Genomic DNA, 112760 nt, shown 5'->3' with positions numbered 1-112760 from the left:
CAGCCCGAGCGCATCCTGGTCGGCGGCTGGGCCGGCCTCCAGCTCGGCACCCGCTTCCTCGAAACCGTGTCCGGCTACGCGCGGGAGTACGCCCTCACGTACCCGGCGGCCCGGGTCGTCATCGGCATGGGCACCCTCGGCCCCGACGCGGTCACGGTCGGCGCGGCGATCCTGCCGCTCGCGGACTTCTTCGGCCGGGGCGGCCGGCGGGCCGAGACGGAGACCGCCGAGGAGCAGCCGGCCTGGGCGTCGACCGTACGGGAACGGGGGGCGCACTGAGCGTGCGCCCCCCGAGAAGGACCGTGCGAGGCGACCCGGTCGCCCGGCCTGGCCGGCGAGACACCCCCTAGGCGACGGAACCTATGCGTCCGGTCGGCTCGCGGGGGCCGTCGTGGTGGATCGGGGTGTGGGCGCCCGTCAGGGAGAGGCCCGTGCCGCCCCGGCGGCTGGCGACGATCTCCGCGCCGATCGACAGCGCCGTCTCCTCCGGCGTACGGGCGCCGAGGTCGAGGCCGATCGGGGAGCGCAGACGGGCGAGTTCGAGTTCGGTGACGCCGACCTCGCGGAGGCGCTTGTTGCGGTCCTCGTGGGTGCGGCGGGAGCCCATCGCGCCGACGTAGGCGACGGGAAGCTTGAGGGCGGCCTGGAGCAGCGGCACGTCGAACTTGGCATCGTGCGTCAGGACGCAGAGCACCGTACGGCCGTCCACCTCCGTGGACTCCAGGTAGCGGTGGGGCCATTCGACGACGATCTCGTCGGCCTCGGGGAAGCGGGCCGGCGTCGCGAAGACGGGCCGCGCGTCGCACACGGTGACGTGGTAGCCGAGGAACTTGCCGACTCTGACCAGAGCCGCCGCGAAGTCGATGGCACCGAAGACGATCATGCGGGGGGCCGGGACCGAGGACTCGACCAGAAGGGTCAGCGGCTGTCCGCAGCGGCTGCCGTCCTCGCCGATCTCCACCGTGCCGGTGCGGCCCGCGTCGAGCATCGCGCGAGCCTCCCCGGCGGCCGTGCGGTCCAGCTCCGGGTGGCCGCCGAGCTTTCCCTCGTACGAGCCGTCGGGGCGGACCAGGAGTGCCCGGCCCATCAGGTCCTCGGGGCCGGAGACGATCCGGGCCAGGGCCGCCGCCTCCCCCGTGGCGGCGGCGGCCAGCGCGGCGGGGTGGACCCCGCCGCGGACCGGGGTGACGAGGATGTCGATGATGCCGCCGCAGGTCAGACCGACCGCGAAGGCGTCCTCGTCGCTGTAGCCGAAGCGCTCGACGACGGTCTTCCCGTCTTCGAGGGCCTGCCGGCACAGGTCGTACACCGCGCCCTCCACACACCCGCCGGAGACCGAGCCGATCGCCGTGCCGTCGCTGTCGACGGCGAGCGCGGCGCCCGGCTGCCGGGGCGCGCTCCCGCCGACCGCCACGACGGTGGCGACGGCGAACTCACGTCCCTGCTCGACCCACCGGTGCAGCTCTTCGGCGATGTCCAGCATCTCGAACTCCTCGATATGTGTGTGGAGGGTGAAGGTACGGGCGTCAGCTGACGTTCAGCCAGCTCTCGATCGGATGGATCGCGAAGAACACGATGAAGATCGCGGTCAGGCCCCACATGAAGGCGCCCACTTCGCGTGCCTTGCCCTGCGCCGTCTTGATGACGGTGTAGGAGATGACGCCGGCCGCGACACCCGTGGTGATGGTGTACGTGAACGGCATCAGGACCACGGTGAGGAACACCGGGATCGCGACGGAGCGGTCGCTCCAGTCGACGTGCTTGGCGTTCTGCATCATCATCGCGCCGATGACGACCAGGGCCGCGGAGGCCACCTCGGCCGGCACGATCGCGGTGATCGGGGTGAAGAAGAGGCAGGCCGCGAAGAACGCGCCGGTGACGACGGAGGAGAGACCCGTGCGGGCACCCTCGCCGACGCCGGTGGCCGACTCGACGAAGACCGTCTGGCCTGAGCCGCCGACGCCGCCGCCGATGACACCGCCCGCGCCGTCGATGAACAGCGCCTTGGAGAGGCCGGGCATCCGGCCCTGGGAGTCGGCGAGCTTGGCCTCGGAGCCGACGCCGATGATCGTGGCCATGGCGTCGAAGAAGCCGGCGAGCACCAGAGTGAAGATGATCATGGTGATCGTGATGTAGCCGACGTCGCCCCAGCCGCTGAAGGACACCTCGCCGATGAGCGAGAAGTCCGGCGTGGAGACCGCGCTGCCGTTGAGCTCCGGCGGGCCGGAGAACCAGGCCTTGGCCGGCAGGTCGCCGACGGCGTTGACGACGGCGGCGATGACCGTGCCCGCCACGATGCCGATCAGGATGGCGCCGGGCACGTTGCGGGCCTGGAGCGCGAAGATCAGCAGCAGCGTGAAGGCGAAGATGAGGACCGGCCAGCCGGCCAGCTCACCGGCCGGGCCGAGGACGACCGGGCCACCACCGGGAGAGGGGTTCTCGTGGACGAAGCCCGCCTTGACGAAGCCGATCAGTGCGATGAAGAGGCCGATGCCGATGGTGATCGCGTGCTTGATCGCCAGCGGGATCGCGTTCATGATCATCTCACGGAGGCCGGTGACCACCAGGAGACAGATCACCACACCGTAGGCCACACACATGGCCATGGCCTGCGGCCAGGTCATGACGGCGATGACCTGCGAGGACAGCACGCCGGAGACGCTGAGACCGGCTGCGAGGGCGAGCGGGACCTTGCCCCAGAAGCCCATCAGCAGGGTGGTCACGGCGGCGGCGAGCGCGGTCGCGGTGATGAGGGCGGGCTGGCTGAGGACGTTGCCGTCGACATCCTTGCCGCCGAGGATCAGGGGGTTGAGCAGGAGAATGTACGCCATCGCCATGAAGGTGGTGACGCCGCCGCGGATCTCCGTCGCGACGGTGGATCCTCTCTCCGAGATGTGAAAGTACCGGTCGAGCCAAGAGCGGCCGGCGGGGACGTTCGAGCCGGAGCCCGCGTCCTCCGAAGCGGTCTTGGGCTCCACAGACGACTGGGTCATGGGGCCTACTCCCAAGGTTCAAAGGGGCACCCGCGTCAGACCTCGAAGGACTTCTGATCTGCTGAAGTTGCGGGATTTGGGATGCTGCGTGGGCTGCACGACCCGGGGGACGGCCCGAGACGAACGGAATGAATCGGCACTGCGGGGTACTGCGGGGGTATCGCTGGTGTTGCTGGTACTGCGGTTACTACGGGGTGTTGCCGGTACTGCGGGGTGTTGCTGGTACTGCGGGTACTGCTGGGGGTTACTCCGGGCGGTACGGGCTGGGGAGGTGTGACGTTCCCTGGGAGGCACGTACCGCCCGGAGAGTCCTAGAGGGTGCCGGTGAGCGCCTCGGGGCGGACCGGCGTCTTGTTGAGCTCCAGGCCCGTCGCCGCCCGGATCGCCGCGAGGACGGCCGGGGTGGACGACAGGGTCGGGGCCTCGCCGATGCCCCGCACGCCGTACGGCGCGTTGGGGTCGGCCAGCTCGAGGTAGTCGACCGGGATGGTCGGCGTGTCGAGGATGGTCGGGATCAGGTAGTCCGTGAAGGAGGGGTTGCGCACCTTCGCGGTCTTCGGGTCGACGATGATCTCCTCCATCACCGCGACGCCCAGGCCCTGGGTGGTGCCACCCTGGATCTGGCCGACCACGGAGAGCGGGTTGACCGCCTTGCCGACGTCCTGGGCACAGGCCAGTTCGATGACCTTGACCAGACCGAGCTCGGTGTCGACCTCCACCACCGCGCGGTGCGCGGCGAAGGCGTACTGGACGTGACCGTCGCCCTGGCCGGTGACGAGGTCGAAGGCCTGGGTGGGGCGGTGCCGCCACTCCTCCTCGACCTCCACCGACTGGTCGCCGAGGACGTCCGCGATGGAGGCCAGCGCCTCGCCGCCGTCGGTGACGACCTTGCCGCCCTCCAGGAGGAGTTCGGCGTTGGCCCAGGCCGGGTGGTACGAGCCGAACTTGCGCCGGCCGATCTCCAGGACCTTCTCGCGGACGATCTCGCAGGAGTTCTTGATGGCGCCGCCGGTCATGTACGTCTGACGGCCCGCGGAGGTCGAACCCGCCGAGCCCACCTGGGTGTCGGCGGGGTGGATGGTGACCTGCTGGACGCCGAGCTCGGTGCGGGCGATCTGCGCGTGGATGGTGACACCGCCCTGGCCGACCTCCGCCATCGCGGTGTGGACGGTGGCGACGGCCTCGCCGTTGATGACCTCCATACGGATCTTGGCGGTCGAGTAGTCGTCGAAGCCCTCGGAGAAGCCGACGTTCTTGATGCCGACGGCGTAGCCGACGCCCCGCACGACGCTCTCGCCGTGCGTGGTGTTGGACAGGCCGCCCGGCAGCGCGCGGACGTCCGCGCCTTCGCCGGCGGTCTCCCACTGGCGCTCCGGCGGCATGGGACGGGCCTTGACCCGGCGCAGCAGCTCGGCGACCGGCGCCGGCGAGTCCACGACCTGGCCGGTCGGCATGATCGTGCCCTGCTCCATGGCGTTGAGCTGGCGCAGTTCCACCGGGTCCATGCCCAGCTTCGCCGCGAGCTTGTCCATCTGGGCCTCGTAGGCGAAGCAGGCCTGGACCGCGCCGAAGCCGCGCATCGCGCCGCAGGGCGGGTTGTTGGTGTAGAGGCCGATCGCCTCGATCTCGACGTCCTCGATGACGTACGGGCCGACCGAGAGGGACGAGGCGTTGCCGACGACCGATGCCGTCGACGAGGCGTAGGCCCCGCCGTCGAGCACGATCTTGCACTTCATGTGCGTGAGCTTGCCGTCCTTGGTGGCGCCGTGCTCGTACCAGAGCTTGGCCGGGTGCCGGTGGACGTGCCCGAAGAAGGACTCGTACCGGTTGTAGACCATCTTGACGGGCTTGCCGGTGCGCAGCGCGAGGATGGACGCGAGGATCTGCATGGAGATGTCCTCGCGGCCGCCGAACGCGCCGCCGACGCCGGCCATCGTCATGCGGACCTTCTCCTCGGGCAGGCCGAGGCAGGGGGCGATCTGCTTGAGGTCCGAGTGCAGCCACTGGGTGGCGACGTACAGGTCGACGCCGCCGTCCTCGGCCGGCACGGCGAGGCCGGACTCCGGGCCGAGGAAGGCCTGGTCCTGCATGCCGAAGGTGTACTCGCCGCTGACGATGACGTCGGCCCGCTTGGCGGCCTCGGCGGCGTTGCCGCGGATGATCGGCTGGCGGTGCACGATGTTCATGTGCGGGACGTGACCGGAGTGGTGGTCGTCGCGGTTCTCGTGGACCAGGATCGCGTCCGGAGCGGTGGCCGAGGCCTCGTCCGTGATGACCGGGAGCTCCCGGTACTCGATCTTGATCTTCGCGGCGGCGCGGCGGGCGGTCTCCGGGTGGTCGGCGGCCACGAGGGCGACCGGCTCACCGTGGTGACGGACCTTGCCGTAGGCGAGGACCGGGGTGTCCTGGAACTCCATGCCGTAGTTCTTCGCGGCGGGCAGGTCCTCGTGGGTCAGGACGGCGTAGACGCCGTCCATCGTGAGGGCCTCGGAGGTGTCGATGGACAGGATCTCGGCGTGCGCGACGGTGGAGCGCAGGATCTGGCCCCACAGCATGTCCTCGTGCCACATGTCCGAGGAGTACGCGAACTCGCCGGTGACCTTGAGGGTGCCGTCCGGACGGAGCGTGGACTCGCCGATGCCGCCCTTGACGTGGTTCTGCGTGACGTCGGTGGGCGTGCCCACCGGAACGGTGCGTGTGTTCTGAGCCATCGTCAGACCGCCTCTCCCTGACGCTCCTGGCGAGCGGCCGCGAGGCGGACCGCGTCGAGGATCTTCTCGTAACCCGTGCAGCGGCAGAGGTTGCCGGAGAGCGCCTCGCGGATGTCCGCGTCCGTCGGGGACGGGTTGCGCTCCAGCATCTCGTCGGCCGCGACCAGCAGACCGGGGGTGCAGAAGCCGCACTGGACGGCGCCGGCGTCGATGAACGCCTGCTGGATCGGGGACAGTTCGACGCCCTCGCCGGTCTGGGAGTCCTGACCGGGCTTGGCTTCCCACCTCTTGGCGGCGTCGAGCGAGGTGCCGCAGGCGCCGGAGGCGCAACCGGCGTGCTCGGAACGCTCCTTGGCGAACTCGGCGAGGCCTTCGACGGTGACGACCTCGCGGCCCTCGACCTGGCCGGCCGCGACGAGGCAGGAACAGACCGGCACTCCGTCGAGGCGGACCGTGCAGGAACCGCATTCACCCTGCTCGCAGGCGTTCTTGGAGCCGGGCAGGCCCAGCCGCTCGCGCAGGACGTAGAGGAGGGACTCGCCCTCCCAGACGTCGTCGGCTTCCTGCGGACGTCCGTTGACCGTGAAATTGACGCGCATGGTTATGCAGCTCCCTCAAGCGTGCGACCGCTGCCGCGGTAATGCTCCCAGGTCCAGCCGAGCTGGCGGCGGGCCATGATGCCGACGGCGTGGCGGCGGTACTTGGCGGTGCCTCGGACATCGTCGATCGGGTTGGCGGCGCCCGAGCAGAGGTCGGCGAACTGCTTCGCGATCGACGGGGTGATGATCTTGCCGTTGTCCCAGAAGCCGCCCTCCTCCAGAGCCGCGTTCAGGAAGGCCTCGGCCTCCTTGGCGCGGATCGGGGTCGGTGCGGCGGAGCCGATGCCGGTCCGCACGGTCCGGGTCTCCGGGTGCAGGGCCAGGCCGAAGGCGCAGACGGCGATGACCATCGCGTTGCGGGTGCCGACCTTGGAGTACTGCTGGGGGCCGTCCGCCTTCTTGATGTGGACGGTCTTGATGAGCTCGTCGGGCTGCAGCGCGTTGCGCTTCACACCCGTGTAGAACTCGTCGATCGGGATGAACCGGTTGCCGCGCACCGACTCGACCTCGACCTCGGCGCCCGCGGCGAGCAGGGCCGGGTGGGCGTCGCCGGCGGGCGATGCGGTGCCGAGGTTGCCCCCGACGCCGCCGCGGTTGCGGATCTGCGGGGAGGCGACCGTGTGCGAGGCGAGTGCCAGGCCGGGCAGCTCGGCCCGCAGGTTCTCCATGATCTGGGTGTACGGAACGGCGGCGCCGAGGCGGACGTTCTCCTCGCCGACCTCCCACTCACGCAGCAGCTCGATGCGGTTCAGGTCCAGGAGGTACTCGGGCCGCCGGTGGTCGAAATTGATCTCGACCATGACGTCCGTGCCACCCGAAAGGGGCACGGCCGTGGGGTGCTCTGCCTTGGCGGCGAGCGCCTCCTCCCAGGTGGCGGGGCGAAGGAAGTCCATGGTGGCTCTCTTCTAGTGATTCTGGTGATCGGGGGGCGTGCGCAGGGTTCCGGGGGGACGGCCGGTTCTCGACTTCACGTTCATGTGCTGTTCACGCGGTGTGTGGCCTAGTACACAAGCCCACGATCGCCCGGGTGCAGTCACCGAAAACATGAAGGAGTTGGCTGGGTCCCGTTGTCGTCTTGTAGATTCGAACGAAAGGCGGGGAACAGTCACCTCGCCGTTTTCCCCTGGAAACGGTGGCCCCACGCCACCGTCGACAACGCGACAACCCCACCACTCACTGACGAAGGAACGGCGGCGACACGATGCGGCTGCGCGCACTGCTGGAGAACGACGCGCTCGGGCTGCGCCTGCTCGGCGGCGAGGACGAGCTGGACCGCACCGTCCGCGGCGTGATGACGACGGATCTCAAGGACCCCAGCCGGTACCTGTCCGGTGGGGAGCTGGTGCTGACCGGCCTCGCCTGGCTGCGGGAACCGGCCGACGCCGAGCCCTTCGCCCGGATCCTGGCCTCGGCCGGGGTCGCCGCCCTTGCCGCGGGCGAGGCGGAGCTGGGCGACATCCCCGACGATCTCGTAGAGGCGTGTTCACGCCATCGGCTGCCGCTTTTCGCGGTGAACGAGACCGTTGCGTTCGCGACGATCACCGAACATGTTGTTCGACAGGTCTCCGGCGAGCGGGCGGGTGACCTGGCGGCCGTCGTCGACCGGCACCGGCGGCTCATGACCTCGGGACCGGCGGGCGGCGGCCCCGAGGTGGTCCTCGACCTGCTCGGCTCCGACCTGGATCTGCGGGCCTGGGTACTCTCCCCCACCGGCCGCCAGATCGCGGGCGCGGGCGAGCCCCTCCCGGCCCCGCTCGCCGCCACCCTCGCCGGTGAGCACCTGGCCGCCACCCGGACCGGACGGCGCGGTCCGCACCGGCTGAGCACGGGCGGAACGGCGTACTCCCTCTTCCCGATCCGCAACACCGGCCGGGGCGCGGCCCCCGTCTCCCGCGATGTGCGCGAGACCGTCCTCTCGGACTGGCTGCTCGCCGTCGAGGCGGACGCGGGGGACTGGCCGGCCGCCCGGCTGGACCTGCTCCAGGGAGTCACCCAGCTGATCGCCGTCGAGCGGGACCGGCGCGACGCGGCCCGTACGGTACGGCGCCGGCTCGCCCAGGAGGTCCTGGAGCTGGTGCAGACGGGCGCCGCGCCCGCCGAGATCGCGGCCAGGCTGCGGGTGGCCGCCCCGGTGCTGCTGCCCGGGCTCGGCACGGCCCCGCACTGGCAGGTGGTCGTGGCCAGGGTCGAGTGGGAGCAGGAGGCCGGTCAGAGCCCCGCCGTGGAGGCCGGTCCGGTCGCCCAGGCCCTCCTGGAGGAGATCCTCGTCGACCCGGCGACCGTCGGCGCCGAGTCCGCCGACCGGATCGCCGTGGCGCACAGCGGCGACGAGGCCATCGCGCTGGTCCCGCTGGCCGCGGGTCCGCTGCCGGACAGCGAGGACGACGGCCCGGCCACCGCGCTGGGCCTGCACGCCGACGCGCTGCTGGCGGCCGTGCGCGCTCCGCTGTCGGCCGGCCTGGCCGACGACGGGCGTCTCACCCTCGGTGTCAGCGCCGCCGTGCACTCGGCGGAGGGCCTGCGCGGGGCCCTGGAGGAGGCCCGGCACGCCCGCCGGGTCGCCGCCGCCCGTCCGGGCCGGGTCTGCGCCGCCGGCCACCACGAGCTGGCCTCGCACGTGCTGCTGCTGCCGTTCGTCCCGGACGACGTCCGGCGCGCGTTCACGGCCCGGCTGCTCGACCCGCTGCGCGACTACGACCGCAGGCACCGCGCGGAGCTGATCCCGACGCTTGAGGCGTTCCTGGACTGCGACGGCTCCTGGACACGCTGTGCGACCCGGCTCCACCTGCACGTGAACACGCTGCGGTACCGGGTGGGCAGGATCGAGCAGCTCACGGGCCGTGATCTGTCCCGTCTCGAGGACAAGCTCGACTTCTTCCTGGCCCTTCGGATGAGCTGATCGGATGACCCGGGGGGTCCCACGCGAATTCACCCCTTCGGGCGAGTCCGACGGAGTGACGTCCGGGCTGGTGGGGGCCCGTCGGCCGGGGCGGCCGACGGGCTCCGCCGAGGCCTGATCACGGGCCCGGCGGCCTTCTGACGCCGTTTCGGCCACGGTCCGGACAGCGGTACACCGATCCGCCGGACTCTTGTGAATTCTTTCACCTGACCCCTTGGCCAGGTACTCCCCTTCGTGCTGAGATGCGGGTCTCACTCAACAGCTCAATGGCGCGCTCGGGGAGGGCAATGTGGCGGATACCGCCATGTCTGGTTCCGAATCAAGGGGCGGCGAAGATCCGTCCCTCGCCTACGGCAAGGAGACTCCCGTGGAGACCGCCATATGGCGGCTCCGCTCCCGGGGTTGCTGGACGGACGCGGCCGCGCTGCTCGCGCCCCACGCGACCGAACCGGCCGCCGCACTCGAACGGGCCGCGCTGCTGATCGAGCGCTGCCTCTACACGGAACAGGGCTGGGCCGACGCGGAGGAGGCGCTCCGGGCGGCCGAGGCGGTGGCCGGCACCGACGAGGAACGCGGGGCCGCCGCCTGCGAACGCGGCTATCTGGCCTACGCGTCGACACTTCTGGGGGTACGCGACCGGGCCGACGAGGCACGCATGGCACTGGGCCGGGCGGCCGCCCTGATCGCCCCGTCGGCCGAGGGAAGGCCGCTGCTCGACCTGCGGCGCGGGCTCATCGCACAGAACCTCGGCGACTCCCCGCAGGCGGCCCGCGCCGCGTACCGCAGGGCGCACGCCGGGGCCACCGCGCAGGGCGACTCGCTGCTGCTGTCCTCCACTTGGCGACACCTCGCCGGACTCGCCCTGCGTGAAGGAGAGTTGGCGGAGGCGCGGCACGGCTTCGCCGAATCGCTGCGCATCCGCGAGGAGTTGGGCTATCTGGTCGGTACGGCCCCGGCCCTCACCGCACTCGCCACCACGGAGACGGAACCGGAGGCCGGGCGACTGCGCGCCGAGGCCCGCCGCCTCTTCCGCCTCCTGGGTGGCGTGCCGACCTGGCTCGCGAGTCAGCTGACACCGCAGCCGGCCACCTGAAGTCCCCTCACGGGAGGGGATGGTGATGCATCCTCACCTGTCGGTGCGCTTCGGCGCGAGACACACCAGGCTCTCGTCGGTGCCGATGAGCAGGGAGCCGGCGCCGGTGACGGCGACCGCGCGGACAGGGGGGCCCGGGCGGAACGAGAGGGTCGGGCCGCCCTCCGGGCGATGGAGCTCGACGAGGCCGTCGCCCCAGGCGACGGCGATCAGCGGGCCCGCGGGGGTCTCCGTCGCATGCAGGGAGACCACCGGCGAGGGCCGTTCGGCAAGGGGTTCGGGGCGCGGATCACGACCCGGGGTCCAGAGCCGGACGGTCCCGTCGACGCCGCCGGAGCAGACGAACGGCGTCTCGGAGTCCACCGCCGCGACCGCCGCGACCCGGCCGCTGTGCGAGGCGGCCTGGTGCAGGCCCCGCAGACCGAAGGCGTGCACCGAGCCGAGCCGGTCCCCCACCACGACCGAACCGGCGATCGCCGCGAGGGCCGTTCCCGGGTGACGGGCCAGGGTCGCCGAGACGGCCTCCGTGAGGCGCTCCAGATACGGGGCCCGCGGCGTCGTCCCCCGCACGGTGTGCAGTCGGCCCCGGTCGTCCAGGAGCAGCACGGTGCCGTCGGGCGCGGGCGCGAGCGCGGTGACCCGGCCGGGCACGGTGTGGGCGAGACGGCCCGCCGGGCTCGCGTCGGCCTCGTGGAGCAGCCGCACGGCGCCGGTGCGGTCGCCGACGAGCAGCGTCCCCTCCAACGGACCGCCCGCCGCGCCGAGGACGGTGACGGGGCCCGGCCAGGGCGGGGTCAGATCGCCGCGGTGCCGGGCCCAGCGGAGTCGCCAGGGCGAGCCCTCCGCGAGCTCGGCGAGCGCGGGACGCAACCGGGGGTCCGCGCCGTCGCCGAGAGCGGCCAGCAGTACCAACGCCCTTTCGCCCGGCGCCTGTTCGCGGCAGAGGGACTGGCCGGCGCGCATCCAGGCGGCCCGTAGCCCGCCGTGGTCCTCGGCGGCGTTCTCACCGGGGCGGGCGGGCACCTCGGGGCCGTCGAGCGTGCCCGCGAGTCCGGCGGCGGCCGCCCCCGTGACGTACGCCGTGGTCACGAGCAGAGGGTCGGCCGTGCAGACGGCCACCGGGTCGGAGAGGTCCGGCAGCGGCAGGGTCTGCTCCGGGGCGCCGGGGCCGGGGGCGTCGGCGTCGCCGTCGAGGTCCACGACGGCGACCCGCCGGTCGGTCCGCAGGGCGGCGGGAGCCGGGGTGCCGCTGCGGGCCTCGACCACGAGACGGACCCGGCCGACGCCCGCGAGTTCGGCGATCAGATCGGTGAGCGCGGCCGGTTCGGCGGCGGCGTGCAGATCGGTGAGAAGGAGGACGGCGCGGCCGGTGGGCCGGGCCTCGCTGGTGGCGAGGGCGTGCACGAGGTCGCCGGGCGACCTGGCCACGACGCCGAGGCGGTCGGCGATCGTCCAGGTCGCGCCGAGGGCGCTCTGTCCGGCCAGCGGGACGAGCACCCGCGCAGTGCGGCGGCGCGGCCGGCCGGCCCGCGGGCCGTGCTTGGCGAACCATCCGAGCAGAGCCGTCTTGCCGCTGCCGGGGGCGCCGGTGACGAGGCAGAGCCGGGGCGCCTCGGGATCGGTGAGCCAGCCGAGCAGGGCGGTGGCCTCGGTCTCCGTACCGGTGACGGGTCGGCCTCCGTCCGCCGGGGACGGGGTCGCGGACGGCATGGGGCACCTCACGGGCGACGCGGTACGGGCGGCTGTCGCCCTTGACCTTAGTGGGCGCGGGCCCCCCGGGACCGCCCCGTCGCGAGGACGGTCTCCGGGGAGCTTCCGAGGGTCTCTCCGGGCGGGTCAGGCGTCGGGGTCGCCGCCCGCGGCGACGACCTGGAGCCGGCCGAGCTGGACCTGGGCGGCGCTTTGGGCCTGCTCCGGTCCGAACCGGTAGGTGCTCACGTAGGACACCACGGTGCCGACGCGCATGTAGACACCGACGTACTCGTCACGCTCGAAGGCGAAGGTCTCGTCGGCCCCGGTCTCGACCTTCACCGGTGTGAAGGGGCCGGCCTCGCCCTGCGACGTCTTCCTCACCTTCTCCACCGCCTTCAGTACGGCGGTCGCCTGCGCCTCCGTGCCGAAGCCGTAGAGCGTGAACGTGGCCGTCTTCTCGGAGGAGGAGCCGACCAGGGCCAGGTCCTTGATACCGGCGCCCTTCACTCCGGCGCAGTCCACGTCCTCCATCTTCTTGGAGCAGAACTCCGCGGCCTCGGCCTCCGGGACCAGCTCGGCGTCGCCGCCGCTGTACGTGCCGCTGCTGAAATCGGACGACAGCGGGAGGGCGTTGATCAGCCCGGTCGCGTCCAGCGCGGCGGGCTGGTACTTCTCCTCGCCGCCCCCGGTCCCGGTGACGGCCTCGGTCGCGTCGCCGTCACCGCCGCAACCCGTGAGTGCGGCCACCATGGCCGCCGCGACGGCGATCCCCCGTACGCCCGTCCTCATCCTGATTCCCCCTGCGGCTCTGCCGGTTGACATGATCATCAACCTTAGCGGGCCGCAGGGCTCAGGCGTTCGAGCCGGTGAAGTGTTCGCGTACGAGCGATTCGACGACCGGAAGGTCCTGGGCGATCAGGGCGTCGAGCAGGGCGGTGTGCTCGGCGGCGTCGGCGACGAGCACACCGTGGCGGACGACGGGCGCGCTGATCAGGGGCCACTGGGAACGGCGGTGGAGGTCGTCGGCGACGGCGAGCAACTGCTCGTTCCCCGCGAGGGAGAGGACGGCCCGGTGGAAGGCCCGGTCGGCCTCGGCGTAGTGGGCGCGGTCGCCCCGGGCCGCGGCGGTCGAGGTCGCCTCGGCGAGCGGGCGGAGCTCGGCCCAGCGGGCGGCCGGGACCGTGCGGGCGAGCCGCAGCATGACGGGGACCTCGATGAGCGCGCGGACCTCGGCGAGTTCGGCCAGCTCGCGGGGGGTCCGTTCGGTGACGCGGAAGCCGCGGTTCGGCACGACCTCGACGGCGCCCTCGACGGCGAGGCGCTGCATGGCCTCGCGGACCGGGGTGGCCGAGACGCCGAACCGCTCGCCGAGGGCGGGAGCGGAGTACACCTCGCCGGGGACGAGCTCGCCACCGACGAGGGCGGTGCGGAGCGCGTCGAGGATCTGGCTGCGGACGGAGTGCCGTACGACACGGGCCGCGGGGACGGATGAGCAGACGGAAGCCGGGGCCGGGCCGGGCGCCCGGAGAGCACCGGGGGTGTCCGGCTCGCAGTGGGTGTGTTCCCCCCGGGCGGACTCGGCACGCGCCGAATCCGAGCGGACCGACCCGCCCCGACCTGACTCTCCGCGGGCGGACTCCGACCGGACCGACTCGGCACCCGCCGACCCGCCCCGACCCGACTCGCCCCGGGCGGACTCGCCGCCACAGGACCGCCCCTCGCCGAAAGCCGGCTCGACGCCACCCGGAGGCCGTCCGGTGCCACGCGCCTGCTCCGGCACTCGTGCGGCCTCCTCAGCGCCCCGGGCGGCGTCGCCGAAGGGCGGGGACGGCCTCTCCGTCGCCCGCTCGCGCGCTGCGCCCTGCTCCACCCGGGTCCTCCTGCGGCCTCGTGCCGGACCCGGCTCGCTTCGTGCGGGTCCTCTGTGCACCATAGGCGAACGGACCGACATCAGAGGTGTGAGGGCTGCCTCGCTGGTCGGGGCGCCTTGCCCCGTGGTGAGAGGTGACTCCGAATCGGGTAAGGTAAGGCTAACCTGCCAACGCTCGCGATTCGGTGGTCCGCATGACCGTCCCCGCCCTGTTGCCCGCCTCTCCGACCTCGCCCGTCGCGGCCTCCTACGCCCGGCTCGCCGAGGTCTTCCCCCATCTCCGGATAGAGGAACACGTCCGCGGCGAGCGGCTGCCGCGCGGCGCGGGCTGGGTCGGCGCGGACGAGCTCGCGGCCGGCGGCCCCGACCTCGACGCCTTCCTCGCCTGGGACAACGCGCAGGTGCTGCGCGACTACGGCACCCGGGCCCGCCCCGACGTCGTCGCCAGCTTCGGACTGCACCGGTACGCCTGGCCCGCCTGTCTGCTCGTCACCGTCCCCTGGTTCCTGGACCGCAGGGTGCCCCGGCTGCCCGCCGGGAACGTGTCGTTCCAGCGGGCCCTCGGGCGGATGGCCGTCCGGGTGGAGGAGTTCGCCTGCCTGCCCGGCGACCCCGCGGCGTCGCTCCCCGGCGCCCGGGTGGTCGCCGACGAGGACGCGCTGCGGGCCGAGGTGCGCGCCTCGCTCGCCGAACACTTCGAGGCGATCCTCGACGGCTTCGGCTCCCGGATGCGGCGCGGCCGCCGTGCCCTGTGGGGAATGGCCACGGACGAGATCGTCGAGGGCCTCTGGTACGTCGGCGCCCTGTTCGGCGAGGAGCGGCGGGCGATGGACGAGCTCGACCTCCTGATGCCGGGCACCGTCAAGCCGTACAAGCCCTACGCGGGCGCGGCGGGCTTCCGCGAACTGCCCGGCACCGAGGGGCCGGACGGCGCCCCGCGCGCCACGCGCGACCGGGCGACCTGCTGCTTCTTCTACACGCTGCGCCCCGAGGACACCTGCCTCACCTGTCCCCGTACGTGCGACGCCGACCGGGTTCGCCGGCTCACCGCGGCCGCCTGAGGCTCCCGAGTGATTACGCCACCCGGAAGGGTGGCGTAATTCGAACCCAACTCCGTTGCCCTGCATGGGTGTTCGATCAGATCGCACCTATTCGTATGTCATGGCGCCCCGATGGCGTGCTCTTGCCCGGAAACCCCTTGAGCACCCCACGGGGTCGGCCAGTATGGGCCGCCAAACGCCCTACTGCGATGCAAGGGACACCGCATGAGACTGACCGACATATCGCTGGACTGGCTGCTTCCGGGTGGCGTCATGGTGGCCGGAGTCCTGACGGCGGTGGCGGTGCTCGCGCGCGGGAAGCGCGCCGGTGACCAGGCCGCGGCCGAGGACTCCTGGGAACGCAGCGAGGAGCGCCGCAGACGCAAGGAAGCCGTGTACGGCACCGCTTCCTACGTCCTCCTCTTCTGCTGTGCCGCGGTCGCCGCGGCCCTGTCCTTCCACGGACTCGTCGGCTTCGGCCGGCAGAACCTCAACCTCACCGGGGGATGGGAGTACCTCGTCCCCTTCGGCCTCGACGGCGCCGCCATGTTCTGCTCGGTGCTCGCGGTCCGCGAGGCCAGTCACGGCGACGCGGCCCTCGGCTCGCGGCTGCTCGTCTGGCTGTTCGCGGGCGCGGCGGCCTGGTTCAACTGGGTGCACGCCCCGCGCGGCCTGGGCCACGACGGGGCTCCGCAGTTCTTCGCGGGGATGTCCCTCTCGGCGGCGGTCCTCTTCGACCGGGCGCTCAAGCAGACCCGCAGGGCCGCGCTGCGCGAGCAGGGCCTGGTGCCCCGCCCGCTGCCGCAGATCCGGATCGTGCGGTGGATGAGGGCACCCCGGGAGACGTTCGCCGCCTGGTCGCTGATGCTTCTGGAGGGCGTACGGACCCTGGACGAGGCCGTCGACGAGGTGCGCGAGGACCGGCGGGAGAAGGAGCAGAACCGGATCCGCCGGCGCGACCAGGTCAAGCTCGACCGGGCACGGCTGAAGGCGATCAACCGCCAGCACCGCGCCTTCGGGCTCGGCCGGGGCGGCGGGCGTCAGGTGGAGATGGCGGCGCTCAACGCCTCCACGGGCACCGGTACGGGCCCGGGTTCGGGTTCCGGCACCGGGTCGGGTTCCGGTTCCGCTTCGGCGTCCGTGCAGGCCGCCGTCGCGGAACCGGCCATAGCGGATCCGGGACAACTGCCGCTTCGACCCCGGCCCTCCCTCCAAGCCGTAAGCGCTTGTCGGGCTAACCACCCCCCCCGCCCGCACCCCCCGGGGGGGCCCCCCTCCCGGGCGCCCCCGCCGTTCAGTTCGAACCAGACCACCTTGCCCACCCCGTGGTTCTCGACGCCCCAGGAGTCGGCCAGGGCCTCGACGAGGATCAGCCCCCTGCCGTGCGTACCGTCGTCGGCGGGCGGTACGTGCGGTGGCGCGAGGCCGGGGACGAAGTCGCGGACCTCGACCCTCAGCTGCTCGGGGACGACGGTCGCGGTCACGACGGCCCCGTGCTCGGTGTGGATCAGGGCGTTGGTCACCAGCTCGCTGGTGAGCAGTTCCGCCACGTCGGATGCGCCCGGTCGGCCCCATTTCCCCAGCAGTTCCCGTAAGGCATGTCGCACCTCGGGCACCGCGGTGAGATCGGCGCCTCCCACCTTTCTGAGCAGTTGAGTCGGCTGTCGTGCCTCCCCGGCCATATCCCCCACCCACAGATCGCGTCGAACAGGCTCACGGGGATGCATGCCCCGCCAAATCGTCCGCATTCCCTCAGAGTCGGGGCACGTTGCGCAGGTTGGAGCGGGCCATCTGGAGCATCCGGCCCACTCCCCCGTCCAGGACGATCTTGCTGGCCGAGAGGGCGAAGCCGGTCACCATGTCGGCGCTGATCTTCGGGGGGATGGAGAGCGCGTTGGGGTCGGTGACGACGTCCACCAGGGCCGGACCCTTGTGCTTGAAGGCGTCCTTGAGGGCGCTCGTCAGATGCTTGGGCTTCTCGACCCGTACGCCGTAGGCCCCGGCTGCGCGGGCGATGGCCGCGAAGTCCGGGTTCTTGTTCGTCGTTCCGTACGAGGGAAGCCCGGAGACCAGCATCTCCAGTTCGACCATGCCGAGCGAGGAGTTGTTGAAGACGATCACCTTCACCGGCAGGTCGTACTGCACGAGGGTGAGGAAGTCGCCCATCAGCATGGAGAATCCGCCGTCGCCGGAGAGCGAGACGACCTGCCGGTTCCGGTCGGTGAACTGAGCGCCGATGGCCTGCGGCAGCGCGTTCGCCATCGAGCCGTGACTGAACGAACCGATGATCCTGCGCCGCCCGTTGGGGCTGAGGTAGCGGGCCGCCCAGACGTTGCACATGCCGGTGTCCACCGTGAACACGGCGTCGTCGTCGGCGAGTTCGTCGATCACGGAGGCCACGTACTCGGGGTGGACCGGGACGTGTTTCTCGACTTTGCGGGTATAGGCCTTGACCACGCCTTCGAGCGCGTCGGCGTGCTTCTTGAGCATCTTGTCGAGGAAGCGCCGGTCGGTCTTCGCCCGGACACGGGGGATCACACACCGCAGGGTCTCCCGGACGTCGCCCCAGACGGCGAGGTCGAGCAGGGACCGACGGCCGAGGCGCTCGGGCCGGACGTCCACCTGCACGATCTTGACGTCGTCGGGCAGGAAGGCGTTGTACGGGAAGTCCGTGCCGAGCAGGATCAGCAGGTCGCACTCGTGCGTGGCCTCGTACGCGGCGCCGTAGCCGAGCAGTCCGCTCATGCCGACGTCGTACGGATTGTCGTACTGGATCCACTCCTTGCCGCGCAGGGCGTGGCCGACCGGTGACTTGATCCGCTCGGCGAACTGCATCACCTCGGGGTGCGCCCCGGCCGTCCCGCTGCCGCAGAAGAGCGTCACCCGGTCGGCCGCGTCGATCATCCGGACCAGGGCGTCGATCTCGGCGTCTCCCGGACGGACGGTCGGCCGGGAGGTGACGAGCGCGGTCTCCACCGCCTTCTCCGGCGCCGGCTGGGAGGCGATGTCACCGGGCAGCGCGACCACGCTGACGCCGCCGCGGCCGACGGCGTGCTGGATCGCGGTGTGGAGCAGCCGGGGCATCTGCTTCGGGTTGGAGATGAGTTCGCTGTAGTGGCTGCACTCGCGGAACAGCTGGTCGGGGTGAGTCTCCTGGAAGTAGCCCAGACCGATCTCGCTCGACGGGATGTGCGAGGCGAGGGCCAGCACGGGGGCCATCGAGCGGTGGGCGTCGTACAGGCCGTTGATGAGGTGCAGGTTCCCCGGGCCGCAGGATCCGGCGCAGGCGGCGAGGCCACCGGTGATCTGGGCCTCGGCGCCGGCGGCGAAGGCCGCGGTCTCCTCGTGCCGCACCTGGATCCAGTCGAGCGAGGGGGTGCGGCGGATCGCGTCGACGACCGGGTTCAGGCTGTCACCGACGACGCCGTACAGGCGCCGGACTCCCGCGCGGACGAGGATGTCGACGAACTGCTCCGCCACGTTCTGTTTGGCCATGGCTCCATCAACACACGGCCCGGCGGGTTGTGCCCGGCGGATTACGTCCGGCGGGTGCGTCCGGCGGATGACGTCCGGTGGATCACGTCTCCCAGACACCCACCCCCGTACGGTCGTCGGCGTAACCGGTCACCCTCAGCTGGGTGTCGGCGAGGAACGCGGCCAGGCCGGGCGCCTCGGCGCCGGCCCAGCGGGCGGCGAGCTCGCGGGCGAGCGCGGGTTCGCCGCGCATCGGCTCCGCCAGCCCGGGCGAGGCGAGGAGCAGCGTGTCGCCGGGGCGGGCGACGGAGGCGCGGAAGCGGAACGGCTCGGCGGGCGGTGGTACGGGCTCCTCGACGAGCGGTCCCGGCGCGGTCGTGATGCCGAGGTCCATGGTGAGCCGGTCGCCCTCCTCGGTCTCGGATGCGGTGTCCTGCGGGGGCGGCGAGCCGAAGCCCACGACGGGGGCGCCGGTGACGGCGGCCGGCTCGGGCAGGAGCGGTTCGATGTCCTGCCAGGAGCCGTCGCGGAGCCGGAAGAGACCGCCGCCGCCGACGCCGAAGAAGACCCGGGTGCGGCAGTCGGGGTCGGCGGGGACCAGCAGACAGCGGAGGGTCGCGGTGTACTCGTCGGGGGCGAGGCCGCGCTCGGCGGCGCGGGTGCGGAGCTTGCCGTACGTACGGTCGGTGAGCCGGTGCAGTCCCGACTTGAGGTCGCCGCGGCGGCCGGTCCTGATGTCCTCGGAGAGCCGGGCGTGGCTGCGGCAGACGGCCTCGGCGATCCACTGGCAGGCGTCGGCGGCGGCGAGATGGGCGTCCTCGGCGGCGCGGGAGCCCGCGGCGACGGCGACGAGGACGAGCGCCGTCTCGTCGTGGCCGAAGCGGGCGGTGAGCAGGGCGTCGCGGCGGGGCTCGCCCCGGTAGCGCGCCGAGTCACCCCGTACGGAGGCGGCCCGCAGGGTGCAGGTGCCATACCGGGCGCCGTCGAGCACGGTGTCGGACACCAGCTCGCCGAGCTCCCCGGGCCGGGCTACGGGCAGCGCGGTCGGCTCGGGCTCGTAGGTGGGCGGACGGCTCCCGACGTGTCCGGTACGGGGCCGGGGCACGGAGACCGCGGCGATGGGGCCGGAGCCGGAGTCGGGACCGCCGGTCGTGGCCTCGTCCCCGTACCCGGCACCGGTCGCGGAATCGGACACCGCGTCGGACACGGGCTCGGACGCGGGATCCGGCTCGGGCCCCTCGCGGTGGTCCGGTCTCCCGGGGACCTGCACCTGGACGGTGGGCGTCTCGACGGGCGGGGCGGGCGGAGGCGGCGGGGCGGGAAAGGTATGCGGGCCCTCCTGCCGTGCCTCCCAGGGCGCCCGCCCGGGCACGAGGGGCGCGGCGGAGCCGGGCGACGGGGGCGGCGGGGCGGCCGACGGCGGCGAAGGCGGTGCGGCGGGAGGGCTCGGCGGTATGGCGGGAGGGCTCGGCGGCGTCACCGGGCGCGGGACGGCCGCCGTGGTCCACGGGTCCGGCGTCGGGCCCGGAGTCGCGCCCGGCGGGCCCGTGGTGGCCCGGGTCGCCGTGGTGAAGTGGTCGTCGAGGGTGTCACCCGACGCCGTCGGGGCCGTGTCCGGCGCCGACTCGTCGTAGAGCTTGTCCCACCAGTTGTCGTCCCCCTGCTGAGTCATGCCCTTATTGTCCACCGCGCGGGGCGCCCGAAAACGGGACATCAGGAAAACCGTTGCTGCAAATGGGTGGTCCGCCGGGCGGCCCCACCCCCCACGGGAAGGACGCCCGGCGGACCGGCGTGATCAGCGCACGTCGTAGGCGCGGACCACGGTCTGGGTGACGGAGTTGCCGTTGGCGTCCGTCAGTTCGGTCTTCAGGGTGACCTGCTTACCGGTCGCGCCCGTGTGGTTCACGGTCGCGGTCCAGTGGCCGCCCTGCTGAGAGACCTGCGCTTCGGTCCAGGTCGCGCCCCCGTCGTAGGAGTACGAGAGCCTGGCCGAGGTGAGCGCCGCGGGGGTGTAGCCCGCGTGACCCGTCGCGGTGAGGCCGATGTGCTGGCCGTCGGTCGCGGCGAGGGTCTTGAGTCCGTCCTCCGGAAGGTCGTACCGGGGGAAGAGAATCGGGATGCCCTGAGAATAGACGCTCTCGTCAAGCTTGGAGGTGAATTTCCAGACCGAGTTGACGGAAAGGGAGCGGGCCCACACCTTGCTCCCGATCTTCATGACGTTCTGTTCGAGGGTGTACGTCCCCTTCTCGGCGGGCACCGGGAAGGCTCCGAACGGCCAGCCGCTCTCGCCGAGCACCTCACCGTCGCGGCTGAGGCGGATGCCACCGATGTCACCGAAGGAACCGGCCTCGCCGTGGTGGGTGTTGTCGCCCCAGATCGCGGCGGAGAAGCCGATGTAGTTGCCCTGGCGCTCGGCGACGAGGACCGGCTTGCCGGTGCTGTCGCGCGGGGCGGTGGGAGCGACGACGCCGTCGTACCAGCTCTCGGTGCGCCGCTCGCCGGCCTTGTACACGTGCGGGGCGCCGATCATGTACTCGCCGAAGGGGAAGCTGGAGGACAGCATCCGGTCCCAGCCGGTGTCACCGGCGGTGTAGTACTCGGTGCGGGTGCCCGGCGCGGAGACCGGCGCGAGGTCGCCGAAGGAGACGGACGTGCCGTTGGGCCGGGAGGCGCCGCTGAAGTCGATGAAGTCGTTGGCGAGGCCCATGGCCCGGTAGGTGGACTCGGTGCGCCCGAGCTGCCCGTCACGGACGCGGTAGTTCCTGTCGCCGCGGATCGACCCCTTCTCGGGGAAGGCGAGGTTGTAGAGGTACGGGCTCTTCGCCGTGGCCTTCCAGGAGAGGCCGACCTCACCGGCGGCGAGCTTGCCGAGCAGGGCCGCGCCCTCGGCGGAGTCCACGGCGAGGACCGGGAACCCGGCGCCGGTGAAGCCGCCCGTGGGGTACCAGCGGCCGGGGCCGGTGCGGTACGCGAGGACGGCCACCGCGCCCGCGGCCTTGGCGTTGCGGGCCACCGTCGACGCCGAGCCGGAGGTGTCGGGGAAGCGGACCAGGGCGATGCGTCCCTGGACACCGGCGGCCTTGAGCTCCTCGGGGGTTCCGGTGCCGGCGTCCACGAGACCGGCGGAGCCGGTGCCGTCGAGGTTGTCGGAGCCGGTGGAGGCGGTGACCGGGTGCAGGGTCAGGCCGTCGGTGGTCCTGAGCGAGGAGATCAGCGGGGCGGCCTTGCGCCAGTAGCTGCCGAACTCGAAGTCGCCCTCGGTGGCCGCGCCTTCGACGGAGGCGTAGTAGCCGCGGATGGTGCGCCCGCCGGCGGCGGTGCCGGCGTGCAGCCAGAAGTCGTCCCACGACCGGGCGAACGCGAGGGTGGTGCCACGGGCCTCGGAGGCCTTGTCCGTCGCGACGGACAGCTTGTGGGCCTTGCGGGCGTCGAGGACGACGGTGGTGTCCTTCTTCACCTCCAGCTGCGGGCGGCCGAGGTAGCTGAGCGAGTCGTTCAGCGTGGCACCCTCACCCGCGTCGGGGGTGGTGACGAAGGAGGAGAGGAAGTAGCGGCCGGGGCGCACGCGGTAGACCTGGTCGGCGGCGCCGTCGTTGAAGCGGCGCTCACCGCCGGCCACGTCGGTGCCGATCACGTCGAGGGAGGAGGCTCCGGCGGCGGGCCTGCCCTGACGGTCGAGCAACTTGACGCGGAGGGTGACCGTTTCGGGCTCGACGAAGAGCGAGAACGGGGTGGAGACGTGGACGCCGCCCTTGCCGGTGGCGATCACGCGGCCGGTGACGTCGCCGTACTGGGCGCGGTCGAGGCGGGCCGTGGGGTCGAGCTCCAGCGGGACCTGGACGGTGGCGCCGGCGGGGACGGTGACGGTGCGCTTGCCGAGGCGGGCGACCGAACTCCGCACGGTGGAGCCGTCGTTGCCGGTGACCTTCTCGACGGCCAGGTTCAGGGTGACCGGGGCGCCCGAGGTGTTGGTGTACGGGACGGAGACCGTGGTGCGGTCGGTCTTGTCCTGCGGCCAGTTGTAGGTGCCCCCCTGGACCGCCGGCGAGCCGAGGACCGTCTGGTCGATCGCGGCCTTGACGTCGAGGCGGCCGCCGCCGACCTCGCGGACGTCGCCGGGGACGGAGCTCTCGGCGGAGGCGACGAGCGCGGCCTTGACCTGCTGGGCGGTCCAGTCGGGGTGGCGCTGCTTGACGATGGCGGCGGCGCCCGCGACGTGCGGGGTGGCCATCGACGTACCGGACATGGACTGGTAGGCGTACACGCCGCGGCCGCCGGCCGCGGCGGCGGAGATGCCGACGCCGGGCGCCGCTATCTCGGGCTTGAGGGTGTGGTTGACGATCGTCGGGCCGCGGCTGGAGAAGTACGCGGTGGAGTCGTCGCGGTCGGTGGCGCCGACGGTGAGCACACTGGGCGCGCAGCCGGGCGAGGAGACCGTGTTGAGGGTGGGTCCCGAGTTGCCGGCGGCGATGACGAACAACGTGCCCTTGTTCCGGGCGAGTTCCTCGGCCGCGAGGCTCATCGGGTCGGTGCAGTCGGTGGGTACGGGGCTGCCGAGGCTCATGGAGACGACGTCGGCGCCCTGGGCGACGGCCCATTCCATGCCCGCGATGATCCAGGAGGCGGCGCCGGAGCCGGAGTCGTTGAGGACCTTGCCGTTGAGGAGGGCCGCGCCGGGCGCGACGCCCTTCTTCCTGCCGTCGCTCGCGGCGCCGGAGCCGCCGACGGTGGAGAGGGTGTGCGTGCCGTGACCCTGGCGGTCGTCGGCGCTGTCGGAGTCGGTGAAGTTCTCCGAGGCGGCGATCCGGCCCTTGAGGTCGGGGTGCTCGGCGTCGGCGCCGGTGTCGAGGACGGCGACCTTGGTGCCCGCGCCGTCGTAGCCGGCGGCCCAGGCCTCGGGAGCGTGGACCTGCTTCGTCGAGCGTTCCAGGGTGGCCTGGACCTTGCGGTCGAGCCAGAGCTTCGTGATGCCGGAGGCGGAGCGGGCCGTGGGGGTGTTCACCTCGGCCCAGAACGTGGCGGCCTGCTTCTTCTCCGCCTTGAGCGCGACGCCGTCGACGGTCTTGAGGACCTGGCCGCGCCGCGCGCCGCGCGGGGCGGCGGGGACGGAGCGGGCGAGGTCGGAGCCGTAGACCGCGATGAGGGGCAGCGTCGTGCTGGCGGCGTCGTCGTAGCCCTGCCGGACGAGGCCGGTGACGTTGAAGAGCTCCTGGTCGACGCGGCCCGCGGCGAGCGCGGCGGTGGCGCCCTCGGGGTAGACGTACAGGTCCTGGCCGGAGCGGCGGGTCTGCACCAGGGGGACGGTTCCGTCCTCGCGCGGCAGGGCGGTGGCGGAGGGGTTGCCGTCGGCGTCGCGGCCGACCACGACGCGGTCCCCGGTGACCAGGGTCACCGTGACGGGACGGTCCCCGGCGCGGGCCGCGGCCTCGCTCCCTGCCGGCGGTCGCTTGCCGGCCGTGGCGTCCTGCGGCTCGTTCGCCACGGACGGCGCGACCGCGGTGACGGCCAGGACGACGGCGGTCGCCGCCCCCAGGGCCGTACGCGAAATCGGGCGCATCGCTCTCCCCATCTGATTCCGGAAAAAGGGCACAAGACACCCGTCTCCGGAGGCTGTTGGTGCTGCGGTGGCGCCACATTGGCAGAGGTGAGGGCGGTACAGGGATGATGGGCGAGGCGGGAATACGCCGTGGCCGTTTCCCGCCAGGTCACCAACGGAACGAATGCCTCCGGTGAATGTCCTGGGAAGATCCGGGGCTCGCCGCCGGAGGTAGGGCGAGGGGTGGGGCATCCATGCTGGGAGCGATAGGACTCGATGAACGCCAGGAGTCCGCTTACCGGGCGCTGGTCGCGCTGGGCGCGGCCGAGGTGACCGACCTGGCGCACCGGCTGGCGCTGCCGGAGCTGGACACCGAGCGGGCGCTGCGCCGCCTGGAGTCGCAGGGCCTGGCCGCGCAGTCCTCGGCCAGGACCGGACGGTGGGTGGCGGCGCCGCCGGGGGTGGCCCTGGGCGCCCTCCTCACCCAGCAGCGCCACGAGCTGGAGCAGGCGGAGCTGGCGGCGGCGCTGCTGGCCGAGGAGTACCGGGCGGAGGCGGCGGAGGCGGCCGTGCACGACCTGGTGGAGGTGGTGACCGGCGCGAGCGCCGTCACCCACCGCTTCCTCCAGCTCCAGCTGGGCGCGCAGGAGGAGGTCTGCGCCCTGGTGACGGGCAAGCCGATCGCGGTCTCCGGCATGGAGAACGACGCGGAGGAGCAGGCGGCCGGGCGGGGGGTGCGCTATCGGGTGGTGCTCGAACGTGAGGTGCTCACCCTCCCGACCGGGCTGCTGGAGCTCTCGGCGGCGCTCGGCCGCGAGGAGCGCGTCCGGGTCGCGGACAGGGTCCCCACCAAGCTGGTGGTCGCCGACCGGTCCCTCGCCATGGTGCCGCTGACCGGGCGGGGAGCGGAGCCCGCGGCGATCGTGGTGCACGCGAGCGGGCTCCTGGAATCGCTGATGGGTCTGTTCGAGTCGGTGTGGCGCGACGCGCTGCCGCTGAGACTCGGGGCGGGTGCGCAGATCACCGAGGAGGAGGCGCCCGGTCCGGACGTCATGGACCTGGAGATCCTGTCGCTGCTGCTCGCCGGGATGACGGACGCGAGCGTGGCCAAGCAGCTGGACCTGGGGCTCCGGACGGTGCAGCGCCGGGTGAAGGGCCTGATGGAGCTCACCGGGGTGACGACCCGGCTGCAGCTGGGCTGGCACGCGTACGAGAAGGGCTGGGTGGCGCGCGGCTGAGCGGCCGCGTCGGCGCACCCGCGCGGGACCGCGCCGGAGCCCGCCCGCAGGCGCCGCGCCGTACCGGGTGCGGGGCGACGCCGGGTGCGGGGCGACGCCGGGTGCGGGGCGACGCCGCGTAGCGAGCGACGCCGGGTAGCGAGCGACGCCGGGTAGGTGCGCCATAGCGGTTCCGTGCGCGGCACCGGCGCGTGCGCCGATCGGGGGGCCGGGATGCCCCCGTCGTACCCGGATGCCCGCCGCGACCTGCGCGGACGCCGGTTGTGGGAGACCCTGGGCGCGTGGGTGTGTGGCAGCTCCTGATGGTCGCGACCGTGATGCTGCTCGGTGTGTTCGGGGTGCTGGCCCCCGGCGTGCCGGGGACGTGGCTGGTGTGGGCCGCGATGCTCTGGTGGTCCCTGCACGAGCGGACCGATCTCGCCTGGATCCTGCTCGCCTCCACGACCGGTCTGCTGCTGCTCACCCAGGTGGTCGTCTGGCAGCTGCCACCCCGGCGTTTCCGGGGCGTGGGCATCACCCGGCGGATGGTGACGTACGCCGGTGTCGGCGCCCTCCTCGGCTTCGTCCTGGTGCCGGTGCTCGGCGCGATCCCCGGCTTCGTCGGCGGGATCTACCTCTCGGAACGCCTCCGGCTGGGCGGCCACGGCCAGGCCAGGGCGGCGACCCGGGCGGTGATGCGGGCGGCCGGCACGAGCGTCCTGGTGGAGCTGTTCTCCTGCCTGCTCATCGTGGGGGCGTGGGCGGGGGCGGTGCTCTGGGGCTGAGTCCTAGGACGGATGGGGGAGGCGGGGTGGGCCCGGCTGCCGATCCGCACGGGGCCCGGCGGCGCGATGCTGGTCCCATGAGGGATTTCGAGGGCTTCAGCGCGGCGGAACGCGCCTATCTCGCGGGCGGCCGGCAGCTCGCCCGGATGGCCACGGTCGACCCTTCCGGTCAGCCCCAGGTCAACCCGGTGGGCTTCTTCCCGCAGGAGGACGGCACGGTCCTGGTGGGCGGCCTCGCGATGGGCCGTACGAAGAAGTGGCGCAATCTGCGGGCGAACCCGAAGGTGGCGCTGGTCGTGGACGATCTCGCGAGCGTCCGCCCCTGGCGGGTGCGGGGCGTCGAGATCCGGGGCGAGGCGGAGCTCCTGGTCGGTCCGCACACGCTGGGCCCGCACTTCAGCGAGGAGGTGATCCGGATCCGTCCGCGCCGGATCCACAGCTGGGGTCTTGAGGAGCCCCCGGGAGCGGAGTCCTGAGGTAGCGGGCGGCGTACGAGCGCCACGGCCGCCACTCCTCCATGGTCGGGACGCCCGCCGGGGGTACGTCGGGGTCGCCGAGGGCCCGCATCCGGATGAGGGCGGCGGCCTCGGCGGTCACTCCGGGGACGGCACGGAGGGCGGCCTCGGCCTCGTCGCGGTCGGCGCCGGGGTCGAGACGTACGGCTCCGTCGGCGAGCGCGCGGGCCAGCGGGCCCGCGACGGGGTGGCCGGTCAGCGCCCCGGGCTCCGGGAAGACATGGGTGAGGCTGCCGCAGCCGGTGGCCAGCGGGGTGCCGTGCGCCTCGACGACCCGGGCGGACTCCGCCGCGCCGAGCAGCGTCCGCAGCGCGAACTCCTCGGGCTCGGCCGTCCCCGGGGACCGTACGCCGGGCCGGGCGGCCACCTCGGCGGCGAGCCCGGGGGCCGCGCCGAGACGCTCGGCGACGGCGTACGGGTCGGCGTCCAGGTCGAAGAGGCGGCGCAGCCGGTGCACGGCGGTGGTCAGGTCGCGCAGCTCGGTGAGGTGGATCCGTGCCTCCAGCCAGCGTCCGGCGGAGCGCTCGTCGACGGAGACGATCCCGGTGCCGTACGGGAGGCGGAGGGTGCGCCGGTAGGTGCGGGTGCCGGGGGCGCCGACGACCTCCTCCACGCGGGGCACGGCCTCGGCCGCGAGCAGGTCGAAGACCTCGCCGGCGGCGTACGGACCCCGGTGGGCGAGCCGCAGCGGCACCCCGGCGGCGAGTGCGGTACGGGCTCCGGCGCCGCTGCCGGCCTCGGCGCGCAGCGCGCTGGGGGTGCGGGCGTAGACGGCGCGGATCGTCTCGTTGAACTGGCGGACGCTGGCGAAGCCGGCCGCGAAGGCGATCTCGGTCACCGGCAGCCCGGTGGTCTGGAGGAGCAGCCGCGCGGTGTGCGCCCGCTGGGCGCGGGCGAGCGCGACGGGTCCGGCGCCGAGTTCGGCGGTGAGCTGGCGCTGCACCTGCCGGGTGCTGTAGCCGAGACGTCCGGCCAGGCCGGGTACGCCTTCGCGGTCGACGACGCCGTCACCGATCATCCGCATCGCGCGCCCGACGACATCGGCCCGTACGTCCCAGGCGGCGGAGCCGGGCACGGCGTCCGGACGGCAGCGGCGGCAGGCCCGGAAGCCGTGGCCTTGGGCGGCGGCGGCCGTCGGGAAGAACGCGACGTTCTGCCGTTTGGGGGTGACCGCGGGGCAGCTGGGGCGGCAGTAGATGCCGGTGGTGCGAACGGCGAAGAAGAACTCTCCGTCGAACCGCGCGTCCCTGCTGCTGACCGCCTCGTAGCGGGTTTCGTCGTCCTTCACGTCTCCCAGTGTGCGACGGCCGACGACCCCCGGCTCGCGGTTTTCGGACACGGCGGTGCGGGAGCGGGGAGGGGCCGGGCCGACGCCCTCGCGGGCGCCGGCCGACGCGCCTCCCCCGTGCACCCGCACGCGCCCCCGCACCCGTTACCGGACGCGCCCGCGCTTCATCTCCATGGCGTGGCGGCCCTCGGCGCCCTTGCGCTTCCAGTCCTTGAGGATCTCGCTGCGCACGCGGGCGTCGGTCTTGGCCACGATCCGCTGGTTCTCCCGGATGAGCTTGCGGTAGCTCTCCAGGCGGCGCACCGGCAGCGAACCGTCCTCGATCGCGGCGGCCACCGCGCAGCCGGGCTCCGACTCGTGCGCGCAGTCGTGGAAGCGGCAGTTCCCCGCCAGTTCCTCGATCTCGGAGAAGACCTGGCCGACGCCGGTCTCCGCGTCCCAGAGGCCGACTCCGCGCAGTCCGGGCGTGTCGATGAGGACTCCCCCGGTCGGGAGGACGAAGAGGTTGCGGGTGGTCGTGGTGTGACGGCCCTTGCCGTCGATGTCACGGGCGGCCTGGACGTCCATGACGTCCTCGCCGACGAGGGCGTTGGCGAGGGTCGACTTCCCGGCGCCGGAGACGCCGAGCAGCACGGTCGTACCGCCCGCGACCACCGCGGACAGCACGTCGAGCCCCTCCCCCGTGGTCGAGCTCAGGGGCACGACCTGGACGCCGGGGGCGACCGTCTCGACGTCTTCGACGAGGTAGGAGAGACCGACGGGGTCGGGCACGAGGTCCGCCTTGCTGAGGACGACGGTCGGCTGGGCACCGGACTCCCACGCCAGGGCGAGGAAGCGCTCGATGCGGCCGAGGTCGAGCTCGACGGCGAGCGAGACGGTGATGACGGCGTGGTCGACGTTGGCGGCGAGGATCTGCCCCTCGGACCGCTTGGACGAGGTGGACCGCGCGAAGGCCGTACGGCGCGGCAGGCACGCCCGTACGTAGCGGGGGTCTCTTGCGCCCTCGGGGTCGATGGCGGCCCAGTCGCCGGTGCAGATGACCCGGAGCGGGTCGTGCGGGGTCACGAACGCCGTGTCGGCGCGCACGATCCCGTCGGCGGTGGCGACGTCGCACTGACCGCGGTCGACCCGGGTCACCCGGCCGGGGACGAGTCCCTGGGCGGCGTACGGAGCGAAGGACTCGGCCCAGCCGGAGTCCCAGCCGTGGGCTTCGAGCGACGAGGAGGAAGAGGTGACGTGGGAAAGCGGGAAAGACAAGGGGGACCCTTCACAGGGGTGGCCCCGGCGCTGTGTGTCGGAACGGTGAGGTCAGCCGGTGGCCACGGAGGTGGTGTGGATGAACTTCTGCGTGAGGGCAAGGCCCGTCGTGATGACAGCCATCGGTCACACCTCCTGTGTGTCTTTGCGCGTGTTCGCGTCACGATCGCGCTGTCGCGATCTTGTACGGGAGACACCGTAGCCGGGCCGGGCCGAGAGGCGCCACAGGTTTTATTCAGGCCACTTCAGGCGCCTCTCGGGCCACTGCGCCCAGGGCCGGCGGGACGGCCGCGTCCTGCTCGGACCGCGCGTCCGATTCGTACAAGACCCGGCGGGAGCCCCGTGCCTACCGTGCTCCCATGAACACAGCACCCCGCCTCGACCTCATCGGCGTCGTCGTCTCCGACATGGCGGCCTCGCTCGCCTTCTACCGCCGTCTCGGCCTGGAGATCCCGGACGGGGCCGAGTCCGCCCCGCACGTGGAGGCCGCGCTGCCCGGCGGACTGCGGATCGCCTGGGACACGGAGGACGTCGTGCGTTCCTTCGACCCCGGATGGCAGCGGCCCGAGGGCGGCAACCGGATCGAGCTCGCCTTCCGGTGCGATGCGCCGGAGGCCGTGGACGCGGCCTACGACGAGCTGGTCGGCGCCGGGTACCGGGGACATCTGAAGCCCTGGGACGCGGTCTGGGGGCAGCGTTACGCCGTGGTCCTCGACCCGGACGGCTCGGGCGTCTCGCTGTTCGCCGACTCGGCCGACTCCGCCGCGGAGGCCACTGCCGCCACGGACGCCACGTAGGCACCGAGCGTCATCCCGGCCAGTGCCCTGGTCTCGCGTGCGAGATGGGCCTGGTCGACGCAGCCCGCCCGGACCGCCGCGTCGGCGTACGGCACGCCGGCCAGGACCAGGGCGAGGGCCCGCTGGAGCCGGAGGACGCGGGCGAGGGTCTTGGGACCGTAGCCGAAGGCGTCCAGGGACCGCCGGTGCAGCTGCCGGGCACCGATCCCGACCGCGTCGGCGGTCTCGGCGACCGCCCGGCCGGCCGCGAGGCGCGCCACGACGGCCCGGAGCAGGGGATCGGGCGCGGGGGCCCCGGCGGCACGGAGCCGGACGAGGTCGTCCAGGGCTGTGGCCGGGTCGGGGGCCTCGGTGATCCGCTCGCCGAGCCGTCGTGCCTCGGCCTCGCCCCACAGCGCGCCGAGGGCGACGCGCCGGTCGCGGAGCTCATGGGCCGGGACGCCGAAGAAGCCGGGCGCGTCACCGGGGGCGAAGCGGATTCCCGCGTACCGTGCGGCGAACTCCGCCGGCACGTACGCGCGTGTGTCGGGTCCGGCGACGAGGAGGTGTCCGTCGGCCCAGATCAGGTCCATGCAGCCGTCGGGCAGGACGGGCCGGACGCCGTCCGTGGCGGGGCCGGCGGTCCGGGTCCACAGGACGGCTCCGTCGAGCAGGGCGGGGCGCTCCTCGTACACACGTCAAAAATAGCCCCGCCGGCCGGTCAGTCCTTCTCCCAGCCGGAGTGGAGGCGGGACTTCACGTCGTCCGGGGGCAGGAAACGGGACCAGCGCTCGGGGAACTCGGACGGCATGTCCGGGTCGTCCTCGTCGACGTCCTCCGCCTCCGCGCGCACGCGTGCGACGAGTTCCGCCGCCTGGATGGCGCGGGCCCGCTCGTTGGCCTCGCGGGCCGCCGCCGTGGCCACGGAGGGCCAGACACGGTCGATGGCCGCGTTCACGGCGGCGCCGACCAGGACGGCGAAGGCCGAGATGCCGATCCAGAGGAGGACGGCGATGGGGGCGGCGAGGGAGCCGTAGATCGTCGGCCCCTCGACCTGGCTGGTGAGGTAGATGCGCAGCAGGAAACTGCCGAGGACCCACATCCCGAGCGCCACGAGGGCGCCGGGGATGTCCTCGATCCACGGCGATCTGACGGGCACGGACACGTGGTAGAGCGTGGTGAGGAAGGCGATGGAGAGCAGGATGACGGCCGGCCAGTAGAGGACGGCGACGACCTCGGTGCCCCAGGGGACGAGTTCGACGACCCGGTCGGGGCCGACGACCGCGAGGGGCAGCACGACCGCTCCGATGATCAGCGCCACGATGTAGAGCAGGAAGGCCAGGAGGCGGGTCTTCACGATGCCGCGGTGGCCGTCGAGCCCGTACATGACGGTGATGGTGTCGATGAAGACGTTCACCGCGCGTGAGCCGGACCAGAGGGCGATCGCGAAGCCGAGGGAGACCAGCTCGGGGCGTTTGCCCTGGGTCACGTCGTCCAGGAGCGGTTTCGCGATGTCGTGGACACCGCGGTCGGAGAGGACCGTTCCGGCGGCGCGGAGGATGTTCTCCTCGATGCTCGCGACGGTGTCCGTGTTGGTCCAGTCGTCGGCGTAGCCGAGGAGGGCGATCAGGCCGAGGAGCAGCGGCGGCAGCGACAGCAGGGTGAAGAACGCCGCCTCGGCGGCGAGGCCGAGGATCCGGTACTCGATGCACGAGTTGACGGTGTCCTTGAGGAGCAGCCAGACCATCTTCCGCTTCGAGACGTTGCGGTAGAGGACGCGCGCGCGGTGGAGCCTGCTCCAGGGCCGCCGCTCGGGCCGTTCGGGTGTTTCGCTTGCTGCCTGCACCTGCTTACCGTATCGGCATGGCAGCGAGCACCCACACCGTGACCAACCAGCCTCCGCCCCTGGTCGGGTACGACGTCTTCATGACCGATCCGGTACTGACGGAGGCGGTCGAACGGCACCTCGCGCCGGAGCTCCGGGCGGAGGTCCGCGAGGACCTCGTCGTGCTCGGGCAGGCGGCGGGTTCGGCCCAGGTCAGGGAGTGGGGCGAACGGGCGAACGCCAACCCGCCGCGGCTGCGGACCCACGACCGGTACGGGCACCGGATCGACGAGGTCGACTTCGATCCGGCCTGGCACCGGATCCTCGGCAAGTCGGTGGGGGCCGGCCTGACGGACGCGTGGGGCAGGCCGGGCGGTCACGTACGCCGGGCCGCCGGGTTCCTGGTGGTCTCACAGGCGGAGGCGGGGCACGGCTGCCCGCTGTCGATGACGCACGCCGCCGTGCCCGCGCTGCGCGCCGAGCCGGAGCTCGCCGAGGTGTGGGAGCCGGCCGCGACCTCGCACGTGTACGAGCGGGAGCTCCGCCCGGTCGCGGAGAAGCCGGGTGCCCTGCTCGGGATGGCGATGACGGAGAAGCAGGGCGGCAGCGACGTCCGGGCGAACACGACGGAGGCGCACCCGCTGGCGGCCGACGGGGAGTACGTCCTGACGGGGCACAAGTGGTTCTGTTCGGCGCCGATGTCGGACGCGTTCCTGGTCCTCGCGCAGGCTCCGGCGGGGCTCACCTGTTTCCTGGTGCCGCGGGTGCTCGCGGACGGTTCGCGCAACGCGTTCGCGATCCAGCGGCTGAAGGACAAGCTGGGCAACCGTTCGAACGCCTCCGCCGAGGTGGAGTTCGACGGGACGACCTGGGCGCACCGGGTCGGCGAGGAGGGGCGCGGGCTCCGCACGATCATGGGCATGGTGGCGGCGACCCGGCTCGACTGCGTCCTGGGTTCGGCGGCGCTGATGCGGCAGGCGGTGGCGCAGGCCGTGCACCACTGCTCGTATCGCGAGGCCTTCGGCGGGCCGCTGGTCGAGAAGCCGCTGATGCGGAACGTACTCGCGGATCTGGCCCTGGAGTCGGAGGCGGCGACGGTCTTGGGCCTGCGTCTGGCGGCGGCCTACGACGCCGCCGAGGGCGGCAGCGACGCCGAGCGGGAGCGGGCCCTGCTGCGGATCGCCGTTCCGGCGGCGAAGTACTGGGTCACGAAGCGGTGCACGCCGATGGTGGCGGAGGCGCTGGAGTGCCTGGGCGGCAACGGGTACGTCGAGGAGTCCGGGATGCCCCGGCTGCTGCGGGAGTCACCGCTCAACTCCGTCTGGGAGGGCTCGGGGAACGTCCAGGCGCTCGACGTGGTCAGGGCGCTGCGGACGGAGCCGGCCGCGCTGGACGCGTTCCTGCGGGAGGTCGGGGCGGCGCGGGGCGCGGACCACCGGCTCGACCGGGCGATCCGGGGGCTGCTCGTCGAACTCGCGGACCTGGACGGGATCGAGGCGCGGGCGCGGCGGCTCGCGGAGCGGCTCGCGCTGGTCCTCCAGGGGGCGCTGCTGGTGCGGTGGGCGCCGCCGGAGGTCGCGGACGCGTTCTGCGCGGCGCGGCTGGGCGGGGACGGGGGCGCGGCGTTCGGGACGCTGCCGCACACGCTGGACCTGCGGGCGCTGGTGGAGCGGGCACGGGTGGAGGTCTAGCGGGCGCGGCGGAGGTCGGAGGCGACCGGCGTACACCGGGGGGGAAGTTCGCCGCGCGTGCCAGGGGTGGACCGCAAGGGTCGGCACGCGCGGAAAAGCGGGGGTGGTGCTGCGCCGACACGGCACCACCCGCCGCTCGCACCAGCTTCACCCAGGGGGCCGTTCGGCGACCAGAGTTGCAAAGGGTTGCAGGATTACCCGAACCGGGCCTCGCCGGACGGTTCCGAACGGCACGATGGGCACCGACACTCCGGACATCTGCCCCGTGCAGAACCGATACAGCACCCCGGGTGGCTGGGAGAGACCGATGAATAACACGCAGCTCGACATGAAGCGCCTCGCCACCATGGACGCCGCCCAGGCCACCCGGCTGCTCCACCGGGTCCGCGAGGAGACGCTCGCCGGCCGTACGCCGCCGATCGCGCCCCGCGCGGTGATCGACGCGTCCTGGCAGCGGATGGCCCGGCTGGGGCTCGACCCCGACCAGGGTACGAGCAGTGTGCTCCTCCAGCGCGACGAGCTGGAGGAGCGGCGCAGAACCACGCTCCTCTCCGAGGTCATGCAGACGCTCAGCGGCGGCCTCGCCGGCATCGCCGACACCTCCCTCCAGATCATGGTGGTCACCGACGAGCACGGCCGGGTGCTGTGGCGGCAGGGGAACCCGGCGGTGCTGCGGCAGGCGAACGGCATCTGCCTGGAGGAGGGCGCGGCCTGGACCGAGCACACCACCGGGACGAACGCGGTCGGTACGGCCCTCGCCATGGGCCGGGCGGTCCAGGTGCACTCGGCCGAGCACTACGTCCAGGCGCTCCACAACTGGACCTGCGCCGCCGCGCCCGTGCACGACCCGCGCGACCGGCGGCTGCTCGGCATCGTGGACGTGAGCGGTCCCGCGTCCAGCTTCCATCCGGCGATGCTGGCCCTGGTCGGTTCGGTGGCCCAGCTCGCCGAGGCGGAGATGCGGGAACGGCACCGCAGCTCGGTCGAACGGCTGCGGGCGGTGGCCGCGCCGATTCTGTGCCGGGTGGGCGGCCGGGCCGTCGCGGTGGACACCCACGGCTGGACGGCGGCCGTGACGGGGCTCGCGCCGGTGGACCGGATCACGCTGCCGAAGTCCTTCCGGTCCGGCCGGATGTGGCTGCCCTCGCTCGGTGTGTGCGCGGTGGAACCGCTGCCGGGCGGCTGGCTGCTGCGGGTCGAGGAGGAGACGCCGGCGGAGGAGCCGGGCGCGGCGGCGGCGAGCCGGGTGGTCCTGGACCTGAGCAGGCCGCGCCGCTGGACGGTGTCCGTCTCGGGTGCGGCGGGCAGCTGGCAGCAGGAGCTGAGCCCCCGGCACGCGGAGCTCCTCTATGTCCTGGCGATGCACCGGGACGGCAGGACGGCGGCGGAGCTGGCCGACGACGTGTTCGGGGACCGTACGCGGAAGGTGACCGTACGGGCGGAGATGTCCCGGGTACGCCGGAACCTGGCCGGCGTCCTGGCGCACCGCCCGTACCGATTCAGCGAGGAGGTCGCGGTGGAGGTCCTCCGCCCGGAACTCCCGGCGGACCTGCTGCCCCACTCCCTGGCACCGGCGGTACGGGGCCCCCGCGCGGGCACGAGCGCGTAGCGCGCGGGAGCGTGGGCCGTGCGGGGCACTCGGGTCGCGCACGGCGTCGTTCCGGCCACGGACGTCCAGCATGCGGACACCCCGGACCGGGGGCCCGGCCGTCCGGCCCCCCGGTCGCCCGGCCGGAGGGGGTCGTGATGCGATGAACCCATGCGCATCACTCTCACCACCTGGTCCCTCGAACAGACCTCACCGTCCGATCTCCGTCCCTCCCCCGCCCCGGAGGGGGGCGACATCACGATCGCGCGGGCCGCGGTCCCGTCGCCGGAGTACAGCCGCTTCCTCTATACGGCGGTCGGCGGCGACATCCGCTGGAACGACCGGCTGTCGCTGACGTACAAGCAGTGGCAGGAGATCGTCGAGAAGCCGGGCGCCGAGATCTGGGTGGCGTACGACAAGGGGACGCCGGCCGGGTACGTGGAGCTGGACCCGCAGGACGACGGCGTCGTGGAGATCGTCTACTTCGGCCTGATCCCGGCCTTCCGGGGGCGCCGGATCGGCGGTCACCTGTTGTCCTACGGCGTGGCGCGGGCCTGGGACCTGGCCGAGCGCTGGCCCGAGCGGGAGGCGACGAAGCGCGTCTGGCTGCACACCTGCTCGCTCGACGGTCCGCACGCCATGGCCAACTACGAGCGCCGCGGCTTCCGGCTCTTCGACACCAAGGTGGAGGAGGTCGACGAGACCGAGACCCCGGGCCCGTGGCCGGGTGCCCACGCCTGAGGCCGCCGGGCGCGCCACGCGGTGCACCTCGCCCGGTACCCCGTACCGGAGACCCGTGAAGGGGCCCTGATCAGGGCCCCTTTCGCGTGACCCACACCACACCATCTCATGAAGCGAGACGACTACGTCCGCATTCTGGACGATGCTGGACTGGGTCCAAAGTCCCGTGACACGCTTCCGTCATGTCTGGAACTGGAATTGCCTTGGTGAGTCGGCGGCACGTCGACCTAGGCCGCATGTCCAGCGCCATCTGTCCGGCGCGCTGAGAGAACCAGCACCGCCGCGATCACTTTTTCAGCACGACTCTGCCCGACCCTGCTGCGCACTGACGCGCCACCCTCCGACCTGAGCGCCAGTGTGCAGGTCAGAGCCGCCCTCTCGCAGTCCCGAAGGACAAGACGCCATGGCCGCCACCCCGGAAAACCCCACTCCCGCCGCCGCACGCCGCAAGACCGGGCGCCACCGTGGCGAGGGTCAGTGGGCCGTGGGGCACTTCACCCCCCTGAACGGCAATGAGCAGTTCAAGAAGGACGACGACGGTCTCAACGTACGGACACGTATTGAGACGGTCTACTCGAAGCGCGGATTCGACTCCATCGACCCCAACGACCTGCGCGGACGCATGCGCTGGTGGGGCCTCTACACCCAGCGCAAGCAGGGTCTGGACGGCACCAAGACGGGTGTCCTGGAGCCGGAGGAGCTGGACGACGAGTACTTCATGCTCCGCGTCCGCATCGACGGCGGCCGGCTGACCACCGAGCAGCTCCGTGTCATCGGCGAGATCTCCGAGGAGTTCGCCCGGGGTACCGCCGACATCACGGACCGGCAGAACGTCCAGTACCACTGGATCCGCATCGAGGACGTCCCCGAGATCTGGAACCGCCTGGAGGCGGTCGGCCTGTCCACCACCGAGGCCTGCGGCGACACCCCGCGTGTCATCCTCGGCTCCCCGGTTGCCGGCATCGCGGCCGACGAGATCATCGACGGCACGCCCGCGATCGACGAGATCTACCGTCGGATCGTCGGCAACAAGGACTTCTCCAACCTGCCCCGCAAGTTCAAGTCCGCGGTCTCCGGCTCGCCTCAGCTCGACGTGGCGCACGAGATCAACGACATCGCCTTCGTCGGCGTGAACCACCCGGAGCACGGCCCCGGCTTCGACGTCTGGGTCGGCGGCGGGCTCTCCACCAACCCCAAGCTGGGCGTCCGCCTCGGCACCTGGGTCTCCCTCGACGAGGTCCCGGACGTCTACGAGGGCGTCATCTCGATCTTCCGCGACTACGGCTACCGCCGGCTGCGCAACCGCGCCCGTCTGAAGTTCCTCGTCGCCGACTGGGGCCCGGAGAAGTTCCGCCAGGTCCTGGAGGACGAGTACCTCCAGCGCAAGCTGACCGACGGCCCCGCCCCCGAGCAGCCCGCGGGCCAGTGGCGGGACCACATGGGTGTGCACCGGCAGAACGACGGCCGGTTCTACATCGGCTTCGCCCCGCGCGTGGGCCGGGTCGACGGCGCCACCCTCACCAAGATCGCCGGCCTGGCCGAGCAGCACGGCTCCGGCCGGCTGCGCACCACCGCGGACCAGAAGATGATCCTCCTCGACGTCGAGGAGGCCCAGCTCGAATCGGCGGTCGCCGCCCTGGAGGCCCTCGACCTGCGGGTCACGCCCTCGCCGTTCCGGCGCGGCACGATGGCCTGCACCGGCATCGAGTTCTGCAAGCTCGCGATCGTCGAGACCAAGGCTCGTGGCGCCTCGCTCATCGACGAACTGGAGCGCCGCGTCCCGGAGTTCGACGAGCCGCTGACGATCAACATCAACGGCTGCCCGAACGCCTGCGCCCGCATCCAGGTCGCGGACATCGGCCTCAAGGGCCAGCTGGTCCTGGACGACGACGGCAACCGCGTCGAGGGCTACCAGGTGCACCTGGGCGGCGCGCTGGGCCTGGAGGCCGGCTTCGGCCGCAAGGTCCGCGGCCTCAAGGTCACCGCGGCCGAGCTCCCCGACTACGTGGAGCGGGTCCTCAAGCGCTTCCAGGCGGAGCGCGAGACCGGCGAGCGCTTCGCGACCTGGGCGGCCCGCGCCTCGGAAGAGGCACTGTCATGAGCGAGCGTGCCGCACCGTTCCACTGCCCCTACTGCGGCGACGAGGACCTGCGTCCCAACGAGCAGGGTCACGGCGCCTGGGAATGCGCCGCGTGCAGCCGAGCCTTCCAGTTGAAGTTCCTGGGGCTGCTCGCCCCCGGGACTTCGGGCAACACCCCTGGAGGGAAAGAGATATGACGCTCACTCAGGATGCCACCGCGGCCGACCTCAAGGCACTCGCCGAACAGGCCGGCCGCGACCTGGAGGACGCCTCCGCCCCGGAGATCCTCCGCTGGGCCGTGGACACCTTCGGCGAGGGCTTCTGCGTCACCTCCTCCATGGAGGACGCGGTCGTCGCCCATCTCGCCTCGCGCGTCCGGCCCGGCGTGGACGTCGTCTTCCTCGACACCGGCTACCACTTCGAGGAGACCATCGGCACCCGTGACGCCGTGGACGCCGTCATGGACGTCCACGTCATCACCCTGACCCCGCGTCAGACGGTCGCCGAGCAGGACGCCGAGTACGGCGCGAAGCTCCACGACCGTGACCCCGACCTGTGCTGCGCTCTGCGCAAGGTCAAGCCCCTCGAAGAGGGCCTGACCCGGTACAGCGCGTGGGCGACGGGGCTGCGCCGCGACGAGTCCCCGACCCGGGCGAACACTCCGGTCGTCGGCTGGGACGAGAAGCGGCGGAAGGTCAAGGTCTCCCCCATCGCCCGCTGGACGCAGGACGACGTCGACGCGTACGTCGCGGAGCACGGCGTCCTCACCAACCCGCTCCTGATGGACGGTTACGCCTCCGTCGGCTGCGCCCCCTGCACCCGCCGCGTCCTGGAGGGCGAGGACGCCCGCGCCGGACGCTGGGCGGGTCGCGGCAAGACCGAATGCGGGCTGCACGGATGACGGACACTCAGGAAGTTCAGGAGAAGCACGTGACGGGTGCCACCATCTGGCTCACCGGCCTGCCGAGCGCCGGCAAGACCACCATCGCGTACGAACTGGCCGGCCGGCTCCGCGAGGAGGGCCACCGGGTCGAGGTGCTCGACGGCGACGAGATCCGCGAGTTCCTCTCCGCGGGCCTCGGCTTCAGCCGCGAGGACCGGCACACCAACGTGCAGCGGATCGGGTTCGTCGCGGAGCTGCTCGCCTCCAACGGCGTGAAGGCCCTCGTCCCCGTCATCGCCCCGTACGAGGACAGCCGCGAGGCGGTCCGCAAGCGCCACACGTCCGAAGGCACCCCCTACGTCGAGGTGCACGTCGCCACTCCGGTGGACGTCTGCTCCGTACGCGACGTGAAGGGTCTCTACGCCAAGCAGGCCGCGGGCGAGATCAGCGGTCTCACCGGCGTCGACGACCCGTACGACGAGCCGCGCAACCCGGATCTGCGGATCGAGTCCCACACCCAGACCGTGCAGGAGTCCGCGGCGCAGCTCCACGCGCTGCTCACCGAGAGGGGTCTGCTGTGACCACCGTCGCCCATGTTCACGACAGCACCGACAACCCGTTCGCGCTGTCGCACCTCGACTCCCTGGAGTCCGAGGCCGTCCACATCTTCCGTGAGGTGGCGGGTGAGTTCGAGCGGCCGGTGATCCTCTTCTCCGGCGGCAAGGACTCCATCGTCATGCTGCACCTGGCGCTGAAGGCCTTCGCCCCCGCGGCGATCCCCTTCACGCTGCTGCACGTCGACACCGGGCACAACTTCCCCGAGGTCCTGGAGTACCGCGACCGCATCGTCGCCAAGCACGGCCTGCGGCTGCACGTCGCCTCCGTGCAGGAGTACATCGACGCCGGCAAGCTGCGCGAGCGCCCCGACGGCACCCGCAACCCGCTGCAGACCGTCCCGCTCACCGAGGCGATCCAGCAGCACCGCTTCGACGCCGTCTTCGGCGGCGGCCGCCGCGACGAGGAGAAGGCCCGCGCCAAGGAGCGGGTGTTCTCGCTGCGCGACGAGTTCTCGCAGTGGGACCCGCGCCGCCAGCGCCCCGAGCTGTGGCAGCTCTACAACGGCCGGCACGCCCCCGGCGAGCACGTCCGGGTCTTCCCGCTGTCCAACTGGACCGAGCTGGACGTCTGGCAGTACATCCAGCGCGAGAAGATCGAGCTCCCGGAGATCTACTTCGCCCACGAGCGCGAGGTGTTCGCCCGCAGCGGGATGTGGCTGACGGCCGGCGACTGGGGCGGCCCGAAGGAGTCCGAGACCACGCAGACGCGGCTGATCCGCTACCGCACCGTCGGCGACATGTCCTGCACCGGCGCCGTCGACTCCGACGCCACCACGCTGGACGCCGTCATCGCCGAGATCGCCGCCTCCCGGCTCACCGAGCGGGGCGCGACCCGCGCCGACGACAAGATGTCCGAGGCCGCGATGGAAGACCGCAAGCGCGAAGGGTACTTCTAATGAGCACGTCCACCGAGCAGCTGACCGAGCAGCTGGCGGCCACCACCCTGCTGCGCTTCGCCACCGCCGGCTCCGTCGACGACGGCAAGTCCACCCTGGTGGGCCGGCTCCTCCACGACTCCAAGTCGGTCCTGGTCGACCAGCTGGAGGCCGTGGAGCACGCCTCGCGCTCCCGTGGTCAGGAGGCCCCCGACCTGGCGCTCCTCACCGACGGTCTGCGGGCCGAGCGCGAGCAGGGCATCACCATCGACGTGGCCTACCGCTACTTCGCGACGCCCCGCCGCCGCTTCATCCTCGCCGACACCCCCGGGCACGTGCAGTACACCCGGAACATGGTGACCGGCGCCTCCACCGCCGAGCTCGCCGTGGTCCTCGTCGACGCCCGTAACGGCGTGGTCGAGCAGACCCGCAGGCACGCCGCCGTCGCCGCGCTGCTCCGCGTCCCGCACGTGGTCCTGGCCGTGAACAAGATGGACCTGGTCGAGTACCGGGAGCCCGTCTTCGCCGCGATCGCCGAGGAGTTCACGACGTACGCCTCCGAGCTCGGCGTCCCGGAGATCACCGCGATCCCGATCTCCGCGCTGGCCGGCGACAACGTCGTGGAGCCGTCCGCGAACATGGACTGGTACGGCGGCCCGACGGTCCTGGAGCACCTGGAGACCGTCCCGGTAAGCCACGACCTGACGGCCTGCCACGCACGGTTCCCCGTGCAGTACGTGATCCGCCCGCAGACCGCCGAGCACCCCGACTACCGGGGATACGCCGGTCAGATCGCGGCCGGTGCCTTCCGGGTCGGCGAGGAGATCACCGTCCTGCCCTCGGGGAAGACCTCCACGATCACCGGGATCGACGCGCTCGGCGAGGCCGTGGACATCGCCTGGGCCCCTCAGTCGGTCACCATCCGGCTCGCCGACGACATCGACATCTCGCGCGGCGACCTGCTCGCCCCGAGCGGTGACGCCCCGGCGACCACGCAGGACATCGAGGCGACCGTCTGCCACGTGGCGGACCGGGCGCTCGCCGTCGGCCAGCGGGTGCTGCTGAAGCACACCACCCGCACGGTCAAGGCGATCGTCAAGGAGATCCCCTCGCGGCTGACCCTGGACGACCTCTCGCAGCACCCGAACCCGGGGCAGCTGGTCGCCAACGACATCGGCCGGGTCGTGGTGCGCACCGCCGAGCCGCTCGCGCTCGACGCGTACGCCGACTCCCGCCGCACCGGTTCGTTCCTGCTGATCGACCCGGCGGACGGCACCACGCTCGCGGCGGGCATGGCGGGCGAGTCCTTCGCCACCGCCAAGGCCGTCTCGGTCGTCGAGGACGAGGAAGGGTGGGACTTCTGACATGAGCGAGAACGTTTACGCCACCTTCGCGAAGGAGGGCGGCCGGGTGGGCTCCGGCGCCCTTGGTGCGGGCATGGGAGGCGTCGCGCGATGTGCGTGCTGACCTCGACGCGCCGCATGCGCGGCGCGACCCCGCTCCACCCCGAACGACATAGACGCAGACTTCGAAAACGCTGAATCGAGGGGAAAACCTCCCGTGCCTGCCACCACCCGCACCACCCTGCGCCGCGGCCTCGCCGCCGCCGCCGCTCTGCCGCTGCTGATCGGCGCGCTCGCCTCCTGCGGCTACGGCTCCGAGGCCAAGACAGACGAGAAGAAGGTGGCAGCCGAGGGCAAGAAGCTCTCCGCCGACACCGTACGGCTCGGGTACTTCCCCAACCTCACGCACGCGACCGCGCTGATCGGCGTCCAGGACGGCCTGATCCAGAAGGAGCTGGGCGGCACCACGCTGAAGCCGCAGACCTTCAACGCCGGCCCGTCCGAGATCGAGGCGCTCAACGGCGGCTCTCTCGACATCGGCTTCATCGGTCCCTCCCCGTCCATCAACGCGTACGTCAAGTCCAAGGGCAAGAACCTGCGGATCATCTCCGGCTCCGCCTCCGGCGGCGTCAAGCTGGTCGTGAACCCGGACAAGATCAAGACCCTGGACGACCTCAAGGGCAAGCGGATCGCCACCCCTCAGAAGGGGAACACGCAGGACGTCGCGCTCCTCAACTGGATCGCCGAGAAGGGCTGGAAGGTCGACCCGGAGTCCGGCGAGGGTGACGTCTCCGTCGTCCGCACGGACAACAAGGTCACCCCGGACGCCTTCAAGTCCGGCTCCATCGACGGCGCCTGGGTTCCCGAGCCGACCGCCTCCAAGCTGGTCTCCCAGGGCGGCTCCGTCCTCCTCGACGAGACCTCGCTGTGGCCCGACAAGAAGTTCGTGATCACGAACATCATCGTGTCGCAGAAGTTCCTCACGGAGCACCCGGACGTGGTCGAGGCCGTGCTGACGGGCACGGTGAAGACCAACGAGTGGATCAACGCCAACCCGGACAAGGCGAAGGCGTCCGCCAACGCGGCGCTGAAGTCCCTCGGCGGCAAGGCGCTGGACGCCAAGGTCATCGACCCGGCGTGGCCGAGCATCGCGATCACCGACGACCCGCTGGCCGCGACGCTGAAGACCCAGTCCGAGTGGGCGGTGAAGGCCGAGCTGATCAAGCAGCCCGACCTGGCCGGCATCTACGACCTGAAGCTCCTCAACAAGGTGCTGAAGGCCGCCGGCAAGCCCGAGGTCTCCGACGCCGGTCTCGGCGCCGAGTAACCACACCGAGCCGACGAAACAGACCGCGAATCCGTAACCCCAGGAGGTGACGACCATGGCCACGACGTTCGCCAAGGCTGCCGAGGGCACCGTAGCGGAGCAGACGCACGCCGCCCGGATCGAGCACGTCTCGAAGTCCTTCTCCGGCCCGGCCGGTACCCAGCTCGTCCTGGACGACGTCAGTCTCGACGTCGCGCCCGGCGAGTTCGTCACCATCCTGGGGGCCTCGGGGTGCGGCAAGTCCACCCTGCTGAACCTGGTCGCGGGACTCGACCGGCCGACCCAGGGGTCCATCGAGACCCCGGGCGGCCGGCCGGCCCTGATGTTCCAGGAGCACGCCCTCTTCCCGTGGCTGACCGCGGGCAAGAACATCGAACTGGCCCTGCGGCTGCGCGGGGTGTCCAAGGCCGAGCGCAGGCCGGAGGCCGAGCGGCTGCTCGAACTGGTCCGGCTCGGCGGCGCGTACGGAAAGCGGGTGCACGAGCTGTCCGGCGGTATGCGGCAGCGCGTGGCCCTCGCCCGGGCGCTGGCCCAGGACAGCCAGCTGCTGCTGATGGACGAGCCGTTCGCGGCCCTGGACGCCATCACCCGTGACGTGCTGCACGGCGAGCTCACCCGTATCTGGGAGGAGACCAACCTCTCGGTCCTGTTCGTCACCCACAACGTGCGCGAGGCCGTGCGCCTCGCGCAGCGGGTCGTCCTCCTCTCCTCCCGCCCCGGCCGGGTCGCGAAGGAATGGACCGTGGGCATCCAGCAGCCGCGCCGCATCGAGGACGCGGACGTGGCCGAGCTGTCCCTTGAGATCACTGAACACCTGCGTGGGGAGATCCGCCGCCATGGCCAGCACTGACACCGCCGCGACGGTCAAGAAGGACGACCTCGCCGGTCTGGAGGCCGGACTCGACGCCCTGGACGCGGTCGAGATCCGCCGCACCCCGGTCCGGGAGGTCCTCCTCAAGAAGGTCTTCCCGCCCGCCCTCGCGGTCCTCCTGGTCCTCGCCGTCTGGCAGATCCTCGTCTCCGCGAAGATCATCGAGGAGACCAAGCTGCCCGCACCGTCCGCGGTGTGGGACGGCCTGACCGACATGTGGCTGCAGGGCACCCTGCTCGAGGTCATCTGGACCAGCGTGTCCCGGGGTCTCGCAGGCTTCCTGCTGGCCCTCGCCATCGGCACCCCCCTGGGCCTGCTGGTCGCCCGCGTGAAGTTCGTGCGCGCCGCGATCGGCCCGATCCTGTCGGGTCTGCAGTCGCTGCCCTCGGTGGCGTGGGTGCCGCCGGCCGTGCTCTGGTTCGGCCTGAACGACGCGATGATGTTCACGGTGATCCTGCTGGGCGCCGTCCCGTCCATCGCCAACGGTCTGGTCTCCGGTGTCGACCAGGTCCCGCCGCTGTTCCTGCGGGCCGGCCGCACCATGGGCGCCACCGGCCTGAGGGGCACCTGGCACGTGACGCTCCCGGCCGCACTGCCCGGCTACCTGGCCGGTCTGAAGCAGGGCTGGGCCTTCTCCTGGCGCTCGCTGATGGCGGCCGAGATCATCGCCTCCTCGCCCGATCTGGGCCTGGGCCTGGGCCAGTTGCTGGAGAACGGCCGCAACAACATCGACCTGCCCGGCGTGTTCCTGGCGATCCTGCTCATCCTGGTCGTCGGCATCGCGATCGACCTGCTGATCTTCAGCCCGCTGGAGCGCTGGGTGCTCCGCAGCCGCGGCCTGCTGGTGAAGTGAGCCGATCCGCCATGAACCGACCGGCTCTCCCGTCGCCCACCCCCGCCCTTGCGGGGAAGCGCTACGCGCCGGTCCTCGTCGTCATCGCCCACGGCAGCCGCGACCCGCGGCACGCGGCGGCCGTCCAGGCGCTGGTGCGCCGGGCCGGTGCGCTGCGGCCGGGGCTGCGGGTGGAGACGGCGTTCCTGGACTTCAACCTGCCGTCGGTGCAGGGGGTGCTCGACCGGCTCGCCGCCGGCGGCGTACGGGAGGTGGTGGCGCTGCCGCTGCTGCTGACCCGGGCCTTCCACGCGAAGGCCGACATCCCCGCCGTACTGCGCCAGGCGCCGCCGTCCCTGCGGATCCGCCAGGCGGAGGTCCTCGGACCGTCCCCGCTGCTCGTGGAAGCGGTGGAACGGCGGCTGTACGAGGCCGGGCTCACGCCCGGCGACAAGAGCGCGACCGGGGTCGTCCTGGCCTCGGCGGGCTCCACGGACCCGGAGGCGATCGCGGTGATCGCAGAAACGGCGCGGGAGCTGCGGCGCACCGGTTGGTGCTCCGTGCGGCCCGCGTTCGCCTCCGCTGTGACGGCCGGGGGCGTCCCCCGCACGGAGGACGCCGTGCGGGCCCTGCGGGCCGAGCCGGGTGTCCACCGGGTGGCCGTCGCCCCGTACGTCATCGCCCCCGGCCGTCTCCCGGACCGCATCGCGGCGGGCGCGGCGGAGGCGGACGTCCTGGCGGATGTCCTGGGTCCCGCCCCGGAATTGGCCCGGCTGCTCCTGGAGCGCTACGACGCCGCCCACGCGGCCCGCGTCGCCGTGGCCCACTCGGCCTAGGAACCCCGTCCGACTATTCGGCCGGTCGACGGATGCGAGCAACTTCATGCCCGTGCCGTGCATCCTTCGATCCCTCTCGCGCGTCTTCTGTGCGCCGGGTCATTGCGGGCCCGGCTGACATCGGTTCCTACCAAGGGCAGAAGACTTTGATCACTTCGACACTCGGCGTGCGCAGAGCCGTGACCGTCACGATCACGACCTCGGCCGTACTGGCCGGTGGCCTCTTCACGGGCCAGGCGTACGCCGCGCCGCCCGCCCCGTCGATCACCGCCCAGGGCGGCTTCGTCATGAACAACGGGACGGGCACCACGCTGTTCGGGAAGGCGGCCGACACCCGTCGGTCGACCGGTTCGACCACGAAGATCATGACCGCCAAGGTGGTCCTGGCGCAGCGCGGCCTGAACCTCGACGCCAAGGTCACCATCGACAAGGCCTACAGCGACTACATCGTCTCCAAGAACGCCTCGTCCGCCCGGCTCATCGTCGGGGACAAGGTGACGGTCCGGCAGCTCCTCTACGGCCTGATGCTGCCGTCGGGTTGCGACGCGGCCTACGCGCTGGCCGACAAGTTCGGCACCGGCACCACGCGGGCCGCCCGGGTCAAGTCGTTCATCGGGAAGATGAACACCGAGGCCAGGAACCTCGGCATGCGCAACACCCACTTCGACTCGTTCGACGGAATAAGCAATGGGAGCAACTACTCCACTCCCCGCGATCTGACGAAGCTCGCGAGCAGTGCGATGAAGAACCCCACGTTCCGCACCGTGGTCGCGACGAAGTCCACGAAGCAGAAGGTGACCACCAGGACCGGTGGTTACCGGTACATGTCCTGGAACAACACGAACAAGCTCCTGAGCACGTACAGCGGCGCGATCGGTGTGAAGACCGGTTCGGGTCCGCAGGCCAAGTACTGCCTCGTCTTCGCGGCGACCCGCGGCGGCAAGACGGTCATCGGCGCGGTGCTCGCCTCGTCGAGCGAGGCGAACCGGGCGACCGACGTCAAGAAGCTGCTGGACTACGGCTTCGCCAGGTAGGAAGCGACCGGCCCACGAACCGCCGGGCCGCTCGGGGCCTGTCTCCCGCTCGCCGGGAGGCAGGCCCCTGTCATGACCACCGGAGTGCCGTCAGCCGAAGTCGAGACCTCCCGTGCGGGTGCGCTTCAGTTCGAAGAGGTCCGGGTGGCCGGCGAGGACCCTGAAGCCGTCGAAGAGTTCGGCCGCGCGTTCACCGCGCGGGACGGCGCGCAGCACCGGCCCGAACCAGACGGTGCCGTCGACGTGGATCGTGGGGGTGCCGACGTACGCGTCGGCGTCGGGGTCCTTGCCGGCGTCGTGGCTCCGGCGGACGGCCTCGTCGTACGCCGGGTCGTGGGCGGCTTCGGCGAGTTCGGCGGGCAGGCCGAGCTCGGCGAGCGACTCGGCGACGACCGCGTCGAAGTCCTGTCGCTTCTGCTCGTGGATGCGGGTTCCGTACGCGGTGTAGAGCGGGCGCAGGATCTCCTCGCCGTGCCGCTCGGCGGCGGCCGCGGCGACTCTGACGGGTCCGATGGAGGCGTCGACGAGTTCGCGGTACCAGTCGGGCAGGGTGTTGCCCTCGTTGTGCAGGTACAGGCTCATGACCTTGAAGCGGAGGTCGATGTCCCGCTCGCGCTCGACCTCCAGGATCCACCGGGAGGTGATCCAGGCGAAGGGGCAGACGGGGTCGAAGTAGAAGTCGACGGCGGGGCGGGGCTGGGGCTGGCTCTGTGGCTGGATGTCGGTGGTCGTCATGGGACGAATCTAGCCAGCGAATGGCCTGCCTCTCTGGTCCAATCACAAGCCTTCTCTTTGGGCCAATCCTGCCTCTCAGTCGCCGCGTGTCATCTCCACCAGCTTGACCACCGTGTTCCAGTTCCTTGCCGTGACCACCAGCCCCTTGACGGTCGCCGGCCGGGTGAGGACGTCGCCCAGCCTGGACCTGCCCAGGCCCTCGGGAACGTACAGGTAGAGGACCCGGTCGCCGAGGGCGAAGGCCTCGGGCGCGTAGGCCTCCTGGTCGATCGCGGCGATGCGCTCGGGGTCGGCGGGACCGGAGAGGTAGAAGGCGTGGAGCTGCTTGCCCTCCAGTTCGGCGGCCGGGAAGGGGCAGTCCTCGGCCACCGAGGCCAGGTAGTCGGCGTCGCGGACGAGGCAGTCGACGCGGAAGCCGAAGTGGTCCTCGATCGCGTTCTCGATCTCGGCGGTGAGCGCGTCCTGGTCCACGGCCGAGTCGGTGGTGAAGACGGCGTTGCCGCTCTGCAGATAGGTGCGGACGTCCTGGTGCCCGAGGCCTTCGAGGACGGAACGGAGCTCCGGCATGGGCACTTTGCGGTGTCCGCTCACGTTGATGCCGCGGAGCAGGAGCGCGTATGTCTGCGTCATGGATTCAGAGTAGGGCGGGCCACCGCGCCTCGTGGGGGGCGGCGCGGTGGCCGGTTCGAACACTGTCCGATCAGAGCGATCCGCGAGAAGACCCTTCACCCATCTGTGACTTATCCAACAACCTTTCGTAATGACGAAGCCCTGGTGAACGCGTCATTTGCGCTGATAGCGGGCGAGCACCCGATTGCCGTCCGCCACCAGGCGCCTGCGCAGCTCGGCTCCGTCGATGGCGCCGCTGTAGTACTCCTGGAAGGCGGGCGTCGCCACCTTGTCCTTCCACTCCGGGTATCCGCGCACCGACTGCGCCGGCGCGGGCCGCAGCCGTTCGGCCACCGCGGCCCCGGTCGCCCAGCCGTCGCGGGCCGTGTGCAGCGAGGGGTCGGCGAGCGCGGTCGTGCCGGTGGGCAGCATCCAGTCGCCGCGCGCGAGCCGCACCATGTTCTCCGGGCGCAGGAAGAAGTCGAGGAACGCGGCCGCCTCCTTCTTGTGCGGACTGTCCTCGGCGATCGACAGGGTCTGCGGGGAGACCCCCTGGGTGAGCCCCGCGTCTCCGGCGGGGGCCGGAAGAACCATCCACTCGAAGCCCTTCGGGGCCTGTTGGGCGATCTGCTGCCGGTAGGCGAAGCCCAGCGGGACCATGGCGTACCTGCCGGCGAAGAAGCCGGGGAGGGTGTCGGAGCCTCCGCTGCCGAGCGTGGTGCGCGGGGCCGTGCGGTCGGTGACGACCTGGTCGTGGATCGTCCCGGCGACGACGGCGTCGGCTTCGGTGAAGCGGACGGTCACCCGGCCGTCGGCCTCCCGGTGGAAGAGCTGCCCGCCCGCCGAGAGTCCCAGGTTGAGGCTGACGGAGACGGGCTCCTTGAGGGGCCAGGCGACGGCGTACCGGCCGGAGCCCATGGTGCGGGTGAGGTCCTGGGTGATCTGCCGGAACTCGGTCCAGGTCCAGGGTTCTTCCGGGGTGGGGAGGCGGACGCCGGAGGATTCGAGGATCTTCCGGTTCGCGATGATCACGCGCGGTTCCTGGAGGAACGGCACGCCGTAGATCCCCTCGCCGAAGGTGGTGGTCTCCCAGCTGCGGGCGGGGATGTCGGCGCGGAGCCGTTCGGGCAGCAGGGGGCGGAGGTCGGCGAGGTCGCCGCCGTAGGCGAAGTCGGCGAGGTCGTCGGAGGCGTCGTGGATGATGTCGGGGGCCTCGCCGCCCTCGAAGGAGGTGAGGAGCTGGTCGTGGACGGAGTCCCAGCTGCCCTGGACGTACTCGATCCGGACGTCCGGGTGGGTGGCGTTCCACTCCTTCACCAGCTGCCGGTTGACGTCGACGGACTCCTTCTGCCAGGCGAGGGACTGGAAGCGGAGCCGTACGACCCCGTCCCCGGGAGCGTCGTTCCCCGCCGTGCAGCCGGTGACGAGCAGGGCGAGTGCGGCGGCGAGCGTGAGGATCCGTCGTCTCATGACTTCACCGCCCCGGCCAGCATCCCGCCGGTGATCCGTCGCTGGAGGAAGCCGAAGACGACGAGGGACGGGAGTGTGGCGAGGAAGGCCGCGGCGGCCAGCGGGCCGAGGTCCGCGACGCCCTCGGCGCCGAGGAAGTGGGTGAGGACGACCGGCAGGGTCTGCTTCTCCGGGGTCTTGAGCAGCACGAGCGCGAAGAAGAACTCGTTCCACGCGGTGACGAAGGCGAAGAGGGCGGTGGCGACGATGCCGGGGACGAGCAGCGGGGCGGTGACCGAGACGAGGGTACGGAGCCGGCCGGCGCCGTCGACGGCGGCGGCCTCCTCCAGTTCGGCGGGGACGGCCCTGACGTACCCCATCAGCATCCAGAGGGCGAAGGGCAGCGACCAGACCACGTAGACCAGGACGAGGCCGAACACGCTGTTCACGAGGTGCAGGTTCTTGAGGATCAGGAAGAGCGGGATGATCACGAGGACGAACGGGAACGCCTGGCTGATCACCACCCAGCCGGTCGCGGCCGAGGCGAGCCTGCCCCGGTGGCGTGCCGTCACGTAGGCGAGAGGGGTCGCGACGGCCACGGCGATCACCGCGGCGGCGACCGCGGCGACCAGGCTGTTCCCGGCCGCCCTGAGCAGCGGCTGTTCGTCGAAGGCCTGCCGGAAGTTGGCGAGCGTGGGGTTCTCCGGGATCCAGGTGGGGTGCAGCGAGGCGAGTTCGGGGGCGGGCTTGAAGGCGGTGGAGACCAGCCAGAGGAAGGGGAAGGCGAGGAAGACCAGATACGCGAGGAGGGCCGCGTACTGGGCGCATCGCGCGGGTCTGCTCGTCCGGAGGGCGCTCACCGGTCCTGGTCCCCTTTCAGCCGTCGTACGAGGGAGAGGGCGATGAGCACCGAGACGGCGGCGATCATCACGCAGCCCATCGCGGCGGCGTAGCCGAACTGCCCGTAGCGGAAGGCCTCTTCGTAGGCGAAGAGCATGGGGAGCCGGGTCCGGCCACCCGGTCCGCCGTTGGTCAGCACATAGACCAGGGCGAAGGAGTTGAAGTTCCAGATGAGATTGAGGGCGGTGATGGCGAGGGCGACCGGTCGGAGCGCGGGCCAGGTGACGACGCGGAAGCGGCGCCAGGCTCCGGCGCCGTCGAGGGCGGCGGCCTCGTGGAGTTCGTGCGGGGTGTTCTGGAGTCCGGCGAGCAGGGCGACGGTGGTCTGCGGCATCCCGGCCCAGACGCCGACGAGGACGACGGCGGGGAGCGCGGTGGCGAGGCCGGAGAGCCAGTCGCGGCCCTCCCCGAGGCCGAGGTTCCGGATCGTCTCGTTGAGGATGCCGGCGTCGGGGTTGTAGACGAGCCGCCACATGATGCCGACGACGACCTCGGGCATCGCCCAGGGGACGATCGCGAGGGCCCGCGCCAGCCAGCGGAAGCGGAGCTTCTGGTCGAGCAGGAGGGCGAGGCCGAGGGCGAGCAGGAACTGGGGGACGGTGACCCCGACGGCCCAGACCACGCCGATGCGGAACGAGTCCCAGAACAGGGTGTCGTGGAGCAGGTCCTGGAAGTTGAGCGTGCCCACCCAGCCGGTGGCCCGGGTGCGGCCGGACTGGGCGTCCGTGAAGGCGAGTGCGATGCCGTAGAGCAGCGGGCCGACGCTGAGGACCAGGATCGGCAACAGCGCCGGGAGCACCAGGAACCAGGCGCCGAAGTCGGGGCCGCGCGGGCGTGTCCCGTGGGCGGCGCGCGGTGTGCGCGTCCGGCCCGGCCGCTTCGTCGCGGTCAGCGAGCTCACCGTTTCGACCCCCGTCCGCCTTTCCCCGGACTCCGGCCGGGGGACCCGCACCGCCGTGGGAACCCCGCCATGGTGCTGACGGCCCGGGAGGCGGTCAAGGCGATCCGCGCGGTGAGCTGCGCGGATGGGAGACTTTGGCTCAATCGCACAGGTAGGGAGAGGTCGATGGACGAGGCGCGGGCGCGGGAGATCCTGGCCGCGGCGGGGTTGCCGGTCGCGGAGGCGCGACTGCTGGCCCTCGGAGAGAACGCGGTCTTCGCCGTGGGCGATCTCGCCGTGAAGGTGGGCCGGGACGCGGAGCTGTTCGAGCGGGCGGAGCGGGAGCTGGCGCTGGCCGCCTGGCTGGCCGACGCGGAGGTCCCGGCGGTGCGGGCCGCCGAGGAGAAGCCGCGGCTGGTCGAGGGGCACCCGCTCACCATCTGGCACCGGTTGCCCGATGCCGTACGGCCCGCGGAGCCCCGTGATCTGGCGCCCCTGCTCCGGCGGATCCACGCGCTGCCCGAGCCGGCGGCCTTCGCGCTGCCGCGCCGTGAGCTGCTCGGCGGGGTCGAGCGGTGGCTGCGGCTCGCGGCCGACGCGATCGACCCGGCGGACGCGGCGTTCCTGCGGGAGCGGCGCGATGCCTTCGCCCCGGCGGCGGCCGCGCTGACGCCGCACCTGTCGCCGGGCCCGATCCACGGCGACGCCCTCCCCCGGAACGTCCATGTGGGCCCCGACGGCCCGGTCCTGGTGGACCTGGAGACCTTCTCCTCGGATCTGCGCGAGCACGACCTCGTGGTGCTCGCCCTCTCCCGGGACCGGTACGGCCTGGATCCGGCCGCTTACGAGGCCTTCACCGAGGGGTACGGCTGGGACGTGCGGGAGTGGGAGGGGTGCGCGGTGCTGCGCGGGGCGCGGGAGACCGCGAGCTGCGCGTGGGTGGCGCAGCACGCGCCGACGAACCCGAAGGCCTTGGCCGAATTCGAGCGGCGGGTGGCCTCGCTGCGGGACGGTGACCCCGAGGTGCGCTGGTACCCGTTCTGACATCATGTGGTCCTGACCGAACCGGGGTCCGAGAACGGGGTGTTGGGATGCGCGTGGAACTGTCCGAGGTGACGCTCGACGTCGAGGTGAGCGGCGAGGGACCGGCCGTGCTGCTCGTGCACGGCTTCCCCGACAGCCACCGTCTGTGGCGTCATCAGATCCCGGCGCTGAACGCGGCCGGGTTCCTGACGGTCGCCCCGACACTGCGTGGCTTCGGCGCCTCGGACCGTCCCGAGGGCGGTCCGGAGGCGTACCACCCGGCCAAGCACGTGGGCGATCTGCTGGAGCTGCTCGCCCGGCTGGAGGTCGACCGGTTCCACGTGGTGGGCCACGACTGGGGCTCGGGTCTTGCGCAGGGCATCGCGCAGGTTGTGCCCGACCGGGTGGCGAGCGCGACGCTCATGTCGGTGGGCAACCTCGCGGCGATCCTCGCCGCGGGCTGGGGGCAGCGGCAGCGCCTGTGGCACCTGTCGATGTTCCAGCACGAGGGACTCGCCGAGGAGTGGCTCTCCCGCGAGGACTTCGCGCGTCTGCGCGAGATGCTCGACGACCACGCGGAGGCGGAGGCCGTCCTGGAGCCGTTGCGCGCTCCGGGCGGGCTGACCGCCGCCCTCCAGATCTACCGCTCGGGGTTGTCCATCGAGACCCAGCTGGCCGCGCCCCCGGTCCTTCCCCCGCTGTCCGTCCCGGCCATGGGCGTCTGGTCCGTCGGCGACCGTTTCCTCGACGAGCGGCAGATGGTGGACACCGGCGCTCACGTCTCGGGTTCCTGGCGCTACGAGCGCGTGGAGGACGCGGGCCACTGGTTCCCGCTGGACCAGCCGGACAGGGTGAACGAACTACTGCTCTCCTTCCTCAAGGAGAACGGCTAACCCGCCACCGCGACCGCCTCGCGCAGGGGCCACGTGGACTCGACGACCGCCTCCGTGTCGCCCTTGCGGCGCAGGAAGGCCTGGAAGTTCTCGGCCCAGGCGCGGTACCAGTCGATCTGGCGCTCGTGGAGCTCGGCCGGGTTCAGTTCGGCGACCTGGCGGTGCCGCTCGGCTATCGCGACGGCGACCCGGACGGCGGCGAGGGCGTCGGCGGCGGCCTGGTGGGCGGCTTCGAGCACCACGCCGTACTCCCCGCAGACTGCTTCGAGGTTCCGCTTGCCGCGCCGGTAGCGGTCGACGGCCCGGTCGATGGTGTACGGGTCGACGACGGGCCCGATGGGGACGCCGCCGAGCCGTTCGCTGAGTGAGGGCAGTCCGTGCCGGCGCAGCTCGGCGGAGAGCAGCGTCAGGTCGAAGGAGGCGTTGTACGCCACGATCGGGACGCCGTCCTCCCAGTACTCGGCGAGGGCCTTCGCGATCTCGTCGGCGACCTCGCGCACCGGCCGGCCCTCGGCGGCCGCCCGCTCGGTGCTGATGCCGTGGATCGCGGAGGCCTGTTCCGGGATGCGGATGCCCGGGTCGGCGAGCCAGTCCCGCCGGCGTGTGACGTGTCCCCCGCCGTCGACCTCGATGATCGAGGCGGTCACGATCCGGGCCTCCAGCGGTTCGGTGCCGGTCGTCTCCAGGTCGAAGCCGACCAGCGTCTCGCCGTGCCAAGCCATCGGGTCCTCCTTACGTGATCTCCCCCGTGGTGCTGACCACCCTCGCACGCACCACTGACAACACCCCCGGCCTCCCCCGCCGAAGAGTCAGGAGACGGGCCGGGAGTCGAGCCACACGGACTCGAATTCCTCCCGGTATGTCTCGAATAGTCCGTGATCGCCGTCACGGATGCCCTGGCCGTGACGCACCACGTTCCGTCCGCCGCCGCGCAGGACGAGCACCGGCGCCTCCATGCCCCGGGCCCGGCGCAGATAGGACTGCACGACGCCGACCCCGTCCGGTCCGTCGCCGTCCACCAGATACGCGGTGAAGCGGGGCGTCTCGTCGAAGACGTGGATCTGGAAGGCGCCCGGGTCCCGGAGCTTGGAGCGGACCCGGCGCATATGGAGGATGTTCATCTCCACCGAGCGGCTCAGCTCGCCCTTCTTGAGGCCGAGTTCGCGCTCGCGGCGCTTCACCGCGCTGCTCGCGGGGTTGAGGAAGAGGAGCCGGGTCCGGCAGCCGGACTCGGCGAGCCGGACCATGCGGCGCCCCGAGAAGTTCTGCACGAGCAGATTGAGACCTATGCCCGTGGCGTCGAGGCGGCGGGCGCCGCCGAAGAGGTCCTCGGCCGGCAGCTGCCGCTGGAGCCGGACCCGGTCGGGGTGGACGGAGACCACGTCCGCGTACCGGTCCCCGACGAGGTCCTCGACCGCGTCCACGGGCAGCCGGTCGGCGGAGGGCACCCCGGCGCCGCTGCCGAGGATCTCCAGGATGCGGGCCGAGGCCCGTTCCGACTGGGCGAGGACGGTCAGCGAGAGCGCCCGGTTGCGGGAGACCACGTTGCGTGTGACCTCCAGCTCGTCGAGGGCGAGCTCGACCTCGCGCCGGTCGTCGAAGTACGGCTCGAAGCACGGCCAGTGCTGCACCATCAGCTCACGCAGCTGCGGCAGCGTGAGGAAGCTGAGGACGTTGTCGTCGGCCGGGTCGAGCAGATAGCCCTTCCGGCGCGACACCTCGCGCACGGCGACCGCCCGCTGCACCCACTCCTGGCCCGCAGGGCCCGCCGCGGCCACCACCCATTCCTCGCCGTGCACGGGCTCGTACACGGGCCGCAGGACGGCGGCGACCACGGCGCGGAGCCGCTGCTCGACGAGGTTCAGCCAGATGTACGCCCGTCCCGCGCGCTGGGCGCGGGTGCGGACCTCGCTCCAGGCCTCGGCGTCCCAGTCGAGCTCGGCGCCTATCTCCACCGGCCGGGTCACGGTGACCGTGCCGGGCGGCGCGGCGCCCGGCGGCGCGACCGCGCCCGGGGCCTCGGCGGGGCCGGCGGGACCCTTCTCCTGACCCGGATCCCCTGGGGGCAGCTCCAGACCTCCCGAGCTCACCCGCGCACCGCCTTCTGCTCCTGGACGCCCGTGTCGACCGGTCCGACAACGATCAAGGAAGGGTACTCCGCGAGCGGGAGGCGGTGCAGCAGGATCGTCAGGCTCCTTCCTCAACTCCCCAGATCGGGCTGCCCGTTCTGGGAGGCGAGATCGGACGGAGTGAGCGGATTCATAGCGGTTACGTCCCTGGGCGCGAGCTGGAAGCCCTGCCAGTGGACCGGCATGGGCTGCTGGTCCTCGTCCCGGGCGATGTGGTGGAACCCGATGTTGACCCAGACGGACGGTTTGGTCAGGGTCTCGCCGTTGACCCACTTGTCCACGCTGTCACCGGCGTTGGGCGCGCAGTTGCCGATGTTGTTGCTCGCGAACTTCTCGCAGGCGCGCGCCTGGGTGAAGTACACGTCGTGCCGGGTGAAGCCGCGCCCCGCGTGGGTGTCCGTGTGGCCGGGGACGATCTCGTACGAGCGCTCGTGGCCGTCGGCGTTCTTGCCGGTTCCGCTGACCACCCGCCACCAGCGCATGTTCTTGGCGTCGCCGGCGAGCTCCTTGGTGACGACGGTCCGCTTGGTCTTCACGGTCGGTCCGCCGCCGCCCGGGGCGGGCGCGGTGACGGTGGAGTCGAACTGCTCGACGCGGTCCTTGGTGGAGCCGTCGAGACCGAAGTCGAGCTTCCAGAAGACGTTGTGGGCATGGCTGGTGGCGTAGGCGCGGGAGCCCTTGCCGATGGGCCAGCCGCGGCCGTCGGTGGCGTTGTAGTCGACGGGCGAGAGGCTGCCGGTGGCACCGACGTTGGCGCCGATGGTGCCGTCGGCGGAGAACCGCCATTCGGAAATGTACTCGTACCAGCCGACCTTGTTCACGGTGTAGACGAGCAGGTCCTTGGCCTGCGCCTGGTACACCTTGCCGCCGGTGTCGCTGGCCATGCGGTAGGCGTGGCCACGCGCCCGCGTGGTGGTGCACAGGCCCTTGATCTGGCCGACCTCGGGCACCTTGACCGTGGTGAGGGTGCCGCCGGGGCACTCGGCCGGCTTGAGGTTCTGCAGGCCCCAGCCGAAGCCCGCGCCGGTGAGGTCGTCGTACTCGGCGACCCCGTCGTCGTAGGGCACGTGGATCTGGGCGAGCCGGGCGCTGGTGAGGACCTTGATGGGGGCGGCCGCGCCGGGCGGCTGGTAGGTCACCTTGTCGAGCGTGAGCCCGGCGTCGGTGTCGTAGCGCCAGCACATGCGCCAGGTGGCGCCGCCGTCGAGCTTCTGTGTGATGCGGTAGGCGTTGGAGCAGTCGGCCTCGGGCGTGACGGGCGTGCGCGTCGGGGACGGCGGCGGTACCGCGGGGGTGCGCGTCGGGGCCGGTACGGGGGCCGCGGTGGCCCCGGTCGCCGGGCCGGTGGCGGCGGTCGCGGTGCCGAGCAGGACGGCCGCGGTCAGGACGGCGCCGCGCGTGCGTCGCTTCCGCCGGGTGATCGGGCTGTGCGGGGTGGACATGGGAACGTACTCCCTCGTACGGAGATCGGCCCGCCGTCCGCGAGGGGCGGCGGGAGAGGACCGGCGGCGGTGGTCAGCCGACGCGGGTGACGGTCCTCGCGGAGAGGTCGACGATCAGGTCGCGGGTGTCGATCCAGGCCCCGTTGAGGACCTTGGTGACGAGCCGTACGCAGCGGTGCTCGCCGCAACGGGTGAGCTGCGCGGGCACGTTCGCCTCCCGGTAGGTGCGGTAGACGTCGCCGTTGAACCACAACTGGCCGGTGGAGGTGAGCTCCTTGCCGGTGGCGTCCTTGTAGTCCTCCTTGACGCCCTTGCCGAGGGGGCCGGCGAGGATCAGCTCCAGGGCCTCGCGCAGCTCCTCGGGGTGGGCGGAGGGCTGGACCCCGCGCTGCGCTGCGGACTTCTCGACCTTCCCGGTGGCGAGGTTGACGGTCCGGGTGATGAGCTCGTCCCGTCCGTAGTCGTAGAAGCGGACCTCGGCGCGGCGCGTGCCGTCCCCCGGCAGCGGGTCGGCGAGCCCGGTGCCCAGGTGCTGGGGTCCCCGGCCGCCCTCGACGTTCTGCTGGGCGGCGGCGGGCGGGGTCAGCGCCAGCGTCTCGGCCCGGGCGAGCTCGTCGTCGGTGAGCGGGTCGCTTCCCACGCCCTTCTCCCCCTCGGCCGCCGCGGGGGCCACGGTCGCCGGCGGGGGCGTGGCGCCCTGCGCCTGCGCCCCGGCTCCGGACTCCGCCGCGCCGGCGCCCTCCGCTTCCCCGCTCGCCCCGCCCCCACCGGCGGCACCGCCGAGCGTGGTGCCGCCCGCGGCCCTGGGCGGAGCCTCCCCCGCCGATACCCCCGGCAGGCTGATCGCGACCGCGGCGGCCGTTCCCGTCACCGCCATGGCCGCTCCGGCCACCACCTTCCCCAGGTGGCGGCGCGCTATTTCGTACACACTTCCCCCTCATTCCCCCTCTAGGTCTGCGGTCACCCGGTAGGACGGGGCGAAGTCCTAGGAGGTTGCCCCTCTTTCGGGCAGGATTCGGCCGAAGAACAGCTATAAAACCCGGACAGAAGAGGAAGAGTCGTATCCATGCAGGTCTGGCCGGGACAGGCGTACCCTCTGGGCGCCACCTATGACGGAGCGGGAACCAACTTCGCGGTCTTCTCGGAGGCCGCCCACAGAATCGAGCTGTGTCTGCTCCACGACGACGGCTCGGAGACGGCGGTGGAGCTGCGCGAGACCGACGCGTTCGTGCGGCATGCCTATCTGCCGGGTGTGATGCCCGGTCAGCGGTACGGGTTCCGGGTGCACGGCCCGTACGCCCCGGAGCGCGGGCTCCGCTGCAACGCGGCGAAGCTGCTCCTCGACCCCTACGCACGGGCGGTGTCGGGGCAGGTCGAGTGGGGCGAGGCGGTGTACGGCTATCCCTTCGGGAGACCGGACGCGCGCAACGACCTGGATTCGGGGCCGCACACGATGACCTCGGTCGTGGTCAACCCGTACTTCGACTGGGGCGACGACCGGCGGCCGCGCACCGAGTACCACCACACGGTGATCTACGAGGCCCATGTGAAGGGCCTGACGATGCTCCATCCGGATCTTCCGGAGGAGCTGCGCGGCACGTACGCGGGTCTGGCGCATCCGTCGGTGATCGGGCACCTCAAGGAACTGGGTGTCACGGCGCTCGAACTGATGCCCGTTCACCAGTTCGTGAACGACCACCGGCTGGTCGACGCGGGGCTCTCCAACTACTGGGGCTACAACACGATCGGCTTCTTCGCCCCGCACAACGCCTACGCTTCGTGGGGAGACCGGGGCCAGCAGGTCCTGGAGTTCAAGTCGGCGGTACGGGCGCTGCACCAGGCGGGCATCGAGGTCATCCTCGACGTCGTCTACAACCACACCGCCGAGGGAAACCACCTGGGCCCGACGCTCTCCATGCGGGGCCTGGACAACCCCTCGTACTACCGGCTCGCGGACGACCCCCGCTACTACACGGACACCACCGGCACGGGGAACTCGCTGCTCATGCGCTCCCCGCACGTGCTCCAGCTCATCATGGACAGCCTGCGGTACTGGGTGACCGAGATGCACGTGGACGGTTTCCGCTTCGACCTGGCGGCCACCCTGGCCCGCCAGTTCCACGAGGTGGACCGGCTGTCCTCGTTCTTCGACCTGGTGCAGCAGGACCCGGTGGTCAGCCAGGTGAAGCTGATCGCCGAGCCCTGGGACGTCGGCGAGGGCGGCTACCAGGTGGGCAACTTCCCGCCGCTGTGGACCGAGTGGAACGGCAAGTACCGGGACTGCGTACGGGACCTGTGGCGGGGCGAGCCGCGCACCCTCGCCGAGTTCGCCTCCCGGCTGACCGGCTCCTCCGACCTCTACCAGGACGACGGACGGCGGCCGCTCGCCTCGGTCAACTTCGTCACCTGCCACGACGGTTTCACCCTGCGGGACCTCGTGTCGTACAACGACAAGCACAACGAGGCGAACGGCGAGGGCAACCGGGACGGCGAAAGCCACAACCGCTCCTGGAACTGCGGCGCGGAGGGCGAGAGCGAGGACGTCGGGATCGCCGAGCTGCGCGCCCGCCAGACCCGTAACTTCCTCGCCACCCTGATGCTTTCGCAGGGCGTTCCGATGCTCAGTCACGGCGATGAGTTCGGGCGCACCCAGGGCGGCAACAACAACGCCTACTGCCAGGACAACGAGGTGTCCTGGGTGCGCTGGCCGAAGGAGAACAGCGAGGCGGAGGCCACGCTGCTCCGCTTCACCCGGGCGATGGTGCGGCTGCGCCGGGACCATCCGGTCTTCCGGCGCCGCCGCTTCTTCCACGGGCGGCCGGTGGAGGGCACCCACGACGAGCTCACCGACATCGCCTGGTTCACGCCCGAGGGCGAGGAGATGACGTCCCGCGACTGGCAGGCGGCGCACGCCCAGGCGCTGACCGTCTTCCTCAACGGCAACGCCATCTCGGAGCCGGGCACCCAGGGCGAGCGGATCGCCGACGACTCCTTCCTGCTGATGTTCAACGCCTCGTCGAAGGAGCTGGAGTTCGCGGTCCCCGACAGCCACGGGACCCGCTGGCGCACGGTGGTGGACACCTCCGATCCGGAGGGCATGCCACCGCAGGAGGGCCCGGAGCTCGCGGGCGGCGAGCGGGTGACCCTCGCGCCGCTCAGCCTGACCGTTCTGCGCCGGCCGGCCTGAGTTCCCGTACGGGACCGGGCGCCGCCGCCCGTACCGTCCAGGACAGCAGCGCGCAGGCCACGGCCGCCCCCACCGCCACCGCGAAGGCGGCGGGGGCGCCGTGGCCTTCGGCGAGCCTGCCCGAGACGGCCAGGGCGAGGGCCTGACCGGCCACGACCCCGCTGGTGAGGAAGGCCATGGACTCGGCGAGCCGGGCGGCCGGCACGGCCCGCTCGGTGAGCCCGAAGACGGTGATCAGGTGCGGGGCGTAGGCGGCGCCGAGGACGACCACGACCGCGTACAGGGCGCCGAGGGAGCCGACGAACAGCAGCGGTACCGAGAGGACGACCAGCGCGGCGGTCGCCGCGCGCCAGCGGGTCGTCAGCCCGATCCGGGCGGGCACGGCCGCCATGGAGAGACCGACGGCGGCGCTCATGACCCCCATCGCCGCGTAGACGAGACCGGCCTGGGCGGGCGCGCCGAGCTCCTCCGTGAGCGCGGTGATCCCGGCCTGCGAGGCGCCGAACATGGCGCCCTGGAGGACCATCGTGCCGCGCAGGGCGTACGCGGATCCCGGCAGTCGCGTCCGTTCGGCGGCGCCCGTACGGGTGGACGCCGACGGCTCCGGAAGGGTGACCCGCGCCGTCGGGTGGAGGGCGAAGGCCGTGCCGAAGACGGCGAGCAGGAGGGACGCCAGAAGGAGCGCGGCCGCCGGATGCGCGAGGGCGGCGGCGAGTCCGACGAACGCCGGACCGAGGACGAAGGACACCTCGTCGAGGGTCCCCTCGAAGGAGAGCACCGTGCCGACGGTCCGGTCGTCGGCGCCGGAGCGGCGGACGAGGGCCACCGAGCGGGTCCGGGCGAGCGGCCCGACCTGGGGGACGGTCGCCCCGGCGAGCCCGCCGAGGATCATCAGCCAGGCCGTGGGGGCGTGGGCGAGCGCGGCGAGGACCAGGGCGGTGACGGCGACGGCGTTGGCGAGGGAGGCCGCGAGGACGACCCCGCGCTGGCCGTGCCGGTCGGTGAGCCGGCCGACGAGGGGCCCGCCGACGGTCTGCCCGGCCGCGAGCGCCCCGCCCGCCAGTCCGGCCGTGGCGAGGGAGCCGCTCGTCTCGGCGACCAGGAGCAGGCTGCCCAGCTGGCACATGGCGGTGGGCAGCCGACCGAGGAAGGAGACGACCGGCAGGGCGGGGCCGAGCAGGGAGAGGGTGTCGCGATACATCCGGAGCATCGGGCGAACGTAACGCGATGCACACGAACGGGTGCATGGGGCGATGACACAGAAGCCCTCTCGCGGGGTACGTACGTTCGCATGACCTCCCTCCCGTCCGGCCCGGCCTCCCTCCCGTCCGCCTCCGCCTCGGCCCTTTCCGCGCTTCCCACCGCCACCTACCGGCTCCAGCTCCAGCCGGAGTTCCCGTTCGCGGCGGCCGAGCGGGCCGTGCCGCACCTCGCTGGCCTCGGGGTCTCGCACCTCCATCTCTCCCCCGTCCTGGAGGCGGTCCCGGGCTCGACGCACGGGTACGACGTCACCGACCACCGGTCCGTGCGCGCCGAACTCGGCGGCGAGGAGGGGCTGCGGGCCCTCGCCGCGACCGCGCGGGCGCACGGGCTCGGCCTCGTCGTCGACCTGGTGCCCAACCACATGGCGGCCTCCGCCCGGCACAACCACGCGCTGCGCGCCGTGCTCCGCGACGGTCCCGGCTCCCCGTACGCCCGCTGGTTCGACATCGACCGGTCAGCGGGGGACGGCCGGCTGCTGCTCCCGGTGCTGCCCGCGCGGCTCCCCGAGGTACGGGACCGGCTGCGGGTCGCGGACGGATCGCTGCACCTGGACGGCCAGGACTTCCCGCTGCGGCCGGGCACGGAGGGGCTGCCGCTCGACGAGCTGCTCGACGCCCAGTGGTACCGGCTCGCCTGGTGGCGGCTCGCCCGCACCGAGCTCAACTACCGGCGCTTCTTCACGATCTCGGAGCTGATCGGGGTACGGGTGGAGGACCCCGAGGTGTTCGGGGCGACCCACGCGAAGATCGTGGAGCTGGTCCGGGACGGGGTGGTCGAGGGGCTTCGGATCGATCACCCGGACGGACTCGCCGACCCCCAGGGCTACCTGGAGAGGCTCGCCGAGGCCACCGGCGGGCGCTGCTGGACGGTGGTCGAGAAGATCCTCACCGGCCCCGAGACCCTGCCGGCCGCCTGGCCGGTCGCCGGCACCACCGGGTACGACGCCCTGCGGCACGTCGACGGGGTGTTCACCGATCCGGTCGGCGCCCATGAACTGACCGATCTGTACCGGGAGTTCGTCTGCCGGGCGGGCGACAGGGGCGGCCGTTGGGAGGCGACCGAGCGACGCGCCGCGTACGAGGTGGCCGGCCACGACCTGGCCGCCGAGACGGCCGTCCTGACCCGGATCGCGGAGCGGGTCTGCGCCGCCGACCCCGCCCTGCGGGACCACGCGCCCTGGGCGCTGCGCACCGCCGTGCGTGAACTCCTCGTCCGGGTCCCGGTCTATCGCCCCTACCGGACCGGCGGCGAGGAGGTGCTGACCCCGGAGGCGGCGCGCGGCGCGAAGGCGGCCTTCGCGGTGCCGGAGGAGGCCGCGGCGGTCGACGTCGTTCGGGACCTGGCGCTCGGGAGGCTCGGTGACGGGCCCGAACACCGGGCGTTCCGGGCAAGGTTCGCGCAGACCTCGTCGGCGCTGCGGGCCAAGTCCGTGGAGGACACGGCCTTCTACCGGTACACCCCGCTGCTCTCGGCGAACGAGGTGGGCGGTGACGCGGGGCGCCCTGCGGTGCCGGTGGACGAGTTCCACGCGTACTGCCGGCGGATCGCACGGGACTGGCCGGGCACCGGCACCGTCCTGTCCACGCACGACACCAAGCGCAGCGCCGACGTCCGTGCGGCGATCGCGGTCCTCTCGCAGTGCCCGCAGGTGTGGGCGGATCTCCTCGGGGAGGTCGCGGGGGTGCCGGCGCCGGACCCGCACGTGGCCTGGACGGCCTGGCAGACCGCCTTCGGCTTCGGCACCCCCGATGCGGAACGGCTCGGCCCGGCGATCCTCAAGTCCGTACGGGAGGCCGGGCTTCGGACCAGCTGGACGGAGCCCGACACGGAGTACGAGCGGGCGGTGGAGGAGTTCGCGGCGGCCGGTCCCGGCCGCATCCCGCTCCGGGCGGCCTCGGAGGCGGCCTTCGCCCTGGAGCCGCACATCCGGGCACACGCGCTGGGCGCGCTGCTCACGCAGCTGACGATGCCGGGGGTGCCGGAGCTGTACCAGAACACGGAGCGGGAGTACCGGGCACTGGTCGACCCGGACAACCGGGCCTTGTTCACGGTCGGCGCGGACGACGACCACACGGCCCTGGTGCGGGCGGCACTGCGGCTGCGGCGCGAGCGCCCCGCGGCCTTCGGCGCCCGGGGTACGTACATCCCGCTGACGGCCGAGGGTCCGACGGCGGCCCACTGCCTCGCCTTCAGCCGCTCCGACGAGGTGATCACCGCCGTCACCCGGCTGCCGCTGCGTCTCTGGGAGACGGGCGGCTGGCAGGACACGGAACTCGTCCTGCCGGAGGGCCGCTGGGTCGATGTTCTGGACGGAGTACGGGAGTTCATCGGCGGCCCGGCGACGGAGCTGAAACTGGCGGAGCTGTTCGCGGAGCGGCCGGTGGCGCTGCTGGCGCGGACGGAGTGAGGCGAGGCTCGGCGTCCGCCATGACTGCGCGGGGACACGGGAGGCGGGACGCCTCTGGGGGCGTCCCGCACCGTGCCGACGACCGTCAGGAGCGGGAGGCTCGCGAGACCTCGCACTTGGTGTACTCGGATCCGTCGCCGGAGCCGGGGTACGAGGTGGACAGTTCGGCGCTCGCCGAGGCACCGGCGGCGACCGCGATGGCGGTCTTGGTCGCGGTGGCCGGGACCGCGGTGCCGCCGGCGTCACCCTTGAACTTCATGGTGACGCTGTAGTCGTAGTCGAGGGCACCGCTGTTGTTCACGGTGATGCGGGCGACGAGGTTCTTGGTCGCCGCGTCGTACCTGCACTCGTTGATGGTCACGTCGCGGGCGGCCTTGTCGGCGCTGCTGGAGCCGCCGGGGAGGGAGCCGCCGGAGGTGCCGCCGGAGGTGCTGTCGTTGTCGCTGTTGTGGTTGCTGCTGCTCGAACCGCCGGAGCTGCTGCTGCCGCAGCCGCCGCCGTGCGAGCCGCGGGCACCGGTCAGGGCGACGACCGCGATGCTGAAGACAGCGATCGCGCGGACATGACGCATCTTCACGTTTGAATCCCCGTTGGAAGTGGTAAAGAAAAGGGCGCTCTTTGACGAGCGCACGTCACCTTAGCAGCGAGCGGACGGACGCCTTCCCACCCCGGGATCAGCCACCGGGACGGACGATCAGGCTCCGCGGCGCCCAGGTGATGAGGCCGGTCCACACCGGCCGGAAGCCGTGGGCGAGGCGGAGCCGGGGCATGGCCGCGAACAGGGCCCGCAGGGCGTACTCGGCCTCCAGGCCCGCCAGGATCACGGCCGGGCAGAAGCCGCTGCCGTAGGTCAGCTGACCCGGGTCGTCGCGGAGCGGGTCGAAGCGGTCGGGCTCGCGGAAGCGCTCCGGGTCGCGTCCGGCCGAGCCGACGAGGAGGGCGACGGACGCACCCGCGGGGAGGACGCCGCCGCTGACGGGGACCTCGGCCGCGGTACGGCGCACGGCGATCTGCACGGGCGGGTCACGGCGCAGCGACTCCGCCCAGGCCCGGCCCACGAGGCCGGCGGGGGCGTCACGCAGGGCGGCGACCTGGTCCGGGTCCGAGAGGACGTTGCCGAGGAAGGAGGCGAGGGCCTTCTCCCGTACGGCGATCTGCCCGCCGCACTCCCCGGCGAGGGCTCCGGCGGCCCGGCCGCGGACGAGCCGCATCATGTCGCGGTAGGGCACGCCTACGGCGGCGGCGACGGTTCCCGCCGGGAGCCAGTGGCAGAAGTCGGCGACCAGATCGGCCTGGGGCCGCTCGGCGATCCGGCGGGCCAGGACGTACGCCGTCCGCTCGGTGACCGAGCGGAGGGCGGCCACGTCGACGTCGACGTGGGCCCGCGCGCACGGCGGGTCGCCGGGCCGGTGCCCGTGCGTGAAACGGCTGTCGGTGAGGGCGGTGGCCACGTCCGCGTACCGGCTGAGCACCCAGGCCCGCAGCAGCGGGTCGTAGGTGAGCGGGAACTCCTCGCGCAGGGTCCGGTGGATTCCGTGCGGGTCGCGTGAGGCACCGGGGTCGAGGGGGCTCGGCGCGACGACCCGGCCCCCGGACGGGCCCCCGCCGCCGGGCGCGGTCCGTACCCGCGCCGCCAAGGGCGCGAGACCACCCGGCACCACGGCGCTCACACCCGCACCCGCCCGGCCGCCGGCCGGGGGCGTCGCCGGCGCCATGGACGGCAGCCGGGTCCAGGGGTCCCCGGGCGACAGCTCCGGCCGGTCGTCCCCTATGCCGCGGCCCGGCTCGCGGTTCTGCTCGTGGCTCATCGCGCCCCCTGTCGATCGGCGGTGGGTGCCGCGGCCGGAGATCGTGGCGCGCGTCCCCACAGCCCATCACCGCCCGCGCCGCACCGCCCGCCGCATACCGCCGAACGGGTGAACGCCACCGAGGCGGTCACCAGGGGTGGTGGGCTCCGGGCTGCTCCTAGCCGTGCGACAGCCGGAACGACATCTGGCCGAAGCCGACGACGTCGCCCGACCGTACGACCACCGCTCCCGTGACCCGGCGGCCGTTGACCGTCGTGCCGTTCGTCGAGCCGAGGTCGCGGAGGATCCACATGCCGCTCTGCATCGACAGTTCGGCGTGCAGCCGGGAGGCCGTCTCGTGGCTGAGGCGGAGGCCGTTGACCGGATCGCGGCCGATGCGCAGGGGGTGCGGGCCCGGCAGGGGCAGCAGGAGTTTCGGCAGGCGCTCCGCGGACCAGGCGCGTCCCAGCCTGGCCGTGAACGCGGACATCCGCTCGACCGCGCCCACCACCCGACGGGTCCAGGTGCCCTCGGTCCTCAGGTCGGCGGTGAGCAGGGCGAGTTCGTCGGGGCGCCGGGCCTGGAGCGCCCGCTCCATCCGGTAGACGAACGTGTCGTGCGAGAGGCGGCCCTGAGCGGCGCCCTCACGGAGCAGCACCAGCGCGCGGTCCCGCTCGGCGTCGGTCAGCCGAGGGGTGTTCGCCGGAAGCTCGAAAGGGGTCGTCACATCTGTGATTGTCGGTCCGTCGGGCCCGCAGTGTCCAGAAGGGTCCCCTGCCGGGAAACTCCGTACCCCCTCGCCGATGATCGCTGTTACGGTCTGCCGTCTCCACAGCACGGATCCCCAGGGGGAAACACGACGTGACCACGTCTCCTTCGAGCACCACGAGCACCACCGGCACCACCGGCACCACCGGCACGGCCGGCGCGCGCGATCTCGTCATCCGTCCGCTCGCCGGACCCGAGGAACTCGACCTGTTCCTCCGTCTCACCTACTCGCTCGACCACGAGCTCGCCGACGACCTCGCCACCGGCCGACGCGTCCCCGGGTGGATGTGGGTCGCCCTCGACGGCGACCGGCTCATCGGCCGGCTCTCCTGGTGGGCGAACGCGGCCGGCGGCGCCCCGCAGGCGCTCGACTTCTTCGACCTCGCCCCCGAGCTGTCGGAGGCGGAGCGCGCCGAGATCGGTCCGCGGCTCCTGGAGACCGCCACGGCCGCCGTGATCCCGGCGGGCACACAGCGCCCGGAGTTCGGCCGTTTCATGCCCGCGGACTGGCGTGAGGTGCCGGAGACGCGGTCGCTCCTGGAGTCCGTCTTCGGCGCCCTGGTGGCCACGGGGGCCCGCCCGCTCGTCGAGCGGCTGCGCCTGGAGTGGCGGCCCGGCACCCCCGTGCCGGAGCCGAAGGGCCGTCTGGAGTTCCGCCCGGTGCGGGACCGCGAGGACCTCGTCGCGCTGATGACGCCGGTCATGGAGGGCACGCTCGACGCGCACGGGCAGGCCGATCTCGCCTCCGGCCTGTCGGCGCGCGAGGCCGCGGAGCTGCACTACGACGAGGAGTTCGCGCACTACTCCTCGCCGAAGGAGTGGTGGCAGGTGGCCCAGCTGCCGGAGACCGGCGAGCCGGTCGGCTTCGTCGTCCCTGCGCGGAACAACTACCACCACACGATCGCGTACATCGGCGTCCTGCCCGCCCACCGCGGCCACGGCTACATCGACGACATCCTGGCGGAGGGCACGCGCGTCCTGGCCGCGGCCGACGTCCCCCGGATCCGGGCGGCGACGGACCTGGACAATGTGCCGATGGCGGCGTCGTTCGCCCGTGCGGGCTACATCACCTTCGAGCGGGCCATCAACTACGTGTGGGACACACCGGGCGTGGCGGGGTCCTGACTGCCAGGATGGTCGCGGTAGTCAGTCGTGGAGCGGCTGGTCCGTCGACGAGGGGATTTCCGTGCTCTTCGAGGTGTGGGCGCCGAACGCCCGTGACCGGGTGACGCTGGAGCTGAACGGCTCCGCGCATCCCCTGGACCGGGACGCCGAGCGGGAGGGCTGGTGGACGGGCGTCGTACCCGCCGAGGACGGCGACCGGTACGGCTTCTCGCTCGACGGAGGGCACCTGCTGCCCGACCCGCGCTCCCGCCGGCAGCCCGACGGACCCGACGGGCTGAGCGCGGTCGTCGACCACTCCGCGTACGTCTGGCGGAACGAGTCCCCGAGGCTGCGGCTCCGCAGCAGCGTCCTGTACGAGCTGCACCTCGGCACCTTCACCCCGGAGGGAACCCTGGACGCGGCGGCCGCGCGCCTCGGGGAGCTCGCGGGCCTCGGCGTCACCCATGTGGAGCTGATGCCGCTGTGTCCGTTCCCCGGGGTACGGGGCTGGGGGTACGACGGGGTGGCACCGTGGGCGGTGCACGAGCCGTACGGCGGCCCCGAGGCCCTGAAGCGGTTCGTGGACACCGCGCACGGGCTCGGCATGGGCGTGGTCCTCGACGTGGTGCACAACCATCTGGGACCCGACGGCAACCATCTCCCCTTCTTCGGCCCGTACTTCACGGAGACCCACCACACGCCCTGGGGCGCCGCGGTGAACCTGGACGCGCCCGGTTCGGACGAGGTCCGGGCGTACTTCCGGGGCAGCGCGCTCGCCTGGCTGCGGGACTACCGGATCGACGGGCTGCGGCTCGACGCCGTGCACGCGCTCGCCGACACCCGGGCGCTGACCTTCCTGGAGGAGCTGTCGGCGGCCGTCGACGAGCTGGCGAAGGAGCAGGGCCGCCCGCACTTCCTGATCGCCGAGTCCGATCTCGCCGACCCGCGGACGACCACCCCGCGCGCGCTCGGCGGCATCGGGATCCACGCCCAGTGGAACGACGACTTCCACCACTCCCTGCACACCGCTCTGACCGGCGAATCCCAGGGCTACTACGCGGACTTCGCGCGCGCCCCGATGGCCGCGCTCGCGAAGACGCTCACCCATGTCTTCTTCCACGACGGCACGTACTCGGCGTTCCGGGGCCGCCGTCACGGGCGTCCGGTGGACCGGGAGCGCACCCCCGCCCACCGCTTCCTCGGATACGCGCAGACCCACGACCAGATCGGCAACCGGGCCCTGGGCGACCGTCTTTCGGGCTCTCTCTCCCCCGGTCTGCTCGCCTGTGCGGCGACCCTCGTCCTCACCGGCCCCTCGGTGCCGATGCTCTTCATGGGCGAGGAGTGGGGGGCGACCACACCCTGGCAGTACTTCACCGACCACACCGACCCCGAACTCGCGGAGGCCGTTCGGCGGGGCAGGCGGCGGGAGTTCGCGGAGCACGGCTGGGACGAGAACGAGGTCCCCGACCCGCAGGAGCCCGCCACCCGTGACCGTTCGGTCCTCGACCGGGCCGAGCGGGGGCGCGACCCGCACAAGCGGCTGCTGGCCTGGTACCGCCTGCTCATCGCGCTGCGCCGCACCCTGCCCGACCTGACGGACCCGGATCTCGCGGGTGTGAAGGTGGCGTTCGACGAGGAGGCCCGCTGGCTGGTCTTCCGGCGCGGGATCCTGCGGGTGGGGGTCAACCTGGGCAAGGAGCCGGCGTTGATCCCGCTCGGCTCCAACGGCCGCGACCAGGTCCTGGCGGAGTGGGAGCCGGTCGGGACCCCGGCGGTGGACGGGGTCCTGCGGCTCCCGGGCGAGTCGGCGGTCGTCCTGACGGACGGCTGAGCCGCCCCCCAGTGACTACTCGACGATCGCCATCTCGTGCGGGGTGTTGTTGAAGCGGCGCCCCGCGCCCTCTTCCGTCGCCGTCACGATGTCCTCGATCCGGACGCCGAAGCGGCCCGGCAGATAGACGCCGGGTTCGATGGAGAAGCACATGCCCGGCACGATCGGGAGCTCCTCGCCCTCGATCATGTACGGCGGTTCGTGGGTGGTGACGCCGATGCCGTGGCCGGTGCGGTGGATGAAGTACTCGCCGTACCCGGCGTCCGTGATGACCTTGCGGGCCGCCCGGTCGACCTCCTGGCAGGCGACGCCGGGCCGTACCGCCTCGAAGCCGGCCTGCTGGGCCTCCCGTACGAGGTCGTGGACGCGCCGCTCCTCGTCGGTGGGGTCGCCGACGTGGACGGTACGGGTGGTGTCGGAGCCGTACCCGTGCTTGAGGCCGCCGAAGTCGAGGACCACCATGTCGCCGCGCTCGATGACCCGGTCGCCGGCTTCGTGGTGCGGGTTGGCGCCGTTGGGACCCGAGCCGACGACGGTGAAGTCGACCTGCGAGTGCCCGAAGCGCAGCAGCAGCGCGGCCAGGTCGGCGGCGACGTCGGTCTCCCTCCGGCCGGCGAACCGGACGTCGAGGATCTCGCCGTACGCCCGGTCGGCGGCGGCCCCGGCGGCCGCGATCCGGGCCAGCTCGTGGGCGTCCTTGACGCCGCGGAGCATCGGCAGGGCCTCGGTGAGGGAGACGTACGAGGTCCCCGGGAGGGCCTTCTGGAGGCCGAGGAGGTGCATGGCCCAGGCGTTGTCGCTGACGCCGAACCTGCCGTCGACGTCGAGGAGCGGCGCGGTGACGGCGTACGGGTCCTTGCCGTCGGTCCAGTCCCGCAGGGTGAGGGCGGCGGCCCCGGCGGCCTTCTCGGCGTCGGGGGCCTCCAGGGTCGGGACGACGAGGACCGGTTCCTGTCCGGGGGCGATGACGAGGGCGGTCAGCCGCTCGGTGATCGCGGTGGGCTGGTAGCCGGTGAGGTAGACGAGGTCGGGGCCCGGGGCGACGATCACGCCCGCGAGTCCGGCGTCGGCGGCGGACGCGGCGGCGCGGGCCATCCGGGCCCGGTAGTCGTCCGCGATGAACGGAACGGGGGTCTCGCCGCGCTCCTCGGCCGCTTCGGGGGCGGGGGTGCTCGACATGGGGTCTCCTTCTCGGCTCCGCTGCATCCTGGACGTACAGCATCCTGCCGGGCGACGACCGGGCCCGCGACCGCTCAGCGCGGGTCCGGGCCCTGGGCGATCAGCCGTTCCAGGAGTTCCTGGAATTCGTCGCCGACGACGATCCGCAGGTCCCCCCGCTCCTCGTCGTGCTCACTGAGCTGGGTGAGCGTGCCGCCGCGCCACCAGAAGACGTACGGGCTGATGGCGCCCGGCGTGTCCTCGTACCCGGAGGCGGCGAAGGAGGCCATCGCGCCGAGGGCCGGGATGATCGAGGTGTCCCGGATGGGGTGGAAGGCGAGCTGGTGCCGGAACGGCATCGCGACCAGGGCGCCGTGCTCGCCGAGCGGCGCCCCGGTGACCCGTCGGGCGACGCCCTCCAGGTCGAGGACGCGGCTCGCGGTGTAGAAGGAGTCGCCGAGGATGATCTCGAAGCACATGCCGTCGGCGTCGCGAACGGTCTCGTGCTCCTCGACGGGCAGCCCGCGCAGATTGCGCAGGGCCCGGTCGCGCAGCTGGGCGTGGTCGCCGAGCCGTTCGAGCGCGTCGTCGGTGAGCATCATGACGCTCTCCGGCAGGTCGAGGGCGAGGATCTCGTACAGGCCGGGGGCGACGGTCCGCGCGTAGCCGAAGGCGGCGGCGTCGATGCCGTCACCGCTGACGACCCGGGGGTAGAGCTGGGAGCGGATCTGCTCGGGCGGCAGGGTGTCGAGCGCCGACGGGCCGTCCATGGCCCGGACGACCAGGCCGATGTGACGGTTGATCATGCCGGGCCAGACGCGGGGCCCTCGCCGGTCCTGGTGGCAGACGGCGGCGAGGTTGCCGAGGCCGAAGCGGCGGCCCTTGTCGTCGACGACGTGGTCGGCGTAGACGCTGACCTCCAGGCCGAGCTCCGCGAAGGTCTCCCGGACGCGACCGCGGAAGAGCGCCGCCTCACGCTGCGAGAAGTACGCGAACCCGGGGTCCCTCGGTGCGTCGTCGCCGTCCCGCCTGGGTCCTCGTCGCAACCACCCCACGCCCGCCCGCCTTCCGTCGCCGTTGCGCACAGGGTAGCGACTGCCGGTGTCAGCTCTTGAGCCGTCGGGTGAACTCGGCCACCGGGCCGCCGGGTTCGGCCCGTGAGGCGGTCGGGAGGAGGAGTTCGGTGCGGTGGACGAGGCGGGGCGCGATCAGAGGGACGGCAGTGGCGCCGGCGACGTCCGCCGCGACCGGCGCGGGCAGCAGGGCGAGGCCGTGACCGGCGGCGGCCAGCGCGGCGAGGGTGCGGGTGTCGGTGCCCTCGTAGCGCAAGGCGGTACGGAAGCCCCGTCCGGCCGGCCCGCCGTGGGCGCCCCGCAGCCGGTCGAGGGGGAGGCCGGCGGCGGGCGCGTCGAGCCAGCGGGCGTCGACGAGGTCGTCGAGGCGGAGCCCGGAGCGCCCGGCGAGCGGATGGGTCGTGGGCAGGACGACGGCGAGCGGCTCCTCGGCGACGCCGGTCGCGGCGAGCGGGGCGACGTCGGACAGCCGCAGCGGGTCGCTGGGGGCGGCGATGCCGTCGACGAGCCCGGCGTCGGCCTCGCCGGTGGCGACGGCGGCGGGCACCGCCTCGCGGGGCAGGGCTCGCAGGGTGACTCCGGTGGCGGGCAGTGCGGCGAGGGTACGGGCGTGCAGCGCGAGCGGGGAGGCGGCGACGCTCAGGGTGGCGCGGGGCGCGGCCGCGAACCGGTCGAGGTCGGCACGGGCCGCGTCGAGCCGGAGCAGCAGCGCCCCGGCGTGTTCGAGGAGCCGCTCCCCCGCCGGGGTCGGGGCGACCGGCCGGCGGGTGAGGAGCGGCAGCGCGAGGTCGGCCTCCAGGGCGGCGATGTGCTGGGAGACGGCGGACTGGGTGTAGCCCAGCTCGCGGGCGGCCTCGGAGAAGGAGGCGAGCCGGGCGACGGTGACGTACGTACGGAGGAGGTGCGGGTCCATGGAGTGCGCGCCGGGCCCGTCAGGACCCGTCGGGGGCGGTGAGGAGCGCCTGCGCGTAGTGGGCGAGGGAGCGGTTGTAGCGGGGCAGCAGGGGTGCGAGGGCGCCGAGGGCGAGGGCGGCGGCCTCGCGGTCGCGGCCGGTGTCGGCGAGGGCGAGGGCGAGGAAGGCGTCGACGGCGCCGGAGAGCGCGGTCTCGTCGGCGTCGAGCTCGGCGGCGGGGACGGCGCGCTCGGCGGTGAGGAGTTCGACGCTGCGGTCGGGGCGGCCGAGGTTGCGCAGGCTGCTGGCGAGCTGGATGACGGCCCGCCGGCGGCGCAGTCCGGTGAGGCCCTGGTCGAGGGCACGCCGGTAGAGGCGCACGGCCTCCTCCGGCTCTCCGGTGGAGTCGTGGGCGGCGCCGCGTTCGAAGAGGGCGGCCGGGTCGTCTTCGGGGCGCTCGGCGGCGAGCTCGGCGACACGGGCGCGGAAGTCTGCGGGCTCGTACGTGTCGAGCCGCTCCCAGAGGGCGGCGACGCGGTGCTCCCAGTCGGACGGTTCCTGATCGGTGGTCATACGGCCACCCTATCCAGCCCGGTATAAGCGTTCCTGATGGGCAGTGCAGTGATCATCGTTGGACGTGAACGGGTGGCGACGCCAAGGATGGTCCCCATGAACAGCGTGAACACCCGCCCTCGCACCCCTCGGATCGCCCTGGTCGGCGACCGCTCCCCGCACGTCCGCTCCCACGTCCGGATCCCCGTCCTCCTCGACGCCCTCGCCGAGCGCGACGGCCTCGCCCTCGACGCGTACTGGATCCCGACCGGGGACGCGGAGACACCCGGCGCGGTGAAGGGCTTCGACGCGGTGTGGGTGCTCCCGGGGAGCCCGTACGCGAGCGAGGCGGGGGCGCTGGCGGCGATCCGTACGGCCCGCGAGGACGGCATCCCGTTCCTCGGCACCTGCGGCGGGTTCCAGCACGCGCTCCTGGAGTACGCGCGGGGCGTCTGCGGTCTGACCAGTGCGGCGCACGCGGAGAACGACCCGTCGGCCGACTCCGGCGACCTGCTGATCGCGCCCCTCGCCTGCTCGCTGGTGGGCCACGAGGGAGTCGTACGGGTCACCCCGGGCTCGCTCGCCGAGCAGGCCCTCGGCGCGGAGCGGACCACCGAGCGCTACCACTGCGACTACGGCCCCGACAGCCGCCACCTGGACACCCTGCGGGCGCACGGCATGCGGTTCACGGGCGCGGACGAGGAGGGCGGCGTCCGCATCGCCGAACTCCCCTCGCACCCCTTCTTCCTGGCGACCCTCTTCCAGCCGGAACTGGCCGGCGACGGCACCCGTCCGCACCCGCTGATCAGGGCCCTCGGAACAGCGGCGGCGCGGCACGCGACAGACGCCCTCCAGGGCCTGCCGTCACCTTCCCGTCTGCCCCGCGACGCCTGGGCCTAGGACATCGGCACGAAGAGGTGGGCGCGGTCGCGGTCGCGGGCGACCAGGCGGGCGTTCGCCTCGTCCGAGTCCCGGACCCAGCGTTCGGCGCGGGCGCGGTCCTTGCCGAAACGCACGTGACGCTCGACGAGCCGGGGGACTCGGCGCCGGGCGTCCAGGTCGAGGTACCAGGCCTCGTCGAGGAGCGGCAGGACGCCGGCCCAGGCGCCCTCGTCGTACAGCAGGTAGTTGCCCTCGGTGACGACCAGCGGGATCTCGGGGCCGACGGGTATCGCCCCGGCGATCGGCTCCTCCAGGGCGCGGTCGAAGGCGGGGGCGTAGACCGTGGTGCCGGGGGCGGGGGCGCGCAGCCGGGCGAGGAGGGCGACGTATCCGGCGGCGTCGAAGGTGTCGGGCGCGCCCTTCCTGCCGGCCCGGCCGAGGCGTTCCAGTTCGGCCTGGGCGAGGTGGAAGCCGTCCATGGGGACGAGGACGGCGAGCCCGTCGAGGCGGGCGACGAGCCGGGCGGCGAGCGTGGACTTCCCGGCGCCGGGCGCTCCGGCGAGCCCGAGGATGCGGCGGGGCGGGCGGCCGTCCCCGGGGCGCTCGGCGAGGGCCCGCGCCCGGGCGGCGAGGCGGTCGAACTGCAGCGCGTCCATGCGGGGCATTCTCGCACCGGCCGCGGGCGCGGCCCAGCGTGCGCCCGGAGCCGTGGGCTCCCGCTCCCCGTCCCCCGCCCCGACCCTCGCCCCGGCCCTCTCCGGACCCTCGTTCGGACCCTCCCATGGGCAAGGGTCGTGCCCGGGTCGACACGGGTTGACGCGGGTAGATTCCTGCCGCTTCCGCGTATTACGTTGGGGTAATGCCGTCCATCGCACTTGTGACCCTTGTCGTCCGTGACTACGACGAGGCCATCGCCTTCTACACCGACTCCCTCGGCTTCGACCTCGTCGAGGACACCGACCGGGGTGACGGCAGCCGCTGGGTCGTCGTCCGCCCGCGCGGTGCGGCCGGGGTCGGCGGCCTCGGGAACGCGGGCCTGCTCCTGGCGCGCGCCAAGAACGACGCCGAGGCCGCCTCCGTCGGCAACCAGACGGGGGGCCGGGTCGGCTTCTTCCTCCACACCGAGGACTTCGCCCGCGACCACGCGCGGATGACCGAGGCGGGCGTCACGTTCCTTGAGGAGCCGCGGCACGAGCCCTATGGCTCGGTCGCCGTCTTCGAGGACCTGTACGGGAACCGCTGGGACCTCCTCCAGCCGGCGGACCTGGCCGCGTAGGACCTGGGGCAGGCCGGAGGAGCGACCCGCGCAGGTCTAGCCCAGCAGCGCGATCAGTTGTCCCACCGCGTCCACGACGGGCTGGCCCACCGTGCCGACGGCGGCGGCGATCTGGGCGACCGACGCCAGGACGAGGCCGCGCTGCCGCAGGGCGGCGCGGTCGGGGGTGAGTTCGGGCAGTGCCTCGTCGACGGCCTGTTCCTGTTCCGGGGTGAGGTGGGGCCGCAGGATCTCAAGGCGGCGGGTGAGCTCTTCGACGGCGGCGCGGAGCCGGTCGTCCGGGGCGCCGCCGACGGTTCCGTAGTTGATGCCGACGTTGCCCTGGCCGTCGTTCATGTTGACCACGGGCCCGTAGTTGTTCGTCGTGTCGCTCACAGGTTGATCCCCCTGTTGTTCCGGCCGCCGTTCATGTTGACGACGGGGCCGTAGTTGTTCGTGTTGTTGTACTGCTGCACGACCGCGGTGAACTCGGCTTCCGGGTTGTCGATCGCGTGCGCGATCCGTCCGGCGATGTCCAGCAGTTCGTTCACGGTCGGCAGGGTCACGAGCACCGTGGAGCCGCCGGCCGTCTCCACGGTCAGCACCGGCGTCGGCGACTGGAACAGCTCCTTGAGGAGGAACAGGAACAGGGCGATCCCGACGATGAGGAGAACGGGGTTGCCCTCGACCTCGCCGTCGCTCGCGTAGCTGATCGCGGCATAGATCAGGGCGGCGACGAGGAGCCACCTCAGGAACCGGACGAAGACCGTGCCGCGGTCGGGCTTGAGCATGAAGGCCTCGACGCGGGTGATGTTGTGCAGTGGGAGGGCCGCGGACCCCACCCACAGGATCCGGCGGCTGACCTTGAGGACCAGGGTGCCGTCCCGGCGCGGCACCGGCGGCACGGGCGATGGCGGCGGCGCCGAGGACGCCCATGGCCGCTCGGGCGACGGCGGCGGCACCGAAGACGCCCGCGGCGGCTCGGACGGCGGCTCAGGCGGCGGCGGTGGTCCTGCGGGTCCCGTGGCGTCCATGCGTTCCCCCGTTGTCCGGTAGGTCACTTCCACCCCGCGCGCGCGGGACCACCATTAAGCGCTTGCCGAGGGTCACGAGGCAGGGGAGAAACAGCCAACTCTCCCTTCTGGCCGGTACTTTGCCGCGTGTTCCCTCCTGCGCCGGTGCAGGCACCGCCGACGGGCCGTCCGCCAAAACCGCTGTCGCCCGGCCCGTCTCCCTCCCTACACTCACGTCTCACGACGCATCGACCGGTGTGCCGTGAGACGTCCACCGAGGGGAGAAGACCGTGCGCAGCCACCGTGCCGTCGCCGTGTCCCCCTCCCGTGCCCGGTACGACGTGATCCTCGCCTCTCCCTCCGGCCGGTGGCGGCTGCGCGCCCGCCATCGCCGACCCGTGACGCTCCCGCCGTCCCTCTGACGGTCCGCGTACGGGAATCGCGCTGCCCTGTCTTCATCCAGCAGCAGCGAAAGGCACGACACCGTGCGTACCCACCTCGTCGACCGCGTCCGCAACCTCGGCATCCTCGCCCACGTCGACGCCGGCAAGACCACCGTCACCGAGCGGTTCCTGTACCTCACCGGCGCCACCCACAAGCGCGGCGAGGTCCACGACGGCACCACCGTCACCGACTTCGACCCGCAGGAGCGCGACCGCGGCATCACGATCTTCGCCGCGGCCGTCAGCTGCGACTGGGCCGGACACCGGATCAACCTCATCGACACCCCGGGGCACGTCGACTTCTCCGACGAGGTCGAGCGCTCGCTGCGCGTTCTCGACGGCGCCGTCGCCGTCTTCGACGCCGTCGCGGGCGTCGAGCCGCAGAGCGAGACGGTGTGGCGGCAGGCGGACCGGCACGGCGTGCCGCGCATCGCGTTCGTCAACAAGCTGGACCGCGCGGGCGCGGAGCTCGACAGCGCCGTGGAGTCGATCCGGACCCGTCTCGGTACCGTGCCGCTGCCGGTCCAGCTCCCCATCGGGCGCGAGGACGGCTTCACCGGCGTCGTGGACCTGGTCGGCATGCGGGCGTACGTGTGGGCCGACGGCGCCGACACGTACGCCGACCAGCCGGTCCCCGACGACCTCCAGGACGAGGCCCGTCACCGCAGGCGACACCTGGAGGAGACCGTGGCGGAGCTCCATCCGGGTGCCCTGGAGGAGTTCTGCGCCGAGGGCGCGCTCTCGGCGCAGACCCTCAGGGGCGCGCTCCGCGACCTCACCCTCACCGGCGAGGCCGTGGTCGTGCTCTGCGGTTCGGCGTACCGCAACCGGGGTGTCGAGCCGCTGCTCGACGCCGTCGTCGCGTACCTCCCGGCGCCGTCGGACATGCCTCCGGTACGCGGGGAGGTGCCGGCGGACCCGGAGGCGCCGTTCACCGCGCTCGCGTTCAAGGTGAGCGCGACGGCCACCGGCCGGATGACCTATGTCCGCGTGTACGCGGGAACGATCGGAAAGGGGGACACCGTGCTCGACGCCGTCAGCGGCCGCACCGAGCGGATCGCCCGCATCCTGCGGGTCCAGGCCGATCGTGCGACCGAGGTCGACGTGGCGCGCGCCGGGGACATCGTCGCTGTCGTGGGCCCGAAGGGCGCCCGCGCCGGGGCGACCCTGTGCGCCCAGGACGCTCCGATCGTCCTCGAACCGCCGACGACCGCCGACCCGGTGGTCTCGGTCGCGGTCGAGGCCCGCCGGAGTACGGACACCGGCCGCCTTGCGACGGCCCTCGCCCGGCTCTCCGAGGAGGACCCGTCGCTCGTCGTGCGGTCCGACCCGGAGACGGGCCAGACCGTCCTGTCGGGTCTGGGCGAACTGCACCTGGAGGTCGCGGTGGAGAAGCTGCGGCGCGACCGGGGCCTGGAGGTCACGGTCGGCCGCCCGCAGGTCGCGTACCGGGAGACGGTGGCGAAGGGCGTCACCGGGCTGCTCCACCGTCATGTCAAACAGGACGGCGGAGCCGGCCAGTTCGCCCATGTGGTCATCGACGTCGAACCGCTCGCGGACACCGAGGAGGCGGAGTTCGCGTTCACGTCGACCGTCACCGGCGGACGGGTCCCGCAGGAGTACGTCCGCGCGGTCGAGGCCGGTTGTCGGGACGCGCTGGTCGAGGGTCCCCTCGGCGGCCACCCGGTGACGGGTGTCCGGGTCACGCTCACGGACGGCGCCACGCACCCGAAGGACTCCTCGGAGATGGCGTTCCGCACGGCGGGCCGCTTCGCGCTGCGCGAGGCGCTCCGCGCGAGCGTGATGACGCTCCTGGAGCCGGTGACCGACGTGACGGTCACCGTCCCCGCGGAGTCCGTCGGCTCGGTCCTCGGCGACCTCGCGGCCCGCCGCGGCCGCGTGACGGACCAGACGACCCGCTCCGCCACGGCGGTGGTGGAGGCGACGGTGCCGCTGGCCGAGCTCTTCGGCTACGCGTCCCGCCTGCGCGGCCGCACGCAGGGCCGTGGCACCTTCACGACCCGCCCGGCGGGGTACGCCCCCGCGCCCCGGGGCCAGGCCGGCTGAGTGAAGGGTGTCCGGTCCGTGGTGACCCCACGGACCGGACACCCGCTCACACTCCGCTCTCCATCGCTCCGGTCCCAGGAACCGGAGTGTGGCCGTCCTCCGCGCGCCGTCGCCTCAGGTGGACCGTCGACCAGACGAGCATCACCAGGAAGAGCACCGCACCGGCACCGAACACGGCGGTGCCCACCGCCGGCCCACCGCCACCGACATCATCCTGAGAGGCGACCACCTGTGGATCGTCCTCCCGGTACCGGACGGTCAGACGTTCACCGACCACGTTCTTCCCGTGGCTGCTCCCCACCGGAAGGTTCGCCACCACGGTCCTGCCCTCGGCCTCGAACCTGACCTTGCATCCCCCCAGGAAGCATCCCGAGCCGGCGGCCACCAGCGTCGCGTCGGCCTGTCGGCCGTCCTGGAGGGAGCGCAGGTGCTGGGCCGCCGGACGCATCACGAGGCCCGACAGCGCCGCAAGCAGCAGTGTGAGCACCAGCGCGAACACGACCGCCGTACGTGGTCCCAGGACTCCCTTGCCCGCGTTCGTCTCGACGTCCAAGTCGCCCATCTCCTCTGTTCGTTCCGCCCCGATCAAGGTACGTCAGGAGCCCAGGTCGAGTTCGGCCCGTACGGTCTTCCCGACCGGGACGCGGTCGAGCACCGACCAGCGAGAGGCCAGCGCGTCGACGAGGAGCAGGCCGCGGCCGCCCTCGTCGAGGGGCCCCGGAGCGGCGGATGCCGGGCGGCGCTCGCCCCGGGTGTCGGAGACGTCGACCCGCAGTCGCAGTCCGGGCGCGTACGTGAGCACCAGCTCGAAGTCCCGCCCGGGGACCCGCCCGTGGGTGACGGCGTTGGCGGCGAGTTCGGCGACCAGGATCCCTGCCGTGTCGGAGACCTCGGAACCGTAGGGGAGGTTCCAGCGGTCGAGCTGGTGGAGCGCGAGACGACGGGCGAGGCGCGCGCCGCGCGGGGTCGCGCTGAAGCGCTGGGTGAACACACGTACGGTGACGGCGGCTTGGCGGATCACGGATGAGGTCATGGGGCCAATGTGGCGCCGCGGAAGGCGGGTTGCCAGGTCAGAAACCCGTACGCTCCGACAGCGTACGGGTTCACACTCTGGACGGTACCGGTAACTACCCGTGAGCATGGATGCGTTCAACGCGAGCGCATGGGTGCGGGAGGTGGCCGGGGTGATGGATGAGGTTCCGGGCGAAGAGGCGGACGCGGGTCCGGGCGGAGGCGAACCGGAGGCGTCGGACAGCCTGAAGGCCTTCGGGGAGGTGGTCAAGGCCTTCCGCAAGCGGGCGGGCCTCACACAGGAGCGCTTCGCGCCGATGGTGGGGTACTCGGTGCCGACGGTCGCCTCCATCGAACAGGGCCGCCGTCTGCCGCCGGTCGCCTTCGTGGACCGGGCGGAGGAGGTGCTCGACGCGTTCGGGGCGATCAGGGGCGCGGCGAAGCACGTGGCGCGGAAGCCGGGGCTTGCGAAGTGGTTCCGGCAGTGGGCGAAGCTGGAGCTGCAGGCGGCGACGCTCTACACGTACGAGAACCGGTTGGTGCCGGGGCTGCTGCAGACGCCGGCGTACGCGAAGACGCTGTTCGAGAAGCAGATCCCGGCATTGGGGGACGACGAGATCGAATCGAAGCTCGTCGCCCGTGTCGACCGCAAGAAGCTGCTCACCGACCGCCCTCACACGATCTACAGCTTCATCGTGGAGGAGCATGTGCTGCGCCGTCAGGTGGGTGGCCCAGAAATCATGCACGAGCAGATTGCACACATCCTCGACATCAGCACACGGCGCAACATCGACCTCCAGATCATGCCTCAGACAAGAGGGCACCACGCAGGTCTCGACGGTCCGGTACAGCTCCTGGAGACCGCGGAAAACAAGTGGTACGCCTACTGCGAGGGCCAGCGCGCCGCCCACCTCATCCCCGACCCCAAAGAGGTCAGCATCCTCCAGAAGCGGTATGCCAGGATGCGGGCACAGGCTCTGTCCTTCGAGGAGTCCGTGAGTCTGTTGCGGGAGATGCGAGGAGCGCCATGAGCACCACAGACCTGGCCTGGTTCAAGAGCAGCTACAGCAGTGGCGGTGATGGCGACTGCGTCGAGGTCGCCACCCGCCCCTCCACCGTCCATGTCCGCGACTCCAAGCGCCCCGACGGTCCCCAGCTCGCGCTGGCCCCCGCCGCCTGGACGGAGTTCCTCGCCCGCCTGGCCTGAGAATGCCTGTGCCAGGATGCGTGTACCGGCCCTCCACCGCAGAGGGAGCGGCCGGTGCCGTACGAAGCGAGGAGCGACATCCATGAGCACCACCCCCGGCGGCTACCTCTCCGGCCTCTTCTCCCTCGAAGGCCGCACCGCTCTCGTCACAGGCGGCAGCTCCGGCATCGGCCGTGCCATCGCCGGGGCCCTGGCCCGTGCCGGGGCGCGTGTGGTCGTGGTGGCGCGCAAGGAGGCGGATCTGGTCGTGACCGTCGACGAGCTGACGGCCGACGGCTGCCGGGCGGCATGGGTGAGCGCCGACCTGGGCACGCGCGCGGGGATCAAGGCCGGGGCCGAGGAGGCGGCGGCCGTGTTCGGCGAGCCCGACATCCTCGTCAACTCCGCCGGTATCAATCTCCGTCCCCCGCTGAACGACCTCTCCGACGAGGTCTGGGACACCACCATGACGGTGAACCTTGAGGCCCCCTTCCTCCTCGGCCGGCGTTTCGGGCCCGGCATGGCCGAGCGCGGCTTCGGCCGGATCATCCACATCACCTCCCAGCAGGCGCACCGCGCGTTCGTGCAGAGCGGCGCGTACGGGGTGTCCAAGGGCGCCCTGGAGTCCCTTGCCCGTTCGCAGGCGGAGGCCTGGTCCCCGTACGGCGTCACGGCCAACACGCTGGTCCCGGGCTTCGTGATGACCCGGCTCAACGCGCGGCTCTCCTCCGACCCGGAGAAGGTGGCCGCGCTGGCGGCGCGCACGATGGTCGGCCGCAACGGTCTCGCCGAGGACTTCGCGGGCGCGGCCGTGTTCCTGGCGAGCGCCTCCTCCGCGTACGTCACGGGCCAGTCCCTCTTCGTGGACGGCGGCTTCTCCGTCCACTGAGCGGTGCCCGGGGACCAGGGCGGCCTTCGGCCGGACTTCCCGCCGCCACGACGCCGATCCCGCAGGCTCGTCGCCCGCGGGTGCACCCCTCGGGCGCTGGACGCGCCCGTGCCGTGCGGGACGAACACGGCGACGAGTGCGGCCCGTACGGCCGCGTCGAGGTCGGCGGGACAGCCGGGCATCGGGGAGCGCCGCCGGGAGCACGGAGCCGCACCGGCGCGATCCCGGTGGCGAGGGCCCAGAGACCGTCGTGGGCCGTCTCGCCGAGGAGCCAGGGCCCGCCGGGGCCGAGCATGAGGAGCCGGCCGTGTGCGTCGACCGCGAGCGGCGCGTCCGTGTCCTTACGGCCGAGGGGAAGCGCCGTACGCCGAGGGAGTCGGAGAGCCGGTTCAGGGGGCGGAACGTCGAGGCGGACCTCGCGGGGGTCGACGACGCTGCCGATCGCGCGACCTGCACCGCCGCCGACGGCGCGGTGGAGGATCGCGATGGCCGGCCGGTCGGGGATCGCCGAGCACGAACGGCGGACGTCGGCCGCGGTGTCGGGCTCGGGGCCGTCCGTGCGGGCGGATCCTGCGGGCGACGAGCGCGGCGCCCGCGACGTGCGGTGCGGGCTCGTCCAGCGTGACCGTCCGGCCGTCGCCCCGCTGCCTGTCGAGGCCGGAGAGCTCGTCGGAGACGAGGGCCGACTTGGCGCAGGAGCCGAGGAAGGGCTCGCGCAGGGCGGGCGGGAGCGCGTCGAAGCACTCCTGGACGGCGGGGTGGAGGTGCGGCTCGCGTCACCGGTGAGGTGGGTGTGGCCGACGATCGTGCCGTCGAGGAGCAGCGACGCGGCCGCGCCGGGGATCGGGTCGGACATAGAAGTCCTCCGCGTCCCGCATGGGCCGGCGGAAGAGACCGATCATGGCCGCGTGCTTACCGGTGCCCATGGAGGAGTCGCCGGTGTGGTGCATACAGAGGAATCGACTTCGCTCGTCCATCACGAACACTTCCCCCTCGCAGGAGTCCCAGCCGACCGGGAAGACCCGCGCGCTCAGCCCACGGCTCAGCTCCGCCATGTCCTCGAAGAGATGGCCCCGGTCGGGGACGGGCGTGAAGTGGATGCGCTCGTCACGCCGAAGTCGTGCGTCACCCGGAGCCCGCGTGCTCGGTCAGGAACTCGGTCGCGGCGGCGAGCGGTTCCATCGGAAACCCGCGGTGCCTGCTCTCCTCGACGACCTCCGCCACGAACGCCGAAGCCTGCCGGGCGGCGTGGCGACCGGAGGACCAGCCGTACGCGGCGAACCAGGCGTCGACATCCGCGGGGGCACGGAGGCGGGGCACAGGGAACTCCTGACCCGCCGCCGTACCGGGGGCCGGTCAGACGTAGAGATCCTCCGCGTCCCGCATGGGGCTGTGGAAGAGGGAGATCATGGCCTCGTGCTTGTCGGCGCCCATGTAGTAGTTGCCGGTGTGGTGCATGAAGAAGAGCCGGCCCTGCTCGTCGATGACCATCACCTCGCCCTCCGAGGAGTCCCACCCCACCGGGAAGAGCCTCACGCCGAGGTGGCGGCTCAGCTCCGCGATGTCCTCGGGTGTGCTGCGCCAGACGATGACCGGCGTGAGGTGCAGGTAGTCCTCGCGCCGCGCGTCGAGGGTCAGGCGAAGCCCCGCGTGCTCGGCGAGGAAATCCGTGGCGGCGGCGAACGGCTCCATCGGAAACCCGTACTTCCGGCTGTCCTCGACGATCTCCGCCACGATCGCGGGGACCAGGTCAGCGACGTTGCGGCCCGGGAACCAGCCGTACTCGGCGAACCAGGCGTCGACGTCCGCGGGGGCGTTGAGGTGGGGCACAGGAGCCTCCTGAGCGGTGTGGGCGTTGCCTTCGATCCTGGCGCGTGCCTGATCGTAGACGTCCGGGTTCCCCGCCCGGACAGCACGACGGCGGCAAGGGAAGGATCCCTTGCCGCCGTCGGCTTCTCGGCAGGTCAGCCCTCGCCGGGCTCCAGCCGCAGCGAGATCGAGTTGATGCAGTACCGCTGGTCCGTCGGGGTCGGGTAGCCCTCGCCCTCGAAGACATGACCGAGGTGCGAGCCGCAGCGGGAGCAGCGGACCTCGGTGCGGACCATGCCGTGGGAGCGGTCCTCGATCAGCTCGACGGCGGAGCTGTCCTTCGGGTCGAAGAAGGACGGCCAGCCGCAGTGCGACTCGAACTTCTCGTTCGAGGTGAACAGCTCCGCGCCACAGGCCCGGCAGGAGTACACGCCCTTGGTGGTGGTGTCCGTGTACTCACCGCGGAACGCGGGCTCGGTGCCCGCCTGGCGCAGCACCTGGTACTCCGCCGGGGTCAGCTCCGCACGCCACTGCTCGTCCGGCTTCTCGACGTCGTACGCCATGAGCTCGCTCCCTCTGCTACTTCGACAGGTGGTCCAGGATCAGCGGGCCGAGGTCCGTCACGTCGCCCGCGCCCATGGTGAGAACGAGATCGCCGGGCCCGGCCATTCCCGCCACGACCTGCGGCACCGTCGCCTTGTCGTGGACGGGCGTCACGTCGGCGCCCGCCTGCCGGGCGGCGGCGATGATCAGCTCGCTGGTGATGCCCGGGATCGGGTCCTCGCGGGCCGGGTAGATGTCGAGCACGACCGACGCGTCGGCGAGGGCCAGCGCGTCGCCCATCTCCTTGCCCAGCTCCTGGGTGCGGGAGAAGAGGTGAGGCTGGAAGACGACCAGGAGGCGGGAGGCCCCGGCGGCGCCGCGCATGGCCTCCAGGTCGGCGGTCATCTCGGTGGGGTGGTGCGCGTACGAGTCGATGACCTGGACGCCCTTCGCCTCGCCCTTGAGCTGGAGGCGGCGGCCGACGCCGGTGTAGGCGGTGAGGGCCTGGGCGAGCTCGGCCGGGTCGATGCCGACGCGGGCGCCGGCGGCGAGGGCCGCGGCGGCGTTGTGGGCGTAGTGGCGGCCGGGCACGGAGACGGTGAAGGTGTGCTCGACGCCGTCGAGGGCGACCGTCACCTCGCTCTTCATCCCGTTCGGGACGATCTTCAGGATGCGGGCGTCGGAGTCCTCGGTCTCACCGACGGTGACGATGTTCAGACCGTCGCGGTCCGCGACCCGGCGGGCCAGCTCGCGGGCTCCCGCGTGCTCGCCGACGACCAGGGTGCCGCCGGGGCGGATCTTGGCCGTGAAGGCCTCGAAGGACTCGTAGATCTCGTCCATGGAGGCGTAGTTCGCGTGGTGGTCCAGCTCGACGTTGAGGACGATCGCGACCTCGGGGTCGTACTTCTGGAAGCTGCGGTCGCTCTCGTCTGCCTCGGCGACGAAGACCTCGCCGTCGCCGTGCAGCGCGTTGGTGCCGGGACCCGCGAGGTCGCCGCCGATGGCGTACGAGGGGTCGAGACCGAGCTCGGTGAGCGCGACGGCCAGCATGGAGGTGGTCGTCGTCTTGCCGTGCGTACCGGCGACGGCGATCGCGCGCAGGCCGTCCATGAGGGAGGCGAGCGCGTCGGAGCGGTGGACGACGGGGATGCCGAGCTCGGCGGCGCGGGCCAGCTCGGGGTTGTCGGCGCGGATGGCGCTGGAGACGACGACGGCGGAGGCGTCGTCGGCGAGGTGCTCGGCGGCGTGCCCGATGTGCACGGTGGCGCCGAGGGCGCGCAGCGACTGGGCGGTCGCGGACTCCTTGGCGTCACTGCCGGCGACCTTGGCGCCGCGCTGGGCGAGGATCTTCGCGATGCCCGACATTCCGGCACCGCCGATGCCGATGAAGTGCGGCCGTTCCATGGCGGCAGGGATGGCGGGTGCCATGCGGATCTCTCCCCGGGGTGCGTCGTGCGTGGAAGACCCCAGCCTAGTGGCTCCGGCCGGGTGGGCCCGGCGGGAGCGGCGGGGCCCGGTGTGTGGCGTGCGGGCCGTGCGGGGCCCGTGACCGCGCCCCCTGCACGGGGCGCGGTCACGGGCGGCCGTACGGCTGCCCGGCTCGTCGGTCACTCGGTGACGCGGTTGCCCGCCGGTTTCTACTCGCCGGCTTCCTCGCTGTGGGCGAAGAGCTTGAGGACGGGGACCCCTACCTTGTGGCGGGCCCGGGAGGCCCAGTCACGGTGGAAGAACTCCTCCACGTAGTGCGGGGCGGTCAGCACGATCACCTCGTCCGCCTCCGACTCCTCGACCACCGCCTTCATCCTGCTGAGCGGGTGGTCCTCGACGACCTGGCCGACCGCTTGGCAGCCGGCGCCTCGCAGCGCCCGGAGCGAGTGCTCCAGGGCCAGCTCGGCGGGGCCCCTGGCCTCCTTGCCCTCCGGTTCGTCGCCCTCGCGGGCGGCTTCCTTCAGTTCGCCCATGGCCACGTCGTCGATGGCACGCAGCAGTACATCGGCCTGGTCACCACGCGGCTGCATCAGAACGATGAAGGACACGCCCTCGTCGCCGTGCAGGGTGGTGACGAATTCCACGTCGACGGACGTCAGGGGCTTCTCGATCATCAGAACGCTTGTGAACACCTCAGGAGCCCTTCTGCGGAAACCATCCTTCCCCGTGCCCGCACGGGGTCTGCGACAGTAAGTGTGCCCAGCGGACGGTAAGCGGAACGACAAATTCCGCCGATTGTCAGATCCGACCGTAGCGGGTGAAGAGGAAGCCGTCCTGCTCCAGCAGCGAAGCCACGGCGAAGCGTGTCGGGACGGCCACCGGAGGACCCCCGGCGATCCGCTGGGCGCCGCCCGCCGTCATCGTCGGCGAGACCGTCAGGCACAGCTCGTCGAGGACCTCGGCGGCCACGAACTGGCCGAGCAGCCGGGGCCCGCCCTCGGTCAGCTGCCGCCGGAGCCCGCGCTCCGCGAGCACCGCCTTCGCGCGGACCGGCTCCACCCCGGCACCGTCGCCCGCCGCCAGCACCTCGGCGCCCGCCTCCCGCGCGTCCCGCACCCGCTCGGCGGGCGCGGCGGCCCCCGTGAGGATCAGGGTCGGCACCAGCGGCTCGGTGAAGAGCGGCAGCGAGAAGTCCAGGTCCAGCGAGGCGCTGACCACGGCGATCACCGGGGCCGGCCCCTGTCCGGCGGCGGCGCGGCGGGCCGCGAAGGCCTCACGCGCGCGGGCCGGGCGGTAGCCCTCCAGGCGTACCGTTTCCGCACCGACGACGACCACGTCGGCGAGAGCCCGCAGGGTGCCGAAGATCCGCATGTCGGTCTCGGAGGAGAGCGGCTGGGAGCGACCGTCGTGCTGCCCCGCCCCGTCGAGCGAGGAGACCATGTTGGCCCGCAGCCAGGCACCCTCTCCCCCGGAGAGCTCCGGGTACGCGTAGGCGTCGGCGAGCTCGTCGAGCGACCACTCCCGGTCGGCTCCCGCATCGGTCTCGTGGGCTGTCATGTCCGTCACAGGGAACAGGCGTCGCATCCTTCGAGTCTGACATGGCGCTTACAGTGGGGAACTGTGTCGACCCGTGCCCTCTCAGAAGCCGCATCCACCTCAGCGGCCCCGCTCTCGCTCTGCTCCCGAGAGCCCCACGTCCCCGCCGACCGACTCGTCGCGGAGATGGTGCCGCCGCCGCGCTTCGACTCCGTACGGTTCGACACGTACCTCCCGGACCCGAACCAGCCCAGCCAGACGGACGCCGTCAAGGCGCTGAGCTCCTTCGCCGAGGGCCTGGGCGGAGCGCACGCCTCCGGCGCCGGCCGGCGCCGCTGGTTCGCCCGGAAGCCGGCCGCCCCCACCGGGCCGCGCGGGGTCTACCTGGACGGCGGGTACGGCGTCGGCAAGACCCACCTGCTCGCCTCGCTCTGGCACGCGACCCCCGCCGAGCCCGCGCTGAAGGCGTTCGGCACCTTCGTCGAGCTGACCAACCTGGTCGGCGCGCTCGGCTTCCAGCAGACCGTGAAGACCCTCAGCGGGCACCGCCTCCTCTGCATCGACGAGTTCGAGCTCGACGACCCGGGCGACACCGTCCTCGTCTCCAGCCTGCTCGGCAAGCTGGTCGAATCGGGTGTGGCGCTCGCCGCCACCTCCAACACGCTCCCCGGCAAGCTCGGCGAGGGCCGCTTCGCCGCCGCCGACTTCCTCCGCGAGATCCAGGGCCTCTCGGCCCACTTCATGCCGCTGCGGATCGACGGCGAGGACTACCGCCACCGCGGTCTGCCCGAGGCTCCGTCCCCGTACTCCGACCAGGTCGTCACGGCGACCGCGTACGCCACGCCGGGCGCCTCCCTCGACGACTTCCCGCACCTGCTCGAACACCTGGCCAGGGTTCACCCGAGCCGGTACGGCGCGCTCACGGACGACCTCACCGCGGTCTGCCTCACCGACGTCCAGCCCGTCCCGGACCAGTCGACGGCCCTCCGGCTCGTCGTCCTGGCCGACCGGCTGTACGACCGCGAGATACCCGTCCTCGCCTCCGGACTGCCCTTCGACCGGCTGTTCAGCGACGAGATGCTGAACGGCGGATACCGCAAGAAGTACTTCCGGGCGATCTCCCGGCTCACCGCGCTCGCCCGCGACGCCAAGGGGCTGGTCGCGCAGTAGGTTGGTGGCCGTACCCGATCGAAAGGGATCCACCATGGCCACCGTGCGTCACGCCCACACCGTCTGGCAGGGCGACCTCCTCAAGGGTTCCGGTGTCGTCACCCTCGACTCCTCCGGTCTCGGCTCGTACGACGTCTCCTGGCCGGCCCGCACCGAGGAGCCGAACGGGAAGACCAGCCCCGAGGAGCTCATCGCCGCCGCGCACTCCTCCTGTTTCTCGATGGCCTTCTCCAACATCCTGGCCAAGGCCGACGCTCCGCCGGCCCGCCTGGAGACCAAGGCCGACGTCACCTTCCAGCCCGGCCAGGGCATCACCGGCATCCACCTCACCGTGCGCGGCGAGGTCCCCGGCATGGACGCGGACCAGTTCCAGTCGCTCGCCGAGGACGCGAAGAAGAACTGCCCGGTCAGCCAGGCGCTCACGGGCACGACGATCACCCTCACCGCCGAGCTCGCCGGTTCCTGACTCGCGGTCAGAACACGCGCCACATGAGGCAGTTGTGGCCCGCATGGTTCACGTGTCACCACAGTGCGTGGTACACACATGCGGGTCACGCGTCACACATGCCTGTCCGCCAACAGGAGTTGTTGCCTCATGTCCGCGACTCGACGTCAGATCCTTTCCCGCACCGGCGCCACCGCCGCCGGGATCGCCTTCACCGGCGCCCTCTCCGAACTCTTCGCCGGCAGCGCGAGCGCCGCGCCCGGCGGCCACACGGGACGGGCCGGCTACGGCCCCCTGATCCCCGACCCCGAAGGTCTGCTCGACCTCCCGGCCGGCTTCCGCTACAAGGTCCTCTCCCGGCAGGGCGACCCGCTCCGCTCCGGCGAGGGCCTCGTCCCCAGCAACCCCGACGGCATGAGCGCCTTCGCCGGCCGTCGCGGCCGCGTGCACCTCGTCCGCAACCACGAGAACCGGGTCACCGGCAAGATCGGCGTCCCGACCGTCCCCGGCCTGACCTACGACCCGGCCGGCAAGGGCGGCTGTACGGCCCTGGAACTCGACGGCCGGAACAACGTCCTCGGCGAACGCGTCGCCATCGCCGGTACCGCCGTCAACTGCGCGGGCGGGCCCACCCCCTGGCGCACCTGGCTGACCTGCGAGGAGACCGAGGACAAGGCCGGGACGAACGGCTACACCAAGGACCACGGCTTCATCTTCGAGGTCGACGGAGCCGACCCGCACCGCACCGGCGCCGTCCCGCTCACCGCCATGGGCCGCTTCCAGCACGAGGCCATCGCGATCGACCCGACGAGCGGCATCGTCTACGAGACGGAGGACGCCTTCGAGCGCCCCTTCGGGCTCTTCTACCGCTTCCTCCCCCACCGGCCGCTCGGCGGCACGGGGTCACTGCGCGCGGGCGGCGCCCTGGAGGCCATGCGGGTACCGGGCGTTTCCGACCTCTCGGTGATCCAGGAGGCCGGCACCCGCTTCGAGGGGATCGAGTGGGTCCCCGTACCGGACCCACAGGCAGCGGAAACCCCCATCAGGCTCCAGGACTTCGGCCCCCGGGGCATCACGCACGCCCAGAAGCTGGAGGGCTGCTACTGGGGCGGCCGGGCCGTGTACTTCGTGTCCTCCTTCGCACGCGTGAAGGACGGCTCGGGCGCGACGCACTTCGGCCAGGTCTGGAAGTACGAGCCGCACCGGCGCCGGCTCACCCTCGTCGTCGTCTTCGGCCCGGACACCGACATCCGGCTCCCCGGCGAGTCACCGGACAACATCTGCCTGGCGCCGAGCGGGGGCCTGATGGTCTGCGAGGACGGCGAGGGGGCGCAGCACGTCTTCGGGGTGAGCGAGCGCGGCGAGGTGTACGCGCTCGCCCGGGGCGCGCAGAACATCGGCACGCCCGAGGCACCGGAGTGGGGCGAGTTCGCGGGCGTCACCTTCTCGCCGGACCGGGGAACCATGTACGTCAACTGCTACACGCCGGGGACGACCTTCGCGGTGACGGGCCCGTGGTGCTGAGCTGAGGGCGGTGCCCGGTCGCGCGCACTCGCGGGCGGCCGGGTTCCGTCGCACGATCGGGGGAGGACGGACGCGCGGCGCGGCGGAAGGGGCACGAGGTGGCGAAGAAGGACGGCAGGAAGAAGCGGAAGCCTCAGGAGACGTCCCTGCGGCACCTGCTCCGCGTCCCCGGGGGCGAGCGCATCGACCTCACCGCGTACGACGCCTCCGCGACCCCGGGCGGCCCCGCCGACAAGGCGGCCGGTCTGGCCGCCACCGCCGCCCTCGCGCCGCGCCTCGCGGACCTCCAGGAACGCCTGTACGCGGCGAGCACGGCCGGTGACCGCCGACGGGTGCTCCTGGTGCTCCAGGGCATGGACACCAGCGGCAAGGGCGGCACGGTCAAGCACGTCATCGGCCTCTTCAACCCGTCCGGCTGCCGTATCCGCGCCTTCAAGGCCCCGACGCCGGAAGAACAGAACCACCCGTTCCTCTGGCGGATCATGAAGGCGCTCCCCGGTCCGGGCGAGATCGGCATCTTCGACCGCTCGCACTACGAGGACGTGCTCATCGCCCGCGTACGGGAACTGGTCCCGCGCTCCCGGCTCGGCCGCCGGTACGAGGAGATCAACCTCTTCGAGAAGTCCCTCGCCGACGACGGCGTGACGGTCGTCAAGGTCTTCCTGCACATCTCGTACGAGGAACAGCGCCGCCGGCTCCTCGAACGTCTGGACAACCCGGAGAAGCACTGGAAGTTCAACCTGGGCGACATCGAGGAACGCGGCATGTGGCCGGCGTACCAGAAGGCGTACGAGATCGCCCTGAAACGCTGCACGACGGACGAGGCCCCCTGGTACCTGGTCCCCGCGGACCGCAAGTGGTACCGCAACTGGGCGATCAGCCGGCTGCTCCTCGAACACCTGGAGGAGCTGGACCCGACCTACCCGCCGGGGAACTTCGACGTGGACGAGAGCCGGCGGCGGCTACTGGCCACGTGAGCGGCGCCACCAGTCCCTGACGGCGTCCCCCAGCGTCGCGGACATCCGGACGTCGAGCAGGCTCAGCCGGCCCTGGTCCGCCATCGTGGCGAGCAGTCGGTCGAAGAGGTGCGTCTCGTCCTCGTGGGCCAGCCACACGGCGAAGGCGGTCATGACGCGCGTGTCGTCCAGCCATGTCACCAGATCGAACAGACGGCCGATCTGGACGGCGTCGAGCTCCCTGACGGCCGCGCCGAGCCGGAGGGAGGCGGCAGTCGGGACCGACTCCTCGAGGACCCGGCCGTCGTCCGGTACGGCGGTCTCACCCAGGCACGCGGCGTCGAGCACGAGGGCCGCCACGTCGTACCTGCCCGCCTCCGCGAGCCCGACCACGGCGCGCAGTCCGAACGGATCCGACCGGCGTCCCAGAGCAAGCACCGCGGACACCCGGGTGAGCGGCCCCAGCGCGGCGGTGCCGGACAGAGCGGCCGAGACGAGCGCGACGGCTTGCGCGTCGCTCCGCACCCGGGACACCACCTCGGCGAGGACGCGGTCGCTCTCGGAGTCGGAACGGGTCTCCGTCTTCCGTAACCCCTGGAAGACGACGGCCGCGTTGCGAGCGGTGACCCGAGCGGCCACCGCCGTGGTCCACGACCCCTGTATCCGGGACCGGCCCTGCCACGCCACCTCCGGGGCGAAGGCCAGCACATCCTCCAGCGGCCTGAGCCGTGCGACGTCGGCGACGAAGGTCACCGCCGGGGTGAGCCCGGCAGTCTCCTTCAGCCAGTGCAGCAGCTCGGTCACCTCGTCCAGCGGCCGCGACCACGCCGCCTCCGTCAGGTCCCGGCTCGCCTCGGGGAAGTTCTCCGCCTCCCAGAGCTCCGCGAGCTGGGTCTTGAACACCTCCAGGGGCACGGCCCCGGTCGAAGGGCTCCGCCGCGACAGCTCCTCCTCCAGGCGCAGCACCCGGTCCCGCAGCTCCTCGCCGTGCTGCTCCGCCCGCACGCGGAGGCGTTCGGCGTCCTGGAGGTCCTGCCGGAGCCGTGCCACCTCGCGCAGCAGGTCGTAGGTGGGGGCGGGGTCCGCGCGCTCGGCGCCCCAGTCCAGGCGGAGCTGCGTGAGGTCGTCGGCGAGGCGACGGACCTCGTCCTCCTTGCTCTCCAGGAGGGTCTGCAGAGCCTCGATGTTGCGCTCGGCGCGGCGGGTGTCCCGGCGGGAGCGGGCCAGCTCCCCCCGCAGGCTCTCCAGCTGGAACTCGTCCGGGTTGCAGACGCGCAGCGCCTCCAGGCGCTGGTTCCTGAGGGCCTCCTTCGCCTCCGGCTGGAGGGGCGCGCCGAGGTGGTCCTCGACCTCGCCCACCAGCCGGTCGACGAACTCCTGGGGCGCGAGCCGTCGGCCGCTCAGGTAGCGGGAGACGGCGGACTTGTCGAGGTGGACGCGGTGGGCGTACTGGGTCTGGGTGATGCCCAGCCGCTTGAAGAGGCCCGTCAACACGTTGCCCAGGGCGGCGACCTCGGCGACCCCGCCGCGCTCGATCTCCGACGAACTCCCCTGCGTACGGGCGACTTCGGTCATCGCACACCTCCCCCTCGGCGTTGCCGCGACACCGGCAACGGTTGCGGCTTTCGCAACGTACCGGACGGGGCCGACGGTGGGGGCTCGCTCATCCAGAAGCCGACACCACCCCAAGGAACCCGATGCGTACTCTCCGCTGGGCCCAGCGCGCCCTCATCGTTCTCGTGGCGACCGTGCCCCTGCTGCTCGTGACGCTGGCCTTCGTGCCCGCCCTGCTCGTCCTCCCCTTCCGGCGGGAGCGGGCCGCGCATGCCGACGCGATGGTGCGTCAGCTCAGCGCGTGGACTCGGGTGCTGCTGCTGTCGAGTCGCGAGCGTTAGACACTTTGATCAGTTAACTTCCGCTCGTGAACATTTCTGTACGGAACTTGACGGCGCTCGGTCTTCTGGGCGCCGTCCTCGTCGGCTGCGGCCGGGAAGCCGTCGAAACGCCCCCGGCCCCGCCGGCGAAGGAACCGGCCGCCTCCACCAGCCCGTCGCCCCGGGCGAGCGCCGCGGCGGCCGGTCCCAAGCCCGCGCGCGTCCCCGCCGCACCGCCCACCATGGCTCCGGGGCCCGGGGGCCTCACCCCCGTGTACACCCACCGGGCGAAGGGCGCGGGCAAGGCCACGGCGAAGGGCGCGGAGAAGGTCGTCGCGCTCACCTTCGACGCCGACATGACGGCCGATCAGGGGCCGCGGGCCGCGCAGGGCGAGCGTTTCGACAATCCGCAGCTCATCGAGACCCTGCGCCGGCTCAAGGTGGACTCGACCGTGTTCATGACGGGCCGCTGGGCGGAGGAGTACCCGGACCAGGCGAAGTCCATCGGACGCGACCCGCGCTTCGAGATCGCGAACCACTCCTACAGCCACTACGCCTTCGCGTCCCCCTGCTACGGCCTCCCGACCGTCGCCAAGCCCGACATGGCGGACGACGTCCAGCGGGCCTTCGACGCGTTCCGGGACGCCGGGGCGGTGAACGTCGTCCCGTACTTCCGCTTCCCCGGCGGCTGCTACGACGACGCGGCCCTCCGCGCACTCGCCCCGGCCGGGGTGACGGCGGTCCAGTGGGACGTGGTCAGCGGCGACGCCTTCGCGCGGGACGCGGACGCGGTGGCCGAACAGGTCCTCGACGGGGTGAAGCCGGGCTCCCTGGTCGTCATGCACTGCACACGCAGCGCCGCGCCGGTCACGGAACAGGCGATCCGCCGCATCGTCCCGGAACTCCGGGCCCGCGGCTACCGCTTCGTGAAGGTCTCGGAGCTGATGGGCGGATGAGCCGACGGGGCCGACTGGCGGAAGGGCACAGGCTGACTGAGGACGGGCTGACGGGCGGATGAGCGGATGTCTGCGTCTAGCCCGAGCAGGCCGTGCGCTCAGCCTCCCGCCACTCGCAGACCGGGCACAGGGTGATGCCCTTCGTGGACTCCGGGTACTCGGTCGGCTCCTGGCACAGCACACAGGCGGCGAAGGGGCCCTCGGTCGCCGGTCCGGGCTTCGGGCCGGGCTCCGGAGTGACGCAGTACGACGTGGACTCGGTGGACTCGGTCATGTCGTTCATGTCTTCGAGCGTACTCACTCCAGGCGGGCCGTTGCCCCGCACGCCAGGACCGCGCACACCGCGGCGAGGAGCACCGCGCCCCCGCAGGCGAGCCACGGCGGGTCGGCGGTCGCCGTGCGGGCGCCGGTGATCAGAGCGGTCATCGCGTGCTTCGCCGGTGAGCCGGTGGTCACCAGGGCGAGCAGCGAGCCCAGGACCAGCGCCGCGACGGACCAGCCGGGGGCCCGGACGAAGGGGCGGGACGCCAGCGCGCCGACGGCGGCGCCCGTCAAGGCGCAGGCCAGAACCGCCAGGAGCCCCGTGGTCACGGCGGCGGGCGCGGTGACACCGCGCCGGTCACCGGTCGCCGTCACCGCGAGGGCCGCAACCGTGCCGACGAGGGCGGGCAGGGCGGTCCCGGCGACGAGCGCCGCGAGATGCGCGCGGCCCCGGCCGGCCGCGGCCGCGACGGCGTTCCGGGCGGCGGACGGCTCCTGCGTGACGCAGATCCGCACGGACCAGGCGGTGACGGGGAGTAGCGCGGCGGCGGCGAGACCGAGCGCGCCGAGGACGGGCTCGCCCGCGTCGACGCCGACGGCGAGGAAGGCCGCGTACAGGAGCAGCGGTGCGAGCCAGCGCTGCGAGCGGAGCAGCAGGCCGGTCTGGTAGCGCAGGAGCGCCGTCATACGCGTACGCCTTCGGGGCCGAGGTGGTGGATGTGCCAGGAGGCGGCGAGCAGCGCGCTCAGCAGGGCGTCGGAGTGGCCGGCGTCGACGGTGAGGACGGTGGCGCCGTCGCCGTCGGGTCCGGGTGCGACGACGGGGTGCCCGGGAAGGCGCTCCGGGAGCGGGAGGGCGCGCGGGCCGCCGGAGACGGTGATCCGCACGCGCGGCCGCGGCCCGGTGCCCGCGCGGACCGCGTCCGGGGCCGGGCGAATCGGGCCCGCGGCCTCCCTGACCCGGCCCTCCCCCACCTCGTACACCGCGGACGGCTCCCCCTCCAGCCGGCGCGGGTCGTGGTCGACGAAGACGACGGTTGCGCCGGCCGCCCGGCGTGAGCGGACCGCCGCGTCCAGTTCCGCACGCGCGCCCGTGTCGAGGCCGGTCCAGGCCTCGTCGAGGACGAGGAGCGACGGGTCGGCGAGGAAGGCCTGGGCCACGGCGACCTTCTGGCTCGTGCCCTTGGAGAGTTCAGCCATGGCCGTACGGGCGTGCCCGGCCGCCCCGAACCGTTCGAGCCACTCCCCCGCCCGGGCCCGCGCCGCCGCCGTGCCGAGACCCTGGATCCGCCCCAGGTGGACCAGGTAGTCGGTGGCCGTGAAGGGCAGCGCGGCCGGGAAGCGCTCGGGGACGTACGCCGTGCGGGGCGGGCGGCCGGTGACGCGGCCCGCGGTGGGCGCGTCGACGCCGGCGACGAGCCGGAGCAGGGTCGACTTCCCGGTGCCGTTCGTGCCGACGACCCGGACGAGGGCCCCGGCGGGCAGGTCGAGGTCCACCTCGCGGAGGACCCACGCCCCCCGGAGGCCGTGCCGGCGCCCGACCCGCTCCAGCCTCAATTCGAGGTCTTCTGCGGGGTCAGCTCGCTGGGCCGGACGACTACGAAGCCCTGGCCCTCCAGTTTGAGTTGCACCGCCTCGCCCGAGCCGCCGCGGATCATCGAGCCGACGGACTGCGAGCGGTGGAGCGTGGTGTGCAGCTGCTCGCTCCAGCCGACCACGGCGTCGGTGTCGACGAAGACCGGGGCCTGCGGGGTGACAGGGATGACGATCGGGTTGCCCTCGCACATGAGGGCGACCTTGCCGTAGCCGGAGAAGACGGAGTTGAACAGGCCGCCACTGGTCATGCCGGCGCCCTTCACGGTCTTGATCTCGTAGTGGAGGGTGGCGTCGAAGCAGAGCACGTTACGGCCGTTGACCGAGAACGCGTCGCCCTGCTCGATCTCGACGATGAAACAGTTCTGCGCCTCGTGCGCGAACCACGCCTCGCCCTGGCCGCGTACGGCCATCAGGGCGAGGCCCTCGCCGGTGACGGCGCGCTTGAGCAGGCCGCCGATGCCCTGGCCCTTGCGTTCGAACCGGAGGTCGCCGCGGAAGGCGATCATCGATCCCTGGCGTGCGTGCATCTCGCCGTTGACGGTGTATTTGACGGATTTGGCGTTCTGGAGGGTCATCCCCGGGAAATCTGCGGTCTCGGCGAGGTGTTCACCGGTGAAAAGATCACTCTTCATGGGGGGCATCCTGGCCCGGAACTGCTCATTCCTCCAAGAATCACGCGTGAGGGCAGTGGCAGACTTGCCCGGTGAGCAGCAATGAGACCGATCTTCGCGATGAGAAGCCCCAGTTCGTCCTGCCGTTGGTCGTACGGATCGAACGGGACGCGCCGCCGTCCCGCACCGATGCCCTGGAGACCGCCGCGCGCGCCGTCCTGGAGATCCTCACCGACGACCGCTCGCTCGGCGAGGGCGAGTGGGCGCAGGCCATGACCGACTGGCAGGACGCCAGGATCCGCAAGGTGGTGCGCCGGGCGCGCGGCGCGGAGTGGCGGCGCGCGGGCGCGCTTCCGGGGATCACGGTCGACGGCCTGGAGGCGGAGGTACGGGTCTTCCCGCCGGTCCCGCTCGACGGCTGGCCCAAGGAGCTGGCCAAGCTCCAGGTCTCGGGCACCGACCTCGACGACCCGGCGGCGCCCGGCCCCGTACCGGACGGCGCGGTGGTGCTGTGGATCAATCCGGAGCTCGACATGTCGGCGGGCAAGACGATGGCCCAGGCCGGGCACGGGGCGCAGCTGCTGTGGTGGGCGATGGGGGACGCCGACCGGAAGGCCTGGCACGAGGCGGGCTTCCCGCTCGCGGTCCGCACCGCGCCGGCCGAGGAGTGGCCCGCCCTGGCGGCGAGCGGTCTCCCGCTGGTCCGGGACGCGGGCTTCACGGAGATCGCCCCCGGCCCCACCGTGGTGGCCGAGGGAAGCGACCGCTTCGCCCCGGGGCTGCGACTGCCGCGGCCCTAGGGACTGTCGTGGCGGGCCCGGCCTGATCGGCGAGACACCCCCGGCCGTCACCGTCGGCCCCCCTTCCGTCGGCGTGACCGAATGGAACCTCAAATCAACCTCTGAACGTGACCCTCCTGGGGTTCGAACACTCCCGCCGGGGCCATCACGTGGGTGACTGAGGACCGAAGGAGGGGGACATGACGGAACTCGGCATCGGCATCGGCTGGCGTCCCGAGATCGCTGACGCGGTGGAGGGACTGTCCGGCATCGACTGGGTGGAGGTCGTCGCGGAGAACATCTGCGCCGACCATCTGCCCGACTCCCTGACGCGGCTGCGCGAGCGCGGCGTCACCGTCGTGCCGCACGGCGTCTCGCTGGGGCTCGGGGGCGCGGACCGCCCCGACCCGGCGCGGCTCGCCGCGCTCGGCGAGAAGGCGGTGGCGCTCGGGGCGCCGCTGGTCACGGAACACATCGCGTTCGTCCGGGCCGGGGGGCCGCTCACGGCGACCCCGCAGCTCGAAGCGGGCCATCTGCTTCCCGTGCCCAGGACCTGGGACGCGCTCGACGTGCTCTGCGAGAACGTACGGATCGCGCAGGACGCGCTGCCCGTACCGCTCGCTCTGGAGAACATCGCGGCGCTCGTCTCGTGGCCGGGCGAGGAGATGTCGGAGGGCCGCTTCCTGGCGGAGCTCGTGGAGCGTACGGGGGTACGGCTCCTCATCGACGTCGCCAATCTGCACACCAACCACGTCAACCGGGGCGAGGACCCGTCGCGGGCCCTGTCGGAGCTGCCGGTGGAGGCGATCGCGTACGTGCACGTGGCGGGGGGTGTCGAGCGGGACGGTGTCTGGCACGACACCCACGCGCATCCCGTACCGGAGGCGGTGCTCGACGTACTGACGGACCTCGCGTCCCGGGTGGCTCCGCCGGGCGTCCTGCTCGAACGGGACGACGACTTTCCCCCGGCGGAGGAACTGGCGGACGAACTGCGGGCGATCCGCGGGACGATCACCGCCGCGGGCACACGTTCCGCCGGGGCGGTGGGCGTGGGCGCGGCCCATCAGCACGGCGCCCTGTCGTCGAAGCCCGCGCCCCGAGCGGCGCTGCTCATCGGCGCCGGGGCCCGGGTCTCCGGTGGGCCGATGCCCAGCGTCACCCCGGAGGCACCCGTGGCTCCCACGCCCGCGCCCACGCCCACGCCCGGTGCCCGGCAGCGCGTCGCCGTCGCTCAGGCCGCTCTGTTGTCCGCGCTCGTCGCCGGAACGCCCGTGCCCGAGGGCTTCGACAGCCGGCGGCTCGGCGTGCAGAGCCGGGCGCTCGCGGCCAAGCGGGCCGGGGTCGTCGCCAAGGTCGCGCCGGAGCTTCCCGAGATCCTGGGCAAGGGCTACCGGCCGGCGTTCCTCGCGTACGCCAGATCCCGGCCCATGACCGGCGGCTACCGCCGCGACGCCCTCGACTTCGCCGAGCATCTCCTCGTCGCCGGGAGGCCGGAGGACCCGACGGCCCGACGGCGGCTCACGGAGTGGTGGCAGGACCGTTCCGGCAGTCGCCCGGCGGGCCGCGCCACCCGGCTCGTACGGGCCGCCCGCCACGCACTGGTACGGAAGTGAGGCGCTCGTGAACGCCCTGGTCGCGCTCTACTACCTCACCGGCATCACCGGCATCACGGTGCTCGTCACCCGGGTCGTCCGGACCCGCGGGGGACCCGGCGGACCGGTCCACGACCGGTACGAGGCCGCCTTCCTCAACGGCGGCCCCGCCAGGGTCGTCGACACCGCCCTGGCCGCCCTCCAGGCGGACGGCAGGCTGGCGATCGGCGGGCCCGGCATCGTGGCCGTCGTCCGCCCCGTCGCGTACGACCCGGTGGAGCGCGCCGTGCTCCAGGAGCACGCCGCGGCCCCGCACGGGGCCCTGCACCACCTGCGGATGGCCGTCATGCGGCATCCGGCGGTCCAGGAGATCGGCGACGGGCTCGCGGTGCGCGGGCTGGTCGTCGATCCGGCGACCCGGCGCACCACGCTCCGGTGGTGCGCCGTGGTCGGCCTCACGGCCCTCGGGCTCTTCCCGGTGTCGGCCCTCGTCACGGCCATGGACTTCGCCTCCCCCGGCGCGCCCTCGTTCCCGTTCCTCTTCAAGGTGGTGCCGGTGGTACTCGCCGCCGGGTTCACGGCGCTCGTCTGTGGGTCGATCGCCGCCCGGCAGGTCACCCCGGCCGGCCGGAGCGCGGTCCTCGCGTACGGGCGGGGTCACGCCCATCTCGCGGACGCCGGCCTGCTGGTGGCCCTGCACGGGCTCCGGGCGCTGCCCGATCCGGTGCTGCGGGAGCAGCTGGTGGCGGCCGCCCGGATCTCCGCGCCGCCGCGGCGGCGCGGCGGCGGCGGCAGGCACCCCTCCCCGTACCCGCACGCCGGCACGGACTCCGACGCCGACTTCGGCGCGGCCGTGGTGTGGTGCGCGGGGACCAGTGCGTGCGGCGGCGGGGGTGGCGGGGGCGGAAGCTCCTGCTCGGGCGGCGGCTCCGGGTCGTCGTGCTCGTCCGGGTCCTGTTCCGGGGGCGGTTCCGGTTGCGGCGGGGGCGGGAGCTCGTGCTCCGGTTCAAGCTCCAGTTCGTGCTCCAGCTCCAGTTCCAGCGGGAGTTCGTGCTCCAGCTCCAGCAGCTGATCACCCGTTCGAGTGGCGGACCCGCCCCGCCTCCCGTACAACTCGGTCATGGTCTGGGTTCCGTTGCTGCTCGTGGCGTGTGTGGTGGCCGGTGTCGGCTGTGCGCGGCTCTGCCGGGCGACGCTCGCGGCGGCCCGGCCCGCTCACGGTGCCGCTCCCGCCGCGGGCGCGCCCGAACTCACCGTCGGCGAAGCGGCCTACCTCGCCGGCGGGCCACTGCGGGTCACCGATCTCACCCTCGTGTCCATGCACCGGGAACGGCGGCTGCTGCTCGCTCGCACCGGCTGGGCGACGGTCGTGGACGCCGACGCGTGCGCGGGGGACGAGCTGGAGCGGGCCGTGATCGGCGCCCTGGGCCCTCAGGGTCAGGCGCCGATTCCCGCCGTACGTCCGCTGGTCGCCGCCACCGACTCCGTACACCTGCTCGCGGAGCGGCTCGTCGCGCGGGGGCTCGCCGTGTCCGCGGCGGGCCGGCGGGAGGTCGCCGCCGGGCTGCGGGTGGTGCGGGCGGGATTCCTGCTGAGCCTGGTTCTCGGGACGGTGTCCACGCTGCTCGTGCCGGCCGCCGAGCGGGCCCCGGTCCTCGCCGGGTTCGCGCTGCCGCTGCTCGCTTCGGGGCTCTGTCTGCTGATCGGGCGGATCGAGGTGTACCCGTACACCCGCTGGGCCTCCCCGGCCGGGCAGCGGCTGCTCGCCGCGCTCTCGGCCGCCGATCCTCTGACGGCACTCGCGACGCGCGGGCCGGCGGTCCTGGAGCCGGAGCTCCGCGCGGCTCTGCGCGGCTCTGCGCGGCCGGGGCTGAGCGGGAGAAGACCCCGGAAATGACGCCGGTGCGGCGCGCGTCATGCGCGCCGCACCCGGAGCCGGACCCGGTGTCGCTGGAGCGGCAGGCCATGGTGACGCCTGCCGTCTGATCTTCCGGGTCGAGGGGTGGCGCGCCCGGCCGGGAGCCGGGCCACCACCAGGTTTTCGTACGGCCGTCAGGCCAGGCCCGCCACCAGCTCGGCGACGCTCTTGCGGCGACCGGTGTAGAACGGGACCTCTTCGCGGACGTGCATCCGCGCCTCGGAGGCGCGCAGATGACGCATGAGGTCCACGATGCGGTGCAGCTCGTCGGCCTCGAAGGCGAGGAGCCACTCGTAGTCGCCGAGCGAGAAGGAGGCGACCGTGTTGGCGCGGACGTCCGGGTAGCCACGGGCCATCTTGCCGTGGTCGGCGAGCATCCGGCGGCGGTCCTCGTCCGGCAGCAGGTACCAGTCGTAGGAGCGCACGAACGGGTAGACCGAGACGTAGTCGCGCGGGTTCTCGTCGGCCAGGAAGGCCGGGATGTGCGACTTGTTGAACTCGGCGGGGCGGTGCAGCGCCATGTTCGACCAGACCGGCTCCAGGGCGCGGCCCAGGCGGGTGCGGCGGAAGAGGTTGTACGCCTCCTGGAGCTCGTCGCTCGTCTCGGCGTGCCACCAGATCATCACGTCGGCGTCGGCGCGCAGACCGGAGAGGTCGTACGTGCCACGCACGGTGATGTCCTTGGCCGCGAGCTGGTCGAACAGCTCCTGGACCTCGTCGGCGTAGCCGCCGCGGTCCTCGGGGAGAACGTCGCGCAGCTTGAAGACAGACCACAGGGTGTAGCGGATGACCTCGTTGAGGTCCTTCGCCTTCTTACCGGCGTTCGGGATCTTTTCGGGCGCACTCATACGCCTATTCTCGCCCGTCACAGGGAGTGCCCCGCACCGGGGTCGGTCCTTTTCGACGTGGCGATGATCTCGTCGGCCGCCCGATGGGCCGAGGCGATGCAGGCGGGGACGCCGACTCCGTCGTACGCGGCGCCCGCGACGCGCACTCCCGGGAGGGCGGCGACGGCCTCGCGGACCCTGGCGACCCGGGCGAGGTGGCCGACCGGGTACTGCGGCAGGCCGCCGGTCCAGCGGGTGACCGTGGTGGCGACGGGCCGGGCGGTGAGTCCGGTGGCGGCCCCGAGGTCCTTGAGGGAGGCGGCGACGAGGTCGGCGTCCTCGCGGTGGACCTGCTCCTCCTCGCCATGACGGCCGACGGAGGTCCGCAGCACGAACAGGTCGGGGGCCCGGTCGGCGACCCACTGCCACTTCTGCGAGGAGAAGGTGGAGGCCTTGATCGTGTGCCCGTCGACGGGCGGCACGAGGAACCCCGAGCCCGGCAGGGCGGAGAGACCCGGACCGGTGGGGGCGGGCATGTCGGTGCGGCGGAAGGCCAGCGTGACCAGGGCCATGGAGGCGTACGCGATGGCGTCGAGCTCGGCGGAGGCGGCGGGCGCGTGCGGGGCTAGGAGCGCGGCGGCGGGGCCGGCGGGGGTCGCGAGGACGACGGCGTCGGCGGTGAGGACCCGGTCGCCGCCGACGACCTGCCAGCCGGTGGCCCCGGCGCGGCGGAGCCCGGTCACGGGGGCGTCGGTGAGGATCTCGCCGCCGGCGGCGCGGATCGCGTTTGCGACGGCGCCGGGCAGGGTGCCGACACCGCCGTCGACGCCGAGGAAGACGGAGCCGCCGAGGCCGGTGGCGGCGCCCGCCGCGTCGGCGGGGACGGCCGCCCCGGCCCGCTGGACGGCGCGGACCGCGGCGGTGAGGGTGGGCCGGGTGCGGGCGGCCTCGAAGAGGGCCGGGACGGCGGCCTTCATCGAGATGCGGTAGGCGTCACCGGCGTACACCCCGCCGAGGAGGGGTTCCACGAGCCGGTCGACGACCTCGTGGCCCATGCGGGCGGCGACGTACGCGCCGATGGCGATGTCGTCGCCGATCTCGGTCGGGGGCAGTTCGGCGTCGAGGCCGACTTGCCGCACGCCCTCCGCGGAGAGCAGACCCTCGACGGCGTGGGCGTCGCCGGGGACGCCCATGACGTGGCCCTTGGGCATCGGGACGAGTTCGCCCCGCGACCAGACGGACGCGGTGGTCGTGCCGGGGGCCTGGAGCCGGTCGCCGAGGCCGACGGCCCGGGCGAGGGCGACCGCCTCGGGGCGGCGGGCGAGCAGCGACTCGGCGCCGAGGTCCACGGGGGCGCCCGCGATCTCCCCGGCGAGCAGCTTGCCGCCGAGCCGCGGTCCCGCTTCGAGGAGGGTCACCCGGTGACCGGCGACGGCCAGCCGGTGGGCGGCGGCGAGCCCGGCGATACCGCCTCCGGCGACGACGACATGAGGCCCGACGTGGTGTCCCGTGGTGTCCGCGTTCATGGCACCACTCTCTCAAATCGCCCATCGGCTCCGGTTCCGAGGCTCCCCGACCCGCCCGCTCCCGTTCCGAGGCCGGACCGTGACCGCATCGCTACCGCCGGAGGGCAACCCGTTCCGTGGGCTGGTACGTCGAACCGGCGACACCTAGCACCCCTGGGGGGACTCGATGCGGAACTCACGTACGACGGCGAGAACGCGGGCGGCGGCGGGCACGGTCCTGCTCACCGCCTCGCTGGTGCTGACCGGCTGCGGGGCCGGCGGCGGCGACTCGGCGGGGGACGCCAAGCGGGACCTGAGCGCGGCGGCGCCCGCGGACGCCAAGGGCGACACGGCGGCACGGGGCGCCGCCGACGGCTACTCCGGATCGGGCGCCGAGAAGGCCCCGTCCGCACCCTCGAAGGCCCCCGCGCAGCAGCACGTCATCCGTACGGCCTCGCTGTCGGTGGAGGTCGGTGATGTGACGAAGGCCCTGGTCACGGCCCGCGACGTGACGGCCGGCGCGGGCGGCCGCGTCGAGAACGAGTCGACGGAGCGGCTCGACGACGGGTACGTCACGTCCCGCATCGTGCTGCGGGTGCCGCAGGAGCGGTACGACTCCGTCCTCACCGAACTCGCCGGCACGGGGAAGCTGCTGGCCCGCAAGGCCGACGCCAAGGACGTCACCGAGCAGGTGGTGGACGTGGAGAGCCGGATCGCCACCCAGCGCGCGAGCGTGGCGCGGGTGCGGGCCCTGATGGAGCGGGCCGAGAGGCTGACCGACGTGGTGACCCTGGAGGGCGAACTCAGCCGCCGCCAGGCGGACCTGGAGTCCCTGCTGGCCCAGCAGTCCTCCCTGAGGGACAGGACGTCCCTGGCGACGATCACCCTGGAGCTCTCACAGAAGGAGAAGCCGCGGGCGGAGGAGAACGAGGAGGAGGGCCGCCCCGGTTTCGGTGACGCCCTGAGCGGCGGCTGGAACGCCCTGGTCGCCGCCGTCTCCTGGGCGATCGTCGTGCTCGCGGCCCTGGCGCCCTGGCTGGCCGTCGCCCTGATCGCCTCCCTCGTGTGGCGCCGCGTCGTCCGCCCCCGCCGCACGGCCCGAGCGGACCGCCCGGCCCCGCCGGAGCCCACGGCCGCCGTCCCCGCGGCCCGTCGCAACGCGGCCGGAGCCCCCGTACCCCCGGAGACGCCCGACGAGTGAGCCCGAAAAATACGCTGTCCCCATGAGGCAACGACTTGTGGTCATCGGTGGCGACGCGGCGGGGATGTCCGCCGCGTCGCAGGCGCGCAGGCTCAAGGGGCCGGAGGAGCTGGAGATCGTCGCGTTCGAGCGCGGTCACTTCTCCTCGTACTCGGCCTGCGGCATCCCGTACTGGGTCGGCGGTGACGTCGCCACACGCGCCGAGCTGATCGCGCGCTCCCCCGAGGAACACCGGGCACGCGCCATCGACCTGCGGATGCGGACGGAGGTGACGGCGATCGACGTGCCCGGCCGGCGGGTCCTCGCACGGGACCTGGAGGCCGGTACGGAGACCTGGACCGGCTTCGACAAGCTGGTCGTCGCGACGGGCGCCCGGCCCAAGCGGCCGGCGCTGCCGGGGATCGACGCTCCCGGGGTGCACGGGGTGCAGACCCTGGACGACGGGCAGGCGCTGCTCGACTCGCTGGAGGCGACACCGGGGCGTCGGGCGGTCGTGGTCGGCGCGGGCTACATCGGCGTGGAGATGGCCGAGGCGCTCCTCAACCGGGGCTACGAGGTGACGGTCCTGCACCGGGGCGAGCAGCCGATGGCGACCCTGGACCCGGACATGGGCCGTCTGGTGCACCGGGCGATGGACGGTCTGGGGATCACGACGGTCGCCTCGGCGGAGGTCACGAAGATCCTCACCGGTGAGGGTGGCCGGGTGAGGGCGGTGGCGACGGACGAGGCCGAGTACCCGGCGGACGTGGTCGTCCTGGGCATGGGTGTGGTGCCGGAGACCTCGCTCGCCCGTGCGGCGGGACTGCCCCTGGGTGCGCACGGCGGGCTGCTCACCGATCTGGCGATGCGGGTCCGCGGCCACGAGAACATCTGGGCGGGCGGTGACTGCGTGGAGGTCCTGGACCTGGTCTCGGGCCGCGAGCGGTACGTGCCGCTGGGGACGCACGCGAACAAGCACGGCCAGGTCATCGGGTCCAACGTCGGCGGCGACTACGCGACGTTCCCCGGGGTCGTGGGCACGGCGGTGTCCAAGGTCTGCGACCTGGAGCTCGCCCGGACCGGCCTGCGGGAGAAGGACGCGCGGGAGGTGGGGCTGCGGTACGTGACGGTGACCGTGGAGTCGACGTCCCGGGCCGGTTACTACCCGGGGGCCGCGGCGATGACGGTGAAGATGCTGGCCGAGCGGCGCACGGGCCGGCTGCTCGGGGTGCAGATCGTGGGCCGGGAGGGCGCGGCGAAGCGCGTGGACATCGCGGCCGTGGCGCTGACGGCGGGGATGACGGTGGAGCGGATGACGGCCCTGGACCTGGGGTACGCGCCACCGTTCTCGCCGGTGTGGGACCCGGTCCTGATCGCGGCCCGCAAGGCGACGGCCGCGGTCCGCGCGGCGGGCTGACGGCAGCACGACGGCCGCCGGGGTCTCCCCCGGCGGCCGCCGGACGGGCGTGGTGGGTGCGTCAGACCGCGGTCCGGGTGTGCACGTAGTCCACGAGGCCGGTCAGGGCGTCGGGGTCCATCGACGGCATGACGCCGTGGCCCAGGTTGAAGACGTGTCCCTCGAGGTTCTTCGCGGCGGCCAGGACCTCGTCCGTCTTGGCCTCGACGACCTCGCGCCCGGCGAACAGCACGGCCGGGTCCAGATTGCCCTGGAGCGCCTTGCCGGGGCCGACGCGGCGGGCTGCCTCGTCGAGCGGGACGCGCCAGTCGACGCCGACGACGTCCGCGCCGGCCTCGCCCATGAGGCCGAGCAGCTCGCCCGTACCGACGCCGAAGTGGATGCGCGGGACGCCGTACCCGGCGACCGCGTCGAACACCTTCACGGAGGCCGGCATCACCGAGCGCCGGTAGTCCGCCGGGGCGAGGGCGCCGACCCAGGAGTCGAAGAGCTGGACGGCGGAGGCTCCGGCCTCGATCTGGACCTTGAGGAAGGCCGAGGTGATCTCGGCGAGGCGGTCGAGCAGATCGGCCCACAGCTGCGGGTCGCCGTACATCATCGCCTTGGTGCGCTCGTGGCTGCGCGACGGACCGCCCTCCACGAGGTAGCTCGCGAGGGTGAAAGGCGCGCCCGCGAAGCCGATGAGCGGGGTGTCGCCCAGCTCCTCGGTGAGCATCCCGATGGCCTCGGTGACGTAGTGGACGTCCTCGGGGGTCAGGTCGCGCAGCCGGTCCAGGTCGGCGCGGGTGCGGATCGGGTCGGCGACGACCGGGCCGACGCCGGGCTTGATGTCGAGGTCGAGGCCGATGGCCTTGAGGGGGACGACGATGTCGCTGAAGTAGATCGCGGCGTCGACCTTGTGGCGGCGGACCGGCTGGAGGGTGATCTCGGTGACCAGCTCGGGCCGCATGCAGGACTCGAGCATGGGGATGCCCTCGCGCACCTTCAGGTACTCGGGGAGGGAGCGCCCGGCCTGCCGCATGAACCAGACGGGGGTGTGCGGCACGGGCTCCCGCCGGCATGCCTTGAGGAACGCGGAGTCGTACGTCCGCGACTGCTGCTTCGTCTGCTGGCCCTGCGGGCGATCGTTGGCACTCACGCCCAGAATCTTCGCATGTGGCGGGAAGCCGCTCGTCCGGGCCGGGTGTCCTCCCTGCACAGAGGCCCCGTTCCGCCTACTCTTCCCCGCATGGCTGCGGCGCAGGGACATTTTTCCGATCATTCCGACGGCGATCGAGGGACGGACGAAACGGCGGACAGTACGGAGGCGAACCCGGTACCCCCAGCGTTCCGCCGGGCGGTGGAGGCGCTGCGTTCGGCGCGACTGCGGCCCGAGATCGAGATCGACCCGACGAGGCCCCCGCAGCGCCTCGCCCCTCATGCGTACGCGGTCGAGGCGGCCGTCGTGGACGGCGAGGAGGACCTCGCGGACGGGCGGCTCGTGCTCCTGCACGATCCGGACGGCCACGAGGCCTGGAAGGGCACGTTCCGTCTCGTGACGCTGGTCCGGGCGGAGCTGGAGCCGGAGATGGCGGCGGATCCGCTGCTGCCCGAGGTGTGCTGGTCCTGGCTGACCGGGGCCATGGAGGCCCGGGGGCTCGCGTATGGGGAGGCGAGCGGCACGGTCACCATGGCGGGCTCGCACTACTTCGGCGGTCTCGCGGACCGCAGGCCGGCGACGCAGATCGAGATCCGGGCGTCCTGGACGCCGCGTGAGGGTCTGGCCGGGGTGCCGGACACCGGGGCGCACCTGGCGGCCTGGTGCGATCTGCTCTGCCAGATCGCGGGGCTGCCGCCCGCGCCGGCCGAACAGGCGACGGGCGCGGCGGGGACGGTGTCGGGCGCGGGGATCGTCTCGCTGCCCCAGCGGCGGGGGCCGCAGCAGGCCTGAGGGGCGGGATCAAGCCAACCTTCGGAGTGTCCGAACGACGGCTCCGGCACTCCCTCTCAGGAGTGACACGAGGGGGCCCGCTCGTAGGATGATCGATCACGCGTCCGAATTGCCCTAATTGTTACTCACCAAATCGTGATCTTTCCCTAAAGGCGGGCGGCCCAGCTGCCGAAGGAACCAGTGACCCCTTCACAGCACGGGTTCGCCCCCGGCTTCCTCCCCGAGCCGGCTCCGTCCCGCACCCTTCCCCCAGGAGGCCTGGTGTCCGTTCTCCTCGAGCAGCCCGCAAGCCTGGTCGCCTACCGCCCGAACAAGCCGACGGCCATGGTCGTCGTGGCCGACCCGCGCGTCCGCTCCACCGTGACCCGCCACCTGTGGGCCCTCGGAGTACGCGACGTGATCGAGGCTTCTTCCATCGCGGAGGCACGTCCCCGCGTCGGCAACCCGCGCGACATCTGCGTTGCCGACGTCCACCTGCCCGACGGCAGTGGCCTGACCCTGCTGTCCGAGACCCGCGCCGCGGGCTGGCCCAACGGCCTCGCCCTCTCGGCGGCGGACGACATCGGTGCCGTGCGCAACGCCCTCGCGGGCGGCGTGAAGGGCTATGTCGTCACCGGCACCCGTACGAACATCGGCCACCCGACCCGACCCGGCGCCGCCCCCATCGGCGCCGCGGCCGCGCGGCTCGGCCACCGCCGCCCCCCGGGTGCCCCGAGCCACCCGGGCGGCTACCGCGAGCTCTCCGGCCGTGAGGTCGAGGTGCTCCGGCTCGTCGCGGAGGGCCAGTCGAACAAGGCGATCGGCGTCTCCATGGGTCTCTCGGCCCTCACCGTGAAGAGCCACCTCGCCCGGATCGCCCGCAAACTGGGCACCGGGGACCGCGCCGGCATGGTCGCGGTCGCCCTGCGGACCGGGATCATCCACTGACGGAGGGTCGACACGAAGCCGGCGCCTGTCGACGGAACGTTCCGTCGACAGGCGCTTGCCGTTCACCGATACCCTTGACAGGTGACCGACGCCCAAGAGACCGCAGCAGACACAGCACTGCGCACCACCGGGGGCGGCCCCCCGGACGACGATGTCCCTGCGAATGGGCTTCCGATCCCGTTGCTGGAGCCCCGCGAGGGGATTCCGCCCGTCGTCGAGACCGAGGACGCCCTCGCCGAGGTGATCGCCGCCTTCGCGGCCGGCCGCGGCCCCGTCGCCGTGGACGCCGAGCGCGCCTCCGGCTACCGGTACGGCCAGCGCGCCTACCTCGTCCAGCTCCGCCGCGAGGGCGCGGGGACCGCGCTCATCGACCCGGTGGGCTGCCCCGACCTCTCCGGACTCGGCGACGCGCTCGCCGGGACCGAGTGGATCCTGCACGCCGCGACCCAGGACCTCCCGTGCCTGCGCGACATAGGCATGCTCCCGACCTCGCTGTTCGACACCGAGCTCGCCGGACGGCTCGCGGGCTTCCCGCGCGTCGGCCTCGGCGCCATGGTCGAGTCGGTCCTGGGCTACGCCCTGGAGAAGGGCCACTCCGCCGTGGACTGGTCCACCAGGCCGCTGCCCGAGCCCTGGCTGCGGTACGCGGCCCTCGACGTGGAACTCCTCGTCGACCTGCGGGACGCCCTGGAGAAGGAGCTCGACCGGCAGGGCAAGCTCGAATGGGCGCACCAGGAGTTCGACGCGATCGCCTCGGCCCCGCCCGCCCCGCCGCGCAAGGACCCGTGGCGGCGCACCTCCGGCATGCACAAGGTGCGGCGCCGTCGCCAGATGGCGGTCGTACGGGAGCTGTGGACGGCCCGTGACAAGGTCGCCCAGCGGCGGGACGTCTCCCCCGGCAAGGTGCTGAGCGACGCGGCGATCGTGGAGGCGGCGCTCGCGGTGCCGGTGAACGTGACCGCGCTCATGGCGCTGCCCGGCTACGGCCACCGGATGGGCCGCCGTCAGCTGGAGCAGTGGCAGGCGGCCGTCGACCGCGCCCGCGAGCTGCCCGAGAGCGAGCTGCCCCAGCCGGGCCAGCAGGTGGCCGGCCCGCCGCCGCCGCGCGCCTGGGCGGACAAGGACCCGGTCGCGGCGGCCCGCCTGTCGGCGGCGCGCGCGGCGGTCTCGGCCCTCGCGGAGGAGCTGAACCTGCCGCAGGAGAACCTGATCACCCCGGACACGGTGCGCCGGGTCTGCTGGGAGCCGCCGGCGACGGCCGACGCCTCGGGCGTGGCCGCCGCTCTGACGGGGTACGGCGCCCGGCAGTGGCAGGTCGAACTGGTGACCCCGCTCCTCGTGAAGGCGCTGACGGCGACCGCGTAGCCCCGCGCGCGGAGCCCCCGGCCGGTGTCCGGCCGGGGGCTTCGCCGTTCTACGGGACGGGGCTGAGGTTGCCGTCGGTGTCCATGTCGAAGACGCCGTTGGTCTTGCCGTCGACCTTGAGGTGCTTGAGCCAGTGCTTCGAGAGGTTGTGCACGTTCTTGTGCTGCATCTCCCACACCACCGAGTGCCCCGCGCAGGCCAGCTTGACCATCAGCTTGTGCGAGCCCGCGACGGCGTCGTAGAGCGCGGGGACGGAGAAGTTGAGTTCCGGATTCGGGTTGGGGGGTGACGTGTTCACCTGACGGTCGTACTCCCCGTACACCATCAGGACGGGCACATCACCGCCGAGCACCCCGCCCTGCGCCGCCGTGGTGTTGTTCCATCCCCACCGGACGAAGTTCCTGATGCGGTTGAGCCCCGTCAGGGGCCCCCACGTGCTGCCGATCGGGTCGTTGTCCATGATCGCGTTCCAGGCCACGTCGACGATGCCCGGCGCGCGCTGGCCCTCACAGGGCGCCTCCGCGGCCCATCCCTGGTCGAATCCCGTCTTCCCGCCGACGAACATGGGGAAGCCGGGCAGCGGCAGCGTGGCCGGCGGGTTCGACGTGCCCAGGGGCGGGAAGATCGGCGCCAGCAGGAACAGGCTCGACACCTTCCCCGGGTTCTTGACCGCGTACGGCCCCATCGTGAACGCGGCGGCGGACCAGCCGATGAAGGCGACCTTGTCCACCTGGCACTCGGCGCGGATGAACTCCACGACGGTGTTCAGTTCGTCCCGGTCGCTGTTCGAGTTGGTCAGCTGGAACGGGTAGGTCGGCGGGCCCGGGACGAATCCCGGCGGCCTCGGCGTCAGCAGGGCCTGCTGGGCCGGGTTGACGTTGTGGGGGTCGTCCATGGTGGGGCGCGGGGAGCGGCCCGACCCCTGGAGGTCCATCATGAAGACGTCGTAGCCGGCTTTCGCCAGCGCCTCGGCCCAGCTGTACGACTCGTGCTGGAGGTCGCAGCCGGCCAGCACCGGCACGCTCCGGCCGTGGAGCATGAGGACCGGTGTGCGCGGCCCGCTGTCGGACGTGTCGCGCCGCTCCCGTACGAAGAGCTTGACCGGATCGCCGGCGTTCGCGGGGACGGTGGAGGTGTGGGGGACCTGGTGGTCGGTGGTGACGATGGCCATGGCAGTCCTTTCCGTGGGCAGGGGCCGCGGCCTCGTGCCGCGGCCGGTGCCAGCCTCCGCCCGCCGGCGGGCGACCGCGCCACGACGCGGCCGCCGCCCTGGGCCCATCGGGTTGCGGGACCGTCCGAACAGACGGGCGTACGCGGGGGGCGCGCGGCCGGCCCGGTGGCATCCTCGGGGTGTGACCTTCGCCGCTTGGGGCCCAGGGGCTGGGCAGCCTGGTTACCCACAAGTAGCATGGGGGAAGCAAGCGCACGCTTAGGCGTGTGCCGCAGCAGTGCCATCCCGCACCCTGGAGGAGAGCCATCGTGCCTCGTACCGTCAGGGACGTCGTCTTCGTCGACGGCGTCCGCACCCCGTTCGGCAAGGCGGGCCCGAAGGGCATCTACCACGAGACCCGCGCCGACGACCTCGTCGTCAAGGCCATCCGGGAGCTGCTGCGCCGCAACCCCGGCCTCGACCCCGCGCAGATCGACGAGGTCGCCATCGCCGCGACCACGCAGATCGGTGACCAGGGTCTGACCCTCGGCCGCACGGCGGGCATCCTCGCCGGACTGCCGCAGTCGGTGCCGGGCTACTCCATCGACCGCATGTGCGCCGGCGCGCTGACCGCCGTCACCTCGGTCGCCGGTTCGATCGCCTTCGGCGCCTACGACGCCGTCATCGCCGGTGGCGTCGAGCACATGGGCCGCCACCCCATGGGTGAGGGCGTCGACCCGAACCCGCGGTTCGTGAGCGAGAAGCTGGTCGACGAGTCCGCCCTGTTCATGGGCATGACCGCCGAGAACCTGCACGACCGCTACCCGAGCATCACCAAGCAGCGCGCCGACGAGTACGCCGTGCGCTCGCAGGAGAAGGCCGCCAAGGCGTACGCCGACGGCAAGATCCAGCAGGACCTGGTGCCGATCTCGGTCCGCCGCACCGACGCCTCCACCGGTGAGACCGGCTGGGGCCTGGTCACCGCCGACGAGCCGATGCGCCCGGGCACCACCCTGGAGTCGCTGGCCAACCTGAAGACGCCGTTCCGCGTCCACGGCAACGTCACCGCGGGCAACGCGGCCGGTCTCAACGACGGTGCCACCGCCTCGATCATCGCCTCCGAGGACTTCGCCCGCGAGAACGACCTCCCGGTGAAGATGCGCCTCGTCTCGTACGCCTTCGCCGGCGTCGAGCCCGAGGTCATGGGCTACGGCCCGATCCCGGCGACCGAGAAGGCCCTCGCGAAGGCCGGTCTGTCCATCGAGGACATCGACCTCTTCGAGATCAACGAGGCCTTCGCGGTCCAGGTCCTCGCCTTCCTGGAGCACTACGGCATCGCCGACGACGACGCCCGCGTCAACCAGTACGGCGGCGCCATCGCCTACGGTCACCCGCTCGCCTCCTCCGGCGTCCGTCTGATGACGCAGCTGGCCCGCCAGTTCGAGGAGAACCCGCAGGTCCGCTACGGCCTCAACACGATGTGCGTCGGCTTCGGCATGGGCGCCACGGTCATCTGGGAAAACCCCCACTGGGAGGGCAAGTGAGCACCACCGCCGAGCTTCTGAAGGGCGCCGCGGAGCTCTTCCCCGACGAGGTCGTCACCAGCGCCCACGTACGGCACTTCGAACTGCCCGCGGGTGCGGGCCGGTTCGCCCTCATCACGCTGGACAACGGCTTCGACCACACCAAGCCGACCACCTTCGGCCCCCAGTCGCTCGCCAACCTGAACACGGCGATCGACCAGGTCGAGGCCGAGGCCGCGAACGGTGAGATCACCGGCGTCGGCATCACCGGCAAGCCGTTCATCTTCGCCGTCGGCGCCGACCTCAAGGGCGTCGAGCTGCTGAAGAAGCACGACGAGGCGCTCGCCATCGGCAAGGGCGGCCACGACGTCTTCAAGCGGCTGTCCGAGCTCGCCGTCCCGACCTTCGCGTACTACAACGGCGCGGCCATGGGCGGCGGCGTCGAGGTCGGTCTGCACTGCACCTACCGCACCGTGTCGAAGGCCCTGCCGGCCTTCTCGCTGCCCGAGGTCTTCCTCGGTCTGGTGCCCGGCTGGGGCGGCTGCGCCATCCTGCCGAACCTGATCGGTGCCGAGAAGGCCGTCTCGGTCATCATCGAGAACTCGCTGAACCAGAACCGTCAGCTCAAGGGCAAGCAGGTCTTCGAGCTCGGCATCGCCGACGCGCTGTTCGAGGGTGCCGACTTCCTGGAGCAGTCGCTGATCTGGACGGCTTCCGTCCTCAACGGCTCCGTGACGGTCGAGCGCCCCGCGATCGACCGCGGCGAGGCCTGGGACCAGGCCGTCGCCAAGGGCCGTCTCGTGGCCGACTCCAAGGTCC

104 protein-coding genes and 4 pseudogenes (1 of these 108 running past the window's edge) are annotated in these 112760 nt (G+C 72.6%); 54 read left to right on the top strand and 54 right to left on the bottom strand.

Annotated elements, in window-relative coordinates; genetic code table 11:
- Positions 1-279, top strand: a pseudogene (locus IF00_RS0129155) (sugar kinase); the annotation flags it as partial.
- Positions 280-346: 67 nt separating this feature from the next.
- Here the strand turns inward: IF00_RS0129155 and IF00_RS0129150 are convergent.
- The 5 genes from IF00_RS0129150 to IF00_RS0129130 all read right to left on the bottom strand — a co-directional run bounded on the left by IF00_RS0129150 (position 347) and on the right by IF00_RS0129130 (position 7196).
- Positions 347-1483 carry an XdhC family protein gene (locus IF00_RS0129150; RefSeq protein WP_030323124.1) on the bottom strand — a complete coding sequence of 379 codons (1137 nt, stop codon included), beginning with the start codon at positions 1481-1483 and terminating at the stop codon, positions 347-349.
- Between the two features lie 43 nt (positions 1484-1526).
- Complete coding sequence (locus tag IF00_RS0129145) at positions 1527-2993, bottom strand: NCS2 family permease (RefSeq protein ID WP_030323123.1); 1467 nt, start codon at positions 2991-2993, stop codon at positions 1527-1529.
- 311 nt (positions 2994-3304) lie between these two features.
- Positions 3305-5704 carry a xanthine dehydrogenase family protein molybdopterin-binding subunit gene (locus tag IF00_RS0129140; RefSeq protein ID WP_030323121.1) on the bottom strand — a complete coding sequence of 800 codons (2400 nt, stop codon included), beginning with the start codon at positions 5702-5704 and terminating at the stop codon, positions 3305-3307.
- A 2-nt stretch (positions 5705-5706) separates the two neighbouring features.
- Complete coding sequence (locus IF00_RS0129135; protein WP_030323118.1) at positions 5707-6303, bottom strand: (2Fe-2S)-binding protein; 597 nt, start codon at positions 6301-6303, stop codon at positions 5707-5709.
- A 2-nt stretch (positions 6304-6305) separates the two neighbouring features.
- Positions 6306-7196 carry an FAD binding domain-containing protein gene (locus IF00_RS0129130; protein ID WP_030323117.1) on the bottom strand — a complete coding sequence of 297 codons (891 nt, stop codon included), beginning with the start codon at positions 7194-7196 and terminating at the stop codon, positions 6306-6308.
- Positions 7197-7504: 308 nt separating this feature from the next.
- Between IF00_RS0129130 and IF00_RS0129125 the strand changes: the two genes are divergently transcribed.
- Entirely contained in the window at positions 7505-9202 is a 1698-nt protein-coding gene (locus tag IF00_RS0129125) for a PucR family transcriptional regulator (protein WP_030323116.1), read from the top strand.
- A 304-nt stretch (positions 9203-9506) separates the two neighbouring features.
- Positions 9507-10295, top strand: coding sequence for a hypothetical protein (locus IF00_RS0129120; RefSeq protein ID WP_030323114.1), 789 nt, complete (start codon positions 9507-9509; stop codon positions 10293-10295).
- Positions 10296-10328: 33 nt separating this feature from the next.
- Here the strand turns inward: IF00_RS0129120 and IF00_RS0129115 are convergent, their stop codons facing one another.
- The 3 genes from IF00_RS0129115 to IF00_RS0129105 all read right to left on the bottom strand — a co-directional run bounded on the left by IF00_RS0129115 (position 10329) and on the right by IF00_RS0129105 (position 13857).
- Complete coding sequence (locus IF00_RS0129115) at positions 10329-12005, bottom strand: WD40 repeat domain-containing protein (RefSeq protein ID WP_030323112.1); 1677 nt, start codon at positions 12003-12005, stop codon at positions 10329-10331.
- A 126-nt stretch (positions 12006-12131) separates the two neighbouring features.
- On the bottom strand, positions 12132-12809 hold the full coding sequence (locus IF00_RS0129110) for a hypothetical protein (protein ID WP_158710530.1): 678 nt from the start codon (positions 12807-12809) through the stop codon (positions 12132-12134).
- A 28-nt stretch (positions 12810-12837) separates the two neighbouring features.
- The gene (locus tag IF00_RS0129105) at positions 12838-13857 is read right to left on the bottom strand and encodes a GntR family transcriptional regulator (RefSeq protein WP_037639251.1); all 1020 of its coding nucleotides are present in this window, start codon (positions 13855-13857) and stop codon (positions 12838-12840) included.
- Positions 13858-14051: 194 nt separating this feature from the next.
- On the opposite strand from IF00_RS0129105, the gene IF00_RS0129100 reads away from it, so the two are divergent.
- Entirely contained in the window at positions 14052-14918 is an 867-nt protein-coding gene (locus IF00_RS0129100) for a (2Fe-2S)-binding protein (RefSeq protein ID WP_030323107.1), read from the top strand.
- A 204-nt stretch (positions 14919-15122) separates the two neighbouring features.
- Positions 15123-16118 (top strand): annotated as a pseudogene (locus IF00_RS0129095) (DUF2637 domain-containing protein); the annotation flags it as partial.
- A gap of 59 nt (positions 16119-16177) precedes the next feature.
- On the opposite strand, the pseudogene IF00_RS44095 reads toward IF00_RS0129095, so the two are convergent.
- From IF00_RS44095 to IF00_RS0129080, 4 genes and pseudogenes are all read right to left on the bottom strand, one after another.
- Positions 16178-16579, bottom strand: a pseudogene (locus IF00_RS44095) (ATP-binding protein); the annotation flags it as partial.
- A 70-nt stretch (positions 16580-16649) separates the two neighbouring features.
- Positions 16650-18392 (bottom strand): pyruvate dehydrogenase, encoded by a 1743-nt coding sequence (locus IF00_RS0129090; RefSeq protein ID WP_030323103.1) that lies wholly within the window; start codon positions 18390-18392, stop codon positions 16650-16652.
- An 82-nt stretch (positions 18393-18474) separates the two neighbouring features.
- Positions 18475-20043 (bottom strand): protein phosphatase 2C domain-containing protein, encoded by a 1569-nt coding sequence (locus IF00_RS0129085; RefSeq protein ID WP_030323102.1) that lies wholly within the window; start codon positions 20041-20043, stop codon positions 18475-18477.
- Between the two features lie 123 nt (positions 20044-20166).
- Positions 20167-23928, bottom strand: coding sequence for a S8 family peptidase (locus IF00_RS0129080; RefSeq protein WP_030323101.1), 3762 nt, complete (start codon positions 23926-23928; stop codon positions 20167-20169).
- Positions 23929-24161: 233 nt separating this feature from the next.
- Here IF00_RS0129080 and IF00_RS0129075 point away from each other — a divergent pair, with 233 nt between their 5' ends.
- From IF00_RS0129075 to IF00_RS0129065, 3 genes are all read left to right on the top strand, one after another.
- Positions 24162-25145 (top strand): helix-turn-helix transcriptional regulator, encoded by a 984-nt coding sequence (locus tag IF00_RS0129075; RefSeq protein WP_030323099.1) that lies wholly within the window; start codon positions 24162-24164, stop codon positions 25143-25145.
- Positions 25146-25426: 281 nt separating this feature from the next.
- On the top strand, positions 25427-25909 hold the full coding sequence (locus IF00_RS0129070; protein WP_030323097.1) for a DUF456 domain-containing protein: 483 nt from the start codon (positions 25427-25429) through the stop codon (positions 25907-25909).
- Positions 25910-25986: 77 nt separating this feature from the next.
- On the top strand, positions 25987-26385 hold the full coding sequence (locus tag IF00_RS0129065; protein WP_030323095.1) for a PPOX class F420-dependent oxidoreductase: 399 nt from the start codon (positions 25987-25989) through the stop codon (positions 26383-26385).
- On the opposite strand, the gene IF00_RS0129060 is transcribed toward IF00_RS0129065, so the two are convergent.
- Positions 26306-27712, bottom strand: a complete 1407-nt coding sequence (locus IF00_RS0129060; RefSeq protein ID WP_037639283.1) for a DNA-3-methyladenine glycosylase 2 family protein — start codon at positions 27710-27712, stop codon at positions 26306-26308. The genes IF00_RS0129065 and IF00_RS0129060 overlap by 80 nt on opposite strands.
- Positions 27713-27856: 144 nt before the next feature.
- A complete protein-coding gene (gene rsgA, locus IF00_RS0129055) occupies positions 27857-28969 on the bottom strand; it encodes a ribosome small subunit-dependent GTPase A (RefSeq protein ID WP_030323092.1) in 1113 nt (370 codons plus the stop codon).
- Between the two features lie 359 nt (positions 28970-29328).
- On the opposite strand from rsgA, the gene IF00_RS44090 reads away from it, so the two are divergent.
- Positions 29329-29766 carry a VOC family protein gene (locus tag IF00_RS44090; protein ID WP_078944886.1) on the top strand — a complete coding sequence of 146 codons (438 nt, stop codon included), beginning with the start codon at positions 29329-29331 and terminating at the stop codon, positions 29764-29766.
- Here IF00_RS44090 and IF00_RS0129050 read toward each other — a convergent pair.
- Positions 29667-30440: a helix-turn-helix domain-containing protein gene (locus tag IF00_RS0129050; RefSeq protein ID WP_030323091.1), complete on the bottom strand. Its 774-nt coding sequence runs from the start codon at positions 30438-30440 to the stop codon at positions 29667-29669. The genes IF00_RS44090 and IF00_RS0129050 overlap by 100 nt on opposite strands.
- Before the next feature lie 26 nt (positions 30441-30466).
- The gene (locus IF00_RS0129045; protein WP_078944885.1) at positions 30467-31591 is read right to left on the bottom strand and encodes a YihY/virulence factor BrkB family protein; all 1125 of its coding nucleotides are present in this window, start codon (positions 31589-31591) and stop codon (positions 30467-30469) included.
- A gap of 17 nt (positions 31592-31608) precedes the next feature.
- On the opposite strand from IF00_RS0129045, the gene IF00_RS0129040 reads away from it, so the two are divergent.
- The 15 genes from IF00_RS0129040 to IF00_RS0128980 all read left to right on the top strand — a co-directional run bounded on the left by IF00_RS0129040 (position 31609) and on the right by IF00_RS0128980 (position 46288).
- Complete coding sequence (locus IF00_RS0129040) at positions 31609-33261, top strand: acyl-CoA dehydrogenase family protein (protein ID WP_030323088.1); 1653 nt, start codon at positions 31609-31611, stop codon at positions 33259-33261.
- A 307-nt stretch (positions 33262-33568) separates the two neighbouring features.
- The gene (locus tag IF00_RS0129035; RefSeq protein ID WP_030323086.1) at positions 33569-34870 is read left to right on the top strand and encodes a GAF domain-containing protein; all 1302 of its coding nucleotides are present in this window, start codon (positions 33569-33571) and stop codon (positions 34868-34870) included.
- A gap of 150 nt (positions 34871-35020) precedes the next feature.
- A complete protein-coding gene (locus IF00_RS0129030) occupies positions 35021-35590 on the top strand; it encodes a GNAT family N-acetyltransferase (RefSeq protein WP_030323084.1) in 570 nt (189 codons plus the stop codon).
- A gap of 182 nt (positions 35591-35772) precedes the next feature.
- A complete protein-coding gene (locus IF00_RS47860) occupies positions 35773-35856 on the top strand; it encodes a putative leader peptide (RefSeq protein ID WP_310591794.1) in 84 nt (27 codons plus the stop codon).
- A gap of 137 nt (positions 35857-35993) precedes the next feature.
- Positions 35994-37691, top strand: a complete 1698-nt coding sequence (locus IF00_RS0129025) for a nitrite/sulfite reductase (protein WP_030323083.1) — start codon at positions 35994-35996, stop codon at positions 37689-37691.
- A complete protein-coding gene (locus IF00_RS44085) occupies positions 37688-37867 on the top strand; it encodes a hypothetical protein (RefSeq protein ID WP_078944884.1) in 180 nt (59 codons plus the stop codon). Before IF00_RS0129025 ends, IF00_RS44085 begins: the two co-directional genes overlap by 4 nt.
- A complete protein-coding gene (locus tag IF00_RS0129020; protein ID WP_030323081.1) occupies positions 37864-38571 on the top strand; it encodes a phosphoadenylyl-sulfate reductase in 708 nt (235 codons plus the stop codon). Before IF00_RS44085 ends, IF00_RS0129020 begins: the two co-directional genes overlap by 4 nt.
- A gap of 29 nt (positions 38572-38600) precedes the next feature.
- Positions 38601-39134, top strand: a complete 534-nt coding sequence (cysC, locus tag IF00_RS0129015) for an adenylyl-sulfate kinase (RefSeq protein ID WP_030323078.1) — start codon at positions 38601-38603, stop codon at positions 39132-39134.
- Positions 39131-40066: a sulfate adenylyltransferase subunit CysD gene (cysD, locus tag IF00_RS0129010; protein WP_030323077.1), complete on the top strand. Its 936-nt coding sequence runs from the start codon at positions 39131-39133 to the stop codon at positions 40064-40066. The genes cysC and cysD overlap by 4 nt, the downstream gene beginning before the upstream one ends.
- Positions 40066-41409: a sulfate adenylyltransferase subunit 1 gene (locus IF00_RS0129005; RefSeq protein ID WP_030323072.1), complete on the top strand. Its 1344-nt coding sequence runs from the start codon at positions 40066-40068 to the stop codon at positions 41407-41409. The genes cysD and IF00_RS0129005 overlap by 1 nt, the downstream gene beginning before the upstream one ends.
- 196 nt (positions 41410-41605) lie before the next feature.
- A complete protein-coding gene (locus IF00_RS0129000) occupies positions 41606-42715 on the top strand; it encodes an aliphatic sulfonate ABC transporter substrate-binding protein (RefSeq protein WP_030323070.1) in 1110 nt (369 codons plus the stop codon).
- 55 nt (positions 42716-42770) lie between these two features.
- On the top strand, positions 42771-43565 hold the full coding sequence (locus tag IF00_RS0128995) for an ABC transporter ATP-binding protein (RefSeq protein WP_030323069.1): 795 nt from the start codon (positions 42771-42773) through the stop codon (positions 43563-43565).
- Positions 43552-44439: an ABC transporter permease gene (locus tag IF00_RS0128990; protein ID WP_030323067.1), complete on the top strand. Its 888-nt coding sequence runs from the start codon at positions 43552-43554 to the stop codon at positions 44437-44439. The genes IF00_RS0128995 and IF00_RS0128990 overlap by 14 nt, the downstream gene beginning before the upstream one ends.
- 11 nt (positions 44440-44450) lie before the next feature.
- A complete protein-coding gene (locus tag IF00_RS0128985) occupies positions 44451-45254 on the top strand; it encodes a sirohydrochlorin chelatase (RefSeq protein WP_051820662.1) in 804 nt (267 codons plus the stop codon).
- Positions 45255-45421: 167 nt separating this feature from the next.
- Positions 45422-46288: a D-alanyl-D-alanine carboxypeptidase family protein gene (locus tag IF00_RS0128980; RefSeq protein ID WP_030323060.1), complete on the top strand. Its 867-nt coding sequence runs from the start codon at positions 45422-45424 to the stop codon at positions 46286-46288.
- Between the two features lie 90 nt (positions 46289-46378).
- Here the strand turns inward: IF00_RS0128980 and IF00_RS0128975 are convergent, their stop codons facing one another.
- The 5 genes from IF00_RS0128975 to IF00_RS0128955 all read right to left on the bottom strand — a co-directional run bounded on the left by IF00_RS0128975 (position 46379) and on the right by IF00_RS0128955 (position 50882).
- Positions 46379-47023, bottom strand: a complete 645-nt coding sequence (locus IF00_RS0128975; protein WP_030323058.1) for a mycothiol-dependent nitroreductase Rv2466c family protein — start codon at positions 47021-47023, stop codon at positions 46379-46381.
- Positions 47024-47098: 75 nt separating this feature from the next.
- Positions 47099-47653, bottom strand: coding sequence for a DUF1697 domain-containing protein (locus tag IF00_RS0128970; RefSeq protein ID WP_030323056.1), 555 nt, complete (start codon positions 47651-47653; stop codon positions 47099-47101).
- Between the two features lie 153 nt (positions 47654-47806).
- Complete coding sequence (locus tag IF00_RS0128965) at positions 47807-49102, bottom strand: ABC transporter substrate-binding protein (protein ID WP_030323054.1); 1296 nt, start codon at positions 49100-49102, stop codon at positions 47807-47809.
- A complete protein-coding gene (locus IF00_RS0128960; RefSeq protein ID WP_030323053.1) occupies positions 49099-49941 on the bottom strand; it encodes a carbohydrate ABC transporter permease in 843 nt (280 codons plus the stop codon). Before IF00_RS0128960 ends, IF00_RS0128965 begins: the two co-directional genes overlap by 4 nt.
- Positions 49938-50882 (bottom strand): carbohydrate ABC transporter permease, encoded by a 945-nt coding sequence (locus IF00_RS0128955; protein ID WP_030323052.1) that lies wholly within the window; start codon positions 50880-50882, stop codon positions 49938-49940. The genes IF00_RS0128960 and IF00_RS0128955 overlap by 4 nt, the downstream gene beginning before the upstream one ends.
- Before the next feature lie 165 nt (positions 50883-51047).
- Between IF00_RS0128955 and IF00_RS0128950 the strand changes: the two genes are divergently transcribed.
- Together IF00_RS0128950 and IF00_RS0128945 are read left to right on the top strand one after the other, a co-directional pair.
- Entirely contained in the window at positions 51048-51905 is an 858-nt protein-coding gene (locus IF00_RS0128950) for a phosphotransferase (RefSeq protein WP_030323051.1), read from the top strand.
- Between the two features lie 47 nt (positions 51906-51952).
- The gene (locus tag IF00_RS0128945; protein ID WP_030323049.1) at positions 51953-52777 is read left to right on the top strand and encodes an alpha/beta fold hydrolase; all 825 of its coding nucleotides are present in this window, start codon (positions 51953-51955) and stop codon (positions 52775-52777) included.
- On the opposite strand, the gene IF00_RS0128940 is transcribed toward IF00_RS0128945, so the two are convergent.
- From IF00_RS0128940 to IF00_RS0128925, 4 genes are all read right to left on the bottom strand, one after another.
- On the bottom strand, positions 52774-53499 hold the full coding sequence (locus IF00_RS0128940; RefSeq protein WP_030323048.1) for a 3'-5' exonuclease: 726 nt from the start codon (positions 53497-53499) through the stop codon (positions 52774-52776). The two genes, IF00_RS0128945 and IF00_RS0128940, sit on opposite strands and share 4 nt — an antisense overlap.
- Before the next feature lie 87 nt (positions 53500-53586).
- The gene (locus IF00_RS0128935) at positions 53587-54867 is read right to left on the bottom strand and encodes an SAV2148 family HEPN domain-containing protein (protein ID WP_030323046.1); all 1281 of its coding nucleotides are present in this window, start codon (positions 54865-54867) and stop codon (positions 53587-53589) included.
- A gap of 110 nt (positions 54868-54977) precedes the next feature.
- Positions 54978-56348 carry a copper amine oxidase gene (locus tag IF00_RS0128930; RefSeq protein WP_030323044.1) on the bottom strand — a complete coding sequence of 457 codons (1371 nt, stop codon included), beginning with the start codon at positions 56346-56348 and terminating at the stop codon, positions 54978-54980.
- Positions 56349-56421: 73 nt separating this feature from the next.
- Positions 56422-57276 (bottom strand): hypothetical protein, encoded by an 855-nt coding sequence (locus IF00_RS0128925; RefSeq protein ID WP_030323042.1) that lies wholly within the window; start codon positions 57274-57276, stop codon positions 56422-56424.
- Between the two features lie 138 nt (positions 57277-57414).
- On the opposite strand from IF00_RS0128925, the gene glgX reads away from it, so the two are divergent.
- Entirely contained in the window at positions 57415-59535 is a 2121-nt protein-coding gene (gene glgX / locus IF00_RS0128920) for a glycogen debranching protein GlgX (protein ID WP_030323041.1), read from the top strand.
- Here glgX and IF00_RS0128915 read toward each other — a convergent pair.
- Entirely contained in the window at positions 59504-60736 is a 1233-nt protein-coding gene (locus IF00_RS0128915) for an MFS transporter (RefSeq protein WP_037639248.1), read from the bottom strand. The two genes, glgX and IF00_RS0128915, sit on opposite strands and share 32 nt — an antisense overlap.
- A gap of 90 nt (positions 60737-60826) precedes the next feature.
- Between IF00_RS0128915 and treY the strand changes: the two genes are divergently transcribed.
- The gene (gene treY, locus IF00_RS0128910; RefSeq protein WP_037639246.1) at positions 60827-63205 is read left to right on the top strand and encodes a malto-oligosyltrehalose synthase; all 2379 of its coding nucleotides are present in this window, start codon (positions 60827-60829) and stop codon (positions 63203-63205) included.
- Between the two features lie 85 nt (positions 63206-63290).
- On the opposite strand, the gene IF00_RS0128905 is transcribed toward treY, so the two are convergent.
- The 3 genes from IF00_RS0128905 to IF00_RS0128895 all read right to left on the bottom strand — a co-directional run bounded on the left by IF00_RS0128905 (position 63291) and on the right by IF00_RS0128895 (position 65719).
- Positions 63291-63776, bottom strand: a complete 486-nt coding sequence (locus IF00_RS0128905) for a hypothetical protein (RefSeq protein ID WP_245234666.1) — start codon at positions 63774-63776, stop codon at positions 63291-63293.
- Positions 63777-63879: 103 nt separating this feature from the next.
- Positions 63880-65013: a cytochrome P450 gene (locus tag IF00_RS0128900; RefSeq protein ID WP_030323033.1), complete on the bottom strand. Its 1134-nt coding sequence runs from the start codon at positions 65011-65013 to the stop codon at positions 63880-63882.
- A 157-nt stretch (positions 65014-65170) separates the two neighbouring features.
- Positions 65171-65719, bottom strand: coding sequence for an FHA domain-containing protein (locus IF00_RS0128895; RefSeq protein WP_030323031.1), 549 nt, complete (start codon positions 65717-65719; stop codon positions 65171-65173).
- A gap of 248 nt (positions 65720-65967) precedes the next feature.
- On the opposite strand from IF00_RS0128895, the gene IF00_RS0128890 reads away from it, so the two are divergent.
- Positions 65968-66885, top strand: a complete 918-nt coding sequence (locus tag IF00_RS0128890) for a GNAT family N-acetyltransferase (protein WP_425338346.1) — start codon at positions 65968-65970, stop codon at positions 66883-66885.
- 61 nt (positions 66886-66946) lie between these two features.
- Positions 66947-68698, top strand: coding sequence for a malto-oligosyltrehalose trehalohydrolase (treZ, locus tag IF00_RS0128885; protein WP_030323027.1), 1752 nt, complete (start codon positions 66947-66949; stop codon positions 68696-68698).
- Between the two features lie 15 nt (positions 68699-68713).
- Here the strand turns inward: treZ and IF00_RS0128880 are convergent, their stop codons facing one another.
- The 4 genes from IF00_RS0128880 to IF00_RS0128865 all read right to left on the bottom strand — a co-directional run bounded on the left by IF00_RS0128880 (position 68714) and on the right by IF00_RS0128865 (position 72395).
- The gene (locus IF00_RS0128880; RefSeq protein WP_051820659.1) at positions 68714-69877 is read right to left on the bottom strand and encodes an aminopeptidase P family protein; all 1164 of its coding nucleotides are present in this window, start codon (positions 69875-69877) and stop codon (positions 68714-68716) included.
- A 74-nt stretch (positions 69878-69951) separates the two neighbouring features.
- Positions 69952-70911, bottom strand: a complete 960-nt coding sequence (locus tag IF00_RS0128875) for a DUF1444 domain-containing protein (protein ID WP_030323023.1) — start codon at positions 70909-70911, stop codon at positions 69952-69954.
- A gap of 49 nt (positions 70912-70960) precedes the next feature.
- Positions 70961-71842, bottom strand: a complete 882-nt coding sequence (locus IF00_RS0128870; protein ID WP_037639244.1) for a LysR family transcriptional regulator — start codon at positions 71840-71842, stop codon at positions 70961-70963.
- A 19-nt stretch (positions 71843-71861) separates the two neighbouring features.
- Positions 71862-72395 carry a tetratricopeptide repeat protein gene (locus IF00_RS0128865; protein WP_030323020.1) on the bottom strand — a complete coding sequence of 178 codons (534 nt, stop codon included), beginning with the start codon at positions 72393-72395 and terminating at the stop codon, positions 71862-71864.
- A gap of 96 nt (positions 72396-72491) precedes the next feature.
- On the opposite strand from IF00_RS0128865, the gene IF00_RS0128860 reads away from it, so the two are divergent.
- Positions 72492-73274, top strand: coding sequence for a CTP synthase C-terminal region-related (seleno)protein (locus IF00_RS0128860; RefSeq protein WP_051820658.1), 783 nt, complete (start codon positions 72492-72494; stop codon positions 73272-73274).
- Here IF00_RS0128860 and IF00_RS0128855 read toward each other — a convergent pair.
- Positions 73271-73921: a nucleoside/nucleotide kinase family protein gene (locus tag IF00_RS0128855; RefSeq protein WP_030323017.1), complete on the bottom strand. Its 651-nt coding sequence runs from the start codon at positions 73919-73921 to the stop codon at positions 73271-73273. The genes IF00_RS0128860 and IF00_RS0128855 overlap by 4 nt on opposite strands.
- Before the next feature lie 194 nt (positions 73922-74115).
- Here IF00_RS0128855 and IF00_RS0128850 point away from each other — a divergent pair, with 194 nt between their 5' ends.
- Positions 74116-74532 carry a VOC family protein gene (locus IF00_RS0128850; protein ID WP_030323015.1) on the top strand — a complete coding sequence of 139 codons (417 nt, stop codon included), beginning with the start codon at positions 74116-74118 and terminating at the stop codon, positions 74530-74532.
- Between the two features lie 36 nt (positions 74533-74568).
- Here the strand turns inward: IF00_RS0128850 and IF00_RS0128845 are convergent, their stop codons facing one another.
- The gene (locus IF00_RS0128845; RefSeq protein ID WP_030323013.1) at positions 74569-74907 is read right to left on the bottom strand and encodes a hypothetical protein; all 339 of its coding nucleotides are present in this window, start codon (positions 74905-74907) and stop codon (positions 74569-74571) included.
- Positions 74904-75407, bottom strand: coding sequence for a DUF6232 family protein (locus IF00_RS0128840; RefSeq protein WP_245234665.1), 504 nt, complete (start codon positions 75405-75407; stop codon positions 74904-74906). Before IF00_RS0128840 ends, IF00_RS0128845 begins: the two co-directional genes overlap by 4 nt.
- A gap of 407 nt (positions 75408-75814) precedes the next feature.
- Here IF00_RS0128840 and IF00_RS47705 point away from each other — a divergent pair, with 407 nt between their 5' ends.
- Entirely contained in the window at positions 75815-75946 is a 132-nt protein-coding gene (locus tag IF00_RS47705; RefSeq protein WP_280922629.1) for a hypothetical protein, read from the top strand.
- Between the two features lie 63 nt (positions 75947-76009).
- The gene (gene fusA / locus IF00_RS0128830; protein ID WP_030323008.1) at positions 76010-78034 is read left to right on the top strand and encodes an elongation factor G; all 2025 of its coding nucleotides are present in this window, start codon (positions 76010-76012) and stop codon (positions 78032-78034) included.
- Positions 78035-78080: 46 nt separating this feature from the next.
- Here fusA and IF00_RS0128825 read toward each other — a convergent pair whose 3' ends face one another.
- Both IF00_RS0128825 and IF00_RS0128820 read right to left on the bottom strand, forming a co-directional pair.
- Entirely contained in the window at positions 78081-78596 is a 516-nt protein-coding gene (locus tag IF00_RS0128825; protein ID WP_051820657.1) for a DUF3592 domain-containing protein, read from the bottom strand.
- 33 nt (positions 78597-78629) lie between these two features.
- Entirely contained in the window at positions 78630-79067 is a 438-nt protein-coding gene (locus IF00_RS0128820; RefSeq protein ID WP_030323005.1) for an ATP-binding protein, read from the bottom strand.
- A gap of 154 nt (positions 79068-79221) precedes the next feature.
- On the opposite strand from IF00_RS0128820, the gene IF00_RS0128815 reads away from it, so the two are divergent.
- The 3 genes from IF00_RS0128815 (at position 79222) to IF00_RS0128805 (ending at position 81120) form a co-directional block, all read left to right on the top strand.
- Positions 79222-80076 (top strand): helix-turn-helix domain-containing protein, encoded by an 855-nt coding sequence (locus tag IF00_RS0128815; protein WP_030323003.1) that lies wholly within the window; start codon positions 79222-79224, stop codon positions 80074-80076.
- Positions 80073-80252, top strand: a complete 180-nt coding sequence (locus IF00_RS0128810; protein ID WP_030323001.1) for a DUF397 domain-containing protein — start codon at positions 80073-80075, stop codon at positions 80250-80252. Before IF00_RS0128815 ends, IF00_RS0128810 begins: the two co-directional genes overlap by 4 nt.
- An 82-nt stretch (positions 80253-80334) precedes the next feature.
- Complete coding sequence (locus IF00_RS0128805) at positions 80335-81120, top strand: SDR family NAD(P)-dependent oxidoreductase (protein WP_030322999.1); 786 nt, start codon at positions 80335-80337, stop codon at positions 81118-81120.
- 776 nt (positions 81121-81896) lie between these two features.
- On the opposite strand, the pseudogene IF00_RS48085 reads toward IF00_RS0128805, so the two are convergent.
- The 7 genes and pseudogenes from IF00_RS48085 to IF00_RS0128770 all read right to left on the bottom strand — a co-directional run.
- Positions 81897-82229: pseudogene (locus tag IF00_RS48085) on the bottom strand (SUKH-3 domain-containing protein); the annotation flags it as partial.
- Positions 82230-82245: 16 nt separating this feature from the next.
- Positions 82246-82440: a hypothetical protein gene (locus IF00_RS0128795; RefSeq protein ID WP_030322997.1), complete on the bottom strand. Its 195-nt coding sequence runs from the start codon at positions 82438-82440 to the stop codon at positions 82246-82248.
- Positions 82441-82476: 36 nt separating this feature from the next.
- A complete protein-coding gene (locus IF00_RS0128790) occupies positions 82477-82950 on the bottom strand; it encodes an SUKH-3 domain-containing protein (protein ID WP_030322996.1) in 474 nt (157 codons plus the stop codon).
- Between the two features lie 134 nt (positions 82951-83084).
- A complete protein-coding gene (gene msrB / locus IF00_RS0128785) occupies positions 83085-83492 on the bottom strand; it encodes a peptide-methionine (R)-S-oxide reductase MsrB (RefSeq protein WP_030322995.1) in 408 nt (135 codons plus the stop codon).
- 16 nt (positions 83493-83508) lie between these two features.
- A complete protein-coding gene (murC, locus tag IF00_RS0128780; RefSeq protein ID WP_030322993.1) occupies positions 83509-84900 on the bottom strand; it encodes a UDP-N-acetylmuramate--L-alanine ligase in 1392 nt (463 codons plus the stop codon).
- 209 nt (positions 84901-85109) lie between these two features.
- Complete coding sequence (locus IF00_RS0128775; protein WP_030322992.1) at positions 85110-85592, bottom strand: hypothetical protein; 483 nt, start codon at positions 85590-85592, stop codon at positions 85110-85112.
- A 106-nt stretch (positions 85593-85698) separates the two neighbouring features.
- Positions 85699-86484: a pyrimidine reductase family protein gene (locus IF00_RS0128770; RefSeq protein WP_030322990.1), complete on the bottom strand. Its 786-nt coding sequence runs from the start codon at positions 86482-86484 to the stop codon at positions 85699-85701.
- 36 nt (positions 86485-86520) lie between these two features.
- On the opposite strand from IF00_RS0128770, the gene zapE reads away from it, so the two are divergent.
- The 4 genes from zapE to IF00_RS0128750 all read left to right on the top strand — a co-directional run bounded on the left by zapE (position 86521) and on the right by IF00_RS0128750 (position 90552).
- Positions 86521-87606, top strand: a complete 1086-nt coding sequence (gene zapE / locus IF00_RS0128765) for a cell division protein ZapE (RefSeq protein ID WP_030322989.1) — start codon at positions 86521-86523, stop codon at positions 87604-87606.
- A 34-nt stretch (positions 87607-87640) separates the two neighbouring features.
- A complete protein-coding gene (locus IF00_RS0128760) occupies positions 87641-88072 on the top strand; it encodes an OsmC family protein (protein ID WP_030322984.1) in 432 nt (143 codons plus the stop codon).
- A gap of 129 nt (positions 88073-88201) precedes the next feature.
- On the top strand, positions 88202-89575 hold the full coding sequence (locus tag IF00_RS0128755) for an alkaline phosphatase PhoX (RefSeq protein WP_030322983.1): 1374 nt from the start codon (positions 88202-88204) through the stop codon (positions 89573-89575).
- A 98-nt stretch (positions 89576-89673) separates the two neighbouring features.
- The gene (locus IF00_RS0128750; protein ID WP_030322980.1) at positions 89674-90552 is read left to right on the top strand and encodes a PPK2 family polyphosphate kinase; all 879 of its coding nucleotides are present in this window, start codon (positions 89674-89676) and stop codon (positions 90550-90552) included.
- Here IF00_RS0128750 and IF00_RS0128745 read toward each other — a convergent pair.
- Entirely contained in the window at positions 90538-92106 is a 1569-nt protein-coding gene (locus tag IF00_RS0128745) for a helix-turn-helix domain-containing protein (RefSeq protein ID WP_030322979.1), read from the bottom strand. The genes IF00_RS0128750 and IF00_RS0128745 overlap by 15 nt on opposite strands.
- 122 nt (positions 92107-92228) lie before the next feature.
- Between IF00_RS0128745 and IF00_RS0128740 the strand changes: the two genes are divergently transcribed.
- Together IF00_RS0128740 and IF00_RS0128735 are read left to right on the top strand one after the other, a co-directional pair.
- A complete protein-coding gene (locus tag IF00_RS0128740) occupies positions 92229-92426 on the top strand; it encodes a hypothetical protein (RefSeq protein WP_030322977.1) in 198 nt (65 codons plus the stop codon).
- Between the two features lie 26 nt (positions 92427-92452).
- Positions 92453-93361, top strand: a complete 909-nt coding sequence (locus tag IF00_RS0128735) for a polysaccharide deacetylase family protein (RefSeq protein WP_245234663.1) — start codon at positions 92453-92455, stop codon at positions 93359-93361.
- A gap of 76 nt (positions 93362-93437) precedes the next feature.
- Here the strand turns inward: IF00_RS0128735 and IF00_RS0128730 are convergent, their stop codons facing one another.
- The 4 genes from IF00_RS0128730 to IF00_RS0128715 are packed head-to-tail and all read right to left on the bottom strand — an operon-like array spanning position 93438 to position 95849.
- Positions 93438-93635, bottom strand: a complete 198-nt coding sequence (locus tag IF00_RS0128730) for a hypothetical protein (RefSeq protein ID WP_030322974.1) — start codon at positions 93633-93635, stop codon at positions 93438-93440.
- Positions 93636-93658: 23 nt separating this feature from the next.
- Positions 93659-94309 (bottom strand): hypothetical protein, encoded by a 651-nt coding sequence (locus IF00_RS46225; RefSeq protein ID WP_030322972.1) that lies wholly within the window; start codon positions 94307-94309, stop codon positions 93659-93661.
- Complete coding sequence (locus IF00_RS46220; protein WP_030322970.1) at positions 94306-95178, bottom strand: ABC transporter ATP-binding protein; 873 nt, start codon at positions 95176-95178, stop codon at positions 94306-94308. Before IF00_RS46220 ends, IF00_RS46225 begins: the two co-directional genes overlap by 4 nt.
- Positions 95175-95849: an AIM24 family protein gene (locus IF00_RS0128715; protein WP_030322968.1), complete on the bottom strand. Its 675-nt coding sequence runs from the start codon at positions 95847-95849 to the stop codon at positions 95175-95177. The genes IF00_RS46220 and IF00_RS0128715 overlap by 4 nt, the downstream gene beginning before the upstream one ends.
- Positions 95850-95920: 71 nt before the next feature.
- Between IF00_RS0128715 and IF00_RS0128710 the strand changes: the two genes are divergently transcribed.
- From IF00_RS0128710 to IF00_RS0128695, 4 genes are all read left to right on the top strand, one after another.
- Entirely contained in the window at positions 95921-96628 is a 708-nt protein-coding gene (locus IF00_RS0128710; RefSeq protein WP_037639238.1) for a peptidyl-tRNA hydrolase, read from the top strand.
- Positions 96629-96807: 179 nt separating this feature from the next.
- The gene (locus IF00_RS0128705) at positions 96808-98220 is read left to right on the top strand and encodes an MbnB/TglH/ChrH family RiPP precursor modification enzyme (RefSeq protein WP_030322965.1); all 1413 of its coding nucleotides are present in this window, start codon (positions 96808-96810) and stop codon (positions 98218-98220) included.
- A 7-nt stretch (positions 98221-98227) separates the two neighbouring features.
- Entirely contained in the window at positions 98228-99271 is a 1044-nt protein-coding gene (locus tag IF00_RS0128700) for a TIGR04222 domain-containing membrane protein (protein WP_030322963.1), read from the top strand.
- Between the two features lie 48 nt (positions 99272-99319).
- Positions 99320-100096, top strand: coding sequence for a TIGR04222 domain-containing membrane protein (locus IF00_RS0128695; RefSeq protein WP_030322962.1), 777 nt, complete (start codon positions 99320-99322; stop codon positions 100094-100096).
- 155 nt (positions 100097-100251) lie between these two features.
- Here IF00_RS0128695 and hemQ read toward each other — a convergent pair whose 3' ends face one another.
- Together hemQ and hemG are read right to left on the bottom strand one after the other, a co-directional pair.
- Complete coding sequence (hemQ, locus tag IF00_RS0128690) at positions 100252-100965, bottom strand: hydrogen peroxide-dependent heme synthase (protein ID WP_030322961.1); 714 nt, start codon at positions 100963-100965, stop codon at positions 100252-100254.
- A gap of 17 nt (positions 100966-100982) precedes the next feature.
- A complete protein-coding gene (gene hemG, locus IF00_RS0128685) occupies positions 100983-102470 on the bottom strand; it encodes a protoporphyrinogen oxidase (protein WP_030322960.1) in 1488 nt (495 codons plus the stop codon).
- A 166-nt stretch (positions 102471-102636) separates the two neighbouring features.
- On the opposite strand from hemG, the gene IF00_RS0128680 reads away from it, so the two are divergent.
- Together IF00_RS0128680 and IF00_RS0128675 are read left to right on the top strand one after the other, a co-directional pair.
- Positions 102637-103650: a DUF4349 domain-containing protein gene (locus tag IF00_RS0128680; RefSeq protein WP_037639236.1), complete on the top strand. Its 1014-nt coding sequence runs from the start codon at positions 102637-102639 to the stop codon at positions 103648-103650.
- A 22-nt stretch (positions 103651-103672) separates the two neighbouring features.
- Positions 103673-105046, top strand: a complete 1374-nt coding sequence (locus tag IF00_RS0128675; protein WP_030322955.1) for an FAD-dependent oxidoreductase — start codon at positions 103673-103675, stop codon at positions 105044-105046.
- Between the two features lie 61 nt (positions 105047-105107).
- On the opposite strand, the gene hemE is transcribed toward IF00_RS0128675, so the two are convergent.
- On the bottom strand, positions 105108-106184 hold the full coding sequence (gene hemE / locus IF00_RS0128670) for a uroporphyrinogen decarboxylase (RefSeq protein ID WP_030322954.1): 1077 nt from the start codon (positions 106182-106184) through the stop codon (positions 105108-105110).
- A gap of 90 nt (positions 106185-106274) precedes the next feature.
- Here hemE and IF00_RS0128665 point away from each other — a divergent pair, with 90 nt between their 5' ends.
- From IF00_RS0128665 to IF00_RS0128655, 3 genes are all read left to right on the top strand, one after another.
- Positions 106275-106976 (top strand): DUF3000 domain-containing protein, encoded by a 702-nt coding sequence (locus IF00_RS0128665; protein ID WP_030322953.1) that lies wholly within the window; start codon positions 106275-106277, stop codon positions 106974-106976.
- Between the two features lie 261 nt (positions 106977-107237).
- Positions 107238-107903 (top strand): response regulator transcription factor, encoded by a 666-nt coding sequence (locus IF00_RS0128660; protein WP_015037008.1) that lies wholly within the window; start codon positions 107238-107240, stop codon positions 107901-107903.
- An 81-nt stretch (positions 107904-107984) separates the two neighbouring features.
- The gene (locus IF00_RS0128655) at positions 107985-109268 is read left to right on the top strand and encodes an HRDC domain-containing protein (protein ID WP_030322952.1); all 1284 of its coding nucleotides are present in this window, start codon (positions 107985-107987) and stop codon (positions 109266-109268) included.
- A gap of 49 nt (positions 109269-109317) precedes the next feature.
- Here the strand turns inward: IF00_RS0128655 and IF00_RS0128650 are convergent, their stop codons facing one another.
- Positions 109318-110439 (bottom strand): alpha/beta fold hydrolase, encoded by a 1122-nt coding sequence (locus IF00_RS0128650; RefSeq protein ID WP_030322948.1) that lies wholly within the window; start codon positions 110437-110439, stop codon positions 109318-109320.
- 308 nt (positions 110440-110747) lie between these two features.
- Here IF00_RS0128650 and IF00_RS0128645 point away from each other — a divergent pair, with 308 nt between their 5' ends.
- Positions 110748-111962 carry a thiolase family protein gene (locus IF00_RS0128645; RefSeq protein WP_030322947.1) on the top strand — a complete coding sequence of 405 codons (1215 nt, stop codon included), beginning with the start codon at positions 110748-110750 and terminating at the stop codon, positions 111960-111962.
- Positions 111959-112760: the beginning of a 3-hydroxyacyl-CoA dehydrogenase NAD-binding domain-containing protein gene (locus IF00_RS0128640; protein WP_030322945.1), read on the top strand. The gene runs 1337 nt beyond the window's last position; the window shows 802 of its 2139 coding nt (coding positions 1-802); its start codon is at positions 111959-111961; its stop codon lies beyond the right edge, outside the window. The genes IF00_RS0128645 and IF00_RS0128640 overlap by 4 nt, the downstream gene beginning before the upstream one ends.

The sequence above is a fragment of the Streptomyces flavochromogenes genome (genome assembly GCF_000717595.1).
Taxonomy (GTDB): Bacteria; Actinomycetota; Actinomycetes; order Streptomycetales; family Streptomycetaceae; genus Streptomyces; species Streptomyces flavochromogenes.
Note: the sequence above shows the minus strand (reverse complement) of the source record. Positions and strands in the feature narration are given on the sequence as shown.

Bases quoted from the DNA above. Each gene is read 5' to 3' on its own strand.
- IF00_RS0129150 (WP_030323124.1), bottom strand. From the start codon at position 1,483: ATGCTGGACATCGCCGAAGAGCTGCACCGGTGGGTCGAGCAGGGACGT.
- IF00_RS0129145 (WP_030323123.1), bottom strand. From the start codon at position 2,993: ATGACCCAGTCGTCTGTGGAGCCCAAGACCGCTTCGGAGGACGCGGGC.
- IF00_RS0129140 (WP_030323121.1), bottom strand. From the start codon at position 5,704: ATGGCTCAGAACACACGCACCGTTCCGGTGGGCACGCCCACCGACGTC.
- IF00_RS0129135 (WP_030323118.1), bottom strand. From the start codon at position 6,303: ATGCGCGTCAATTTCACGGTCAACGGACGTCCGCAGGAAGCCGACGAC.
- IF00_RS0129130 (WP_030323117.1), bottom strand. From the start codon at position 7,196: ATGGACTTCCTTCGCCCCGCCACCTGGGAGGAGGCGCTCGCCGCCAAG.
- IF00_RS0129125 (WP_030323116.1), top strand. From the start codon at position 7,505: ATGCGGCTGCGCGCACTGCTGGAGAACGACGCGCTCGGGCTGCGCCTG.
- IF00_RS0129120 (WP_030323114.1), top strand. From the start codon at position 9,507: ATGTCTGGTTCCGAATCAAGGGGCGGCGAAGATCCGTCCCTCGCCTAC.
- IF00_RS0129115 (WP_030323112.1), bottom strand. From the start codon at position 12,005: ATGCCGTCCGCGACCCCGTCCCCGGCGGACGGAGGCCGACCCGTCACC.
- IF00_RS0129110 (WP_158710530.1), bottom strand. From the start codon at position 12,809: ATGTCAACCGGCAGAGCCGCAGGGGGAATCAGGATGAGGACGGGCGTA.
- IF00_RS0129100 (WP_030323107.1), top strand. From the start codon at position 14,052: ATGACCGTCCCCGCCCTGTTGCCCGCCTCTCCGACCTCGCCCGTCGCG.
- IF00_RS0129090 (WP_030323103.1), bottom strand. From the start codon at position 18,392: ATGGCCAAACAGAACGTGGCGGAGCAGTTCGTCGACATCCTCGTCCGC.
- IF00_RS0129085 (WP_030323102.1), bottom strand. From the start codon at position 20,043: ATGACTCAGCAGGGGGACGACAACTGGTGGGACAAGCTCTACGACGAG.
- IF00_RS0129080 (WP_030323101.1), bottom strand. From the start codon at position 23,928: ATGCGCCCGATTTCGCGTACGGCCCTGGGGGCGGCGACCGCCGTCGTC.
- IF00_RS0129075 (WP_030323099.1), top strand. From the start codon at position 24,162: ATGCTGGGAGCGATAGGACTCGATGAACGCCAGGAGTCCGCTTACCGG.
- IF00_RS0129065 (WP_030323095.1), top strand. From the start codon at position 25,987: ATGAGGGATTTCGAGGGCTTCAGCGCGGCGGAACGCGCCTATCTCGCG.
- IF00_RS44090 (WP_078944886.1), top strand. From the start codon at position 29,329: ATGAACACAGCACCCCGCCTCGACCTCATCGGCGTCGTCGTCTCCGAC.
- IF00_RS0129040 (WP_030323088.1), top strand. From the start codon at position 31,609: ATGGCAGCGAGCACCCACACCGTGACCAACCAGCCTCCGCCCCTGGTC.
- IF00_RS0129035 (WP_030323086.1), top strand. From the start codon at position 33,569: ATGAATAACACGCAGCTCGACATGAAGCGCCTCGCCACCATGGACGCC.
- IF00_RS0129030 (WP_030323084.1), top strand. From the start codon at position 35,021: ATGCGCATCACTCTCACCACCTGGTCCCTCGAACAGACCTCACCGTCC.
- IF00_RS47860 (WP_310591794.1), top strand. From the start codon at position 35,773: ATGTCTGGAACTGGAATTGCCTTGGTGAGTCGGCGGCACGTCGACCTA.
- IF00_RS0129025 (WP_030323083.1), top strand. From the start codon at position 35,994: ATGGCCGCCACCCCGGAAAACCCCACTCCCGCCGCCGCACGCCGCAAG.
- IF00_RS44085 (WP_078944884.1), top strand. From the start codon at position 37,688: ATGAGCGAGCGTGCCGCACCGTTCCACTGCCCCTACTGCGGCGACGAG.
- IF00_RS0129020 (WP_030323081.1), top strand. From the start codon at position 37,864: ATGACGCTCACTCAGGATGCCACCGCGGCCGACCTCAAGGCACTCGCC.
- IF00_RS0129005 (WP_030323072.1), top strand. From the start codon at position 40,066: ATGAGCACGTCCACCGAGCAGCTGACCGAGCAGCTGGCGGCCACCACC.
- IF00_RS0128995 (WP_030323069.1), top strand. From the start codon at position 42,771: ATGGCCACGACGTTCGCCAAGGCTGCCGAGGGCACCGTAGCGGAGCAG.
- IF00_RS0128990 (WP_030323067.1), top strand. From the start codon at position 43,552: ATGGCCAGCACTGACACCGCCGCGACGGTCAAGAAGGACGACCTCGCC.
- IF00_RS0128985 (WP_051820662.1), top strand. From the start codon at position 44,451: ATGAACCGACCGGCTCTCCCGTCGCCCACCCCCGCCCTTGCGGGGAAG.
- IF00_RS0128975 (WP_030323058.1), bottom strand. From the start codon at position 47,023: ATGACGACCACCGACATCCAGCCACAGAGCCAGCCCCAGCCCCGCCCC.
- IF00_RS0128970 (WP_030323056.1), bottom strand. From the start codon at position 47,653: ATGACGCAGACATACGCGCTCCTGCTCCGCGGCATCAACGTGAGCGGA.
- IF00_RS0128965 (WP_030323054.1), bottom strand. From the start codon at position 49,102: ATGAGACGACGGATCCTCACGCTCGCCGCCGCACTCGCCCTGCTCGTC.
- IF00_RS0128950 (WP_030323051.1), top strand. From the start codon at position 51,048: ATGGACGAGGCGCGGGCGCGGGAGATCCTGGCCGCGGCGGGGTTGCCG.
- IF00_RS0128945 (WP_030323049.1), top strand. From the start codon at position 51,953: ATGCGCGTGGAACTGTCCGAGGTGACGCTCGACGTCGAGGTGAGCGGC.
- IF00_RS0128940 (WP_030323048.1), bottom strand. From the start codon at position 53,499: ATGGCTTGGCACGGCGAGACGCTGGTCGGCTTCGACCTGGAGACGACC.
- IF00_RS0128930 (WP_030323044.1), bottom strand. From the start codon at position 56,348: ATGTCCACCCCGCACAGCCCGATCACCCGGCGGAAGCGACGCACGCGC.
- glgX (WP_030323041.1), top strand. From the start codon at position 57,415: ATGCAGGTCTGGCCGGGACAGGCGTACCCTCTGGGCGCCACCTATGAC.
- IF00_RS0128915 (WP_037639248.1), bottom strand. From the start codon at position 60,736: ATGTATCGCGACACCCTCTCCCTGCTCGGCCCCGCCCTGCCGGTCGTC.
- treY (WP_037639246.1), top strand. From the start codon at position 60,827: ATGACCTCCCTCCCGTCCGGCCCGGCCTCCCTCCCGTCCGCCTCCGCC.
- IF00_RS0128905 (WP_245234666.1), bottom strand. From the start codon at position 63,776: ATGCGTCATGTCCGCGCGATCGCTGTCTTCAGCATCGCGGTCGTCGCC.
- IF00_RS0128900 (WP_030323033.1), bottom strand. From the start codon at position 65,013: ATGAGCCACGAGCAGAACCGCGAGCCGGGCCGCGGCATAGGGGACGAC.
- IF00_RS0128880 (WP_051820659.1), bottom strand. From the start codon at position 69,877: ATGTCGAGCACCCCCGCCCCCGAAGCGGCCGAGGAGCGCGGCGAGACC.
- IF00_RS0128870 (WP_037639244.1), bottom strand. From the start codon at position 71,842: ATGGACCCGCACCTCCTCCGTACGTACGTCACCGTCGCCCGGCTCGCC.
- IF00_RS0128865 (WP_030323020.1), bottom strand. From the start codon at position 72,395: ATGACCACCGATCAGGAACCGTCCGACTGGGAGCACCGCGTCGCCGCC.
- IF00_RS0128860 (WP_051820658.1), top strand. From the start codon at position 72,492: ATGAACAGCGTGAACACCCGCCCTCGCACCCCTCGGATCGCCCTGGTC.
- IF00_RS0128855 (WP_030323017.1), bottom strand. From the start codon at position 73,921: ATGCCCCGCATGGACGCGCTGCAGTTCGACCGCCTCGCCGCCCGGGCG.
- IF00_RS0128850 (WP_030323015.1), top strand. From the start codon at position 74,116: ATGCCGTCCATCGCACTTGTGACCCTTGTCGTCCGTGACTACGACGAG.
- IF00_RS0128825 (WP_051820657.1), bottom strand. From the start codon at position 78,596: ATGGGCGACTTGGACGTCGAGACGAACGCGGGCAAGGGAGTCCTGGGA.
- IF00_RS0128820 (WP_030323005.1), bottom strand. From the start codon at position 79,067: ATGACCTCATCCGTGATCCGCCAAGCCGCCGTCACCGTACGTGTGTTC.
- IF00_RS0128815 (WP_030323003.1), top strand. From the start codon at position 79,222: ATGGATGAGGTTCCGGGCGAAGAGGCGGACGCGGGTCCGGGCGGAGGC.
- IF00_RS0128810 (WP_030323001.1), top strand. From the start codon at position 80,073: ATGAGCACCACAGACCTGGCCTGGTTCAAGAGCAGCTACAGCAGTGGC.
- IF00_RS0128805 (WP_030322999.1), top strand. From the start codon at position 80,335: ATGAGCACCACCCCCGGCGGCTACCTCTCCGGCCTCTTCTCCCTCGAA.
- msrB (WP_030322995.1), bottom strand. From the start codon at position 83,492: ATGGCGTACGACGTCGAGAAGCCGGACGAGCAGTGGCGTGCGGAGCTG.
- murC (WP_030322993.1), bottom strand. From the start codon at position 84,900: ATGGCACCCGCCATCCCTGCCGCCATGGAACGGCCGCACTTCATCGGC.
- IF00_RS0128770 (WP_030322990.1), bottom strand. From the start codon at position 86,484: ATGCGACGCCTGTTCCCTGTGACGGACATGACAGCCCACGAGACCGAT.
- IF00_RS0128760 (WP_030322984.1), top strand. From the start codon at position 87,641: ATGGCCACCGTGCGTCACGCCCACACCGTCTGGCAGGGCGACCTCCTC.
- IF00_RS0128755 (WP_030322983.1), top strand. From the start codon at position 88,202: ATGTCCGCGACTCGACGTCAGATCCTTTCCCGCACCGGCGCCACCGCC.
- IF00_RS0128745 (WP_030322979.1), bottom strand. From the start codon at position 92,106: ATGACCGAAGTCGCCCGTACGCAGGGGAGTTCGTCGGAGATCGAGCGC.
- IF00_RS0128740 (WP_030322977.1), top strand. From the start codon at position 92,229: ATGCGTACTCTCCGCTGGGCCCAGCGCGCCCTCATCGTTCTCGTGGCG.
- IF00_RS0128730 (WP_030322974.1), bottom strand. From the start codon at position 93,635: ATGACCGAGTCCACCGAGTCCACGTCGTACTGCGTCACTCCGGAGCCC.
- IF00_RS46225 (WP_030322972.1), bottom strand. From the start codon at position 94,309: ATGACGGCGCTCCTGCGCTACCAGACCGGCCTGCTGCTCCGCTCGCAG.
- IF00_RS0128715 (WP_030322968.1), bottom strand. From the start codon at position 95,849: ATGAAGAGTGATCTTTTCACCGGTGAACACCTCGCCGAGACCGCAGAT.
- IF00_RS0128705 (WP_030322965.1), top strand. From the start codon at position 96,808: ATGACGGAACTCGGCATCGGCATCGGCTGGCGTCCCGAGATCGCTGAC.
- IF00_RS0128695 (WP_030322962.1), top strand. From the start codon at position 99,320: ATGGTCTGGGTTCCGTTGCTGCTCGTGGCGTGTGTGGTGGCCGGTGTC.
- hemQ (WP_030322961.1), bottom strand. From the start codon at position 100,965: ATGAGTGCGCCCGAAAAGATCCCGAACGCCGGTAAGAAGGCGAAGGAC.
- hemG (WP_030322960.1), bottom strand. From the start codon at position 102,470: ATGAACGCGGACACCACGGGACACCACGTCGGGCCTCATGTCGTCGTC.
- IF00_RS0128680 (WP_037639236.1), top strand. From the start codon at position 102,637: ATGCGGAACTCACGTACGACGGCGAGAACGCGGGCGGCGGCGGGCACG.
- IF00_RS0128675 (WP_030322955.1), top strand. From the start codon at position 103,673: ATGAGGCAACGACTTGTGGTCATCGGTGGCGACGCGGCGGGGATGTCC.
- IF00_RS0128665 (WP_030322953.1), top strand. From the start codon at position 106,275: ATGGCTGCGGCGCAGGGACATTTTTCCGATCATTCCGACGGCGATCGA.
- IF00_RS0128650 (WP_030322948.1), bottom strand. From the start codon at position 110,439: ATGGCCATCGTCACCACCGACCACCAGGTCCCCCACACCTCCACCGTC.